The organism is Thioclava dalianensis, assembly GCF_000715505.1.
GTDB classification, from domain to species: Bacteria; Pseudomonadota; Alphaproteobacteria; order Rhodobacterales; family Rhodobacteraceae; genus Thioclava; species Thioclava dalianensis.
Genome location: NZ_JHEH01000002.1, coordinates 1 through 110834 on the forward strand (window position 1 = coordinate 1; position 110834 = coordinate 110834).

Annotated in this window: 110 protein-coding genes, 2 tRNA genes and 1 pseudogene (1 of these 113 running past the window's edge); 45 read left to right on the plus strand and 68 right to left on the minus strand. The window is 63.7% G+C overall.

Annotated elements, in window-relative coordinates:
* Nucleotides 1–363, plus strand: a 363-nt coding sequence (locus tag DL1_RS01650; protein WP_038061596.1) for an amidohydrolase family protein, incomplete at its 5' end; no start/stop codon positions are given.
* Nucleotides 364–455: 92 nt separating this feature from the next.
* Here DL1_RS01650 and DL1_RS01655 read toward each other — a convergent pair.
* The 8 genes from DL1_RS01655 to DL1_RS01690 form a co-directional block, all read right to left on the minus strand.
* Complete coding sequence (locus tag DL1_RS01655) at nucleotides 456–1175, minus strand: PEP-CTERM sorting domain-containing protein (RefSeq protein WP_143081592.1); 720 nt, start codon at nucleotides 1173–1175, stop codon at nucleotides 456–458.
* Between the two features lie 214 nt (nucleotides 1176–1389).
* Nucleotides 1390–3279: an acyl-CoA synthetase gene (locus tag DL1_RS01660; protein WP_038061605.1), complete on the minus strand. Its 1890-nt coding sequence runs from the start codon at nucleotides 3277–3279 to the stop codon at nucleotides 1390–1392.
* A 210-nt stretch (nucleotides 3280–3489) separates the two neighbouring features.
* Nucleotides 3490–5271 (minus strand): ABC transporter transmembrane domain-containing protein, encoded by a 1782-nt coding sequence (locus DL1_RS01665; RefSeq protein WP_038061608.1) that lies wholly within the window; start codon nucleotides 5269–5271, stop codon nucleotides 3490–3492.
* Nucleotides 5272–5403: 132 nt separating this feature from the next.
* Nucleotides 5404–5489, minus strand: a tRNA-Leu gene (locus DL1_RS01670).
* A gap of 42 nt (nucleotides 5490–5531) precedes the next feature.
* A complete protein-coding gene (locus DL1_RS01675; RefSeq protein WP_038061611.1) occupies nucleotides 5532–6308 on the minus strand; it encodes an enoyl-CoA hydratase-related protein in 777 nt (258 codons plus the stop codon).
* A 147-nt stretch (nucleotides 6309–6455) separates the two neighbouring features.
* Entirely contained in the window at nucleotides 6456–8750 is a 2295-nt protein-coding gene (locus DL1_RS01680) for an arginine/lysine/ornithine decarboxylase (protein ID WP_038061613.1), read from the minus strand.
* A gap of 129 nt (nucleotides 8751–8879) precedes the next feature.
* Nucleotides 8880–9350 (minus strand): cytochrome c-type biogenesis protein, encoded by a 471-nt coding sequence (locus DL1_RS01685; RefSeq protein WP_038061615.1) that lies wholly within the window; start codon nucleotides 9348–9350, stop codon nucleotides 8880–8882.
* A gap of 3 nt (nucleotides 9351–9353) precedes the next feature.
* Nucleotides 9354–11321, minus strand: coding sequence for a heme lyase CcmF/NrfE family subunit (locus DL1_RS01690; protein WP_038061618.1), 1968 nt, complete (start codon nucleotides 11319–11321; stop codon nucleotides 9354–9356).
* A 208-nt stretch (nucleotides 11322–11529) separates the two neighbouring features.
* Between DL1_RS01690 and DL1_RS21130 the strand changes: the two genes are divergently transcribed.
* Together DL1_RS21130 and DL1_RS01700 are read left to right on the plus strand one after the other, a co-directional pair.
* The gene (locus tag DL1_RS21130) at nucleotides 11530–11946 is read left to right on the plus strand and encodes an META domain-containing protein (protein ID WP_162178728.1); all 417 of its coding nucleotides are present in this window, start codon (nucleotides 11530–11532) and stop codon (nucleotides 11944–11946) included.
* A gap of 155 nt (nucleotides 11947–12101) precedes the next feature.
* Nucleotides 12102–12491: a GFA family protein gene (locus tag DL1_RS01700; protein WP_051693239.1), complete on the plus strand. Its 390-nt coding sequence runs from the start codon at nucleotides 12102–12104 to the stop codon at nucleotides 12489–12491.
* On the opposite strand, the gene DL1_RS01705 is transcribed toward DL1_RS01700, so the two are convergent.
* Nucleotides 12463–12990: a MarR family winged helix-turn-helix transcriptional regulator gene (locus DL1_RS01705; protein ID WP_081856224.1), complete on the minus strand. Its 528-nt coding sequence runs from the start codon at nucleotides 12988–12990 to the stop codon at nucleotides 12463–12465. The genes DL1_RS01700 and DL1_RS01705 overlap by 29 nt on opposite strands.
* Nucleotides 12991–13068: 78 nt before the next feature.
* On the opposite strand from DL1_RS01705, the pseudogene DL1_RS22330 reads away from it, so the two are divergent.
* Nucleotides 13069–13392 (plus strand): annotated as a pseudogene (locus tag DL1_RS22330) (EamA family transporter); the annotation flags it as partial.
* A 34-nt stretch (nucleotides 13393–13426) separates the two neighbouring features.
* The gene (locus DL1_RS22335) at nucleotides 13427–14047 is read left to right on the plus strand and encodes a DMT family transporter (protein WP_428837384.1); all 621 of its coding nucleotides are present in this window, start codon (nucleotides 13427–13429) and stop codon (nucleotides 14045–14047) included.
* Nucleotides 14048–14110: 63 nt separating this feature from the next.
* Here DL1_RS22335 and pheT read toward each other — a convergent pair whose 3' ends face one another.
* The 7 genes from pheT to DL1_RS01745 all read right to left on the minus strand — a co-directional run bounded on the left by pheT (nucleotide 14111) and on the right by DL1_RS01745 (nucleotide 20280).
* Entirely contained in the window at nucleotides 14111–16519 is a 2409-nt protein-coding gene (gene pheT, locus DL1_RS01715) for a phenylalanine--tRNA ligase subunit beta (RefSeq protein WP_038061628.1), read from the minus strand.
* A 15-nt stretch (nucleotides 16520–16534) separates the two neighbouring features.
* The gene (locus DL1_RS01720) at nucleotides 16535–16822 is read right to left on the minus strand and encodes a YrhK family protein (RefSeq protein ID WP_038061631.1); all 288 of its coding nucleotides are present in this window, start codon (nucleotides 16820–16822) and stop codon (nucleotides 16535–16537) included.
* Nucleotides 16822–17214: an ASCH domain-containing protein gene (locus DL1_RS01725; RefSeq protein WP_038061634.1), complete on the minus strand. Its 393-nt coding sequence runs from the start codon at nucleotides 17212–17214 to the stop codon at nucleotides 16822–16824. Before DL1_RS01725 ends, DL1_RS01720 begins: the two co-directional genes overlap by 1 nt.
* 6 nt (nucleotides 17215–17220) lie before the next feature.
* Nucleotides 17221–17574 carry a DUF2513 domain-containing protein gene (locus tag DL1_RS01730; RefSeq protein WP_038061637.1) on the minus strand — a complete coding sequence of 118 codons (354 nt, stop codon included), beginning with the start codon at nucleotides 17572–17574 and terminating at the stop codon, nucleotides 17221–17223.
* Nucleotides 17571–18641, minus strand: coding sequence for a phenylalanine--tRNA ligase subunit alpha (pheS, locus tag DL1_RS01735; protein ID WP_038061638.1), 1071 nt, complete (start codon nucleotides 18639–18641; stop codon nucleotides 17571–17573). Before pheS ends, DL1_RS01730 begins: the two co-directional genes overlap by 4 nt.
* A 343-nt stretch (nucleotides 18642–18984) precedes the next feature.
* Nucleotides 18985–19659, minus strand: a complete 675-nt coding sequence (locus DL1_RS01740) for a nucleoside/nucleotide kinase family protein (protein ID WP_245739539.1) — start codon at nucleotides 19657–19659, stop codon at nucleotides 18985–18987.
* Between the two features lie 3 nt (nucleotides 19660–19662).
* Nucleotides 19663–20280, minus strand: coding sequence for a thiamine phosphate synthase (locus tag DL1_RS01745; protein WP_038061639.1), 618 nt, complete (start codon nucleotides 20278–20280; stop codon nucleotides 19663–19665).
* 99 nt (nucleotides 20281–20379) lie between these two features.
* On the opposite strand from DL1_RS01745, the gene DL1_RS01750 reads away from it, so the two are divergent.
* The 6 genes from DL1_RS01750 to DL1_RS01775 all read left to right on the plus strand — a co-directional run bounded on the left by DL1_RS01750 (nucleotide 20380) and on the right by DL1_RS01775 (nucleotide 25106).
* Nucleotides 20380–21141, plus strand: a complete 762-nt coding sequence (locus tag DL1_RS01750; RefSeq protein ID WP_051693240.1) for an RNA methyltransferase — start codon at nucleotides 20380–20382, stop codon at nucleotides 21139–21141.
* A gap of 58 nt (nucleotides 21142–21199) precedes the next feature.
* Complete coding sequence (alr, locus tag DL1_RS01755) at nucleotides 21200–22249, plus strand: alanine racemase (protein WP_038061640.1); 1050 nt, start codon at nucleotides 21200–21202, stop codon at nucleotides 22247–22249.
* Nucleotides 22246–23031 carry an MlaE family ABC transporter permease gene (locus DL1_RS01760; RefSeq protein WP_038061641.1) on the plus strand — a complete coding sequence of 262 codons (786 nt, stop codon included), beginning with the start codon at nucleotides 22246–22248 and terminating at the stop codon, nucleotides 23029–23031. The genes alr and DL1_RS01760 overlap by 4 nt, the downstream gene beginning before the upstream one ends.
* Entirely contained in the window at nucleotides 23028–23774 is a 747-nt protein-coding gene (locus tag DL1_RS01765; RefSeq protein WP_038061642.1) for an ABC transporter ATP-binding protein, read from the plus strand. Before DL1_RS01760 ends, DL1_RS01765 begins: the two co-directional genes overlap by 4 nt.
* A 108-nt stretch (nucleotides 23775–23882) precedes the next feature.
* Nucleotides 23883–24644 carry an FH2 domain-containing protein gene (locus DL1_RS01770; RefSeq protein WP_245739540.1) on the plus strand — a complete coding sequence of 254 codons (762 nt, stop codon included), beginning with the start codon at nucleotides 23883–23885 and terminating at the stop codon, nucleotides 24642–24644.
* A gap of 24 nt (nucleotides 24645–24668) precedes the next feature.
* Nucleotides 24669–25106, plus strand: coding sequence for a paraquat-inducible protein A (locus DL1_RS01775; protein WP_038061644.1), 438 nt, complete (start codon nucleotides 24669–24671; stop codon nucleotides 25104–25106).
* A gap of 24 nt (nucleotides 25107–25130) precedes the next feature.
* Here DL1_RS01775 and DL1_RS01780 read toward each other — a convergent pair whose 3' ends face one another.
* Nucleotides 25131–25358 carry a DUF1150 family protein gene (locus DL1_RS01780; protein WP_038061647.1) on the minus strand — a complete coding sequence of 76 codons (228 nt, stop codon included), beginning with the start codon at nucleotides 25356–25358 and terminating at the stop codon, nucleotides 25131–25133.
* Nucleotides 25359–25374: 16 nt separating this feature from the next.
* Nucleotides 25375–25788 (minus strand): Hsp20 family protein, encoded by a 414-nt coding sequence (locus tag DL1_RS01785; RefSeq protein ID WP_038061651.1) that lies wholly within the window; start codon nucleotides 25786–25788, stop codon nucleotides 25375–25377.
* Nucleotides 25789–26011: 223 nt separating this feature from the next.
* Here DL1_RS01785 and DL1_RS01790 point away from each other — a divergent pair, with 223 nt between their 5' ends.
* The 3 genes from DL1_RS01790 to DL1_RS01800 all read left to right on the plus strand — a co-directional run bounded on the left by DL1_RS01790 (nucleotide 26012) and on the right by DL1_RS01800 (nucleotide 27857).
* Nucleotides 26012–26230: a YdcH family protein gene (locus tag DL1_RS01790; protein ID WP_038061654.1), complete on the plus strand. Its 219-nt coding sequence runs from the start codon at nucleotides 26012–26014 to the stop codon at nucleotides 26228–26230.
* A gap of 84 nt (nucleotides 26231–26314) precedes the next feature.
* Entirely contained in the window at nucleotides 26315–26800 is a 486-nt protein-coding gene (gene purE / locus DL1_RS01795) for a 5-(carboxyamino)imidazole ribonucleotide mutase (RefSeq protein ID WP_038061657.1), read from the plus strand.
* Complete coding sequence (locus tag DL1_RS01800) at nucleotides 26793–27857, plus strand: 5-(carboxyamino)imidazole ribonucleotide synthase (protein WP_038061660.1); 1065 nt, start codon at nucleotides 26793–26795, stop codon at nucleotides 27855–27857. Before purE ends, DL1_RS01800 begins: the two co-directional genes overlap by 8 nt.
* Before the next feature lie 193 nt (nucleotides 27858–28050).
* Here DL1_RS01800 and rplT read toward each other — a convergent pair whose 3' ends face one another.
* The 4 genes from rplT to pyk form a co-directional block, all read right to left on the minus strand.
* The gene (rplT, locus tag DL1_RS01805) at nucleotides 28051–28425 is read right to left on the minus strand and encodes a 50S ribosomal protein L20 (RefSeq protein ID WP_038061662.1); all 375 of its coding nucleotides are present in this window, start codon (nucleotides 28423–28425) and stop codon (nucleotides 28051–28053) included.
* A 15-nt stretch (nucleotides 28426–28440) separates the two neighbouring features.
* Nucleotides 28441–28641 (minus strand): 50S ribosomal protein L35, encoded by a 201-nt coding sequence (gene rpmI / locus DL1_RS01810; RefSeq protein ID WP_038061664.1) that lies wholly within the window; start codon nucleotides 28639–28641, stop codon nucleotides 28441–28443.
* Nucleotides 28642–28787: 146 nt separating this feature from the next.
* Nucleotides 28788–29027 carry a hypothetical protein gene (locus DL1_RS01815; protein WP_245739541.1) on the minus strand — a complete coding sequence of 80 codons (240 nt, stop codon included), beginning with the start codon at nucleotides 29025–29027 and terminating at the stop codon, nucleotides 28788–28790.
* A gap of 35 nt (nucleotides 29028–29062) precedes the next feature.
* On the minus strand, nucleotides 29063–30508 hold the full coding sequence (gene pyk / locus DL1_RS01820) for a pyruvate kinase (protein ID WP_038061666.1): 1446 nt from the start codon (nucleotides 30506–30508) through the stop codon (nucleotides 29063–29065).
* 137 nt (nucleotides 30509–30645) lie between these two features.
* Between pyk and DL1_RS01825 the strand changes: the two genes are divergently transcribed.
* From DL1_RS01825 to DL1_RS01835, 3 genes are all read left to right on the plus strand, one after another.
* The gene (locus tag DL1_RS01825; protein WP_038061669.1) at nucleotides 30646–31392 is read left to right on the plus strand and encodes an N-formylglutamate amidohydrolase; all 747 of its coding nucleotides are present in this window, start codon (nucleotides 30646–30648) and stop codon (nucleotides 31390–31392) included.
* Nucleotides 31393–31524: 132 nt separating this feature from the next.
* Nucleotides 31525–32685, plus strand: coding sequence for a calcium-binding protein (locus DL1_RS01830; RefSeq protein WP_038061672.1), 1161 nt, complete (start codon nucleotides 31525–31527; stop codon nucleotides 32683–32685).
* 422 nt (nucleotides 32686–33107) lie between these two features.
* A complete protein-coding gene (locus tag DL1_RS01835) occupies nucleotides 33108–33539 on the plus strand; it encodes a hypothetical protein (protein ID WP_143081593.1) in 432 nt (143 codons plus the stop codon).
* A 22-nt stretch (nucleotides 33540–33561) separates the two neighbouring features.
* Here the strand turns inward: DL1_RS01835 and DL1_RS01840 are convergent, their stop codons facing one another.
* The 3 genes from DL1_RS01840 to dgcN all read right to left on the minus strand — a co-directional run bounded on the left by DL1_RS01840 (nucleotide 33562) and on the right by dgcN (nucleotide 36475).
* A complete protein-coding gene (locus tag DL1_RS01840) occupies nucleotides 33562–34422 on the minus strand; it encodes a D-amino-acid transaminase (protein ID WP_038061678.1) in 861 nt (286 codons plus the stop codon).
* Nucleotides 34423–34444: 22 nt separating this feature from the next.
* On the minus strand, nucleotides 34445–35407 hold the full coding sequence (gene dgcA / locus DL1_RS01845; protein WP_038061681.1) for an N-acetyl-D-Glu racemase DgcA: 963 nt from the start codon (nucleotides 35405–35407) through the stop codon (nucleotides 34445–34447).
* Between the two features lie 66 nt (nucleotides 35408–35473).
* A complete protein-coding gene (gene dgcN / locus DL1_RS01850; RefSeq protein WP_038062158.1) occupies nucleotides 35474–36475 on the minus strand; it encodes an N-acetyltransferase DgcN in 1002 nt (333 codons plus the stop codon).
* A 264-nt stretch (nucleotides 36476–36739) separates the two neighbouring features.
* Between dgcN and DL1_RS01855 the strand changes: the two genes are divergently transcribed.
* Entirely contained in the window at nucleotides 36740–37696 is a 957-nt protein-coding gene (locus DL1_RS01855; RefSeq protein ID WP_038061684.1) for an L-malyl-CoA/beta-methylmalyl-CoA lyase, read from the plus strand.
* Between the two features lie 317 nt (nucleotides 37697–38013).
* Nucleotides 38014–38973 (plus strand): acetyl-CoA carboxylase carboxyltransferase subunit alpha, encoded by a 960-nt coding sequence (locus DL1_RS01865; protein WP_038061688.1) that lies wholly within the window; start codon nucleotides 38014–38016, stop codon nucleotides 38971–38973.
* Nucleotides 38974–39004: 31 nt separating this feature from the next.
* Here DL1_RS01865 and DL1_RS01870 read toward each other — a convergent pair whose 3' ends face one another.
* From DL1_RS01870 to DL1_RS01885, 4 genes are all read right to left on the minus strand, one after another.
* Nucleotides 39005–39610 carry a pyridoxamine 5'-phosphate oxidase family protein gene (locus tag DL1_RS01870; protein WP_038061692.1) on the minus strand — a complete coding sequence of 202 codons (606 nt, stop codon included), beginning with the start codon at nucleotides 39608–39610 and terminating at the stop codon, nucleotides 39005–39007.
* Nucleotides 39611–39674: 64 nt separating this feature from the next.
* Nucleotides 39675–40454 (minus strand): lysophospholipid acyltransferase family protein, encoded by a 780-nt coding sequence (locus DL1_RS01875; RefSeq protein ID WP_051693241.1) that lies wholly within the window; start codon nucleotides 40452–40454, stop codon nucleotides 39675–39677.
* Nucleotides 40454–41344 (minus strand): cell division protein FtsX, encoded by an 891-nt coding sequence (locus DL1_RS01880; protein ID WP_038061695.1) that lies wholly within the window; start codon nucleotides 41342–41344, stop codon nucleotides 40454–40456. The genes DL1_RS01875 and DL1_RS01880 overlap by 1 nt, the downstream gene beginning before the upstream one ends.
* Nucleotides 41344–41991: a cell division ATP-binding protein FtsE gene (locus DL1_RS01885; protein WP_245739542.1), complete on the minus strand. Its 648-nt coding sequence runs from the start codon at nucleotides 41989–41991 to the stop codon at nucleotides 41344–41346. Before DL1_RS01885 ends, DL1_RS01880 begins: the two co-directional genes overlap by 1 nt.
* A gap of 162 nt (nucleotides 41992–42153) precedes the next feature.
* On the opposite strand from DL1_RS01885, the gene DL1_RS01890 reads away from it, so the two are divergent.
* A complete protein-coding gene (locus DL1_RS01890) occupies nucleotides 42154–43275 on the plus strand; it encodes a zinc-ribbon domain-containing protein (protein ID WP_038061698.1) in 1122 nt (373 codons plus the stop codon).
* A gap of 54 nt (nucleotides 43276–43329) precedes the next feature.
* Here DL1_RS01890 and DL1_RS01895 read toward each other — a convergent pair whose 3' ends face one another.
* The 3 genes from DL1_RS01895 to argH all read right to left on the minus strand — a co-directional run bounded on the left by DL1_RS01895 (nucleotide 43330) and on the right by argH (nucleotide 48962).
* Entirely contained in the window at nucleotides 43330–46125 is a 2796-nt protein-coding gene (locus DL1_RS01895; RefSeq protein WP_051693242.1) for a DUF4175 domain-containing protein, read from the minus strand.
* A 48-nt stretch (nucleotides 46126–46173) separates the two neighbouring features.
* Complete coding sequence (gene lysA / locus DL1_RS01900) at nucleotides 46174–47439, minus strand: diaminopimelate decarboxylase (protein ID WP_038061701.1); 1266 nt, start codon at nucleotides 47437–47439, stop codon at nucleotides 46174–46176.
* A 116-nt stretch (nucleotides 47440–47555) separates the two neighbouring features.
* Entirely contained in the window at nucleotides 47556–48962 is a 1407-nt protein-coding gene (argH, locus tag DL1_RS01905) for an argininosuccinate lyase (RefSeq protein ID WP_038061703.1), read from the minus strand.
* Nucleotides 48963–48989: 27 nt separating this feature from the next.
* On the opposite strand from argH, the gene DL1_RS01910 reads away from it, so the two are divergent.
* On the plus strand, nucleotides 48990–49535 hold the full coding sequence (locus DL1_RS01910; protein ID WP_038061705.1) for a TlpA family protein disulfide reductase: 546 nt from the start codon (nucleotides 48990–48992) through the stop codon (nucleotides 49533–49535).
* Between the two features lie 398 nt (nucleotides 49536–49933).
* Here the strand turns inward: DL1_RS01910 and DL1_RS01915 are convergent, their stop codons facing one another.
* Nucleotides 49934–51172 carry a PAS domain-containing protein gene (locus tag DL1_RS01915; RefSeq protein WP_051693243.1) on the minus strand — a complete coding sequence of 413 codons (1239 nt, stop codon included), beginning with the start codon at nucleotides 51170–51172 and terminating at the stop codon, nucleotides 49934–49936.
* Between the two features lie 170 nt (nucleotides 51173–51342).
* Between DL1_RS01915 and DL1_RS01920 the strand changes: the two genes are divergently transcribed.
* From DL1_RS01920 to yddG, 4 genes are all read left to right on the plus strand, one after another.
* Nucleotides 51343–52188, plus strand: coding sequence for an EAL domain-containing protein (locus DL1_RS01920; protein ID WP_038061708.1), 846 nt, complete (start codon nucleotides 51343–51345; stop codon nucleotides 52186–52188).
* A gap of 185 nt (nucleotides 52189–52373) precedes the next feature.
* On the plus strand, nucleotides 52374–53549 hold the full coding sequence (locus tag DL1_RS01925) for an acetyl-CoA C-acetyltransferase (protein WP_038061710.1): 1176 nt from the start codon (nucleotides 52374–52376) through the stop codon (nucleotides 53547–53549).
* A gap of 102 nt (nucleotides 53550–53651) precedes the next feature.
* On the plus strand, nucleotides 53652–54374 hold the full coding sequence (gene phbB, locus DL1_RS01930) for a beta-ketoacyl-ACP reductase (protein WP_038061713.1): 723 nt from the start codon (nucleotides 53652–53654) through the stop codon (nucleotides 54372–54374).
* Nucleotides 54375–54436: 62 nt separating this feature from the next.
* Nucleotides 54437–55360, plus strand: coding sequence for an aromatic amino acid exporter YddG (gene yddG / locus DL1_RS01935; RefSeq protein ID WP_051693244.1), 924 nt, complete (start codon nucleotides 54437–54439; stop codon nucleotides 55358–55360).
* A 15-nt stretch (nucleotides 55361–55375) separates the two neighbouring features.
* Here the strand turns inward: yddG and DL1_RS21135 are convergent, their stop codons facing one another.
* The 3 genes from DL1_RS21135 to DL1_RS01945 form a co-directional block, all read right to left on the minus strand.
* A complete protein-coding gene (locus DL1_RS21135) occupies nucleotides 55376–55543 on the minus strand; it encodes a YdcH family protein (protein ID WP_074854704.1) in 168 nt (55 codons plus the stop codon).
* A 118-nt stretch (nucleotides 55544–55661) separates the two neighbouring features.
* Complete coding sequence (locus tag DL1_RS01940) at nucleotides 55662–56423, minus strand: tRNA1(Val) (adenine(37)-N6)-methyltransferase (RefSeq protein WP_038061715.1); 762 nt, start codon at nucleotides 56421–56423, stop codon at nucleotides 55662–55664.
* On the minus strand, nucleotides 56423–56635 hold the full coding sequence (locus tag DL1_RS01945) for a putative signal transducing protein (RefSeq protein WP_038061717.1): 213 nt from the start codon (nucleotides 56633–56635) through the stop codon (nucleotides 56423–56425). Before DL1_RS01945 ends, DL1_RS01940 begins: the two co-directional genes overlap by 1 nt.
* Nucleotides 56636–56696: 61 nt before the next feature.
* Between DL1_RS01945 and DL1_RS01950 the strand changes: the two genes are divergently transcribed.
* Nucleotides 56697–57698, plus strand: a complete 1002-nt coding sequence (locus tag DL1_RS01950) for a polyprenyl synthetase family protein (protein WP_038061720.1) — start codon at nucleotides 56697–56699, stop codon at nucleotides 57696–57698.
* Between the two features lie 47 nt (nucleotides 57699–57745).
* On the opposite strand, the gene DL1_RS01955 is transcribed toward DL1_RS01950, so the two are convergent.
* Nucleotides 57746–58609, minus strand: coding sequence for a 4-(cytidine 5'-diphospho)-2-C-methyl-D-erythritol kinase (locus DL1_RS01955; protein ID WP_038061723.1), 864 nt, complete (start codon nucleotides 58607–58609; stop codon nucleotides 57746–57748).
* Complete coding sequence (locus tag DL1_RS01960) at nucleotides 58596–60443, minus strand: tetratricopeptide repeat protein (RefSeq protein WP_143081595.1); 1848 nt, start codon at nucleotides 60441–60443, stop codon at nucleotides 58596–58598. The genes DL1_RS01955 and DL1_RS01960 overlap by 14 nt, the downstream gene beginning before the upstream one ends.
* A 500-nt stretch (nucleotides 60444–60943) precedes the next feature.
* On the opposite strand from DL1_RS01960, the gene DL1_RS21480 reads away from it, so the two are divergent.
* Nucleotides 60944–61093 carry a hypothetical protein gene (locus DL1_RS21480; RefSeq protein ID WP_156022716.1) on the plus strand — a complete coding sequence of 50 codons (150 nt, stop codon included), beginning with the start codon at nucleotides 60944–60946 and terminating at the stop codon, nucleotides 61091–61093.
* A 105-nt stretch (nucleotides 61094–61198) separates the two neighbouring features.
* Here DL1_RS21480 and DL1_RS01965 read toward each other — a convergent pair whose 3' ends face one another.
* Complete coding sequence (locus DL1_RS01965) at nucleotides 61199–62860, minus strand: electron transfer flavoprotein-ubiquinone oxidoreductase (protein WP_038061726.1); 1662 nt, start codon at nucleotides 62858–62860, stop codon at nucleotides 61199–61201.
* 243 nt (nucleotides 62861–63103) lie between these two features.
* Here DL1_RS01965 and greA point away from each other — a divergent pair, with 243 nt between their 5' ends.
* On the plus strand, nucleotides 63104–63574 hold the full coding sequence (gene greA / locus DL1_RS01970) for a transcription elongation factor GreA (RefSeq protein WP_038061729.1): 471 nt from the start codon (nucleotides 63104–63106) through the stop codon (nucleotides 63572–63574).
* A gap of 25 nt (nucleotides 63575–63599) precedes the next feature.
* Nucleotides 63600–64652, plus strand: coding sequence for a hypothetical protein (locus DL1_RS01975; RefSeq protein ID WP_038061731.1), 1053 nt, complete (start codon nucleotides 63600–63602; stop codon nucleotides 64650–64652).
* 20 nt (nucleotides 64653–64672) lie between these two features.
* On the opposite strand, the gene DL1_RS01980 is transcribed toward DL1_RS01975, so the two are convergent.
* Both DL1_RS01980 and mobA read right to left on the minus strand, forming a co-directional pair.
* Entirely contained in the window at nucleotides 64673–65272 is a 600-nt protein-coding gene (locus tag DL1_RS01980; RefSeq protein ID WP_245739543.1) for a GNAT family N-acetyltransferase, read from the minus strand.
* Nucleotides 65269–65886, minus strand: a complete 618-nt coding sequence (mobA, locus tag DL1_RS01985; RefSeq protein WP_051693246.1) for a molybdenum cofactor guanylyltransferase MobA — start codon at nucleotides 65884–65886, stop codon at nucleotides 65269–65271. The genes DL1_RS01980 and mobA overlap by 4 nt, the downstream gene beginning before the upstream one ends.
* A 52-nt stretch (nucleotides 65887–65938) precedes the next feature.
* Here mobA and DL1_RS01990 point away from each other — a divergent pair, with 52 nt between their 5' ends.
* Nucleotides 65939–66661: an AzlC family ABC transporter permease gene (locus DL1_RS01990; protein ID WP_038061734.1), complete on the plus strand. Its 723-nt coding sequence runs from the start codon at nucleotides 65939–65941 to the stop codon at nucleotides 66659–66661.
* Complete coding sequence (locus DL1_RS01995) at nucleotides 66658–66990, plus strand: AzlD domain-containing protein (protein ID WP_038061737.1); 333 nt, start codon at nucleotides 66658–66660, stop codon at nucleotides 66988–66990. The genes DL1_RS01990 and DL1_RS01995 overlap by 4 nt, the downstream gene beginning before the upstream one ends.
* A gap of 64 nt (nucleotides 66991–67054) precedes the next feature.
* Here DL1_RS01995 and DL1_RS02000 read toward each other — a convergent pair whose 3' ends face one another.
* The 5 genes from DL1_RS02000 to DL1_RS02020 form a co-directional block, all read right to left on the minus strand.
* The gene (locus tag DL1_RS02000) at nucleotides 67055–67693 is read right to left on the minus strand and encodes a hypothetical protein (protein WP_245739544.1); all 639 of its coding nucleotides are present in this window, start codon (nucleotides 67691–67693) and stop codon (nucleotides 67055–67057) included.
* A 51-nt stretch (nucleotides 67694–67744) separates the two neighbouring features.
* Complete coding sequence (locus DL1_RS02005; protein ID WP_038061740.1) at nucleotides 67745–67879, minus strand: aa3-type cytochrome c oxidase subunit IV; 135 nt, start codon at nucleotides 67877–67879, stop codon at nucleotides 67745–67747.
* 77 nt (nucleotides 67880–67956) lie between these two features.
* On the minus strand, nucleotides 67957–68478 hold the full coding sequence (locus DL1_RS02010) for a DUF6173 family protein (RefSeq protein WP_038061743.1): 522 nt from the start codon (nucleotides 68476–68478) through the stop codon (nucleotides 67957–67959).
* Nucleotides 68475–69512, minus strand: coding sequence for an MBL fold metallo-hydrolase (locus DL1_RS02015; protein WP_038061746.1), 1038 nt, complete (start codon nucleotides 69510–69512; stop codon nucleotides 68475–68477). Before DL1_RS02015 ends, DL1_RS02010 begins: the two co-directional genes overlap by 4 nt.
* Nucleotides 69509–71200: an acyl-CoA dehydrogenase family protein gene (locus DL1_RS02020; protein WP_038061749.1), complete on the minus strand. Its 1692-nt coding sequence runs from the start codon at nucleotides 71198–71200 to the stop codon at nucleotides 69509–69511. The genes DL1_RS02015 and DL1_RS02020 overlap by 4 nt, the downstream gene beginning before the upstream one ends.
* Before the next feature lie 116 nt (nucleotides 71201–71316).
* On the opposite strand from DL1_RS02020, the gene DL1_RS02025 reads away from it, so the two are divergent.
* Nucleotides 71317–72276 carry an L-threonylcarbamoyladenylate synthase gene (locus DL1_RS02025; RefSeq protein WP_038061752.1) on the plus strand — a complete coding sequence of 320 codons (960 nt, stop codon included), beginning with the start codon at nucleotides 71317–71319 and terminating at the stop codon, nucleotides 72274–72276.
* Between the two features lie 90 nt (nucleotides 72277–72366).
* Here DL1_RS02025 and DL1_RS20715 read toward each other — a convergent pair whose 3' ends face one another.
* Nucleotides 72367–72903 (minus strand): helix-turn-helix transcriptional regulator, encoded by a 537-nt coding sequence (locus tag DL1_RS20715; protein ID WP_051693247.1) that lies wholly within the window; start codon nucleotides 72901–72903, stop codon nucleotides 72367–72369.
* 209 nt (nucleotides 72904–73112) lie between these two features.
* Here DL1_RS20715 and DL1_RS02035 point away from each other — a divergent pair, with 209 nt between their 5' ends.
* Together DL1_RS02035 and DL1_RS02040 are read left to right on the plus strand one after the other, a co-directional pair.
* Nucleotides 73113–74714: a bifunctional helix-turn-helix transcriptional regulator/alpha/beta hydrolase gene (locus DL1_RS02035; protein WP_038061754.1), complete on the plus strand. Its 1602-nt coding sequence runs from the start codon at nucleotides 73113–73115 to the stop codon at nucleotides 74712–74714.
* A gap of 31 nt (nucleotides 74715–74745) precedes the next feature.
* Complete coding sequence (locus DL1_RS02040) at nucleotides 74746–75372, plus strand: LysE family translocator (protein WP_038061757.1); 627 nt, start codon at nucleotides 74746–74748, stop codon at nucleotides 75370–75372.
* A gap of 12 nt (nucleotides 75373–75384) precedes the next feature.
* On the opposite strand, the gene DL1_RS02045 is transcribed toward DL1_RS02040, so the two are convergent.
* From DL1_RS02045 to DL1_RS02055, 3 genes are all read right to left on the minus strand, one after another.
* Nucleotides 75385–76494, minus strand: coding sequence for a surface lipoprotein assembly modifier (locus DL1_RS02045; RefSeq protein ID WP_162178729.1), 1110 nt, complete (start codon nucleotides 76492–76494; stop codon nucleotides 75385–75387).
* A gap of 192 nt (nucleotides 76495–76686) precedes the next feature.
* Nucleotides 76687–77283 carry a hypothetical protein gene (locus DL1_RS02050; protein ID WP_038061761.1) on the minus strand — a complete coding sequence of 199 codons (597 nt, stop codon included), beginning with the start codon at nucleotides 77281–77283 and terminating at the stop codon, nucleotides 76687–76689.
* Between the two features lie 335 nt (nucleotides 77284–77618).
* Nucleotides 77619–78179 (minus strand): YqgE/AlgH family protein, encoded by a 561-nt coding sequence (locus DL1_RS02055; RefSeq protein WP_038061764.1) that lies wholly within the window; start codon nucleotides 78177–78179, stop codon nucleotides 77619–77621.
* Between the two features lie 202 nt (nucleotides 78180–78381).
* Here DL1_RS02055 and DL1_RS02060 point away from each other — a divergent pair, with 202 nt between their 5' ends.
* Nucleotides 78382–79221 (plus strand): protein-disulfide reductase DsbD domain-containing protein, encoded by an 840-nt coding sequence (locus tag DL1_RS02060; RefSeq protein WP_081856226.1) that lies wholly within the window; start codon nucleotides 78382–78384, stop codon nucleotides 79219–79221.
* Here DL1_RS02060 and DL1_RS02065 read toward each other — a convergent pair.
* From DL1_RS02065 to DL1_RS02075, 3 genes are all read right to left on the minus strand, one after another.
* Nucleotides 79218–82571 (minus strand): efflux RND transporter permease subunit, encoded by a 3354-nt coding sequence (locus tag DL1_RS02065; protein ID WP_038061770.1) that lies wholly within the window; start codon nucleotides 82569–82571, stop codon nucleotides 79218–79220. The two genes, DL1_RS02060 and DL1_RS02065, sit on opposite strands and share 4 nt — an antisense overlap.
* Before the next feature lies 1 nt (nucleotide 82572).
* Nucleotides 82573–84033 carry an efflux RND transporter periplasmic adaptor subunit gene (locus DL1_RS02070; RefSeq protein WP_038061773.1) on the minus strand — a complete coding sequence of 487 codons (1461 nt, stop codon included), beginning with the start codon at nucleotides 84031–84033 and terminating at the stop codon, nucleotides 82573–82575.
* A 170-nt stretch (nucleotides 84034–84203) separates the two neighbouring features.
* A complete protein-coding gene (locus DL1_RS02075) occupies nucleotides 84204–85028 on the minus strand; it encodes a uracil-DNA glycosylase (RefSeq protein WP_038061777.1) in 825 nt (274 codons plus the stop codon).
* A gap of 98 nt (nucleotides 85029–85126) precedes the next feature.
* Between DL1_RS02075 and DL1_RS02080 the strand changes: the two genes are divergently transcribed.
* The 5 genes from DL1_RS02080 to DL1_RS02100 are packed head-to-tail and all read left to right on the plus strand — an operon-like array spanning nucleotide 85127 to nucleotide 89000.
* The gene (locus DL1_RS02080; protein ID WP_038061778.1) at nucleotides 85127–86092 is read left to right on the plus strand and encodes an aspartate carbamoyltransferase catalytic subunit; all 966 of its coding nucleotides are present in this window, start codon (nucleotides 85127–85129) and stop codon (nucleotides 86090–86092) included.
* Entirely contained in the window at nucleotides 86085–86570 is a 486-nt protein-coding gene (locus DL1_RS20720; RefSeq protein ID WP_051693248.1) for a hypothetical protein, read from the plus strand. The genes DL1_RS02080 and DL1_RS20720 overlap by 8 nt, the downstream gene beginning before the upstream one ends.
* A gap of 53 nt (nucleotides 86571–86623) precedes the next feature.
* Nucleotides 86624–87904 carry a dihydroorotase gene (gene pyrC, locus DL1_RS02090; protein WP_038061780.1) on the plus strand — a complete coding sequence of 427 codons (1281 nt, stop codon included), beginning with the start codon at nucleotides 86624–86626 and terminating at the stop codon, nucleotides 87902–87904.
* A 23-nt stretch (nucleotides 87905–87927) separates the two neighbouring features.
* The gene (plsY, locus tag DL1_RS02095; RefSeq protein ID WP_038062190.1) at nucleotides 87928–88536 is read left to right on the plus strand and encodes a glycerol-3-phosphate 1-O-acyltransferase PlsY; all 609 of its coding nucleotides are present in this window, start codon (nucleotides 87928–87930) and stop codon (nucleotides 88534–88536) included.
* A 53-nt stretch (nucleotides 88537–88589) separates the two neighbouring features.
* Entirely contained in the window at nucleotides 88590–89000 is a 411-nt protein-coding gene (locus DL1_RS02100; protein WP_038061782.1) for a DUF805 domain-containing protein, read from the plus strand.
* A 79-nt stretch (nucleotides 89001–89079) separates the two neighbouring features.
* Here DL1_RS02100 and DL1_RS02105 read toward each other — a convergent pair whose 3' ends face one another.
* Nucleotides 89080–89736, minus strand: coding sequence for a GntR family transcriptional regulator (locus DL1_RS02105; protein WP_038061783.1), 657 nt, complete (start codon nucleotides 89734–89736; stop codon nucleotides 89080–89082).
* 31 nt (nucleotides 89737–89767) lie between these two features.
* Entirely contained in the window at nucleotides 89768–90463 is a 696-nt protein-coding gene (locus DL1_RS02110; RefSeq protein WP_038061784.1) for a M48 family metallopeptidase, read from the minus strand.
* Nucleotides 90464–90581: 118 nt separating this feature from the next.
* Here DL1_RS02110 and DL1_RS02115 point away from each other — a divergent pair, with 118 nt between their 5' ends.
* The 3 genes from DL1_RS02115 (at nucleotide 90582) to DL1_RS02125 (ending at nucleotide 91912) form a co-directional block, all read left to right on the plus strand.
* On the plus strand, nucleotides 90582–90908 hold the full coding sequence (locus DL1_RS02115) for a TIGR02300 family protein (protein ID WP_038061785.1): 327 nt from the start codon (nucleotides 90582–90584) through the stop codon (nucleotides 90906–90908).
* A gap of 204 nt (nucleotides 90909–91112) precedes the next feature.
* Nucleotides 91113–91188, plus strand: a tRNA-Ala gene (locus tag DL1_RS02120).
* A 169-nt stretch (nucleotides 91189–91357) separates the two neighbouring features.
* Nucleotides 91358–91912 carry an AAA family ATPase gene (locus DL1_RS02125; protein ID WP_038061786.1) on the plus strand — a complete coding sequence of 185 codons (555 nt, stop codon included), beginning with the start codon at nucleotides 91358–91360 and terminating at the stop codon, nucleotides 91910–91912.
* Nucleotides 91913–91916: 4 nt separating this feature from the next.
* Here DL1_RS02125 and DL1_RS02130 read toward each other — a convergent pair whose 3' ends face one another.
* From DL1_RS02130 to DL1_RS02165, 8 genes are all read right to left on the minus strand, one after another.
* Nucleotides 91917–93377: an NAD-dependent succinate-semialdehyde dehydrogenase gene (locus tag DL1_RS02130; RefSeq protein WP_211250613.1), complete on the minus strand. Its 1461-nt coding sequence runs from the start codon at nucleotides 93375–93377 to the stop codon at nucleotides 91917–91919.
* 8 nt (nucleotides 93378–93385) lie between these two features.
* Nucleotides 93386–94444 carry a tartrate dehydrogenase gene (locus DL1_RS02135; RefSeq protein WP_038061788.1) on the minus strand — a complete coding sequence of 353 codons (1059 nt, stop codon included), beginning with the start codon at nucleotides 94442–94444 and terminating at the stop codon, nucleotides 93386–93388.
* A 15-nt stretch (nucleotides 94445–94459) separates the two neighbouring features.
* Entirely contained in the window at nucleotides 94460–95911 is a 1452-nt protein-coding gene (locus DL1_RS02140) for an aldehyde dehydrogenase family protein (protein ID WP_038061791.1), read from the minus strand.
* A 79-nt stretch (nucleotides 95912–95990) separates the two neighbouring features.
* A complete protein-coding gene (locus DL1_RS02145; protein ID WP_038061794.1) occupies nucleotides 95991–97391 on the minus strand; it encodes an FAD/NAD(P)-dependent oxidoreductase in 1401 nt (466 codons plus the stop codon).
* A complete protein-coding gene (locus DL1_RS02150) occupies nucleotides 97391–97696 on the minus strand; it encodes a (2Fe-2S)-binding protein (protein ID WP_038061797.1) in 306 nt (101 codons plus the stop codon). The genes DL1_RS02145 and DL1_RS02150 overlap by 1 nt, the downstream gene beginning before the upstream one ends.
* A complete protein-coding gene (locus tag DL1_RS02155; protein ID WP_038061800.1) occupies nucleotides 97693–99678 on the minus strand; it encodes a hydantoinase B/oxoprolinase family protein in 1986 nt (661 codons plus the stop codon). Before DL1_RS02155 ends, DL1_RS02150 begins: the two co-directional genes overlap by 4 nt.
* A 5-nt stretch (nucleotides 99679–99683) precedes the next feature.
* Nucleotides 99684–101726: a hydantoinase/oxoprolinase family protein gene (locus DL1_RS02160; protein WP_038061803.1), complete on the minus strand. Its 2043-nt coding sequence runs from the start codon at nucleotides 101724–101726 to the stop codon at nucleotides 99684–99686.
* A gap of 90 nt (nucleotides 101727–101816) precedes the next feature.
* The gene (locus DL1_RS02165; RefSeq protein ID WP_038061806.1) at nucleotides 101817–102698 is read right to left on the minus strand and encodes a LysR family transcriptional regulator; all 882 of its coding nucleotides are present in this window, start codon (nucleotides 102696–102698) and stop codon (nucleotides 101817–101819) included.
* Nucleotides 102699–102797: 99 nt separating this feature from the next.
* Between DL1_RS02165 and DL1_RS02170 the strand changes: the two genes are divergently transcribed.
* Nucleotides 102798–103904 carry an NAD(P)/FAD-dependent oxidoreductase gene (locus tag DL1_RS02170; protein ID WP_038061809.1) on the plus strand — a complete coding sequence of 369 codons (1107 nt, stop codon included), beginning with the start codon at nucleotides 102798–102800 and terminating at the stop codon, nucleotides 103902–103904.
* A gap of 5 nt (nucleotides 103905–103909) precedes the next feature.
* Here DL1_RS02170 and DL1_RS02175 read toward each other — a convergent pair whose 3' ends face one another.
* The gene (locus DL1_RS02175) at nucleotides 103910–105238 is read right to left on the minus strand and encodes an NAD(P)/FAD-dependent oxidoreductase (protein ID WP_038061813.1); all 1329 of its coding nucleotides are present in this window, start codon (nucleotides 105236–105238) and stop codon (nucleotides 103910–103912) included.
* A gap of 158 nt (nucleotides 105239–105396) precedes the next feature.
* Between DL1_RS02175 and DL1_RS02180 the strand changes: the two genes are divergently transcribed.
* Nucleotides 105397–105894 (plus strand): Lrp/AsnC family transcriptional regulator, encoded by a 498-nt coding sequence (locus DL1_RS02180; protein WP_038061816.1) that lies wholly within the window; start codon nucleotides 105397–105399, stop codon nucleotides 105892–105894.
* An 11-nt stretch (nucleotides 105895–105905) separates the two neighbouring features.
* On the opposite strand, the gene DL1_RS02185 is transcribed toward DL1_RS02180, so the two are convergent.
* The 4 genes from DL1_RS02185 to DL1_RS02200 all read right to left on the minus strand — a co-directional run.
* Nucleotides 105906–107582, minus strand: a complete 1677-nt coding sequence (locus DL1_RS02185; protein ID WP_038061818.1) for an ABC transporter ATP-binding protein — start codon at nucleotides 107580–107582, stop codon at nucleotides 105906–105908.
* 4 nt (nucleotides 107583–107586) lie between these two features.
* Nucleotides 107587–108441 (minus strand): ABC transporter permease, encoded by an 855-nt coding sequence (locus DL1_RS02190; RefSeq protein WP_051693250.1) that lies wholly within the window; start codon nucleotides 108439–108441, stop codon nucleotides 107587–107589.
* Entirely contained in the window at nucleotides 108441–109400 is a 960-nt protein-coding gene (locus tag DL1_RS02195; RefSeq protein WP_038061820.1) for an ABC transporter permease, read from the minus strand. Before DL1_RS02195 ends, DL1_RS02190 begins: the two co-directional genes overlap by 1 nt.
* Nucleotides 109401–109519: 119 nt before the next feature.
* Nucleotides 109520–110834: the 3' portion of an ABC transporter substrate-binding protein gene (locus DL1_RS02200; protein ID WP_038061823.1), read on the minus strand. It continues 296 nt past the right edge of the window; the window shows 1315 of its 1611 coding nt (coding positions 297–1611); its start codon lies off the right edge, out of view; the stop codon is at nucleotides 109520–109522.

Genomic DNA, 110834 nt, shown 5'->3' on the forward strand with positions numbered 1-110834 from the left:
CCCCAGCGGATCGGGCTTGCCACCGATACCGGCGGCGGATCGAGCTTTTCGATGCTGCGCACGATGGCCGCCACCTATGAGATCGGCCAACTGACCGGGCAACCGCTGCATCCCGCTCAATTGTGGTGGCTGGCGACCCAAGGCTCGGCCCGCGCGCTGCGTATTGAGCACAAGGTCGGCGCGCTGGCCCCCGGCATGGAGGCCGATTTCATCGCCGTGGATCTGGCCTCGACGCCCGCGATTGCCCAGCGTCAGGCCCGCGCCGAGGATATTTGGGAGGCGCTTTTCCCGACGATCATGATGGGCGATGACCGCGCGATTGCAGGCACTTGGATCGCCGGGACGCGCCAAACCATCGGCTGAGATCGAAATCGTCTCGACCCGCGCATGCCCCCTGACGGGACGCGGGTCGTCTTTCACCTCATGGAAAACGTGCGGGCGCTAAGGTGCAGATGTCACGCCGCCTGCGCGCAGCACGCCGTGTCGTCGCGGGTTTGGCGCTTGCGCCAGCCGATCAGCACGAACAGGCCAAGGGCTGCCAGCATCATCCAGATCGTGGGCGGCAGCGGCACAACGGCGGGCGTCTCAACCATCATCGAAATATCGTCGAGCGTGGCGCTCATCGAATAGGTCTGCGCCTCAAGCGAGAACTGCACACCAAGCACTGATCCGGCATTGGCCTGCATCAGCGATGTCAGATCAAAGCTCAGCGTGGAGGCCTGCCCCTCGCCCAATTGAAGCCCGGACTGCGCGGTCGAATAGACCTGCGAGATCACCGCGCCCACGGAATTGACGATCGAGGCCTTAAACTGCTGGCGCGGCACGTTGAAATAGCCAAAGAGATCGATCTTCTGCGTAAAATTAAGCGTCGCGTTGACCACAGCATCGGGCACGGTGAAAAACTGTGTGAGCGTCGACACCCCGGCATAGCGCGGATCGTATTGCACATCGTAGCGCCCGTTCATCGCCCTTTGACCAAAAAGCGAATTCGAACCACGGACGGTATCGAAATGCTCCCCCCTGCTATTGGAGGTCGTGCTCCACCCCGAGAGGTTGCCTGCCTCAAAGCCGCCATTCGAAATGAGATCGACCGTCACGGCGCGGGCCGCACCCGTGCCCAGCCAGCCTGCCAGCACCAGCGCAATCATTGCCAAGATAGACTGTTTTACGGTCATTTCGCTTTACCTTGCTTGTCCTGCCTGTGCGACGCGGTCTGGTCTGCCGGGCGCGATTCATCATTCGTTAGCCATTTTTTCTAAGTATCAAATGCGCTCAGAATGAGGCGGAGAGGTGGCAGATCCGGTCTCATTTTGCGATCACGGCGAAAAGAAAACGCGCGCATCCCAAAGAATGCGCGCGCCAAGTTTTGCTATGATTTGAAAGCCTTGGTTAAGAAATCCGGTCCCACTGCACCGTGAATTCGCCCAAGACCTGACGCAGCTTGGCATCCTCGCACGCCGCATTCGCCTCGATATTTGCCACAAGGCCACGCTTCTTGTCCTCGACGACTGAGGCCACATGCGCCTCGAGCCCCGCCTCTTTCAGCGCACCGTTAAGCACCCGCGTGATCGCGCTTTTGCGCAGCGCAGGTTTGAAGATCTTGCCCACGGCGGTTTTCGGCAACTCGTCCATGATCTCAAGATATTTTGGGATTGCCGCGCGCTCGTGGATGTTGTCGCGCGCGTGAGCCAGCAAGGCCTCGACGCTGATCTCGGCGCCGCCCACCAGCTCGACATAGGCGCAGGGCAGCTCGCCCGAGAAAGCATCGGGCTGACCGATAGCGCCTGCAAACGCAACCGCCGGATGGCTGAGCAGCGCATCTTCGATCTCGGCGGGATCCAGATTATGCCCGCCCCGGATGATCAGATCCTTGGCGCGCCCGGTGATCCAGAGATAGCCTTCCGCATCGATGCGCCCCAGATCGCCGGTCCGCAAGAACCGCTCCTCGGCGAACAGATCGTGGTTCTTGTCGGCCTCGGTATATGTCGAGCCCTCGAAGACGCCGGGATTGGCCACGCAGATCTCGCCCACCTCATCGGCGCCGCATTCGCGAAACCCCTCGGGCGATTTGAGCAAAATGCGCACATGGCTATAGGGCAGCGGGATCCCGACCGAGCCCACTTTCTTCTTGCCATCCACCGGATTGACCGAGACCAGACAGGTCGCTTCCGTCAGCCCGTAGCCTTCCGCGATCTCAACCCCGGTTGCCGCTTTGAAGCGGTTATAGAGCTCGATCGGCAAGGGTGCAGAGCCCGACAGCGCGGTACGCAGGCTTGAGATATCCGCATTGACCGGACGCTGGACCATGGCGGAGACGGCGGTGGGCACGGTGATCAGGAAGGTCACCTTCCAGCGCTCGATCAGCTTCCAGAAATTGTCGAACACCCCATCACCGCGATAGCCCGCAGGCGTCGGGAAGATGACATGCGCCCCCGAGGCAATGGCCGACATCAGGATCGGATAGGCTGCAAAGACATGGAAGAGCGGCAACGGGCACATCATCACGTCTTGCTCGTTGAACAACAGCCGCCCGCCCAGCCAGCCATTATAGATCATGCCGGAATATTTGTGCTGGGCGACCTTGGGCATGCCCGTGGTGCCGCCGGTGTGGAAATAGGCCGCGACCCGGTCTTCCTGCACATCCTCGAACATCAGCGTGTCGCCGGGCAGCTTGGCCGCCTCGGCCTTGAGGTTCATGACCTTGGCGTTATGCGTCACTTCAAGCTTCGGACGTATGAAGGGCACGATCCAGCTTTTGGGTGGCGTGAGATAGCGGTTGAGATCGATCTCGAGCACCGTCTTCACATTGGGTGCCAGCCGGACCGCCTCGGCGGCCTTTTGCGCGACATCGGTCTTGGGGAACGGCTTGAGCGTGACCAGCACCTTGGCCCCCGTCTCGCGCAGGATCGCCGCGACCTGTTCAGGCTCCAAAAGCGGGTTGATCGGGTTCACGATCCCAGCGGTTGCGCCGCCCAGCAAGACCACCGCCGTCTCAAGCGCATTGGGCAACATATAAGCGACCGTGTCCTTGGGACCGATTCCCAGATGGCGCAACAGATTGGCGCATTGCGTGACCTGCGCATGCAATTGCTGCCAGCTCAGCGTCTCGGCCTTGTCGGTCGGACCCGACAGAATCTGAAACGACAGCGCCGGGCGCGAACCATGGGTCTTTGCCACCTCCGAGAGAAACCCGTAGAGCGTCACCGGGCGCTTGCGCGCCTCCCACGGTTTTTCGGCCTCCACAGCGTCGCGATCGGCGACTGTTGCAAATCTCTGCATCTCTTGATCCTCCCCGGGGCTCGAACCGCTTCCTCCAGCGCCTCTCTGACCAAGATGGTTCAAAAGCCGCCATCACGGCAAGAGGCGCGCTACGTTGCAACGCCACGTCACAGACCTCGTGACGCGAGGATACACCCCTTGGAAAACCATGAAAAAGGGCGCCCGGCAAGGCGCCCTCCCTCTCTTTCACCGATCTTGCGGCGATATGACTTAAAGACCGTCGGTGAATTGCAGCCGGGCCAGTTCGGCATAAAGCCCCCCCGCGGCCACGAGGCTGTCATGCGTGCCCTGCGCCACGATCCGACCTTCTTCGAAGACAACGATCCGGTCGGCCTTTTTCACGGTGGCGAGCCGGTGGGCCACGATTACCGTGGTGCGGGTGCGCGCGAGCTGGTCGACAGCGGCCTGCACGGCGCGCTCGGAGGCAGCATCGAGCGCCGATGTGGCCTCGTCGAGCAGCAGGATCGGCGCTTCGCGCAGGATCGCCCGGGCAATCGCGATCCGCTGTTTCTGGCCTCCTGACAGCATCACGCCGCGCTCGCCGACATAGGTGTCGAGCCCCTCGGGCAGGGCTGCAAGGAAGTCATAGGCATGGGCTGCGCGGGCGGCCTCTTCGACCTCTGCGTCCGAGGCATCGGGGCGGCCAAAGCGGATATTGTCACGGGCGGAGGCGGCAAACACCACCGGATCCTGCGGCACGAGCGCCACCGCTTGGCGAAAATCGACCCGCGCCATCTCGCGCAGATCATAGCCATCAATCGTAACCCGGCCCGTCTCGGGGTCCCAGAACCGCTGGATGAGCTGGATCATCGTGGTCTTACCCGCCCCCGAGGGGCCGACCAGCGCCACGGTCTCGCCCGGTGCGATCTCAAGATCGACATGTTCAAGCGCAGAGGCCTGTGGCCGCGACGGGTAATGGAATGAGACATCCTCGAAACGGATCGCGCCCTTGGCGGGCATCGGCAGCGGCACCGGATGCTCGGGATCGAGCACGGTATCCGTGGCCTGCAAAAGTTCCACCAGCCGCTCGGTCGCGCCCGCCGCACGCTGCAATTCCGACCAGATCTCGGAAAGCGCGCCCACCGAGCCCGCAACCATCACCGCATAGATGACGAACTGCACCAGCTCGCCCACCGACATCTCGCCCGAGCGCACATCGCGCGCGCCGATCCACAGCACGCCCACGACGCCCGCGAAGACCAGAAAGATCACGATCATCGTCATCACCGCACGGGTGCCGATGCGCTTCTTGGCCGACAGGAACGCCTGCTCTGTCACATAGGAAAACCGCTCGCGGGTGATCGGCTCATGGGTGAAGGCCTGCACGGTTTGCGCGGAGAGAAGTGATTCCGAAGCCGAGCCCGAACTGTTGGCGATCCAGTCCTGGTTCTCGCGCCCCAATGTCCGCAGGCGACGCCCCAGCACGACGATCGGGATCACCACCAGCGGCACGACCAGCAGCACCAGCCCGGTCAGCTTGGCCGAGGTGAACAGCAACATCACCATCCCGCCCACGAGGATCAGCAGGTTGCGCAACGCCACCGAGACCGACGAGCCGATGACCGACAGGATCAGCGTCGTGTCGGTGGTGATGCGCGAGATGATCTCGCCGGTGAGGATCCGCTCGAAAAAGGCGGGGCTCATGGTGATAACGCGGGCGAAGACCGCCTTGCGGATATCGGCCACGACCCGCTCGCCAAAGCGCGTCACGAGGTAATAGCGCGCGCCCGTTCCGATCGCGAGAAGCAATGCGATGAACAGCGCGGCGCCAAAATACTGATCAAGCAGCGCGGCCCCCTTCTGGAAGCCATCGACCACCCGGCGCACAGCCAGCGGCAGGATCAGCGAGATCGCAGCCGTCGCCACCAGAGCCGCAAGCGCACCCGCCGCATAGCCCTTATAGGGGGCCACGAAAGGCGCGAGTCCCCGAAGTGCACCGATTTTCTTGGTCTTGGGCCGATCATCGGCCGGTCCGGTAGGTCTGCGCGCCATGGAATTCCCCTCGTTACCGCCCAAGGGTTTAGGGGCCATCCCCCCATGGGGCAAGCCTCGAATGGGGTCCGCGACCGCCCCGGAGGGCGGCTTTGGCCTCACAAATGCTCACTTTGCAGTGGTCAGAAGGAGTGGTACGGGCGGCCGGACTTGAACCGGCACGGCCTCTCGGCCCAGGGAGTTTAAGTCCCATGCGTCTACCATTTCGCCACGCCCGCAGCGGTGCCTTGGCTACCGCGCCGCGCGGGCGCTGACAAGCCTCAACGGCCCTCAAAGCGCGGCGCACGTTTCTCCAGAAACGCCATCACGCCCTCGCGGAAATCATGGCTCTTGCCCAGTTCGCCCTGCAAGGCGGCCTCCAGTTCCAGCTGGGCTGCGGGATCGTTGCTGTAGCTTTCACGCAAAGCGCGCTTGACCGCGCGATAGGCCACCGTCGGCCCGTTCGCCAGATGCGCCGCGCGCGCACGCCAATGCCCGTCGAACTCGCTCTGCGGCACGGCCTCCCAGATCATCCCCCAATCGAGCGCCTGTTGGGCGGTGATCGTATCGGCAAAGAGCGCAAGCCCCATCGCACGCGCGAATCCCACCTGACGCGGCAGCCAATAGGTGCCCCCGGCATCCGGCATCAGCCCGATCCGCGTGAAGGCCTGCACGAAGACCGCCGTATCCGCGGCGATCACCACATCGGCGGCCAGCGCAAGATTGGCCCCTGCCCCTGCCGCCGCTCCGTTCACCGCCGAAATCACCGGCACCGGGCAGTCATAGATCGCCTTGAGAAGCGGCTCATATTCCTCGCGCAGCACGCGTTCCAGATCCAGCCCGGCGGCGGACACCCCATCGCCCAGATCCTGACCTGAGCAAAACGCCCGCCCCGCGCCGGTGATCACGATCACCCGCGCCTCGGTCTGCGCGCGCGTAATCGCCTCATGCAGCTCGGCGCGCATCTGCGTGTTGAGCGCATTCATCACGTCCGGGCGGTTGAGCGTGATCTGCGCCACGCCCTCTTCAATCGCGTAGCTGATGGCCTGAAATGTCATCGCGTGCCTCCCTCATCTGGTTGGCCGCAGGATACCGACCGCCGCCAAAAGCGAAAGAAGAACACTGCGTCACCTCGCCATGCGGCCCGCGCATAGAGAGACACCGGACCTTTCGGCCCGGTGCCCCGTCATTCGCTCAGGCCGTGCTTAGCGCGCGACGCAATCGGCAAAATACGTCAACGTCCCGTCTGCCGCTTTTTCGGTGACCAGACCGTGGATATCGGTCTCAAATCCGGGGCATTCGCGCGCGAAATCGCGGTTGAAGCGCAGATAATCCACGATCTTGGCATTGAACACCTCGCCCGGGATCAACAGCGGAATGCCCGGCGGATAGGGGGTGACAAGGCTCGTGGTGATGCGCCCTTCCAGCTCGTCAATCGGCACCCGCTCGGTCTTGCGCCGGGCGATATGGGCAAACGCATCCGAGGGCGTGAGCGCAGGCATATGATCGCTGAGATAGATCTCGGTCGAAAGCCGCGCCACGTCGTATTTCGCATAAAGCGTGTGGACATGCTGGCTGAGATCTTTCAGCCCCATCTGCTCGTAGCGCGCATGTTTGGCCGAAAACTCCGGCATCACGCGCCAGAGCGGCTGGTTGCGGTCGTAATCATCCTTGAACTGCTGGAGTGCGGCCAGCAGCGTGTTCCAGCGGCCCTTGGTGATGCCGATCGTGAACATGATGAAGAAGCTGTAGAGCCCGGTCTTCTCGACCACAACGCCATGTTCGGCGAGGTATTTCGACACGATTGAGGCAGGGATCCCGCTGGTGTCAAACCGTCCGTCCAGATTGAGGCCGGGCGTGATGATCGTGGCCTTGATCGGGTCGAGCATGTTGAAGCGCGGCGCCATATGGCCAAAGCCGTGCCAGCTGTCAGAGCCGCCGCTTTCCAGCCCCTCGGCATCGGTCTTTTGCAAAATCCAGTCGTTTTGCTCGCCCATGCCATCCTCGACATGATCGAAATCGGCCGGACCCCAGACCTGGAACCACCAGTCATCCGAGCCGTATTCCTCTTCGACCTTGCGCATGGCCCGGCGGAAATCGAGCGCTTCAACGATGCTTTCCTCGACCAGCGCCGTGCCGCCCGGAGGCTCCATCATAGCCGCTGCGACATCGCAGCTTGCGATGATCGAGTATTGCGGGCTGGTGGAGGAGTGCATCAGATAGCTCTCGTTAAAGAGCGGGCGGTCCAGCGCCACCTCTTCACTGTCTTGCACCAGCACATGGCTCGCCTGCGAGATCCCGGCCAGCAGCTTGTGCACCGATTGCGTCGCATAGGTGATCGACTTGGTCGTGCGCCCGCGCTTGCGGCCCATCGCGTGGAACTGGCCGTAGAACGGGTGGAAGGCGGCATGGGGCAGCCAAGCCTCGTCGAAATGCAAGTTGTCGATCCACCCATCGAGCATGCCCTTCACCACTTCGGTGTTGTAGAGCACGCCGTCATAGGTCGATTGGGTGAGCGTCATGATGCGCGGGCGCACCGTGTCGGCGTCGTAATCCTTGAGCAGCGGGTTGGCGCGGATTTTCTCGCGGATCGTCTCGGGCTCGAATTCCGAGCGCTGGATCGGACCGATGATGCCCCAATGGTTGCGCGTGGGCCGCAAGAAGACCGGGATCGCGCCGGTCATGATGATCGCATGCAGGATCGATTTGTGGCAGTTGCGGTCCACCACCACGACATCGCCGGGCGCGACCGTGTGGTGCCAGACCATCTTGTTGCTGGTGCTGGTGCCGTTGGTCACGAAAAAGCAGTGATCGGCGTTGAAGATCCGCGCCGCGTTACGCTCAGACGCGCCAATGGCACCGTTATGATCGAGCAGTTGCCCCAGCTCTTCGACCGCATTGCACACATCCGCGCGCAGCATGTTCTCGCCGTAGAACTGGTGATACATCTGCCCGATCGGCGATTTCAGGAAGGCCACGCCCCCCGAATGGCCCGGGCAATGCCACGAGTAAGAGCCATCCTCGGCGTAATCCAGCAACTGCTTGAAGAAGGGCGGCTGAATGCCTTCGAGATAGCTCTTGGCCTCGCGGATGATGTGCTTGGCCACGAAATCGGGCGTGTCCTCGAACATGTGGATGAAGCCATGCAGCTCGCGCAGGATGTCGTTGGGCAGATGGCGCGACGTCTTGGTCTCGCCATGCAGGAAGATCGGCACATCCGAGTTCTTCCAGCGCACTTCCTCGATGAAGGCGCGCAGCTTCTCGACCGCCGGATCCAGCTCGGGCCCTGCGGAAAACTCCTCATCGTCAATCGACAGCACGAAGGCCGAGGCGCGGCTTTGCTGTTGGGCGAATTGCGACAGATCGCCGTAACTCGTGACCCCGAGGATCTCGAACCCCTCTTCCTCGATGGCCGAGGCCAAGGCGCGAATGCCAAGCCCGGACGTGTTTTCGGAGCGGAAATCTTCGTCGATGATGACGATTGGAAAACGGAACTTCATCGCGCGTCCCTTTCTGGCCACGTCATGGCCTTTGCAAGCATAAGGCGTGTTTCAAGCACCGCGCGCGCCCCGTCAAGGCCTAGGCAGAGCGAGCCGCGTGCGCAACGCCCCCGCGCGGTCCGGCCCGGCTCAGGCGTCGTCGCCCATCAATTCATTGAGCCGCGTCTTTTCCGCGTCTGATAGCGCGGGCGCGCGTGCGGTGTCGTCCTCTTCGCGGCGCGAGCGGATATAGGCAAAGCCCCCGATCAGTGCGATCAGAAACACCGCAGGCCCCAGATACCACAGCACGAGATTGGCCCCGGTCTTCTCGGGGTTAAACAGAACATATTCGCCATAGCGCGCCGTGATGTAATCGATCACCTGCTGATTGGTATCGCCTGCGCTCAGCCGTTCGCGCACCAGCACCCGCAAATCGCGCGCCACATCGGCATTCGAATCGTCGATATTCTCGCCCTGACAGACCGGGCAGCGCAGGTCTTTCGAGATCTCACGGGCCCGCGCCTCGAGGGCGGGATCCTTGAGCATCTCTGAGGGCTGCACCGCAAATCCGGGCGCGGCCCAGATAAGCAAAACAAAACTGAGCAGGAGTGACCTAAGCATCGCTTATTCCGCCGGTGTTGCGTGATGGGCCGAGAGCTGCGCCTTGCGCGCGCCCGCCGCGACCCGGTAGCGCCGGTCGCTCAGGCTCAGCAAGCCGCCCAGTGCCATCAGGATCGCGCCGCCCCAGATCCAATCCGCGAAGGGCTTGATATAGGTCCGCACCGCGTAACCGCCATTGTCCTGAGGATCGCCGACCACCAGATAGACGTCGCCCCAGAACCCCGCATGGATCGCGGCTTCCGTCGTGGGCATGCGCTGCACCGGGAAGACGCGCTTTTCGGGATAGAGGGTGGCGATCGGTTTGCCGTCACGCGTGACCGTCATCTTCGCGCGGGTTGCGGTGTAGTTTGGGCCCTGCACGTCATTGACCGAGTTGAGCGTGATCTCATAGCCATCCACGCCAAAGCGCTCGCCGATCTGCGCCACGCGGATATCCTCGACCTGCCCCGCCAGCAAAAGCCCGACCCCGATGAAGGTGATACCAAGCCCGCCATGCGCCGTGGCCTTGCCCCAATCCGCACGCGGCAGGCGCAACAGGCGCGCAGGCTTGCGCGCCGCACGCAGCCACAGCTCGGTGGCCGCACCAAAGACCAGCCATGCGCCAAGGAAGGTTGCGATCAACGCGAGCAGCGAATTGCCCGTCTCCATCGCCCAAGCCAACCCGCCCAAAGCGAGCGCCAGCACCAGCGCGGGGATCAGGTTGCGCAGGCTCCGCCCCAGTTTCGCGCGCTTCCACGGGATGAGTGAGCCCACAGGCAGCACTAATGCGAGGATCACCATAAAGGGCGTGAAAGCCTGATCGAAGAAGGGCGCGCCGACCGAGAGCTTGCGGTCAAAGGCCATCTCGGCCACGAGCGGCCAGATCGTGCCCACGAACACCACCAAGGCCGCCACCGCCAACAGGATATTGTTCAAGACCAGCGCGCTTTCACGCGAGACCATCGAGAACACGCCCTTGGCCTGCATCGCGCCTGCGCGGGCGGCATAAAGCGTCAGCGCTCCGCCCAGGAACACCCCGAGGATCGCCAGAATGAAGATACCGCGCTTGGGGTCCGAGGCAAAGGAATGCACCGAGGTGATCACGCCCGAGCGCACGATAAACGTCCCGATCAGCGAGAAGCCGAAGGCGAGGATCGCAAGCAGGATCGTCCAGCTTTTGAGCGCCTCACGCTTCTCGACCACGATGGCCGAATGCAAGAGCGCACCCGCCAGAAGCCACGGCATGAAGGAGGCGTTCTCGACCGGATCCCAGAACCAGAACCCACCCCAGCCAAGCTCGTAATAGGCCCACCAAGAGCCCATCGCGATCCCGATGGTCAGAAAGATCCACGCCGCGAGCGTCCAAGGCCGCACCCAGCGCGCCCAAGCCGCATCGACACGGCCCTCGATCAAGGCCGCGACCGCGAAGGAGAACGCCATCGAAAGGCCGACATAGCCGAGATAAAGGAAGGGCGGGTGGAAGGCGAGGCCGGGATCTTGCAGCAGCGGGTTCATCCCCTGCCCGTTGAAGGGCGGCTCGGCAAGGCGCAGAAACGGGTTCGAGGTGAAGACTATAAAGATCAGAAACGCGACGCCAATCGAGCCCTGCACAGCCAGCACACGGGCGCGCAGGCGCGGCGGCAAGGCGCTTCCGAACCACGAGGCCGCAGCCCCGAACAGCGACAGGATCAGCACCCAGAGCAGCATCGAGCCCTCATGATTGCCCCAAACCCCGGTCACCTTGTAGAGCATCGGCTTGTCGGTATGCGAGTTCGCCCAGACCAGCTTGAGCGAGAAATCCGAGACCACGAAGGCATGGGTCAGCGCCGCAAAGCTGATCGCGAGAAGCAAAAACTGCGTGGTGGCCGCGGGATCAGCGACAGCCATCCAGCCGCGCCAGCCCTTCTGCGCGCCGATCAACGGCACCACCGTCTGCACAACTGCGACTGCAAGCGCCAGAATCAGCGTGAAATGCCCGAGTTCGTTGATCATGGGAAACATCCTTTTGGCCCGCGCAGACCGCACCATAAAGCGAACCGCCACGCGGGCCAAGCCGGATGCGCGCCGATGTCGCATAGAAAACATGGCGGGCGGCTGGCGCGCGCCGGGCGATCCCCCTAAAAGATCCCATGTGCACAGTCTGCCTGAGGCAGGCCGCCTGCAGGACGACCTGCCGATCAGGCGCGAAAAGGAGAGAGCGATGCGACACCTCTGGACTGGGATGGCAGCGGGTGCGGCCCTTGCGCTGACGCTTGCGGGCTGCAAATCCGACCCCACCGATCCGCTCGAAGCGGTCGCGCCCAATGCGGTCTGGGAAGTGGTCGAGATCGCCGGAAAGCCAGTGCCCAAGGATATCGAGGTGACGCTCACCCATCCCGAAGCCGGGCTGATCGCGGGGCGCTCGGGATGCAATCACTATAACGGGCGGATCTCGGAGCAGGACGGCCGGGTGCGCATTGGCGAGCTGGCAGGCACCCGGATGGCCTGCCCGGGCCCCGTGATGGCGGTCGAGCAGGCCTTCCGCTCGGCGATTGCGCGGGTCGATGCCGTGGAGATCCGCGACGACCGGCTGGAGCTGATGGCGGGCGGCAAGCCGATGGTGATCGCCACGCCCTGAGGCTCGCCTGAGACCCCATCCCCCGGACTTGCGCTGTGCGGAGCGCTATGCTTGAAATCGATCCGGGCACGCTTTGGGCAGCCTTCCGCGCGCGCTAGACCGTCTCGCGGCTTGCGGCCCGTGCGCCGCCCCCTCTCTCAGATCAGGAGCCCCCGATGACAGTACCAACGCTGCAGACGCCCCACCCGTTTTCATGCCATTGCGGCGCGGTGAAGATGGAGGTCACGCTGTCGGACGGGCTCGCCACTGCACGGCGCTGCGATTGCTCATTCTGCCGCAGACGGGGCGCGATTGCGGTCTCGGCGCCGCTCTCAGGCATCCGCATCGTGCAGGGCGCGGACAATCTGAGCCTTTATCAATTCGGCACAGGCACGGCGAAGCACTATTTCTGCAAGACCTGCGGGAATTACACGCATCACCAGCGCCGCTCGAACCCAGAGCAATATGGTGTCAACGCAGCCTGCCTGGAGGGCGTGAACCCGCGCGACCTCGATCCCGTGCCGTGGAATGACGGGGTCAATCACCCATCCGATCAGCCGCGCTAGACGCGGGCTCCGGCACCGGCTCAAAGGCACCAAGCCATGTCTTGAGCAAAGCATCGAGCGCTTCGCGCTGGTCTGGATCAAGCGCTGCCAGCAACCGGTGCTGATTGGCGACATGCGCGGTGACGACCTGCTCGATCACCGCAAAGCCCGGCTCCGTCAGCGCCACGACCGAGCCGCGCCCATCCTGAGGGTTGCGCTTGCGCGCGATCAAGCCGCGCGCCTCAAGCCTGTCCAGCCGGTTGGTCATCGTGCCCGATGTCACCATCGTCCATGCCATCAGATCCGACGGGCTGAGCGCATAGGGCGCGCCCGAGCGCCGCAAGGTCGCCAGAACATCAAAGCTTGCCGCGTTGAGCCCATGGGCGCTGTAGAGGGCCGCAAGCTCCGCCAACAGCGCATCATGCAGGCGCTTGAGCCGCCCCAGCACCCCCATCGCGGAGACATCGAGATCGGGGCGCTCGGCCCGCCATTGCTCCAAAATTCTATCGACCTGATCCATGAAAGACATTGCATTGGAAATTTATCTTGACGTCAAGATGTCGCGATATATCTTGACGTCAAGATAAAAGGAGTTCCGATGCCCCGCCAACTCGACGTAGTCCTGACCGCCTCGGCCCCCGTGATCTGGGGCAGCACCTATATCGTCACGAGCCAGTTGCTGCCGCCGGGTTATCCTCTCACCGCCGCGATGCTGCGCGCCCTGCCCGCCGGGCTGATCTTGCTGCTGGTTGTGCGCCAGCTGCCCGAGCGGCGCTGGCTGGGCCGGGTCTTCCTGCTCGGCGCGCTGAATTTCACGCTGTTTTGGGCGGCGCTGTTTGTCGCGGCCTATCGCCTGCCGGGCGGGGTCGCGGCGGTGCTGGGCGCGGTGCAGCCGCTGATCGTACTGCTGCTGGCGCGGGGGTGGCTGGGCACGCCGCTGTCACGCGGGGCGCTTGGTGCGGCGGGTTTTGGGCTCGTGGGTGATCGTACTGCTGCTGGCGCGGGGGTGGCTGGGCACGCCGCTGTCACGCGGGGCGCTTGGTGCGGCGGTTTTGGGGCTCGTGGGTGTGGCGCTGCTGGTCTTGCAGCCGCATGCGAAGCTCGATCCGCTGGGCGTGGGGGCGGCGCTGATTGGCGCGGGCTCGATGGCGGCGGGCGTTGTTCTAACGCGCAGATGGCAGCCGCCTGTGCCCGCGTTGACCTTCACCGCGTGGCAGCTCACGGCGGGTGGCCTGCTGCTCGCGCCATTGGCCTTCGCGCTGGAGCCCGCCCTGCCGCCGCTCTCGGTACGCAACATCGCGGGCTTTCTCTGGCTTGGGCTGTTCGGGGCGGCGATCAGCTATTTCTTCTGGTTTCGCGGGATCGCCCGGCTGGGGCCCGCCGCCGTCACCAGTTTTGGCTTTCTCAGCCCGCTGAGCGCGGTCGTGCTGGGCTGGCTCGTGCTGGGAGAGCGGCTTGGGCGGGTGCAAACCTTGGGCGCGCTGATCGTGCTGGGCAGCGTCTGGCTCGCGGGGCGGATCAACCGGGGCCAGACGCGGATCGCGCCCCCTACCACCCCCGAGACCCGCGCGCTGTGAGCGTCAAACAAAACAGGCCCCCGCGCGCAGCGGGGGCCCTGTGATCTGACAGGCGTGCGGCGCTTAGCTGCGCAGGCTGCCGCCCGTGGCCTTGCTGACCTTATCCACGATCTTGCCGCTGACGGTCTCGATCTCGGCCTCGGTGAGCGTGGCATCGCGCGGCTGCAGGCGCACCGACAGCGCGATGGATTTCTTGCCCGCACCCATCTGCGCCTCGGCTTTGGGGCCGGTGAACTGGTCAAAGACCTGCACGCTCTCGATGAGCTTCTTATCCGCCCCGAGTGCGGCATTCACCGCCGTGATCGCCTCAACCTGCGCATCCACGACAAAGGCGAAATCGCGCTCGACGGCTTGCAGATCAGAGCTGCCCAGAGCCGGGCGGGCCGCGCCTTTCTTCTTCGGGAAGGGCACGTTCTCCAGCCAGATCGTGAAGGCCACGGCAGGCCCTTTCACATCCATCTCGCGCAGGATCTTGGGGTGGATCTCACCGAAGCTCGCCATCACGTTGGGACCAAGCGCCAGCGTGCCGGCGCGCCCGGGATGCCACCAGCCATCGAGTTTGCGATTGATCTGGGCGCGCGCGGGCGCACCGATGGCGCCCAGCACGGCTTCGAGATCGGCCTTAGCGTCGTAGAGATCGACCGGGCGACGCGAGCCCCACGGATCGCGCGGACCCGCCTGCCCCACCAACAGCCCCGAGGCCTGGATCACCTGCTCTCCGGGCTCACCGCCCTGAAATGCGGGGCCCACCTCGAACAGCGCCAGATCGGCAAACCCGCGTGCCTGATTGCGCGCCGCTGCCTGCAAGAGGCCCGGCAGCAGATCGGGGCGCATATGCGTCATCTCGGACGAGATCGGGTTTTCCAGCCGCGTGGCATCGGAACCGCCCCCAAAGAGTGCCGCCGCCGCCCCATCGATGAAGGAATAGGTCACGCATTCATTGTAGCCCAGCGTCGCGATCGTGCGCCGCGCCATGCCGGTGCGGGTCTGAAGCGGCGTGAGGATCGGCTCGGGCACGCCGGTGGTCTCGCGCGCCATCGGCGTCGCTTGCAGCCGGGTGAGCGAGGCGATGCGGGCCACTTCCTCGACCAGATCGGCCTCACCGCGCACATCGGGACGCCAGCTTGGCGGGCTCGCCATATCGCCATCGAGCGCAAAGCCCAAAGCGGTGAGCGTTTCGCGCTGTGTGGCCTCGGGAATCTCCATCCCCACGAGCGAGACCACCCGCGCCGTGTCCAGCCGATAGGCGCGCTGCGTATCGGGCACGGCGCCATCTTGCACCACATGCGAGGGCTCACCGCCGCACAGATCCAGCACCATCTGCGTCGCCAGCTCCAGCCCGGGCCGCGTGAAGGCCGGGTCCACGCCCCGCTCAAACCGGTAGCGCGCATCGGAGTTGATCTTGAGCGCGCGGCCCGTTGCGGCAATCGTGATCGGATCCCAATAGGCGCTTTCGAGGAACAGATCGACCGTGTCCTCATCGACGCCCGAGCTCTGCCCGCCCATGATCCCGGCAAGGCTCTCGACGCCTGCATCATCGCAGATCACCATATCGCCCGCGCGCAAGCTGTAGCTTTTCTCGTCGAGCGCGGCGAAACGCTCGCCGCCCTCGGCGGGCTTGATCACCAGATCGCCCGTCACCTTCGCCATGTCGAACACATGCAGCGGGCGGTTCAGGTCATAGGTGAAATAGTTGGTGATATCGACCAGCGCCGAGATCGGGCGCAGACCGATGGCGCGCAGACGCTTTTGCATCCATGCCGGGCTGGGCCCGTTCTTGACGCCGCGAATGACGCGACCGGCGAAAAGCGGCGCGCCCTTTTGCTTCAGCGCATCCGCGATGCGCACAGCCACCGGCGAATCGAACGTACCGGGCACCACGGTCTCGGCCAGCGGCTTGAGCGTCCCCAAGCCCCGCGCCGCCAGATCGCGCGCAATCCCACGCACGCCCAGCGCATCGGGGCGGTTGGGGGTGATCGAGATATCGATGATCGGATCGACCGCTTCGGGACGGTTCTGCGCCAGCCAGTCGGTGAACAACTGACCGACCTCGCCCGAGGGCAGCTCGATGATGCCGTTATGCTCGTCCGACAGCTCCAGCTCGCGCTCCGAGGCCATCATCCCGTGGCTCTCGACGCCCCGGATCTTGCCGACAGAAAGCGTGATATCCAGCCCCGGCACGTAATCGCCCGGCTTGCACAGCACCACCGTGATGCCTTCGCGCGCATTGGGCGCACCGCAGACGATTTGGCGCTCGCCCTCATCGGTGGCCACGGTGCACACGCGCAGCCGATCTGCATCGGGATGCTGAGACGCCGCCGTCACCTTGGCCAGAGTAAAGCCCGCCAGACGCTCGGCCGGATTGACGACCTCCTCGACCTCAAGCCCCAGATCGGTCAACGCATCGGCGATGTCCTCGATCTTGGCGTCGGTCTCGAGATGCTCCTTGAGCCAGGACAGGGTGAATTTCATGGGCTTCCCTCGGGGTTACTTGCGCTGCGCGACGTCCTTGTAATCGCCCATGCGCAGAAGTTTCAACTCCCGCCAGAGCCGGATCGAGGGTTTTGCTGCGAAAAGGATCGAGCCTATGAGGAAAAGCCACGTGCCGGGAATCATCAGGCTGTCGTAAAAAAAGAAGATCGAGCCCAGCACGAAACAAAACGCCGCGCCGAAATCGACAGTGGTATAGGCAACCTCCGTGAGGGCGACAAAGCGGCGCTGCTCGGGGGTCTGCTCATGTTTGGGGGTGTCGAAGAGGCGGGTTTGGTTCGTCATCACTTGGCTCCTTTTAGGTCTTCTACCAAGCGAAACCGTTCGCAAACCAGTTCCATCTCCGGGGTAAACCCTCCGTTACGCGTGAAATAGGCCTGATGCGCGCGCCGCCAGCCTTCCAGCGTGTCATCCTCGCCCTCGGCCAGCGCGAAATCCTCGTCCACATCGCAAAAGCGCCGGATCGTGACCTCGATGGTCTCGATCTTGAGCGCCGGGTTGCCATCCCAATCGAGCGCAATGTCCTGCCGCCCCACAACCGGCATGTCCTCTCCCCCTTCGGTGAAGTAAGCGAGCGCGCCGCAGGTCGCGGTCTTCTTGCCCGCGCGGATCAGGGCGAGGAGCTGGTCGCAGAGCGCGCGGTTGTCGCCGAAGGTGAAGGTGATGGGGGTGGGCATGGGGGGTTAAAGCTTCAGTCCAGTCCGCTCCTCGATCTGCTTTCGCAATAGACCGGTAGCGAGTTCTTTCAGAATATCGAGCGTCGCACTTCCGCCCTCTCTTGCAACGACTTCCTTGGTCTTCGCCCAAATTCCTGCGTCACGCGTCGCTTCCAAAAAGTCGTGCCCCGCACTCGTAATACGATAGGTCGATTTGGCAACTGGTGCCAGCAATTCTGCGTCGCACAACAGCAGCACGTGATAATGCCTGCGACGTTCATCAGCAGACATGTTTAGATGCTCCGCGACCACAATCAGCCAATCATCGCGTGCTTCAAACTCGACAAGAAGCTCACGAAGATATTCGTCGTCCCTCTTCACCTATTCAACCCGCCAAACACCGTCGGCAGCTCCAGCGGGTTGAACCCGTAATGCTTCAGCCAGCGCAGGTCAGACTCGAAGAACGCCCGCAGATCGGGAATGCCATATTTCAGCATTGCGATCCGGTCGATCCCCATGCCAAAGGCAAAGCCCTGCCATTCGCTCGGGTCGATCCCGCCCGATTGCAGCACCTTGGGATGCATCATGCCCGAGCCCAGCACCTCCATCCAGCCATCGCCTTCGCCGATGCGCAGCTGACCGTCGACCCATGAACATTGGATATCGACCTCGGCCGAAGGCTCGGTGAAGGGGAAATGCGAGGCGCGGAACCGTGTCTTCACCTTGATCCCGAAATAGGCCGAGAAGAACTCCTCGAGCACCCATTTCAGATTGGCCATCGAGATATCGCGGCCAATCGCCATGCCCTCGATCTGGTGGAACATCGGCGTATGGGTCTGGTCCATATCCATCCGGTACACCCGCCCCGGCGCGATCACGCGGATCGGCGCGCCCTGATCGAGCATCGCACGGATCTGCACCGGCGAGGTATGGGTGCGCAGCACATGCGGCGGGCGCGGGTCATCCTCGGCGCGATGCATGAAGAACGTGTCATGCTCTTGGCGCGCGGGATGCTCGGGCGCGATGTTGAGCGCGTCGAAATTGTGCCAGTCATCCTCGATCTGCGGACCCTCGGCCACGGCAAAGCCCATATCCGCAAAGATCGCTGTGACCTCATCCATCACCTGAGAGACCGGGTGGATCGTGCCCGCGCGGCGCGGACGGCCCGGCAGCGTCACGTCGAGCCATTCCTCGCGCAGGCGCGCATCGAGTGCGGCATCGGCGAGTGCGGCTTTCTTGGCGCGCAGGGCGGCGTCGATCTCATCCTTGAGCAGGTTGAGCGCCTTGCCCGTGCTCTGGCGCTCCTCGGGGCTCATCTTCCCCAATTCGCGCATCTTCAGGCTGATCTCGCCCTTCTTGCCCAGGGCCGCGAGGCGGATCTCCTCGAGCGCGCCCTCGTCAGATGTCTCGGCAACGGCGGTGAGATATTTGTCGCGAAGCTCTTGCATGTCTTTCCCCGGAAAAATCGTCGCATATGGGTTAGCCGCAGGTGGACGCCAATGCAACCTCGCGCAGGCCCCGGCAACGCGGCAAAGGGGCTCTGCCCCCGGCTGCGCGTGCCGCACAGCCTCCCCTTGGGATATTTCGCTCAAGAGGAAGCGCCCGGTCAGCTGCCCGCAGCAGGGCCCGGACCCGGGCGTTTTTCTTCATCTTGACCCAAATACCTCGAGGGTGAATTCGGCGCAGCCGAAGAGGGGGCAGCGCCCCCTGCCCGGTTTCGACAAGCGCAATTGCAACGCGGAACGCGCTTCAAAAGATCGCGGGTGCAGACCTGAAATCGCCCCGCAGGGCCTAGTCGCGAACCACCAGATCGGCGGCGCGGCCCTCGCGCAGCATCACCCGGCCATTGGGCAGGTCGTTCTGCTCGACTTTCTTGGAGATGATATCGGGGGCGAAACCCTGTTGCTGCCAGCGCCGGATCAGCCGTGCGCGCAGCTCGGCCTCGGGCACCTCGATGCGCACCGAGAGGTCGAATAGCGGGTAGAGATCGCGCCAGCCCGGTTGAGTCAAAAGCAGGTAATTGCCCTCGATCAAAATGTAGCGCGCACGCGCGGGTACCGTGTCGCCATCGGGGACCACTGCATCGATGTCACGATCAAAGATCGGCACCGTGCAGGGCTCGCGCGCGTCGCGGAGGCGCTCAAGGCAGGCATGGAGCGCCGCGACATCGAAGGTCTGGGGGGCACCTTTCACGGCGCGCAGGCCTCGGGCGTCGAGCCATGCATTGTCCTGATGAAAGCCATCCATCGGCACGATGGCGGCCTCATCGCCCAGCGCCTGCGCCAATTGGCGGGCGAGATACGACTTGCCCGATCCGGGCGCGCCGACCAGCGCGATCAGATTGCGCGGCCCCTCTAGCTGGCGAATATGGGCCGCCAGATCGGCGCGTGGCACTTGCAATTCGGAGTCCATGAAGGCCCCGTGATCGCCCATCGGCCCGTCGCCATCTCCCAGCCAACCCGTCATCGCTTACCCCATTGCTGCAATATAACGCCCCAGCGCGGCTGCCGGGTCATCTTCACGCCAGATCTCTTCGCCCAGAGCGAACCAGTCCGTCACCGGGGCGAATTTCGCCACCAGCTCTTCGGTCAGCGCGCCCTCGGCCACGACAGGCACCTCGATCACTTCGGACCACCAAGCGAACATCTCATGCTCGGCCGGCTCGGAGGTGCCAAGGCTGGTCGCCCCGATCGGACCGAAACAGACATAATCTGCCCCCGCCTCGCCCGCGCTCATGCCGTCATGGCGCGAATTCCCACAATAGCTGCCCACGATCGCTTCGTCACCAAGCGTCTTGCGGCCATAACGGATCTGTTTCGGGCCATCGGTAAAATGCACCCCGTCAAGGCCATGGCGTTCGACCAGTTGCACATGGGTCTCGAGTACCAGCGCCACGTCGCGGGCATGGGCCTGCGCGCGCAGCGCATCGGCAACGCGCCCGATCTCCAACTCGTCCTTGAGCGCGATCGACAGCCGGATGCAGGCGATCTCATGGGCATCAAGCACGGCGCCCAGTTTGGGGGCAAATGTCTCCACCTCGAAGGCGGGCGGTGTGATCAGGTAAATCTGCGGGCGATCCTCGGCCATGTACGGCTCCTTTTACGGCTTGATCCGCGTCTTAACGCAACCGCAGCGCCCTTGCCAGAGGCCACGCGCGCGCCTATTGGAGGCGCCAAAGGAGTTCCCATGCCTGCCAAACCCGCCCCCAGCCTGCCCGATCCGGCCCAACCCGCCTTCATCCTCGTGCGTCCGCAAATGGGCGAGAATATCGGGGCGGCGGCGCGCGCGATGCTCAATTTCGGGCTGCGCCGGATGCGGATCGTGGACCCGCGCGATGGCTGGCCCAATCCCAAGGCGGTGGCGATGGCTTCGGGGGCGGCCGGGCCGGTGCTGGATTTCGCGGGCGTGTTCGCGGATGTACCCGCCGCTGTGGCCGATTGCGACTTCGTCTTTGCCACCACCGCGCGCGGGCGCGAGCTGCCCAAACCGATCTACACGCCCGAGGCTGCGATGACCGAGGCGCGCCGTCGGATCGTGGCGGGCGAAAAGGTGGGCATCCTCTTTGGCCCCGAGCGGACCGGGCTGGAAAATGACGACATCACCCGGGCCAACGCGATCATCACCGTGCCGGTCAATCCCGATTTCTTCTCGCTCAACCTCGCGCAGGCGGTGCTGCTATCGGCCTATGAATACTCGCGCCATACGCTCGAGTCGGTGCCGCTCGATCCCGGTCTGGCCGGGCATGAACCCGCGACGGCGGTGGATGTCGAGAAATGGGGCGATCATTTCGAGGGGCGGCTTGAGGAGGCCGGGTTCTTCCACCCGCCTGAGAAGGCCCCGATGATGAAGCGCAACCTGCGCAACATGTGGACGCGGTTTGCGATGACGCGCTCAGAGGTGCAGATGCTGCATGGCGCGCTCAAGCAATTGATGCGCCCGCGCGGATGATCGGGACCGCCGCGCTTTGGGCTTGACCGGGGCGGCGCGTGTACAGAAGAAAGAGACCATGACACAAGCAGTTTTGAGCATTGATCTTGAGGCGCTGGTCGCGAATTGGCGCGCCCTCGACCGGTGCTCTGGCACCAGCACCCGTACGGCGGCGGTGGTCAAGGCAAACGGCTATGGGCTGGGGGCGGCCCGCGTGGCGCAGGCGCTTTCTCAAGCCGGCGCGCGGGAGTTCTTCGTGGCGCAGGCCGAGGAAGGCGCGGATCTGCGCGCAGCCCTTGGCCCCGAGGCGCGGATCTTCGTGCTGGGCGGGCATATGTCGGGCGATGCGCGGTTGATCGGAGAGGCCGGGCTGATCCCGATGCTCAACTCTGCCGAGCAGATCGCGCGCCAGATGGCGGCTCTGCCCGATGCGCCCTTTGGCGTGCAGCTCGATAGCGGGATGAACCGGCTCGGGCTTGAGGCCGATGACTGGGCAAAGGCAGCGCCTGCGCTGCTGGCCAAATCGCCCGCGCTGATCATGAGCCACCTTGCCTGCGCCGATGAGCCTGCGCATGAGATGAACGCCCGTCAACTGGCCGAGTTCACCCGGATGACGCAGGGCCTAGATGTGCCGCGCTCGCTGGCGGCAACCGGCGGCACATTGCTTGGGCCGGGCTATCATTTCGACATGACACGGCCCGGCATCGGGCTTTATGGCGGGCGCCCCTTTACCGAGGCCCGGCATGTCGCGACCCTGTCGCTGCCGGTGATCCAGACGCGGATCGTGCAGCCCGGCGAGCCGGTGGGCTACGGCAATACATGGCATGCCGAGCGGGTCACCAAGATCGCGACGATCTCGGCGGGCTATGCCGATGGGATTCACCGCGTGCTCTCGAACCTCCCCCATCTCTACGCGGGCGAGACCCCCTGCCCGCTGCGCGGACGAGTGTCGATGGATCTGCTGACGGTGGATGTCACCGATCTCGCAGAGGTCCCCGAGACGCTGGATCTGATCGGTCCCCATCAAGGCGTGGATGCGCTGGCCGATCTGGCAGGCACCATCGGCTATGAGATCCTGACCGGGCTTGGGCCGCGCTATGCCCGCCACTATCGCGAGAGCCTCGGATGAGCAGATGGACCGCCCCGCTCGCAGCCCTCGGACGCGCCACGCTCGGCGCGTTGGGCGCGACCGGGCGGGTGACGCTCTTTGCGGGCGAGACGCTGTCGCATCTTGTCCGCCCCCCGTTCTATTTCAATGAGTTCTGGCGCGCCTGTCTCAATATCGGCTGGCTCTCATTGCCCGTCGTGGGACTGACCGCGCTGTTCACGGGTGCCGCACTCGCTCTGCAAATCTATGCGGGCGGCGCACGGTTCTCGGCCGAGCAGGTCGTCCCCTCGATCACCGCAATCGGCATGGTGCGCGAGCTGGGCCCGGTGCTGGGCGGCTTGATGGTGGCAGCCCGCGTGGCCTCCTCGATCGCCGCCGAGATCGGGACGATGAAAGTGACCGAGCAGATCGACGCGCTCACCACGCTTTCGACCAATGCGATGAAATATCTCACCGTGCCGCGGGTCTTGGCCGCCACGCTTTGCGTGCCTTTGCTGGTGGGCGTGGGCGATATCATCGGGATCATGGGCGGCTGGGCCGTGGGCACAACGCGGCTGGGCTTCAACTCGACCACCTATCTCAAGAACACGTGGGACTTCCTGCAATTCTGGGATGTGGGCTCGGGGCTGGTGAAAGGCGCGGCCTTTGGCTTCATCGTGGCACTGATGGGCTGCTATCACGGCATGCAATCGGGGCGCGGCGCGCAGGGCGTGGGTCATGCGACGAAATCGGCGGTGGTCGCGGCCTCGGTCGCGATCCTCGCTGCGAATTATCTGCTGACGGAGGCGTTCTTCTCGGCATGATCGAAATCTCCGGCCTCAGCAAATCTTTCGGCGCCAAGCAGGTGCTGCGCGGCGTCGATCTGGTCGTGCCTTCGGGCCAGTCGACCGTCATCATCGGGGGGTCGGGCACGGGCAAATCGGTGCTGCTCAAATGCATCCTTGGCTTGGTCCAGCCCGATGGCGGCACGATCCGCCTGGACGGGCAGGACATTCGCAACGGCGCGCGCGATGCGTTCCTCGCACGGTTCGGTATGCTGTTTCAGGGGGCGGCCCTGTTTGACAGCCTGCCGGTTTGGCACAATGTCGCGTTTCGACTGCTGCGCGGAAGTTTGGCGCGCCCCAAGGCTGAGGCGCGCGCCATCGCCTTGGACAAGCTGCGCCGGGTCGGGCTGGATGCGGATGTGGCCGATCTCTTTCCCGCCGAGCTGTCGGGCGGCATGCAAAAGCGGGTCGGGCTTGCCCGCGCCATCGCCGCCGATCCGGAGATCATCTTCTTTGACGAGCCGACGACCGGGCTCGATCCGATCATGGCCGGGGTGATCAACGCGCTGATCCGCGAGATCGTCTCGGAGATGGGCGCCACCGCGATCACCATCACCCATGATATGAGCTCGGTGCGCGCCATCGCGGACCGGGTCGCGATGATCCATGCGGGCAAGATCCGCTGGGAGGGGCCAATCGCGGATCTGGACACGACGCCGGACCCGTATATCCAGCAATTCATCCATGGCCGGGCCGACGGGCCGATCGGCACTCTGCGCTAAGCCCACCCAAGATCCCGGCGCGAAGCCCTTGATCTCTAAACAAGAGTTGATTTTGAGCGGATTTTCGCCGACACTTGATCATGGGTTGAGGCATCTGGGGGATGGCCAATGGCGAACGATTTGGGCGGCACCGCGGCCGTATCGCGGATCTATGCACTGACCGGACAGGCGTTGAACGCACTGGTGTTGCTCTGCGCTCTGGCGGCGCTGTGCTGGATTGGGGCGGCGCTGCTGGGGCTGGCACCTTGGCTCGAGATCGACGCAAGGTTGGGCGATCTGCCGGTCCCGAATTTCGGGATCTGGCTTCAGGGCGGAGTTGCGGCGCTGGCGCTGATCTTGCTGCTCTATCTGCCAAGTGCCAGCCGGGTCTCGCGGCTTGAAGGCAGCCATCGCAATTTCAAGATCTCGATGACGGATGTGGCGCAGGCCTACCGCGCCGCCCATGACAGCGACCGCTCTGCGAGCTTTGCGCTCTCGGGCGAGTTCGACGCGATGCGCGAGCGGATGGAGTATCTGCGCCGCCATCCCGAGCTGGGCGATCTGGAGCCCGAATTGCTGGAGCTGGCCGCGCAGATGAGCCTGCAAAGCCGCGATCTGTCACGGATCTATTCCGACCAGAAGGTGAGCCGCGCCCGGACTTTTCTCAAGCAGCGCCAGCAAGAGACCGACCGACTGGCAGAGCAGATTGCGCTGGCCCGCAGGACCTGTGACGAGCTGCGCGAGTGGATCACGGATGTCGAGGTGGAAGAGCGCAAAGTGAGCGCCGAGCTAAAGCTGCTCGAGCGCGATCTGCGTGACATTCTGCCCGCGCTCGGCTACGAGTTGGAAGATGGCACACAGCCCAATGTGGTGCCGATGCCCAAGAAGTAAGGCCGCCCCGTTGCGCAGGTTGCGATGCTGAAATTTGCCAATCTGACGCTGTTGATCCTGTTTCCGATCGCTTGGTCCGCGCCTTTGCTGCGTGCGGGCCTGCTGCCGTTTTTCTCGCTCGACACGATATCGGTGCTCTCGGGGCTGCAAAGCCTGTGGCAGACCGATGTGTTTCTGGCCGTGCTGGTCACGTTTCTGGCGCTCTTTGCCCCCTATCTCAAGGTGATCGGGCTGGCGCTGGTGCAGTTCGGGCTGGCCTCGGAGGCGCTGCGCCCCGCATTGCGCGTGCTTGGCAAGCTCGCGATGGCGGATATCTTCCTGATCGCGATCTATATCGTGGTGGCCAAGGGGATGGGGATGGGGCGGATCGAGACCGGATGGGGTCTCTACCTGTTCACCTTTTGCGTGGCAGCGACCTATGCGCTCTCAGCGCTGGACGCGCGCCGCAGCGCGCGTCTCTAAGCATATAGTCCGCCGCGATCGGTGTCAGTGCACCGAGACGGGCGCGTAGTCATATTCCCGCGCCACCGAGAAGGCGAGCTTGCGGTCCTTGAACAGGGCCAGACGCTCTCCGTTCATGTCATGGGCGGCGTAGAGATGATCGACCTCGCCCAATTCGTCCTGCACTTCTTGCGGCAAATCGGCCACCGAAACTTCGCGGATATAGACGATGCGATCTTCCGTTTCGCCGTCAAAGTCGAATTTCGTATCCATTTTCGTACCTCCTGCCTCAGGGTCTCTTGATTGGGATGGTCTGTACCACCGTGTCGGGCTGGGCCCGGATCAGGTCGATATGCAGCAGCCCGTTTTCCATCGCGGCGCCCGCAACATCGACACCATCGGCCAGCACGAAACTGCGCTGGAAGGCGCGCGCGGCAATCCCACGATGGAGATAAAGCCGCTGTCCCGCCTCTTCCGATTGCCGTCCGCGGATCACCAAAGCGCGGTCTTCTAGCGTGATCGAGAGGTCTTTATCGCCAAACCCCGCCACAGCGAGCGTGATGCGGAAGGCGTCTTCCCCGCGCTGTTCGATATTATAGGGCGGATAGGCGTCAGAGCCAGATTTCGCTGTCCGCTCTACGAGGCGCTCCAACTGGTCGAACCCCAGCAGGTAAGGATGCGCGCCAAAACTCAATTTCGTCATCAGGCAAGCCCTTGTCCAAGCGACGTTGCAATTTACGGGCCCCGATATCTCAGCAACCCTCTGGTAAGAAATATGGGCGTACAATCACGGCCCCGCAAGAGGGGGCGCGGCAAAACGCCCGGAGGATTTTTCCCCCGCAGCGTTCGGATTTTGCTATATTAAACCCAAGATGGCGTGGCCTATGAGTCGGGCCGGTCAGCCCCCACATACGGAAAACAGACCTATGAACGCTCATATCGAGATGGATCACGAGGAGGTGCTGCGCGTGAAGCTTGGCGTCCTCAAGCGCGAACATCGCGACCTCGACGAGGCAATCATTGCCCTCACCCAAACGGTCCATTCCGACCAGCTTCGCCTTGTCCGGCTGAAAAAGCGCAAACTCGCGCTCAAGGATGAGATCGCGCGGATCGAAGACCAGCTCACCCCCGATATCATCGCCTAAGACAGAAGATCCGCCTGCGCGCAGGGCTTGCCGCCACGGCACAGATTTCTATAGTGCGCGCTTCAAACGGCGAGAGGGGGCCTTATGGGCGTGAAAGTGGGAATCATCATGGGCAGCCAGTCGGACTGGTCCACGATGAAAGAGGCGGCAATCCTGCTCGACGATCTGGGCGTTGCCTATGAAACGCGGATCGTCTCGGCGCATCGCACACCCGACCGGCTGTGGGAATATGGCAAGAGCGCGGTCAGCCGTGGTCTGCATGTGATCATCGCAGGCGCAGGCGGGGCGGCACATCTGCCCGGCATGATGGCCTCGAAGACCCGTGTTCCGGTGATCGGCGTGCCGGTCCAGACCCGGGCGCTTTCGGGCGTCGACAGCCTCTATTCGATCGTGCAGATGCCCAAGGGCTTCCCGGTCGCGACCATGGCGATCGGATCGGCCGGGGCTGCCAATGCCGGGCTGATGGCGGCGGGCATTCTCGCGTTGAACGATCCGGCTCTGGCGCAACGGCTAGATGCGTGGCGCACCGACCTCTCCGCCTCGATCCCACAGGAGCCGCAAGATGACTGAGCCCCTGCCCCAAGGCACCGTGATCGGCATTCTGGGCGGGGGTCAGCTTGGCCGGATGCTGTCGGTCGCGGCATCGCGGCTGGGCTTTCGCACCCATATCTTCGAGCCCGGCGCCAACCCGCCCGCAGGCGATGTGGCCCATCGGGTGACCACGGCGAGCTATGAGGATGCCGAGGCCCTGCGCGCCTTTGCCGAGACGGTCGATGTGATCACCTATGAGTTCGAGAACATCCCGACCTCGGCGCTCGATCTGCTGGAAACGCTGCGCCCGATCCGCCCGGATCGCCGCGCGCTCGCAGTCAGCCAAGACCGGCTGGTCGAGAAGGCTTTCCTGACCGATCTGGGCCTGCAAACCGCCCCCTATGCGGCGGTGGATGATGCAGAGGATCTGGCCGAGGCGCTGGCCGAGGTCGGCACGCCCGCCATCCTCAAGACCCGCCGGTTCGGCTATGACGGCAAGGGACAGGCCGTGCTGCGCACACCCGAGGACGCAACCGAAGGGCTGGCCGCCATGGCCGGTGCGCCCGCGATCCTTGAGGGTTTCGTGAACTTTACCAAAGAGATTTCGGTGATCGGCGCGCGCGGGCTCGACGGCTCGGTCGCTTGCTTCGATCCCGGCGAGAATGTGCATCGCGAAGGCATCTTGCGCACCACGACCGTGCCCGCGCAGATCAGCGATGCGCAGCGCACCGATGCGGTGCTGATCGCCGCTCAGATCCTCAACAAGCTGGATTATGTCGGCGTCATGGGGGTCGAGCTGTTCGTCACCCCGACTGCGCTGATCGTCAATGAAATCGCCCCGCGCGTGCACAATTCCGGCCATTGGACGCAAGGGGGATGCGCGATTGACCAGTTCGAACAGCATATCCGCGCGATCGTGGGCTGGCCCTTGGGCGATGGCGCGCGCCAATCCGATGTCGAGATGGAAAACCTGATCGGCGCGGATATGGAGCGGCTGCCTGCGCTGACCCGCCAGCCCCGCACCCAGATCCACCTTTACGGCAAGACCGAGGTGAAGCCGGGTCGCAAGATGGGGCATGTAAACCGCATCTTGTAACCTCGTGCGGTGCGGCCCTTGCTCGTCTTGGTGCAGAGTGCAGCGGGGGCCCTGCCCCTCGCGCGCAAGCGCGCGTCCCCCGAGGTATTTGGGCCAAGATGAAGGGGACGAGAAAGCGCGCTCCAGCGTTCCGGGATATGAAAAAGGCCGCCCCGAGGGGCGGCCTTTCGCAAACTCTGTCAGTCGAGACCTATCAGGCAGCGACTTTGGCCGAGGCGGCTTTCGCCTGCTCAACGATGGCGGCAAAAGCTTCGGGCTCATGCACGGCCAGATCGGCCAGAACTTTGCGGTCCACCTCGACGCCGGCAAGTGCCAGGCCGTGGATGAATTTCGAGTAGCTCAGATCCGCATCGACGATGCGCACCGCAGCGTTGATCCGCTGGATCCACAGGGCGCGGAAGTTGCGCTTGCGGGCCTTACGATCGCGGGTGGCGTATTGGTTGGCCTTGTCGACCGCCTGGGTGGCGGTGCGGAAGTTGCGCGAGCGCGCGGAGTAATAGCCTTTCGCCTTTTTCAGCACCTTCTTGTGCGCGGCGTGGGTGACTTTACCGGATTTAACGCGAGACATGGTTCAGAACTCCGATCAGCGGTTGTAGGGCATGTATTTCTTCACGATCTTCGTATCCGCTTCGCACAGCACCATGGTGCCGGCGGTGTCGCGGATGAATTTCGTGGAGCGTTTGATCATGCCGTGGCGCTTACCTGCGTGACCGACTTTGATCTTGCCGGAGGCGGTGAACTTGAACCGCTTCTTGGCTGCGGATTTCGTCTTCATCTTGGGCATTTACAGCTCCTTTTCAGGGTGTGGATACGCGACTCGGCATGCCACTTTGGCCGGACGCGCGGGGTTAGAGCGGGCCTGATAGACGGGCGGGGGCGGTTTGGCAAGATGAAACTTGCGAATTCAGCTGCGTGCGGGAGCTGCTGGGCTCAGTCGAGCACGCTTGCGATGGTCCGGGCGACCGCATTGGGCACCTGATCCATCGTATAGCCACCGGGCTTGGCGTAGACGGCGAGCAAAATCAGCGCGCCGGAGATCACCAAAGAGACGGTTGCTGCGCGTGGCGGGCGGCTGTCGGAGAAAGCCGAGACAAGCGCGGGGATCGCGAAAATCGCGATCCCCAGCCCGATCGTCAGGATCAGATCGGTATCGAGCCAGGACAGATCCACGGCAGAGTTCCCAAGTTATACGCCCGTTCGAGAGCTTACTCAGGGTCGGTGCTGTAGATCAATCGCTCATCGCAGGGTGCGACGCGCAGAATGTTGGTCGTGCCTTGCGTGTTGAAGGGCACACCGGCGGTCACAACGATCTGCTGGGTCTCATCGGCAAAGCCGTAATCGCGCGCGGCGCGGGCCGCGTTGACCACGCATTCCTTGAAACGCGTCAGCTCGCCGCAACGCACCGCATGCACACCCCATGTCAGGGTGATGCGGCGCAGCGTCGACTCGAGCTGAGACAAGGCGATGATCGGCACGCGCGGACGTTCCCGCGCGGTCAGCACCACCGTCTTGCCGGATTGAGTATAGGCGCAGATCGCGGAGATATCCGTGGTCTCGGCGATTTCGCGGGCCGCAGCCACGATCCCGTCCGCGACGGTTTCGCGTTTGGCGTAGCGCGAGGCCTCAATCACTTCGCGATAGGTCGGGTCGCTTTCGACCGAGATTGCGACCTTATCCATTGTCTCCACCGCCTCGACCGGGAACTGGCCCGCCGCCGATTCCGCCGAGAGCATCACCGCATCGGTGCCCTCGTAGATCGCGGCTGCGACGTCGGAGACCTCGGCGCGGGTGGGCATCGGGCTTTCGATCATCGATTCCAGCATCTGCGTGGCCACGATCACCGGCTTGGCGGCGGCGCGGCATTTGCGGATGAGCTGTTTCTGGATCGGCGGCACGGCCTGAACCGGCAGTTCGACGCCCAGATCGCCACGGGCGACCATGATGCCATCGCTGACCGCGAGGATCTCATCGAAGCTGCGCACGGCAGAGGGTTTCTCGATCTTGGAGAGCACCGCGGCGCGGCCCTTGGCGAGGTTGCGCGCATCGAGCACATCCTCGGCGCGCTGCACGAAGCTGAGCGCGAGCCAGTCGACACCCATCTCGCAGGCAAACTCAAGATCCTTGCGGTCTTTTTCGGACAAAGCGGCGAGCGGCAGAACCACGTCGGGCACGTTCACGCCCTTGCGGTCCGAGATCGCCCCCCCGACCGTCACGGTGCAATTGGCGAAATCCTTGCCGCACTCATCGACCGTGAGCCGGATCTTGCCGTCATTGACCAGCAGTTCCGAGCCCGACTCGAGCGCGGCGAAAATCTCGGGATGGGGCAGGCAGGCGCGTTTGGCGTCGCCCGGCGTAGGGTCAAGATCAAACCGGAAGGCATCGCCCACCTCAAGATCGACCGGACCATCGGCAAAGGTGCCGACGCGCAGCTTGGGACCCTGCAAATCGGCAAGGATCGCGATCGGGCGCTCGAATTCGGCCTCGATCCGGCGGATGATCGCGTGGCGCTCGCGATGCTCGTCATGGCTGCCATGGCTCATATTGAGGCGGAACACGTCGGCACCGGCGACAAAAAGCGCCTTGATGCTCTCGTAATCCGAGGAGGATGGGCCCAACGTGGCCACGATCTTAACATTGCGAAGGCGTCTCATGCGTCCTCGTCTCCTGATCAAATTGGTGTCATTTCGTGGGCCAGCTCCCGGTATGGCGCAAAATTTCCCGGGCTGCAACTGGCCCTCCCGCGATGTTTCGGTCTATCTAGGCGATATCGACCCAGCGTGAAGAAATAATGACTCTGACTTCCTCTTATACCATCACCGGCGAGACGCGCGGATCACGTTGGCTTGTGACTTGCGATCATGCCCGAAACACCGTGCCCGATTGGGTGGCGGAGGGCAATTTGGGGATCGCGCCTGCGGATATGGGACGCCACATCGCTTATGACGTGGGCGCGCTGGGGCTGTCTGAGGCGCTGGCGGCCCATCTGGACGGGCCGATGATCGCCTCGGATTTCTCGCGGCTGGTGATTGATCCAAATCGGGGCGAGGATGACCCGACGCTGGTGATGCAGCTATACGATGGCACGATCATCCCGGCCAATCGGGCCGCGACGCCTGATCAGATCTCACAGCGTCTTGAGCGGCTCTACCGCCCCTACCACACGGCCTATGAACAGCTTGCCGCCCGGCGCGCCGATACGGTGATCTGCGCGGTGCATTCTTTCACGCCTCAGCTACGCGGACGCGCGCCGCGCCCGTGGCAGGTGGGGGTGTTGCATGCCCCGGGCGACCGCCGCCTAGCGCTGCCGCTGATCGCCCGGCTGCGCGCCGAGCCCGATCTGTGCGTGGGCGATAACGAGCCCTATACCGGCCATCTGACAGGCGACTCGATCGACCGGCACGCGCTGCAGGCCGGTCGGCCCAACGTGTTGATCGAACTGCGCAATGATCTGATCGAGACCCCTGAGCAGCAGGCCCATTGGGCGGCGCGACTCGCGCCAATCCTGCAGCAGGTGCTCACGGAGAGCAGTCTCTAGCGCGAAACAATCGCCAGTTGGGCCGGTGCTTTGTTTCCCGCCCGGTAAACTTTTCTCCCTGAAGGATCAAACTTATTGACAGGACCGTGATGCGACGGGATATCTCCGTTAACCTTTCAACGGAGATTATTCATGCTCGGCCTATTGTTCATGGCATTCTTGCCGCTCGCTCTCGTCATTGGTCTTAACGACAATTCAGACGACGACGATGATCGCGCCTCCGACGAGACCGAGATGGATTCGGATAATACCAGTGACACTGGTGGCGACCTTTTGGACGACCCCAGCGATACCGGTTCCGGCGACGAAAGCGATCAAGACATGAATGCCGGTGCCCCCGGCGACAGCTCGGGTCAAGAGACCCCTTCGAGCGGTACGGATGACAGCTCGGATGAGGATCCAACCGCTGCCGGCACCGGCGATAAGATCGGTCAGGATACCACCGCTGGCGGCAATAGCGATACGTCGGGGCAAGATACCACCGCAGGTGCTACAGATCAGGGCACGCGTCTGAACGGCTCAAATGGGCCGAACAATCTCGTAGGGACTGATGGCAGCGATACGATCCATGGCAATGGCGGCGACGACCATATCTGGCTCAAAGGCGGCGACGACATTGACGAAAGCGCAAGAAGTCAGTTGGCGACTGCGGCGGGAAGGTCGTATTCGACGCAAGCTATGATCGACACATTCGAGGCTTCAGACTTCTTTGGCGCCAATGGCGGCGCGGGCGACGATTGGATTGATGCTGGGCCCGGCGATGACGCGATTACCGGTGGCTATGGTGATGATACACTGCGCGGGAATTCCGGAGATGACTTCTTGATGGAAGTAACAGGACGGGATTCGCTGGATGGGGGCTACGGCAATGACACGCTCTTTGCTGCCGGCTTCAATAGAGGAGAACCCGATATCCTGGACGGGAATGCGGGCAACGATGAGCTGACGGGGGATGATGGCGACACTCTCACGGGCGGTGAGGGAACCGATCATTTTGGGGCGCTCTATGTCTCTGGCTATGACCCGGTAACGATCACCGATTTCGACACAACAGCTCCGGCGAACGATGATCCGACTACTCTTGATGATAACGAAACCCTGCTGATCACGGTGGAGCGCTATAGCGCTTCGCAAGATTTCTTTATCTCGCAGACCGGATCAGACGTAACAGCGTTTCTCGACAAGGAGCCTGTGGCGGTGCTGCAAAACGTGAAACTGGATGACATACATCCTGATTCTGTTTTGTTGCGAGACGATTTTTTAGGTTGGTATCACACGCCCCGCGTGGCTTGATTGCTGCTCATATACATCATGAAACAGCCGCGCACTGCGCGGCTGTTTCATGACCGGCGATAAAGCTGCCGCACGGCAGGCGCTGCGCCAATTTTTTGTCGACAGTCGACACCCGCGCCGCTTCCGCCACCCTCCCACAAAAAAACCAACTGATGCCAGAGCGCGGGGCAATCTTTCCCAAGCTCACCCACTGTTCAGGAAGCTGGCAACAATGCCTTGAAATGACCCCAATGGCAGGGTTGAAGCCCCGGCCCCGTGGCGGCAGATTGGCGCCAACCACGGAGCTTCCATCGATGATCGCGCTATTTCTCGGAGTCACAATTGCCCTCGGCCTTCTCGCTTGGGCCGAATGGACTCCTCGCACCCAAAGCGGCGGCGTTGCGGCCTCGCAGAGCCGCGCGAAGACGTCTTGGAGCGCGCGCATGGGGCATGTGATGCAGGCGTGGATGCCGGTGCGTGGGCGGGGCACCGCGACGCTCGGTGACGACCCCGCGGTCCTACCTCTGGATGAAGTCTACAGCCCGACCACCGCCGAGGCTCAGACGCATGCGCGCTCAGAGACCACGCCCGATGCCGAGATCATGGCCCGGGTCGCAGCGACGCTCACGGATGCGCAAGACGCGCCCGATGAGGAGCTGTCGCTACCCCGGATCACCGGCTTTTCGCTTGGCGATACGATCGCGCTAGAGCTGGATGGGCCGCCCCCTGAGCGGGCCGATATCCGGTTCATTCCCGCGCGCGGCGGGCCGCATGCGATTGCGCTGATCGAGGGCGAGCCCAGCCTGCTGATCGAGAATGTCGAGGCAGGTCAGCTCTCGCCCGAGATCGTGAGTTTTCACCCCCACACCGCGTAGCGGCGCGAAGGCAGAGACCGTCTTAGATCGCCGATTTCAGGCTTTCATCGAGATAGATTTCACGCAGGCGCGCGGCTACCCGTCCGGGTGTGCCATCGCCAATCGCTGCATTGTCGATTTCGACCACAGGCATCACGAAGGCCGAAGCCGAGGTGAAGAAGGCCTCATCGGCGCTTTGCGCCTCTTCGATGGTGAAGGGCCGCTCTTCGATCTCCATCTGCGCCTCGGCTGCGTATTTCAGAAGCGATGCGCGGGTGATGCCGTGCAGAATGTCATGGCTGAGCTGGCGGGTGATGATCTTGCCATCTTTGACGATATAGACGTTGTTCGACGAGCCTTCGGTCACAAAACCGTCCTCGACAAACCACGCATCATGCTTGCCCTGTGCTTCAGCGGCCATTTTCGCCATCGACGGGTAGAGAAGCTGCACCGTCTTGATGTCGCGGCGATGCCAGCGCAGATCGGGCAGTGAAATCACCTTGATGCCCGTCTTCGCCTTGGGATCATTGGCAAGGTTTTGCTTGGCTTGGGTATAGAGGACAACCGTCGGCGGCGTGCCTTCGGGGGGATAGTGGAAATCGCGATCGCCCGCATTGCCGCGGCTGACCTGCAGGTAGATCAGACCCTCGTCAATATTGTTGCGCGCGATCAGCTGGCGGTGGATCTCGACCCATTCGTCGCGGGTCAGATCGCAGGTCATCTCAAGCTCGGCCATCGAGCGGGCAAGCCGGTTCATATGGCCTTCGAATTCGAGGATCTTTCCGCCCAAAACGCTCGTCACCTCATAGACGGCATCGCCCATCACGAAGCCACGGTCAAAGACCGACACTTTCGCCTCGGCTTCGGGCAGATACTCCCCGTTCAGATAGACAGTCCGGCTCATCTCGATCTCCTTGCTATGCTGTTCAGCCCCAGAGCGCGGGCTCTGGCGGGTCCACTTTGCTGCCCTCGTAGCGCAGCGGCACGGGGCGGTCTTCGGCCAGAAGCAGCGGCCCGTCAAGATCCACGAAATCGGCTCCTTGCGCGACCAACATCGCAGGTGCCATAGCGAGGCTCGATCCGACCATGCAGCCGACCATGACGCCAAAGCCCTCGGCCCGCGCCAACTCGCGCAGGCGCAGCGCCTCGGTCAGACCGCCGGTCTTGTCGAGCTTGATATTGATGATGTCGTATTTGCCGCGCAGATTGGTCAGCCCCTCGCTGGTGTGACAGCTTTCATCGGCGCAGAGCGGCACCAGCCGCTCGATCCCCGAAAGCGCCTCATCAGCGGCTGCAGGCAAGGGTTGCTCGACGAGCACGACACCGAGCCGCTCCAGCTCGCCCTGAATATCGAGGAAGGTTTCCAGCTCCCAGCCCTCATTGGCATCGATGATGATCCGGGCCTCAGGCGCACCTTCGCGCACGGCGCGCAGGCGGGGCAGATCCTCGGGCGTGCCGAGCTTGATCTTGAGCAGCGGGCGATGCGCCTGTCCGGCGGCCGCCGCGCGCATTTTCTCGGGCGCTTCAAGCGAGAGCGTGTAAGCAGTGGTCTGCGCCACTGGGCGCTCCAGCCCGGCCAACTCCCAAACAGCTTTGCCCGCAGTTTTCGCTTCAAGATCCCAGAGCGCACAATCGACCGCATTGCGCGCAGCCCCGGCGGGCAGCGCCTCTTGCAGCTCCATACGCGAAATCCCCGCAGGCAGCCCCTCGATCTGGGCGCGCACGCTTTCAAGGCTCTCGCCATAACGGGCATAGGGTACGCACTCGCCCTGCCCGGTGACGCCGTCCCGCTCTATCGTCACACTGAGCACCTGCGCCTCGGTGCGCGAGCCGCGCGAGATCGTAAAGGCCTGTGCCAGTTTGAATGTATCATGTTGCACGCGGATCATGCGCGACCTCCTATCGTTAGGCTCAGGGAGGCCGGGGCGCCTGCGCCACCGGCCTTCGAGAGTTGATCAGATCGCTGCGAGCGCGTCCACCATCTTGCCCGCGCCGAAGCGGTAGGGATCGGTGGCAGGCAGGCCCATATCGGCTTCGAGCTTGGCAAGATAGGCCAGCGCCTCCGCCTGATCCATGTTCTGCGTGTTGACCGAAATGCCCACGACCTGACAGTCGGGATTGGCAACGCGCGCCAGATTGAGGGCGGTGTCGCGCAGCTGCTCAAGACTGGGCAGCTTGTAGCCGGGAAGTCCGCGCATATGCGGGCGCGTCGGCTCATGCGCGAGGATCAGCGCATCGGGCGCGCCGCCATGTATCAGCGCCATCGTTACGCCGGAATAGGAGATGTGGAACAGGCTCCCCTGCCCCTCGATCAGATCCCAGTGGTCAGGATCATTGGGCGGCGTGAGATATTCGATCGAGCCTGCCATGAAATCGGCGATCACCGCATCGAGCGGCACACCGTCGCCGGTGATCAGGATGCCGGTCTGGCCGGTTGCGCGGAAACTGGCCTTCATGCCCCGCTCGCGCATCTCACGCTCCAGACAGAGCGCCGTGTACATCTTGCCCACCGAGCAATCCGTGCCCACCGCAAGGCAACGTTTGCCCCCGCGTTTCTCGCCATTGGCAATCGGGTATTTCACCGAAGGGATGCGCACGTCATGCAGTTGACGCCCGCAGATTTCGGCTTTCGCCACCAGCTCGGGCTCATCGCGCAGAAGGTTGTGCAGGCCAGAGGCGATATCCATCCCGGCTTCAAGCGCCTCGATCAGAATGCGCTTCCACGCCTGAGAGATGACGCCGCCGCGATTGGCCACGCCGATCACCAGCGTCCGGCAGCCTGCCCGGTAGGCCTCGGTCAGGGTCATGTCGGGCAGCCCCATATCGGCGCGGCATCCCTCCATGCGGAACTGACCGAGCGCGAATTCCGGGCGCCAGTCCCTGATCCCTTGTGCCACCTTGGCGGCCAGCGGATCGGGCGCATCGCCGAGAAAGAGCAGATAGGGGGTATTGATCAACGACATATCGGTCTCCTGTTGCGAGTTAACGGTGAGTGTAGTGCGTCTCACAGAAATTTCTCGGGGAATTCCTTGCCCATTTCAGGAGATTTGGCAATTCTATCCCGAGAAATTCGACGACCATCGAAGATCCTTCTCTCAACTGCTGCATCTCGCTGCATTGCGGCTTCTTTTCTGCGCACGCAAAATTCGCCTTGCAAGCAATGGCGCAAGAATATACCCAAAGTACGACTAAAAACGTAACTTCATTGCGAAAGGGTCTCCATGAGCTTCCGCATCCAACCCGCCGCCCCGGCCCGCCCGAACCGTTGCCAATTGTTCGGCCCCGGCTCGCGTCCCGCAATCTTCGAAAAAATGGCCGCCTCCGCCGCCGATGTGATCAATCTCGATCTCGAGGACTCGGTCGCCCCCGATGACAAGGCGCAAGCCCGGCGCAATATCATCGAGGCGAGCCATTCGCTGGATTGGGGCACAAAGCACCTCTCGGTGCGGATCAACGGGCTCGACACGCCCTATTGGTATCGCGACGTGGTAGAGCTGCTTGAGGAAGGCTCCGAGCGGATCGACCAGATCATGATCCCGAAGGTTGGCTGCGCGGCGGATGTCTATGCGGTGGATGCGCTGGTCACGGCGATTGAAACCGCTAAGGGGCGGCAAAAGAAAATCGCCTTTGAGGTGATCATCGAAAGCGCAGCCGGCATCGCCCATGTCGACGAGATCGCAGCCTCCAGCCCGCGCCTGCAGGCCATGAGCCTCGGCGCTGCGGATTTCGCAGCCTCCATGGGCATGGCCACGACCGGGATCGGCGGCACGCAGGAAAACTATTACATGCTGCGGGAGGGCACGAAATTCTGGGCCGATCCGTGGCATTGGGCGCAAACGGCGATTGTGGCGGCCTGCCGCACCCATGGTGTCTTGCCGGTCGACGGCCCCTATGGCGATTTCTCCGACGATGAAGGGTTTCGCGCGCAGGCCTTGCGCTCGGCCACGCTGGGTATGGTCGGCAAATGGGCGATCCACCCCAAGCAGGTCGCCCTGTGCAACGCGGTCTTCACGCCCTCAGAGGAAGCCGTGGCCGAGGCGCGTGAAATTCTAGCCGCGATGGACGCCGCGAAGGCGCGCGGCGAAGGCGCAACCGTCTATAAAGGCCGTCTCGTGGACATTGCTTCAATAAAACAGGCAGAAGTGATTGTAAGGCAGTCCGAAATGATTAAAGATTAAGCCGCGTACGAACGAATCGCGCTATAATCAGTGATTCCCGGAGCGGTTGGGAGGGGAGGCCCGACTGCATGAGGGATCAGGGACGCCTCGGCTACTTGCCGGGGCGTTTCCGTATTTAAACGCCCGACATGACATCCTCGTGACAGTGTCGTGACACTTTTGCGCAGCCCTTCCCCGCAAGCCCTGCCCCCTTTTTGCCCGCGACGGCAGCACAGCGCCGGATGTAGAGTTCAGCAGACGCGCCGATCATCGCGCCCGGTTGCATTTCTTCCCCGCGCGCTCCATAGACAGAGACAGTTTCCGATACGGGGTGATCCATGACCTATCTCGAGTTTGAAAAGCCATTGGCAGAAATCGAAGGCAAGGCCGAGGAGCTGCGCGCGATGGCGCGCCAAAACGAGAAAATGGATGTCGAGAAAGAGGCCGCGGCCCTCGACAAAAAGGCCGACGCGATGCTGCGCGACCTCTACAAGGATCTGTCCGCCTGGCGCAAATGCCAGGTCGCGCGCCACCCCGAGCGGCCCCATTGCCTGTCCTATATCGAGCAGCTTTTCACCGAATTCACGCCGCTTGCAGGCGATCGCAACTTCGCCGACGACCATGCGGTGTTGGGCGGGCTGGCCCGGCTGGGCGACCGCCCCGTGGTGGTGATCGGCCATGAGAAGGGCCACGACACCGCCTCGCGGATCGAGCGCAATTTCGGCATGGCGCGCCCCGAGGGCTATCGCAAGGCGATCCGCCTGATGGAGCTGGCCGATCGCTTCAACCTGCCCGTGGTGGCGCTGATCGACACGCCCGGCGCCTATCCCGGCAAGGGCGCCGAAGAGCGCGGCCAATCCGAGGCCATCGCGCGCTCGACCGAAAAATGCCTCCAGATCCGCGTGCCGCTGATTTCTGTCATCATCGGCGAGGGTGGCTCGGGCGGGGCTGTGGCCTTTGCGACCGGCGACCGCGTCGCGATGCTGGAACATTCGGTCTACTCGGTGATCTCGCCCGAGGGCTGCGCCTCGATCCTGTGGAAAGACGCCGAGAAAATGCGCGAAGCCGCCGAGGCGCTGCGCCTGACGGCTCAGGATCTCAAGAAGTTGGGCGTGATCGACCGGATCATCAAAGAGCCGATCGGCGGTGCGCAACGCGATGCACAGGCAACAATCGCAGCCGTGGGCAGCGAGATCGAAGCGCTGTTGAGCGAGCTCGACGCGCTGAAACCGGCCGAGCGTCTCAAGGCGCGGCGCAAGAAATATCTCGACATGGGCAGCAAGGGCCTCGCGGCCTGATCACAGGGCCGCCGGATCCGGCAAAGCGCGATCACCACATCGTCTTTGCCGCCCGCCCCGGCCAATCGCGATCATAGGCGGTGCCGTCAAACGTGCCGTCGCTGATCTCGCGCAGCATATCGCCCACGCTTGGCAAGCCCTGAGACTGATCGCCCTCCCGCCAGATCCCCGCGCGCATCAAGGCGCGGGCGCATTGCGAATAGACCTCCGCGATCTCGATCACCACGACACTGCGCGGCTGCTTGCCCTGACGCTCAAAACCGCCAAGCACGTCCGGATCGGCACTGATCACGGCGCGCCCGTTGACCCGGATCACCGTCGTGCTTCCCGCAATAACAAACATCAGGGACACGCGCGGATCGCGCACAATATTGCGCAGAGAATCGATCCGGTTATTGCCCTTCCAATCAGGCAGCCAAAGCGTGCGATCATCGACGATACGGACGACCGGACCGTCATCGCCGCGCGGGCTGGCATCCGTTCCTTCAGGGCCGACAGTGCTCAGGATGCACAGGCGCGACCGCGCGACCCACGCCCGATAAGCCTCGGTGAGCCGGGGCGTGACCTTGATCCGCGCAGCTTCGCTGGGCGTGCCGTAAAGCGCCTCTAGCGCCTCCAATGTCTCGACGCGCGTCATCGCATCCCCCCTCTTCCTCTTGATCCAAATATCCCCGCCGGAGGCTCTTGCCCGCGCCACAGGCTCAGGGGGCAGGAGCTGCGAACCCGGCCTCGCCCATGAGCGCATCCGAACGCGTCTCCACAAGCATCTCCAACTCGCTCACAAGGGCTGTGGCGGATTGCGCGGGCCCGATCGGATCGAGAAAATCCACAACCCCCACGCCCGAGCGGATCGGCCAGCCCTTCTTGCTCCAGAACATCCCGACATTGGTCGCGACCGGCACGACTGGCAGATGCGAGGCCACCGCCACCGCCCCGATGCCCTGTTTGTAGCGCCGTTTCTCACCGGGCAGCGTGCGCGTGCCTTCCGGATAGATGATCAGCTGACCAAGGCCCTCACTCTGTTGTGCCGCACGCACCGCGTTCAGCATATCCTTCATAGCCTCGGAGCCGCGCGCGCGGTCAATCGGGATGCAGCCCGCCTTATGAGCGAACCACCCCATGATCGGCACGCGCAGCAGGGATTTCTTCATGATAAAGGCGCGGCGCGGCATGTGATGGGCGATGATCAGGATATCAAAAAAGCTCTGATGCTTTGCCCCGATCACACATTCGCCCTGCGGCAATGTCCCGCGCAGCTCGTAGCGTAGGTTCAGATAGACCCGCGCCATCGAGAGCAGATGCCCCGACCAGATCCCCGCGACGCGATGCACACCTTCGCGCCCATGCGGCAGAACCTGAAACAGCACGCCCCAGACCCCAAGCACCAGCGTCGCAAGGCCGATATGGATGTAATAGGCGATCGTCCGCAGATAGGTGACCGGGGTTATCGGGCCGGGCGAAGTTGCATGCGGGGCAGTCATCAGCGAATTCTCCGAAGCATACGGGCAGCGGCAAAACGTGTCGCGGTATAGGCAACGATGGCCGCGATCGGCGGAATGATCAACGGCCAGAACCAACCGACACCGGTAAATCCAAGGCCCGTCAGGAAGCCCCCGGCGGCATCTGGTGAGGGCAGCAGCGCGACGGCGGCGGTCCCGAGCGCCATGCCCAGCGTCGCCCCCGCCAGACCGCGCAGCGTGAAGCGGCGCACGAAGGCCCGCGCGATATAGGCGTCACGCGCACCCACGAGGCGCAGCGTGGCGATCACCTGTCCATTGGCCGCAAGGGCTGCCTGTGCGGCCAGCGTGATCATCCCCGCCATCGCCCCGAAAATCAGCAAAAGCGAGGTCAGGCCAAGAAAGCGGATGCGCTCGGCTGCGGCCACCAGCGGACGGCGCCAGCGGGTGTGATCGTCAAATACCGCGCCCGGGGCCGAGCCTTGCAGCCGTAGCCTCAGTCCCTCTTCATCCACACCCTGCGCCGTCTCGGTCACCGCGATCAGCTTGGGCAATGGCAGCGCATCGACCGGAAGATCGGGGCCAAACCACGGCTTGAGCAGCGTCTTCATCTCGTCATTGCTCAGCACCCGCTCTGAGGCCACGCCCGGCGTCGTCTTGAGCACCTCCATGACGGAGGCGACCTGCGCATCCATCTGCTCGGGCGGCGCTGAGATGCGGATCGTGGCCGAACGCGCCAGACTGTCGGCCCAGCGATGCGCAAGCCGCCCCGTTGCGAGCGACAGTGCCAGCGCGAAGACCGCCAGAAAGGCCATCGCGGCGGCGGTGAAAAGCGTGAGCCTTGCGGTGAACCCGGTGGGCGGCACGACATGATCTGCGCCCGGACGGTCGGGATTGAGGAAAGGAAGCCGCATCACAGATCTGCCCCGGCTGCCTGCAATCGGCGATTGGTGATCCGCAGAACGCGGGCCTGAACCTGCGCTTTGGTCTGGCGGATCAGATTGAGGTCGTGGGTCGCGATCATCACCGTCTTGCCCATCCGGTTCAGCTCGACCAGCAGCGATAGCAGGCGCAGCGACATCTCGTAATCAAGATTACCCGTGGGCTCGTCGGCCAGGATCACATCCGGCGAGGTGATGATCGCACGGGCCAGCGCCGCGCGCTGGCGCTCACCGCCCGAAAGCTGTGCGGGATGCGCGGTGCGCCTATGGCCCAGCCCTACCCAGCCCAGCAACTCGCGCAGCTCGTCGGGATTGACCGGGCGATGCGTCACCGTCAGCGGCAACGCGACATTCTCTTCGAGCGTCAGATGCTCGAGAAATTGACAGTCCTGATGGACAACTCCGATCCGCTGGCGAATGCCCGCAATCTCGTCACGCCCCATCTCGGTTGCGTCCTGCCCAAACAGCATCATCTGCCCCGCGGTAGGCAGCAACTCTGCATAGCACAGCTTGAGAAATGTCGTTTTGCCCGCGCCAGAGGGGCCCGTCAGGAAATGGAACGATCCCGGCGCAACCGAGAGCGACATATCCGTCAACAGCTCTTTGCCGCTGTAACTCATTGCCACATGTTGCAGTTCGATCACTGCCAAGCCCTCTATTTTGTTGGATTTCAGGCCATTAATGGCCAATTTTCTTGGACTTTCGTCACGCGCTTGCTACAACATTGCAAAGCGGTTGGCCAGAAGAGCAAAAGGCTGACGCGGGCAGGGACGGGAAATAATATGCGCTTGGTTTGCCCCAATTGCGGCGCGCAATACGAAGTTGACGACGCGGTGATCCCGGAAAACGGGCGTGACGTGCAATGTTCCAATTGCGCGCATAGCTGGTTTCAGCCCAGCCGCGCGATGATCGACACCGCAGCGCAGACGACCACCCCCGCCGTGTCACAAGACGCTTGGGAGGCCGAACCCGCCCCGCCGACCGAGACGCCCAGCCGCTCTGAGCCCGCGCAAGACAGCGCCCCTGCGCCGGGCGAGGATGCGGATGAACCGGCAGAAGAGGACGCGGACGATGCGGCGGATGACGATCTGATCGTCGCGCCCTCCGAGGGAGATGAAGCGCAATCCGGTCTTGAGGCTGCCGCAGCGCCCGCCCACGACGCAGCGCCCGAGGCAGACACCGTGCCCAAAGACGCGCCCCCGCCGCAAGACGCGGACAGCTTTGATGAGGATCTCGCGGATGATGACAGCCCGCTGGGGGCCGCCCCCACCCCGGGCAAAACGCCGCGCCGCGCGCTTGATGACAACCTGTTGTCTGTGTTGCGCGAAGAGGCCGAGCGCGAAGCGGCGCAACGCCGTGCCGAGGGGCTCAGCGAGATGGCGGTTCAGGACGAGTTGGGGCTGGAGGACACGGCCTCTTCGCGCCAAGCGCCTGAACGCCCCGCCACCCAGCTTGCCCAGCAACGCCGCGCGGTTCCCGATTTCTCGGATCTCAACGACCCGGACAGCGAGATTGAGGAAGACGACCGCGTGGCCGATATCACGGGCGTCGAGGATGACGACCCCCAGCCCGCGCGTGGCCATAAACGCCTGCCCAATATCGACGAGATCAACGACTCGCTGACCGCCACGAGCGACCGCGCGGGCGAGGCCATCGCCGAAAGCTCGCCCGAGATGATGGCGCGGCGGCGGTCAGGCTTCTCGATGGGCTTCACGGCGGTGGTCCTGCTGGCCGCAATTCTGGCGCTCATCTACAGCTTTGCACCGCAACTTGCCCATCACCTGCCCGCGGCAGAGGATACGCTGGCGATCTATGTGTCGCTGGTGGATCAGGGGCGGATCTGGCTCAACGATCATATGACGGCGCTGACCGAGACGCTGCAAGGCAGTTCCGCCAAGCAATAACCGCCGCATCGGAGCCTGCGGGACGGCGAGACCCCGCGTGCGCCCGATCGATCCCTAGCCCGCATTCCCGAACTGATCGAGCAGGCGCTTGAGGTAATCCAGCTCCTCCTCCGGGCGCAGCCTGTCGGCAGAGCGGCGGCGGATCTCGTCGAGCAGGTTTTGCGCCCGACGATAGACATCCTCTCCCTGCAACATGTCCTGATTGGTGCCCGCCTGCGATCCCTCGCCCTGCGCGCGGCCCAGCGGATCGCGCGGCATCTCGCGCCCGCCCGGCTGGCCTTGGCCTCCGGCCTGCTGATCGCCGCTTTCTCCCGGCTGGCCCTGCTGGCGCGCCTGCTCGCCGCGCAGTACCTCACCCAGCGCACGCATCCCGTCGCGCAGGGCCTGGATGGCATCGGCCTGCCGGTCGATGGCAGCGCCGTTATCGCCCTGACGCAGAGCCTGTTCAGCCTGATCCATCGCGCGGCCTGCATCGTCAAGGCGACGCTCGGCCTGCTTGCCTTTCTCGGAATCAAAGCCGGGGATCAGGCCTTTCTGGCGGTCCAGCTCACGACGCAGCGCGCGCTGGCGCTCCGCGAGGCTTTGGCCCTGCGTACCGCCCTGCCCGCCTTCAAGACCGGGCTGATCACCCTGGCCCTGACCGTCGCGATTGGCCTGACCGTCTTGGCCCTGCCCGGTCTCGCCCTGACCTTGTCCGTCCTGACCCTGACCCTCTTCACCTTGGCCCTGACCTTGCCCCTGCTGCGCTTGATCTTGCCCCTGAGCGCCCTCGCCCGATTGCCCCTGCTGGCCGGGTTGCTGCGCGCCGGGTGCGTTTTGGCGCCCGCCCGGTTGCTGACGCTGGCGCTCCTCGGGGGTCATGAACTGGTCTTGCAGGTCGCGGAAAGATTGATCCGAAAGATCTTGCTGCTTGCGCAGCGTGTCTTGCAGATCGCGCATCGCTTGGCCGCCGGGCGTGTCGCCCTGCCCGCCTTGGCCCTGCGTGACCTTGAGGTTCTCCATCATCCGCGAGAGTTGATCGAGCAGCTCCTGCGCCTCGGCCATCCGGCCTTCTTCCATCAGCTTCTGGATCTGGTCCATCATCTGCTGGATCTGATCGCCGGTGATCTGCTGGCTGGGCTGATTCTGCTGTCCGAATTGCGGGCCCTCGTCTTGCTCTTGCGCGCGCTCGGCCAGCATCCGGACGTAATTGTCGGTCGCCTCTTTGAGCTCCTGCATCAGCTTGGCGATTTCATCCTTGCTGGCACCGTTGCGAATGGCCTCAGAGAGCTTCTCTTGCGCCTTTTGCATCGCGGCCAGCGCATCGGACAGCCCGCCATCCTCGACCAGTTCCGCCATTTTCCAAAGCGCCTCGGCAATCTCGTCGCGCGCCTCGGGCGTCAGATCGCCATCCTCAAGCCGCCCGATCACGAGGCGCACCATCAGATAAACCTCCTCGCGCTTGATGAACCCCTGATGCCGGTTCGAGATCGCGCGCAACAGCTCGGCCTCGCGCGGCGCATTGGCCCGCGACCACAGCAGATCGCGGCGCACTTCGATGAGGGCCGCGGCCAGCGGATCGAAAAAGCGTTTGCCCGGCAGGATCATCTCGCGGACACCTGTCGTGCCCGTCTGGCCGCGCCCGTCGACCACCTCCAGCTTGATCTTCACGGGCAGGTTCGCCCAAGGGTGCTTGGCGGCATCCTCGATCAGATTTTCAGTAAAATCGGCACGCGAGCCGGTGATCGGCATGGGCAAATCATAGATCAGATCGGGGCGCTTTTCGGGGTCTATCGCGAGCCCGTAGCGGCGATCCACCTTGGCCAGATCGAGCGAGATCACGGCATGGCCCTCGGTGACCGCGTAGTCATCCTCGGCATGAAACGGCTGGCTCAGCTTGCCATCGGCGCGCCGCTGGGCTGCGGCCTCAAGCGTGACCTTGGGCGCGGAGTCACTCGCCACTGCGACATGGAACACCCGCCCCGCAGGCCCGTCCAACGTGATCAGCCCGTTGCGCTCGGCCTCAAACTCGCGGGTCTCGACCCCCTCGCCACTTTGCGCCGCACCCTGCTGGGGCAGTGCGGCCGGGTTCGACACGCTCTCGGAGAATTTGATCGCACCGGCCGAGCCATAAAGCCTGATCGAGAACCGCGTGCCCTCGGGCACCGTGATCGTGTCGCCCTCGACCTTGTTGAGATACAGCCCCGGCTTGCCGGTATAGCGCGGCGGCGAGGCCCAGCCTTCCCAGCTTGGCCCCATTGCCGCCTGCGCCGATCCGCTCGCGCCCGGATTCAGTTGGGAGGGGTTCCAGATCCGCGCGGGCACACCGAAAATCACCGCCACGACCAGCGCGCTCAGCGCCGTCATACGCAATGCGTAGGGATCGCGGCGGGCCAGATCGGGGTTCGGGCGCGGCGGACGCGCGCTCTGTGCCTGCTCTGCCATACGCCGCAGATGGGCCGCCCAAAGCGCACGCGCGCCGGGATCGTCCCCGCCCAGAGCCATCTCATCGGTGAGCGCGGCAAGCGGACGGCCGGGCAGCGTCGCATCCAGCCGCGCAATCGCCTCGGCCCGGCGCGGCCAGCGCATCTTCCACAGGCCCCAGCCGAGCCCCGCAAGCAACACGACAGCCGCCGCCCACCAGAACCAGCGGCTCTGCGCGCCCAGCTCAGCGGGAAAATTGAAAGCGAGCGCTGCCAACAGCACAGCCAATACCGAAAGAAGCGGCCAGAAGGCCCGCAAGGCGCGTTCCAGCACCATGCCCGCCCAAGTCAACGCGATGGCGCGCGCAAGGGGCGTGAGCGGCCCCGCATCCGAGCGCTCAGAGCGGCGTGAACCGATCGCTTTGGCAAACCAGCGTTTTACCGGCATGACTTCCTTTCGAACCTGTCTGCGCGCGCCGATTCCCGCAGATGCGGGTCAGAGCCACTCAGGTATCGTATCGCGCGCCAGCATTTCCTCAAAGCTCGGTCTTGCCCGGATGAGTGCGAATTCGCCGCCCCGCACCAGAACTTCAGGGATCAGAGGGCGCGAATTATACTCAGACGACATTACCGCGCCATAAGCCCCGGCAGAGCGGAACGCCACCAGATCGTCCGCGGCGAGCGGCACCATGTTGCGCGCCTTGGCAAATGTATCGCCCGTCTCGCAGACCGGACCCACGATATCATAGGGCTGCGCCACCGTGCCGGGCTCGGCCTCGATCACGGGGACAATGTCATGATAGGCGCCATACATCGAGGGCCGCACCAGATCGTTCATCGCCGCGTCCACGATCAGGAAATCGCGCCCCTCCCCCTTTTTGAGATAGATCACCGAGGTCACGAGCATCCCGGCATTGCCCGAGATCAGGCGGCCCGGCTCGATCTCGATCTCGCAGCCCAGATCGCCCAGCGACTCCTCGATCACCTTGCCATATTCGATCGGCAGCGGCGGCGCGGAGTTCGAGCGCTCATAGGGAATGCCCAAGCCGCCGCCCAGATCGAGACGGCGAATGTCATGGCCGTCTTCGCGCAATTGCAGCGTCAGATCGCGCACCTTGGCAAAGGCCTGCGCAAAGGGCTCCAGATCGGTCAATTGCGAACCGATATGCACATCGACGCCGATCACCTCGATGCCCGGCAGATCGGCGGCCTGCGCATAGACCGCACGGGCGCGCGCAATCGGAATGCCGAATTTATTCTCGGATTTGCCGGTCGCGATCTTCTCATGGGTTTTGGCGTCGACATCGGGGTTCACCCGCAAGGCGATAGGGGCGCTCACCCCCAGCTTTGCCGCGATCTGCGAAATCGCCAGCAGCTCAGGCTCGGATTCGACGTTGAACTGACGGATGCCCTGTTCAAGCACATAGGCGATCTCTTCGCGCGTCTTGCCGACGCCCGAAAACACCACGCGATCCCCCGGAACACCGGCGGCGCGCGCCCGACGATACTCGCCCCCCGAGACCACATCCATCCCGGCGCCCAGATCGCCCAGCAGCTTGAGCACCGCAAGGTTCGAATTGGACTTGATGGCAAAGCAAATCAGGTGATCGGTCCAGCCCAAAGCCTCCTGGAACAGCTTGAAATGCCGCTCCAGCGTGGCGGAGGAATAGACGTAGAACGGCGTGCCAACCTGCCGGGCAATCTCGGGCAGCGGCACGTCCTCGGCATGCAAGATGCCGTCGCGATACAGAAAATGGTCCATGGGCGATCCTGGGCTTTACGGAGTGGCGCTGTCGGCCTGCGCGGGCGGAACGGGCGGACCGTCGACACCGCAGGCGGCAAGGGCGAGTAGAACGAGAGAGAGCAAGGCTGCGCGTTTCATCCGAGGATCTCCCGCCAGCGCGCGACCTGCGCGCGCACCTGATCGGGCGCCGTGCCGCCATAGGACTGGCGCGAGGCCACGGAATTATGCACGCCCAGCACGTCGAAGACAGCCTCGGTGATGCCAGGATGCACCGCATGCATCTGCTCTAGGCTGAGATCGGGCAAATCGCAGCCCGCAGCTTCGGCCATCGCGACCAGCGAGCCCGTGACATGATGCGCCTCGCGGAAGGGCAGCCCTGCCTCGCGCACCAGCCAATCGGCCAGATCCGTCGCCGTCGAGAAGCCCGAGGAAGCGGCGGCTTCCAGATTGGCCTGATGAACACTCAGATCGCCGATCATGCCCGCCATCGCAGCCAGCGCCAGCATCAGGTTGTCGGCAGCATCGAAAACCTGCTCTTTATCTTCCTGCATGTCCTTGGAATAGGCCAGCGGGAGGCCCTTCATCACGGTGAACAAAGCCACCGAGGCACCCAGAATCCGACCGATCTTGGCACGGATCAGCTCGGCTGCATCGGGGTTACGCTTTTGCGGCATGATCGACGAGCCGGTCGACCATTTGTCCGACATCGACACGAACCGGAACTGAGCCGACGACCAGATCACCAGCTCTTCCGCCAGACGCGACAGATGCACCGCGCAGATCGCAGAGGCGGAGAGGAATTCCAGCGCGAAATCACGATCCGACACGGCATCGAGGCTGTTGGCCATCGGCCGGTCGAAGCCCAGCGCCTGCGCCGTGGCGAACCGGTCGATATTGAACCCGGTGCCCGCAAGCGCCGCAGCCCCGAGCGGGCTTTCATTCATCCGCTTGCGCGCATCTTCAAAACGCGACTTGTCGCGGGCGAACATCTCGACATAGGCCATCATGTGATGCCCAAACGTCACCGGTTGCGCCGTTTGCAAATGGGTAAAGCCCGGCATCACCCAATCCGCGCCCTCTTCGGCGCGTGCCACGGCCGCGCGGATCAGCGCATCGAGGCCCGAGATGGCGGCATCGCATTGCTCGCGCACCCAAAGCCTGAAATCCGTCGCGACCTGATCATTGCGCGAGCGCGCCGTGTGCAGACGGCCCGCGGGCTCGCCCACCAGCACCTTGAGGCGCGCCTCTATATTCATGTGAATATCCTCAAGGGCGGCGGAGAATTCGAACTTGCCCGTTTCGATTTCTGACAAAACCGTTACCAGCCCTTCCCCGATCGCTTCGGCATCCTTATCACTAATGATGCCTTGTGCGGCGAGCATCGCGGCATGAGCACGGCTGCCACGGATATCTTGCGTGTAGAGCCGCTGGTCAAACCCGATCGAGGCATTGATTGCCTCCATGATCGCATCGGGCCCCGCGGCGAAACGCCCGCCCCACATCGCGTTGGAGGCTTGACTGTCTTTGGTGCTGTCGGTCATGGTACGAGCCCTTTTTACGGAGGCGATATGTTGCGGTTTCTAGTCCTTTATACGGCGCTCGCGCTGGGTGCAAATGTTGCGCAAGCTGCCGATCTCGATGCGCTCAAGCAAGGCGAGATGGCCTCTCTTGTGACGTACTCGAAACCGCTCCCCGTCCCGCCCTTCACCTTTACCGATGATAAAGGCGGCAAGCACAGCCTTGAGGACTACAAGGGCAAAGTGGTTTTGGTGAATTTCTGGGCCACATGGTGCCCGCCTTGCCGCGAGGAAATGCCCGATCTCAATGCGCTTGAGAAAAAGCTGGGCGGCGACAAGTTTGCCGTGGTCACGATCGCGACCGGCGGATCGAACTCGCCCGCGAAGGTCGACAAATTCTTTGACAGTGAGAAGATCGACGCGCTGCCGCGCTACTACGACCCCGCCTCTTTTGCGGCGCGCGCGATGGGCGTTTTGGGTCTGCCGGTATCGGTTCTGATCGACGAGAACGGGCACGAAATCGGGCGCATGATCGGCGGCGCCGTCTGGAATTCTCCTGATGCGATCCACCTGTTCAAGACCTTGATCGAGGAATAAAGCCTGCGTCTGCGGCGATTTCTTCCGACTGCGTCGATTAAGACGGTCGACTGTGTGCTTGCTCTGGTCGCGCGGCTTGCTCTGGCGTTGCCGCGTGCTCTGAGGCCATGGCTTGAAAATGCGGGGCACGGCCGATGGCATTGGCGAAACCGGCCTCGATCTGAAGGGCAAACCCCACGAGCTGGCGTCTCAAGCGCGATCAGACATGTCTTGCCATAGGCTGCGTTCCCCGCGTCACGCAACACGCCCCTACGCCACATCGCGTTTCTTGCTTCACGCCGCGCAGCCTACCGCGGCGCAGCTCGGCGCGGAGCGCACCTAAGACATCGCGTGCGTCTGCACCCCCTTCGTCCTGCCTCCCTCGTCGCCTGCGTCGAAGCCCGCCAGAAACAATAGGTTTATGCCGCGTGCGCACGGCGCAGGTAGCTGGTCAGCGCTTGTTCAATGTCTTCGGATAGGCTCATTATCGCCTCAAGGCGCCCCTTGATGTCGTCATGAAACTCATCAAGCTGATCAATCGTCGCGCTGAGCCCTCCGGAATTGTCCCGCATTCGCCCGCATTCGACCCGCCCCAGAACGCGGATCGTGTCGAGCCCAAGCATCTGACGGCGAATATCACGGCTTTGCTGGGTGAGCTGCGCTGCAATCTCGGCTGCTCGTCCCATCGCAAGACGCGCATCATTGGCCGATTTTTGGTGCAACGCGGTCAGCAGGGCGCGTTCGTGGTCCCAATCGATCCCCTCGACAGGATCAGTCTTGAGATACTTCGCCGTCATCTCCGAGAGCAGCCGACTGCTACCAAGCAAAAAGAGTGACCGCGCCATTTCGCGTGACATCGTATCGCAGATATTTCCGTCGCCTGCCACGAAGCTGCGCAGCCGAGCCGAAATCACCACGGAAGAAGCCTTGTAATTCTCTGAGATCGCAGAGATCGGACCGCCCGAAGGCTCCAGACGCGAGGCCACGATGCGCATGTTATTGGGCACCGATTGCAGCGCGTCGAAACTGCGCAGAAGCCCGACCTGCTCTCTGGCGACGCGTGCCATCACGTCATTCATTTCGACCAAGATTTGGGTGCGCGGATCGTCGGGGCGTCGCAGATAGCGATCACGCTCCGCCAGTTCGCCACCAAGCGCATGCGCCATGAAACTGATATAGCTCGAGAAGCCCAGCGAATTGGCATGCTGGCGCAACAATTCGCTCGAACGCTCAGGATCGAGCTTTTCGCGGCGCTCCCGCTCGGCAAAACTCGCATAGAATTGGAGCATCTGCGTCGATAGCGCGCTCATCGGTTTGAGGCGAACCGACAGATAGCCTCCATCGATCGGCAGGATCACCGCGAAAACCCAGTACCAGCCCCCGCCCTTTGCCCGGTTTTTGACATAGGCCCCCATCGGATGGCCCTGCTGGATCGCCTCCCACAGCATGTGAAAGACGCCGCGCGGCGTATCGGGATGGCGGACGATCTTATGCGGCGCCCCGATAAGTCCTGGCCATTCGAAGCCCGAAACGCGACGGAACACCTCGTTCCCGGCTTCAATCACGCCGCGCGTATCGGCGCGTGAATAAAAAAGCTCTTCCAGTCCGAAGGGGACCTCCCCGGAATGTCGGTCTGCCGTGTCCACGTGCTGGTTCATCGGATCCTCGGATATCTGCGATTCCCCCTCACGCTAAGGCTGAAACCTTACTGAAGCGTTGATGGTCGTCCTGTCGTAGCCTCACATTCATCACGCCGATTTTCCGCGCATCTTCACGGATTGTTAGGAACTGTCCCCCAGTTTTGTTTCACTGGCGATGGAGTGAGCCGATGACGAATCTTGAGGAACGTGATCCAAATCCGGTGAATGCCGAGCTGTCCAACCCGCTTGCATTTGCCGTCGCCGAACAGGATCGGCATGTCATCGAGCTCGTGCGCGACGCAATTGCACGGCGCGATGTCGTACTGGCCTATCAGCCGGTCATGCAGACTGCCCGCCCCGACCGCCCGGCCTTCTATGAAGGCCTGATCCGCGTGCGCGACGAAACCGGCCGCATCATTCCGGCGCGCGACTTCATTGAAACGGTCGAGCTGACCGAACTGGGGCGCAAGCTTGATTGCCTCGCGCTCGAAATGGGACTGGCTGCGCTGATGGAGAATGCCGGATTACGCCTTTCGATCAACATGTCGGCGCGCTCGATCGGCTATCCTGGCTGGATGAAGACGCTCAATCGTGGACTTGCGGTAGATGAGACCATCGCAGACCGGCTGATCCTCGAGATTACAGAGAGTTCGGCGATGTATTTGCCCGACCTCGTCACCGTTTTCATGGAAGAATTGCAGGCACGTGGCGTGACCTTCGCGCTAGATGATTTTGGCGCGGGCTACACGTCATTTCGATATCTGCGCGAATTCTACTTCGATATCATCAAGATCGACGGTCAATTCGTGCGGGGCGTGGCGCAGCATCCCGACAACCAAGCCCTCATGAAATCCCTGCTCGATATCGCGCGGCATTTCGAGATGTTCACGGTCGCGGAATCGGTCGAGACCGCCGCCGATGCAGAGTACCTCACGAAGATCGGTCTTGACTGCCTTCAGGGCTACTACTTCGGGGCCCCGACCGTCATGCCGCCATGGCGACGTCCGTCATCGGCACAGCGGCGCAGCGCCTAACTCCACGCGTGACAGACGAACAATCTGCGGCGATCTACCGCTGGTTCCAGCGGTGTTTGCCCCATCAACACAAGGTAACTTTCTCCATACAGACCCCTTTCGACTTGACCTGAACACGACAGGTTGCATGCTGTCGAAAAGAAGGACGGCGTGATCGCGCGCCGGTTCGTGATTGGAGGATCTACATGACAAATGTCGTTATCGTCTCGGCCGCGCGTACCGCAGTCGGCTCTTTCAACGGAGCGTTCGCAAACACGCCCGCCCATGATCTGGGCGCGACCGTGCTGGAGGCCGTGGTCGCACGCGCCGGAATTGAGAAAGGCGAAGTCTCGGAGACGATCCTTGGTCAGGTTCTGACCGCCGGACAGGGCCAGAACCCCGCGCGTCAGGCCCATATCAATGCAGGCCTCCCGATCGAATCCGCGGCTTGGAGCATCAATCAGGTCTGTGGGTCGGGCCTGCGCACCGTGGCGCTCGGCGCCCAGCACATCCTCCTTGGCGACGCGGACATCGTGATCGCTGGCGGTCAGGAGAGCATGTCGCTCAGCCCCCATGTTGCGCATCTGCGCGCGGGTCAGAAGATGGGCGACATGAAGATGATTGACTCGATGATCCGCGACGGTTTGTGGGATGCGTTCAACGGCTACCACATGGGCCAGACGGCAGAAAACGTCGCCAATCAGTGGCAGATTTCGCGCGAGCAGCAGGACGAGTTCGCACTGGCTTCGCAAAACAAAGCCGAAGCGGCGCAGAAAGCGGGCAAGTTCGCAGACGAGATCACGCCCTTCACGGTCAAGACCCGCAAGGGCGAAACCGTCGTGGACCAAGACGAGTATATTCGGCACGGCGCGACGCTCGAGAACATGACCAAACTGCGCCCGGCCTTTGCCAAGGACGGATCGGTCACCGCCGGCAATGCCAGCGGGATCAACGATGGTGCGGCTGCGGTCTTGCTGATGACCGAGGCTGAGGCCGAGAAACGCGGGCTCACGCCGCTGGCACGGATCGCATCTTACGCGACCGCTGGGCTCGACCCGTCGATCATGGGCTGCGGTCCGATCCCCTCCTCGCGCAAGGCGCTTGAGAAAGCAGGCTGGAAGCCCGCTGATCTCGATCTGATCGAGGCCAATGAGGCCTTTGCCGCGCAGGCCTGCGCCGTCAACAAAGACATGGGTTGGGATACGAGCAAGGTCAATGTGAATGGCGGCGCGATTGCGATCGGTCACCCGATCGGTGCCAGCGGTGCCCGTATTCTCAACACCCTTATCTTCGAGATGAAGCGTCAGGGTGCGAAGAAGGGCCTCGCCACGCTGTGCATCGGCGGCGGCATGGGGGTTGCAATGTGCATCGAGGGCCTGTGAGACCCATCTCATAAAGCTTCACAAGAGCCGTGCGCAACAATGTTGCGTGCGGCTATTATTTTTCATAACATAGTTACCGAAGGAAAATAGGGAGGAGACAGAATGTCCAGAGTTGCACTGGTCACCGGCGGATCGCGCGGCATCGGCGCCGCGATATCGGCCGCACTTCAACAGGCCGGATACACGGTTGTTGCAAACTATGCCGGCAATGACGAGGCCGCGCAGAAATTCACCGAGGAGACCGGGATCAAGACGGTCAAATGGTCGGTGGCCGATTACGAGGCCTGCGCGGCGGGAATCGCCAAGGTCGAAGAAGAGGTCGGCCCGATCGACGTGCTGGTCAACAATGCCGGAATCACGCGCGATGCGCCGTTTCACAAGATGACGCCGGAGCAATGGCATCAGGTGATCGACACCAACCTGTCGGGCGTGTTCAACATGACCCATCCGCTCTGGACCCGGATGCGCGAGCGCAAATTCGGTCGCATCATCAACATCTCGTCGATCAACGGCCAAAAGGGTCAGTTCGCACAGGCGAACTACTCGGCGGCCAAGGCGGGCGATCTGGGCTTCACCAAGGCGTTGGCACAAGAAGGCGCGCGGGCCGGAATCACCGTCAACGCGGTCTGCCCGGGCTATATCGCCACCGAGATGGTCATGGCGGTGCCCGAAAAGGTCCGCGATGCGATCATAAGCCAGATTCCCGTCGGACGTCTGGGTGAACCCGGCGAAATCGCACGCGCGGTGGTGTTTCTCGCCTCCGATGACGCAGCCTTCATCACCGGCTCGACGATCACGGCCAATGGTGGTCAGTACTTCGCCTGATTTTCCTCTTGGCAACCAAGCACGAGGCCCGCATTTTGCGGGCCTCACTCTTTGGAGGCAGCATGGCGCGCGGCAAGGCAACGGCAATCGGCTTCACGGCAGTCCTGCTTTGGGCGCTGCTCGCGCTGTTCACGGTGGGCTCAGCGCCCGTGCCGCCGCTGCAGCTCAACGCCATGTGCTTTGCCGTGGGCGGCATGATCGGGGTAATCTGGCTGGCGGCTACGGGCAATTTGCACGATCTGCGCAAGGTCGGCTGGCCGATCTATGTCGCGGGAACGGCAGGGCTCTTTGGCTATCATCTGCTGTATTTCTCGGCGCTTCGGCTCGCGCCGCCCGCAGAGGCTGGCCTGATCGCCTATCTCTGGCCGCTGCTGATCGTCTTGTTTTCCGGCCTATTGCCGGGTGAGCGGCTGACCGTCTGGCACGTTTTGGGCGCGCTTGTGGCCTTTGCGGGTGCCGCACTCATTTTGGGCGGCGGGATCGGCGCGGATCTTACCGCCCTGCCCGGCTATGCCCTAGCCGGGCTTTGCGCGCTGACATGGTCGAGCTATTCGCTGCTGTCGCGTCGCTTCGGACATGTGCCAACTGCCGCCGTGGCGGTCTATTGTCTGGCCAGTTCCGCCCTCTCCGCGCTCGCCCATGGTCTCTTCGAGCAGACCGTCTGGCCGCAGGACGTCCTTGGATGGGCCGCCGTTCTGGGACTGGGCCTTGGGCCGGTGGGGCTGGCCTTCTACACGTGGGATCTTGGCGTCAAACGCGGGGATATCCAGCTTCTCGGCACCGCGTCCTATGCCGCGCCTCTGATCTCTACGCTTGTGCTTGTCGGCGTCGGCATCGCGCCTGCGAGCCCTGTCCTGCTGGGTTCTGCGGCATTGATTGCCGGCGGGGCGGCATTGGCGGCGCTGGGGGCGCGAAGATCGGTGCCTGCGGTACCCGAGCCCGCACCGCTCGCTGGATCCGAGCCGCCGCACACGGCGACCCGGTAACTTGGGGGAGGGCCGTTAAGCCTGTTCGAGGCGGTGAATCTGCTCCTTCAGACGAAGCTTCTGCTTCTTCATGCGTGCAATTTCGAGATCGTCTACGCCCGGGCGACGTGCGGCCTGTTCGACCTGCGACGCCAGAGCTTCATGTTTCCTGCGAAGTTCGGTGATATGCGAACCAAGCGACATGGCAGTCTCCTCTCATGTTGTCAGCCCGTCAATTGCAGCACAGGTTTCGAGTCGTGTCACGAGTTTGTCGCAAAAAGACGGCACAACCGCAGGTTTGTCGCAAAATCTTGCGAAAGCCTTAACGCTGAATGAGCAATTTTTGACCGTTGCGAAGGATAGCGTGCGCAATCTCAGAAAAATCCTCCGCATCGCGTGTATGGTGCGGCCCCGCATGAACGATCAGCGGCGCGAGCAGCACTAAAGGCGCGCGCGCGCCCTTTCGCGCCTGCACGATCACCCGTCCCGCAGGACGCCCCACCCGCGCGGCAATCGGCAGAACGGTGATTGCGCCTGCGCGACCTTGCAGACCGGCCAGCACATCGCCCAAGCGGTCGGCCTGCTGAATGACTGTGATCCATCCGGAGGGCTTGAGCCTGCGCAATCCGGCGTCGATCCACTCCGCCAGCGGCGTCTGCTCCCGATTGGCCCGCTCGCGCTCCAGATCCGCCGCAGCCGTCCCACTATCGGGCGGGAAATAGGGCGGGTTGGCGATCACATGGTCAAAGCTGCAGGCGCGCAACTCGGACGGCATCTGAGCCAGATCCCCCTGCACCACGTCAAGCGCCACCCCATTGCTCTGGGCATTGGCCTGCGCGAGGGCTGCGTAGCGCGGTTGGACCTCAAGCCCGATCTGCGCAAGCCCCGGGACCCGCGCACCCAGACACAGACTCGCCACCCCGGCGCCACAGCCCAGCTCGAGCACCGATTGCCCCGGCCGCGCATCGCAGGCGGCCGCCAGAAACACCGCATCCATCGCCGAGCGGTAGCCCGCTTTGGGCTGGGAGATCCGCAATCGGCCGCCCAGGAACCCATCCTCGGTCAGATCCGAAGGCGCAAACATCAATCCGGCCCGATCTCATTATCGCTCAGCACCGCCTGCGCCATGAACAGCTCGTGGTCGCGCACCATCAGGCGCCGCGGCAATATGCCCAACGAGCCTTCGAGCACGCTCATATGGACGTCCATCTGGAACGCTTCTATACCCTCGCCCTTGAGCAAGGATGTCGCAAAAGCCAGTTTGACAGGGTCGGTGCTACGCAATAGCTCTTTCATGACACTCCCATACGGTTCCTGACACGGGCTGTCGAGATGGGGGGAAGCCGAAAGGAAGACAATGAGCCTCGATGATAAGTCGGTGAAACCGCATGAACAGCTGGCCAACGCGCTCGCCCAGGATCTGGAAGCGACCGACGCGCTGATCGCGCAGCGCATGGCGTCGGAAAATGCCCCGCGCATTCCCGAGGTAACCGCGCATCTCGTCGGTGCGGGTGGCAAACGGCTGCGCCCGATGCTGACAATCGCCGCGGCGCGGATCTGCGGCTATGAGGGCACGTTGCATCACAATCTGGCAGCGGCGGTCGAGTTCATCCACACCGCGACCCTGCTGCATGACGATGTGGTCGATGAAAGCAAGCAGCGCCGCGGTCGTCCGACGGCGAATCTCCTGTGGGATAACAAATCAAGCGTGCTTGTGGGCGACTACCTGTTTGCCCGTTCGTTCCAGCTGATGACAGATACGCAAAACCTGCGGGTGCTCTCGATTCTGTCCAATGCCAGCGCCGTCATCACCGAGGGCGAAGTGCTGCAACTGAGCGCGGCTGAGGATCTGGGCACCACCGAGGACACGTATTACAAGGTCGTGCGCGGCAAGACGGCGGCGCTGTTCTCGGCCTCTGCCGAGGCGGGTGCGGTTCTGGCGGGCGCAAGCGAAGATCAGATCACCGCGCTGCACAATTACGGCGAAAGCCTTGGGATCGCGTTTCAGGTCGTCGATGATCTGCTTGATTATCTCAGCGATGCCGAAACCATGGGCAAGAATGTGGGCGACGATTTCCGGGAGCGCAAGCTGACCTTGCCGGTGATCAAGACAATCGCCAAAGCCGAGGGTGACGAGCGCGCGTTCTGGATCCGGGTGATCGACAAGGGCGACCAGCGCGAAGGCGATCTGGAGCATGCGCTGGGGCTGATGCAGGCCCATGGCACGCTGGAAGAGACCCGGCAGGCCGCCATCGACTGGGCGGATCGCGGGCGCGCACAGCTCAAATCCCTGCCCGAAAGCGATCTGCGCGACATGCTCGATGCGCTGGCCGATTACGTGGTGGCGCGGCTGCGCTAAGCGGGCGCGGGCCCCATTGGGCCGCCCCCTCACCGGGGGCGGGCCACTCAGGCCTCCTGCGTGGCCATGGACGGGGCGCTCTTTTGTACCTGATCACCAAGCAAGCCTGAGGCGATCCACCAATCCGGATGGGCCGCACGCAGGCTGATCTCGGCAAACCGCATCGCCTCGGTATCGTCAAAAAGCGCAAAGCAGGTCGCCCCCGAGCCGGACATCCGGGCAAGCCGGGTTCCCGGCAGCGTGTGCAAGGCCTCCAACACCACCCCCACGGCAGGCGTCAGCATCATTGCCGGAACCTGCAGATCATTGCGCTGCGTGGCCAGCCAATCGATGCAATCCGAGCGATCCGCAAATTTCGGCAACGTCTCGGGCATCGGCGGGTTGGTCTTGTCGCGGAGCGCCTTGAAGACCGACGGCGTCGGCACGCTCACGCGCGGATTGACCAGCAAGGCGGGCAGTGACGGGATCGCGGCCACAGACAGCTGCTCGCCGATCCCCTGCACCCGCTGCGGGCGCGGTTTCATGCACATCGGCACATCCGCGCCAAGCTGCGCGATCTGCTCTGGCGGCACATCACGCCCCAGCGCGCGCAGGACGGCTGCGGCATCCGACGATCCGCCCCCGATCCCTGCGCTTGCGGGCAGCTGCTTGGTCAGGGTGATCTGGCCGCTCTCCTGCCCGGCCATCCGGGCCGCGCGCAACACGAGATTGGAGCCATCACTCGGCACGCCTGCCGCCTCGGGCCCATCGACCTGCAGCGACAGAGCCCCGTCGGGCGTGAGACGCAGCCTGTCGCCCACCGGAGCAAACACCACAAGCGAATCCAGCAGGTGATAGCCGTCATCGCGTTGGCCGGTCACATGCAGGGTCAGATTGATCTTGGCGGGGGCGAAAACGTCAGTTGCTGACATCGCTCGCTTCAATCGGCTTGAGTGGCGGGGCCCCCTCATCTTTCAGAACCTGATCGAGACCCACCGAAAGCTTTTCGCGCACCCGGTCGAGATCGAGATCTTCGGCAGTGCCGCTTTGGTCGTCCTGCGTGCCAAAGCTCAGCGCACGGCTCCACTGGAAGCGGGCTTCGCGCTTGCGTCCGACCGCCCAGAGCACATCGCCCAGATGGTCATTGAGCAATGGATCGCGGGGCTCGAGCGACACGGCGCGCTCCATCTCGGTCACGGCCTCTTTGTAATTGCCGGTCTTGTAGAGCGCCCATCCCAGGCTATCCACGATGAAGCCGGACTGGGGGCGCTCCTTGACGGCCTTGCGGATCATCGCGAGCGCCTCGTCAAGGTTCTCGCCCTTATCGACATAGGAATAGCCCAGATAGTTGAGCACCGCAGGCTGGTCCGGCGAGAGCTTGAGCGCTTCGCGGAAGCCCGCTTCGGCATTTTTCCAATCCCCCGAGCGCTCCTGCGCGATGGCGCGCGAGTAATAGACGAACCAGTCATCCTCCTGTGGCGTCTTGATCAGGGCTATGGCCTTGTCATAGGCCTTCGCGGCCTCGCCATAGCGCTGCTCGCGGCGCAGCGTATCGCCCAAAGCCGTCCAGACGCCGCGCAGTTGCGGGTCGCGCCGCGACAGGTTTTCAAGCACCTCGATCGCGGCATCGTTGCGATCTGCGCGCACCATCGACTCGGCGCGCCCGATTTCGGCAGCCTGATAGATCGGGCTATCGGGTTTCACCGAGGCATAGGCCGCAATCGCCAGATCATATTGTTTGGCTTTGTCGAGCAGCGCCGCCGTCATCAGCGTCGCATCATCCATATCGGGTTCGATATAACTGGCCATCCGCGTATGCATCAGCGTGAACGTATCGGGGGCATCGCCGATCAACGCCTGAGCGACCGAGTAATACACCTCGGCCACGCCATCGCTGGCATTGCGTACGATGGTAAAGGGCAGCGTCTCACCCTTCGCCAGCCTGTCCCGAATGCTCTGAAGCTGCGGGTCAAGATCGGGGCCAAAGCGGTCGTCGATCAGCGCGACCGCATCCTTGTCGCGCTCAAGCTGCGACAGGATCTCGGCCTGCGCTATGACACCACGGCGCGTGGCCGTGATCATCTTGCCATCCTTGCCCGACAAAATGGCATTGGCCCCCTCATAATCGCCCACAAGCGCCAGAGACAGCGCCTTGTGATAGGAGGCAAAGGCCCCGAGTGCCGGTTGCTTGCCCAGAGCGTCAAAGGCCTTGGCGGCATCAGAGATCTTGCCCTCGCCCACCAGCGCCCAGCCCTTGGCAAGCCCGCCCAGAAGCGGGCCCGGATCGGCGGCCTCGTCATCCACGATCTTGATCACGGCGGGCCAATTGCCCGCCTTCGCATCAGCGGCCACCACCGCCATCGCCGCGATCTGGCTGCCGGTCTGAGCCTCAACCATCTGGCGGGCCAGCGGCACGGCATGATCGTAATCCGCAATCGCGATTTGAGAGGCAAGCGTCGCCTCGGCGGTCTCGGCGCTCACGTCGCCCGAAGTCATCAGCTTGCGGTAGTAATGGGCGGCCTGCTCGAAATCGGATTGCTGCGAGGCGACACGCGCGGCGAGATAAGCCCCGGCGCCTTGGGGGCTCGGATCATTGGCCACGTCTTTGGCGTCGCTGGCATCAACCGCGTCGGCCGCAGCAGCGGCGGCCTCGGCGCTATCGGCGGCTGGGGCCTTCTTGTCTTTCGCAAAGGCCGGCGCGCTCGCCACAGAGCCCATCAGGACAGCGATCAACGCAAGGCGCAAAGCGGAGGCAGTATTCGACACGAAAAAATCCTCTCTCCAAGTTTGTACCGACCGTAACTGGGGCCATGAAACAAGGCAATGCAGGGGAACACCACCGCCTTATTGCAACGGGCGGAAACACGCCGTTTTGACTGCGATATCAATCGCCCAAGCACGCTAACATCGGCGTGATCTCCGTGCAAAATGGGACCCAGTGACAGTTTAGGCTTGCTTTTAGTGCGCAATAGCACATATAAAGCTGACAATCTGAGAAAGTCAGAGTGTTCCCTGTGGCTCGCGCCTTCAAGCCTGAGCTTTCATGCCGCTGCTGTGCACGGCGCCTCCATAATCGATATCCAGCCCGATGCGCAGGCGCAGGGTTGGCGATGCGGCAGGTTAATTTGCGACGTACAGGGAAGAAATTGGACGCAGACCGCCTTTTTGCGCCACGTCAGGGCTGCCCTGACCGTGCCTTGGGCTCTGTGCCGAACCGTGGCGGGCATCGGGCCCGGGCGGAACCGATGTAGAATGGAGAATATGACATGACCAAGAAAACCGTTGAGACTGCCGTCACCGGGAAAGTCATCCGCTTGGAAGACACCAACCGCGAATCCGAACGGGCCAACACGGCCGGGCCGGGTGAAGCGCATTGGGCCGACATGCGCCACGTCATGTTCTCGACCTCGGCCTGATTGGCCAAGGTTGCAGGCGCGCTGAACGCGCCGCAGTGACACGAATAGAAAAAGCGGGGGACATGCCCCCGCTTTTTGCGTCTTTAAGCCCGCGAAATGCGCCGCTTACATATTGGGATAGTTCGGACCGTCCCCGCCCTGCGGCGTAGTCCAGTTGATGTTCTGACTGGGATCCTTGATGTCGCAGGTCTTGCAATGCACGCAGTTCTGGAAGTTGATCTGGAACTTGGCGTCAGCCCCCTCTCCAATCACCTCATAGACACCTGCCGGGCAGTAGCGCTGCGCGGGCTCGTCGAATTTCGGCAGGTTGACCGAGATCGGGACCGAAGGATCCTTGAGATGCAGGTGGCAGGGCTGGCTTTCCTCGTGATTGGTGTTGGAAAAGCTCACATTGGTCAGCCGGTCGAAGCTCAGCTTGCCATCGGGCTTGGGGTAGTCGATCGGCTTGAACTTCGCGGCCTCACCGGTGGCGGCCGCATCCGATTTGCCATGCTTGAGCGTGCCAAAGAGCGAGAAGCCGAAGAGATCATTGGTCCACATATCGAGGCCGCCAAAGACCAGCGACGGCAAGAGCCCCCATTTCGACCACATCGGCTTGACGTTGCGCACCTTCTTGAGGTCTTCCGCGATCGGACCCGAGCGCAGATCCTCTTCGTATTCCACGAGATCATCGCCCGCGCGGCCCGCCTTGATCGCCGCAGCCGCAGCCTCCGCTGCCGCAATGCCTGACAGCATCGCGTTGTGGTTACCTTTGATGCGCGGCACGTTCACCAGCCCCGCCGAGCAACCCAACAGGACCGCGCCGGGCGCTGTGACCTTCGGGATCGACTGCCAGCCGCCCTCCGAGATCGCGCGCGCACCGTAGGCGACGCGTTTGCCGCCCTCCAGCAGCTCGGCCACCATCGGATGATGCTTGAAGCGCTGGAATTCCATATAGGGGTAGAGATGCGGGTTCTGGTAGTTGAGATGCACCACGAAGCCCACATAGACCTGATTGTTCTCGAGATGGTAGATGAACGACCCGCCGCCCGCATTCTTGCCCAGCGGCCAGCCCATCGTGTGGGTCACGGTGCCCTCGCGATGCTTGGCCGGGTCGATCTCCCAGATCTCTTTCATGCCGAGGCCGAATTTCTGCGGGCAATGGCCGTCCGAGAGGTTGAACTTCTCCATGATGACCTTGGCCAGCGAGCCGCGCACGCCCTCGCCGAGCATCACGTATTTGCCGCGTAGCTCCATGCCCGGCTCATAGCCCGGCCCTTCGGTGCCATCGGAGTTGCGCCCGAATTCACCCGCCACGACGCCCGCAACACGGTCTTGACCGTTCGCATCCTTGTCCCAGACGATCTCCGAGGCCGCCATGCCGGGGAAGACCTCGACACCCATCTCTTCGGCCTGCTCGGCCATCCAGCGGCAGACATTGCCCATCGAGACGATGTAATTGCCGTGATTGTTCATCAGGGGCGGCATCGGCCAGTTCGGCACGCGCAACGCCCCGGCCTCGCCCAGAACATAGAAATTGTCTTTTTTCACCGGCACCTTGATCGGCGCACCGCGGTCTTTCCAATCAGGGATCAGCGCATCGAGCCCCTTCGTGTCGAGCACGGCACCCGACAGGATATGCGCTCCCACCTCGGAGCCCTTCTCAAGCACGACCACCTCAAGTTCGGGGTCGATCTGCTTGAGTCGGATCGCAGCCGACAGACCCGCAGGCCCTGCGCCCACGATCACAACATCATATTCCATCGACTCGCGCGTGACTTCGGCCATATTTCATCCTCTGGCTGCTCGCTACAGGTTCAACGTCTGACGTAGCGCAAGCTGCGCAAGGAGGCAATTGTTACGCCGCGATGCCGCGCAACATTGTTTCGCCGATGGAGGCATATCTGCACGCGCCCGCCCCCTCGTTTCACACTGCTTTTGACGAAATTAGGGCGGAAGGCTTGACTTCTGGGGGGCAGAAAAGATTTAGATGCCCTGAATTGGAGTTTTCTCCGAGTTCAGGAGCCTTCCATGGAAAAAGTGCCTTTGACGCGCGCCGGGCATGACGCGCTTAGTCAAGAATTGAAAAAACTGAAGTCTCAGGAGCGTCCTGCGATCATCGCGGCGATTGCGGAGGCGCGTGAGCTGGGCGATCTCTCGGAGAATGCCGAGTATCATTCCGCACGCGAGAAGCAGGGCTTCATCGAGGGGCGGATCAAGGAACTTGAAGGGATCTTGGGCCGTGCCGAGGTGATCGACCCGAGCAAGTTTTCGGGCGGCGTCAAGTTTGGCGCGACCGTGACCATCGTTGATGAAGACACGGACGAAGAAAAGACCTACCAGATCGTGGGTGAGCCCGAAGCGGATCTCGAAAAGGGCAAGTTGAACCTGAAATCCCCCCTCGCCCGGTCGCTGATCGGCAAGGAAGAAGGGGATACGGTCGATGTACGTACCCCCGGCGGCACGCGCAGCTACGAAATCCTCACGGTCAAGTTCGCCTGACCGCCCTCACTAGCCGGAGCCCTCAATGGCCACGCCCTCGGATCGGACCAGCTTTTCCCCTGCCCCTCCGGGCGGGCCGCATAGCGCAGGCACGCGGACGCCCGATGCCCCTGCGATGCGCGGGCCGGGCTTCGTCGAGTGGGTTGCGCTGGCGCTCTCGCTGCTGTGGCTCGTCTTCGTCGTGGGCTTTTGGTTTTTCGCGCCCGGTGCTGCTGGCGCGCTGTCGCTGTTCAATACGGTCAGCCTTGTCGTGGCCATGGCGCTGCCGATCACGATGATCTGGGTGGCCGCGATCACCGCGCGCAACACCCGCGAGATGCGTGCCGAGGCGCAGGCGCTCAAGCAATCGATCGAAGCGATGCGGATGGCGTGGCTCAATCAGCAGGCGCTGCGCACGGATCAGTCGATGGAGAAAAAGCTCGACGAGATCGCCGCCGTCGCGCGCCAGACCGAAACCACAATCGCCACATTTGCCTCACGCCGGGATGCGCAGGCAAGCCAGCCATCGGCGGATCGCAAGGCCGCACTCGTCGCCCCGCCCGTGCGCAAGAGTGACGAGGCCGAGCCGATGCTCGCGCTTGGCACCCCCGCCGAAGAGCTGCGTGCGCCGATTTCAGTGAGCGATTTCATCCGGGCGATGAACTTTCCCGACACCGCCGATGATCGCGAGGGGTTCCGCGCCCTGCGCCGCGCGCTCGATGATCGCGCCACGGCGAAACTTCTGCATGCCTCGCAAGATGTGCTCAACCTGATGGCGCAGGACGGGATCTACATGGACGATCTGGCGCCGGACCGCGCCCGCCCCGAGCTGTGGCGCCGTTTTGCCAAGGGCGAGCGTGGGCGCGAGATCGCCAGTCTGGGCGGGATTCGCGATCGCTCGTCGCTGGCCCTGACGGCGGGCCGGATGCGTGGCGATACGATCTTTCGCGATGCCGCACATCATTTCCTGCGCCAGTTCGACCGCACCTTCAGCGAATTCGAGAAGAACGCCAGCGATCAGGATATTGCAGGGCTCGTCGAGACCCGCACCGCGCGCGCTTTCATGCTGCTGGGCCGTGTGACCGGCAGCTTCGACTAAGCCCTCTCGCGGCGCTTGCGCTAGAGCGCGCGGTTCAGGATATGCACCCCGTGGAAGGTGAAGGCCATCCTTGTGAGCATGGAGCGGCGCACGCCGATGGGCTCAAATCCCAGCCGCTCATAGAGCGCACGGGCGCGCAGGTTTTCGTCCACCACCTCAAGGCAGAGCGCGCGGTAGCCGAGGCTCTGGGCCAGACGCGACAGCTCTTCGATCAGAGCCGTGCCCACGCCCTGCCCGCGCGCATCGCGATGCACCGCGATCCCGTCGACCATCATCGTGCCCGGCGGCAGATCATGCGCCAGAAGACGCAGGCAGCCCGCGCGCCACGCGCCGCCGACCGGGCCATAGCAGGCGCGCAAATCCGGCCAGCCGCCGCCCACGAAAGAGCCGTGCTGCGTCCGAAACCCGATCACACCGACCAGCGCGCCGAAACGGTCGCGCGCACCCAATGCAAAACCCGGCGCAATCACCCTCTCGACGAAATTGAGCGCCAGCGGCTCGGGCCCCATGACCCGGCCCAGCTTGCCGCCGAAGGCCTGCCAGTACAGCGCCGCCGCCGCTTTGTGCTCGGTGCTGATCAAGCCGTGATGCAAGGTGATCCCCTCGCGCACGGCCTTCACGACGTATCTCGCAAAAGCGCCTCGGCGCGTATTAGATCGTCGGGCGTATTGAGATTGGTGAACGGATCGGGGAGCCCGGCAAAATCGAGTATCCGCGCATCGGGGGCGGCGGCGCGCAAGCGGCGCTCGCCCTGCGCGAAGAGCTCCGCGATCCGCGCGCGCGTGGCCACGGGCAGATACAGCACGCTGGGATGGGCGCGCCCCTGCGAGCGGGCCATTGCAGGCCCCGCGCCCGCCAACCGCGCAACCAGATCGCGCGGCAAGAACGGCACATCGACCGGGGCACAGACCAAGGCATCCGCGCCCTGAGCCTCGGCCCAGCCCAACCCCGCGATCAGCCCGGCCAGCGGGCCGGCCTCCCGATGCGCGGGATCATCGGGCAGCACGGTGCGCCCCGGGAACCGCGCCGGATCACCATTGGCCGAGATCGCAAGCCGCGCCACCTGCGGCCCAAGCCGCGTGCTGACATGATCAATGAGACGGCGACCTGCAAGCGCAAGCTGGGCCTTGTCGACCCCGCCCATGCGCACTCCTTGGCCACCGGCAAGGATCAAACCGAAAATCACCTCTGCCACCGCCCCGATTGCCTCCGATACAATCACACGCTTTGCCATTCTCTGCGCGTTTCCCTATCTGTTCCAAAAGAAATGCAAGGAGACAAGCGGGATGTCCGAGCCCTTATCCCTCACGGCCCTTTATTGGCGCGGGTTTCGCCACGGCGTCCCGTTCCTGCTGGTCATCGTCCCCTTCGGCTTGCTGTTTGGCGTGGCGGCCACCAAGGCGGGGCTCGATCTGGCCCATGTGATGGGGTTTTCAGTGCTGGTGATCGCGGGCGCGGCCCAGTTCACCGCCCTGCAGCTGATGGGAGACCACGCCCCGGTTTTGCTGATCCTCGCGGCCTCGCTCTCGGTCAATCTGCGCATGGCGATGTATTCGGCGGCGCTGACGCCGCATCTGGGCAAGGCCCCCGCGTGGCAAAAGGCTCTCGTGGCGTATTTCATGGTCGATCAGTCCTATGCGCTCTCGATCACCGAATATGAGGCCCGGCCTCAGATGAGTTTGGGCCAAAAACTGGCCTATTACGCAGGAGCCTGTTCGCCGATCTGTCCGCTGTGGTATCTCGCGACGCTGACCGGCGCATTGGTGGGCGCGCAGATCCCGCCGGAATTCGCGCTTGATTTCGCCGTGCCGATTACATTTCTCGCGATGATCGGGCCTGCGCTGCGCACGCTGGCACATGTGGCAGCCGCGATCACCTCGGTCGTGGGGGCCTTGCTGCTTGCATTTCTGCCCGCAGGTGTGGGGCTGATGATCGCAGCGCTCGCGGCAATGGTGGTGGGCGCACAGGTCGAAATCTGGACCGAGCGCAGAAAGGCGGTGCGGGGATGAGCGGTTATTCCAATGGCTTGATCTGGGCGATCATCGCAGCGCTGGGGCTGGGGAGCTTCCTGCTGCGCTATTCCTTCATGGGCTTTCTGGGGGACCGGCAATTGCCGGCTTGGGCCCTGCGCTATCTGCGCTACACGCTGGTTGCGGTGATGCCGGGGCTGGTGGCGCCGCTGGTGCTCTGGCCTGCGGCGACGGGCGGCACCCCCGATCCGGCGCGGCTGCTAGCCGCAGGCGCAGCCCTTACGGCAGGTGTGCTGACGCGCAACACGCTCTGGGCGATCGTGAGCGGGCTTGCAACGCTCTATCTCGGGCTGTGGCTTTTGGGCTAAAGCGTCCGCCCCGCGCAGATCTCAACCTATGAAAAGGGGCGCCCGAGGCGCCCCTTTTTTGGTCTCAGTACCCGCCCATCGGCGTGACCTGTTTGGGTTTGGGTTGCTGGATCATCAGCACCCCCGAATTGTCGTCTGGATCGTTGTCGTGGATCTCCTTGGTCACCACGCCGGGCAGTTCGCCGAACTGGCGCGACAGCTTGAGCGGCGAGAATGTGAAGGAGAACTTGCCCTTGAGCCACGGCATGTCGCGCAGCACCGAAGAGACGGAATCGGCGCAAAGCATCTTTCCGACCGAGCCGTTGCTTTCGACCCGCGCCATCAGCTGATCGGCCTGAGCCATCGTGATCGGCACTTTCTGGGTGCGCACATACCAGCTTTTGCGGCTGTGGTAGTCGATGTAGAATTTCCGCATCTTCTCGGTGATGCCATAATGCACATCGTTGCGCTCAGGTGCCCAAGGGTGGTTCCAAGTGCCCGCGGGATCAAAGATGATCCGCTCGCGCCCATTGATCATCAGCGCCGAATGGCCGCCCGCGCCACTGGTTACGCCGATCACGGTGAACAGTGTCATCGAGGGCGGTTCATCCGAAACATAGCGATATTTCGCGATTTGCGCATCGGATGCGTAAATATGATCCGCCCCGCAGCCAGCCAAAGCCAGCGGCAGCATCAGGCAGACGAGAAGCAGGCGCATCAACATCAGCCCGATCTCCCTTTTTTCTGGTGTGTGCCTTAGGCTGCGCCGTGCGCGTCAGCCCCCTACCAGAGCGAGAAACACCAGAAAGCAGATAATCACAACGACCGAAATCGTCACGAAGCGCGTAAATCCTGCGAATGTTCTCTCTTGGGCACGGATATCCATCTCGCCCGGTTTGTACTCTGCCATTGAAAATCTCCCATCTCATGCGAACTCCCGGGCCGAACCTAGCCCAGAGCCGCCGCCCTGTCACGCGGATGTTACCGCTATTCTTGGGGCTTTGTAGAAGCGGGATCCGCGGGTTGAGGATCTGCGGGCGCAGGCTCGGAGGCCGATTCCTCCAGCGCACGCGCGAGATGAAAGCCGATGCGCCGCGCGGGCTCTGTCTCCTGCGCTTTGGGCTGGGCCACGAGCATCACATCGAGCTTGCCGACATGTTGGATCAACTGGGTTCGAGCCCCGCCGGTATTGGTGCCGTAGAAGGTCAGGATGTCGGGCGCGAAATAGCCGATTCCCTCGATCTTGAGCACACCGGCCTCGCCGCCCGTCAGGCCCAGCGCGACTTCCTCATCTTCGCGCAATTGCTGCTCGAAATTCTGAACATAAAGCAGCAGCCGCTCATAGGCCCATTGCGCGGGGCTCTTATCCTCGGACCGGGTGCGCGCCAGCTCTTCGGGAAGCGGCTCGAACTCGCAGGTGCGCGGGGCTGTGGCATCGGTATGAACTGCGCGAGCGCGCGTCATCGCCGCGTTTTCAAGGGCTTCGGCGGTGGTCTCGATCTCGGTCATGCAAGGCTCCATTCCCAGACGCCGTCATCGCGCAGCACCCGTGTGACCTCTCCCTTGTGCCACAAATGGTTGAGATGGGCCATCGCCTCGACCAAGGCCAGCCCGTAGGTGGTCTCATCGATCTGACGCTTGAACAGGGGCGCAAAGCAATCGCAAGCCACGCGCGGCGTCTCGAGATGCGCGCGCAACCGATTGAGCGCACCTTCGTGGTTCTCGATCATCTGACGCAGCCGCAGTGGCAACCCGGTGAAGGGCAGCTTGTGGCCGGGCAAGACCAGATGGCGCGCCTCCGCGATCTCGCTGAAGCGCGCGCAGGACTGCAGCCATTCAGCCAGCGGATCGGCCTCGATCTCGGTCGAATAGACGCCCAGATTGGCCGATATCGAGGGCAAAAGCTGATCGCCGCCCAGCACCAGATCATCGCTGCGCGACCAGAGCGTCGCATGTTCGGGCGCATGGCCATCGCCCATCCGCACATCCCAGTCGCGCCCGCCGATCCGGATCACATCGCCCTCGACGATCCGGGTGAAGCCCAGCGGCAGCGGATGGACGCAATCGGCAAAGTTGAAGGGCCGCTCTTGCGCGCGCCGCGCCAGCAGATCGGGATCCATGCCCGCCTGCCGGTAATAGGCGAGCGTCTCGGGCGCGGGTCTCTCTTGACGATCAAGCACCAGCATCCGCGCGAGCAGCCATGAGGTTCGGGTGGTCACCAGCTCCGCCCCGCGCGCCTGAAACCAGCCCGCAAGCCCGATATGATCGGGGTGATAATGGGTGATCAGCACGCGCCGCACGGGTTTGCCCGCAAGCGGCCCATCAAGCGCTGCCTGCACCAGATCGCGCGCCTTCGGCGTGTCCATCCCCGGATCGACCACCGTCCAGCCATCGCCATCATCGAGCACGTAGCAATTGACGTGATTGAGCACCATCGGCAGCGGCAAGCGCAGCCAATGCACACCGGGGGCCAATTCGCGCAGCCCGCCGGGCTCCGGCGGCTCTGCCCACGGGTAACGAATGCCGTTGCTTTGCGCGTTCATGCTTCGAGATCTTCGACGCTGAGCGCATAGAGCCCCTCCGCACCTTCCTTGGCCTCGGCCAGAGCGGCGGCGTAAAGCGGCATCAATCGGCGGATATAGACAGCCGCGAGATGCCCGCGCGGGCTGTCGCGCCCGCAGGCCTTGGCCGCGCGCAGGTGGAAGTGACCGCCCAGCACCCGCGCAAACGCGTCCAGATAGGGCACGGCCCCGGCAAAGCGGTCCTGCATCCCCTGCCCGATCATCCATTCGGTATGCTCACGCAGCGCCTCGGCTGCGTGCCAGACATCCTCGGCGAGCACCGGAAAATCGCCGCGGGCGGCCTGCGCCTCGTCCTCGATCTCCTGCAACAGCCGGAAGGCGGCCGCGCCGTCATCCATCATCTTGCGCCCGACAAGATCCATCGCCTGAATGCCGTTTGTGCCCTCATAGATCGTGGTGATGCGGACATCGCGCAGGAATTGCGCCGCCCCCGTCTCCTCGACATAGCCCATGCCGCCATGGATCTGCACCCCGGTGCTTGCGACCCGGATGCCCATATCGGTGCCGTAAGCCTTGGCAATCGGAGTCAGAAGGGCGGCCCGCGCGCTCCAGCTCTCCTTGCCGGTGGCGCGCCCCAGATCAATGGCCACGCCGCAGGCCAGCGCAATCGCGCGTGCAGCAAAAATTTCGGCCTTCATCTCGGCCAGCATCCGGCGCACATCCGCATGCTCGATGATCGGGGCGAATTGCACCCGGTCGCGCGCATAGGAAAGCGCCTGCTGATAGGCCGCCTCCGCCACGCCAATGCCCTGCGCGCCCACGTTGAGACGGGCGTTGTTCATCATCGTGAACATCGCGGCCATGCCCTTGTTCTCACCGCCCACAAGCCAACCGGTCGCGCCCTCATAGCTCATGACGCAGGTGGGCGAGCCGTGGATCCCCAGCTTATGCTCAAGCGAGACCACCTTGAGTGCATTGGCCACACCGGGCTTGCCGCTTTCGTCGGGGAGGAATTTCGGCACCATGAAGAGGCTGATCCCCTTGGTGCCGGGGGCGGCATCGGGCAGCCGCGCCAACACGAGATGGCAGACATTCTCCACCATGTCGCTATCGCCCCAGGTGATGTAGATCTTCTGACCGGTAATCGCATAGGTGCCGTCATCATTGGGGGTGGCCTTGGTGCGCAACGCCCCCACATCCGAGCCCGCCTGCGGTTCGGTCAGGTTCATCGTGCCCGACCATTCGCCCGAGATCAGCTTGGGGAGATAGAGCGCCTTGATGGCGCCGCTGGCATGATGCTCCAGCGCCTCGATCTGGCCTTGGGTGAGCAGCGGGCAGAGTTGCAGCGCAAGATTGGCGCCCGACAGCATATCGTTGAACCCGACATTGAGCGCCTGCGGCAGCCCCATCCCGCCGAACTCCGGAGATGCGGCGATCCCGACCCACCCGCCTTCGGCCAATGCGCCAAACGCCTCCTTGAAACCGGGCGCCGAGCGCAGCACGCCGTTCTCAAGAACCGAGGGCGTCAGATCGCCCGCCCGGTTGGTCGGCGCGATCACCTCGTCGCAAAGCTTGCCGCCTTCGGTCAGGATCGCCTCGATCATATCAGGCGTGGCCTCGGAAAACAGCTCCGTCTCGGCGACCGGTGCAAGCGGGACGACATGATCAAAGATGAAGCGGATATCGGATACGGGCGCGCGATAGGTCATAGGTCTCCTCCGGGGCGGCTTGGCAAAAGCCCGGCCTGCGTCTATGTCGTGACGGGTCAATCTACCCTACTACGGCTCACCTCGCCTTCAACCTCAACGCTGCGTCACGATCCGCCATGTCAGACCCGACCGAGATCCTGCCCGCCGATGTCGGCGGTTTTGCCAAGGCCGCGCGGCTGCTCGCGCAGGGCGCGCTTGTGGCGATTCCCACCGAGACGGTCTACGGGCTGGCCGGGGATGCGCGCAGTGACCACGCGGTCGCGGCGATTTTTGCCGCCAAAGGGCGCCCGCAGTTCAACCCGCTGATCGTGCATGTGGCCGATCTCGAATTGGCCGAGCAGATCGCGGAGGTCTCGCCCGCCGCGCGCGATCTGGCGCAGGCCTTCTGGCCGGGGCCGCTGACGCTGGTGCTGCCGCTGCGCCCCGATGCAGGCATATCCGAGCTGGTGAGCGCAGGTCATGACACGGTGGCGATCCGCCTGCCCGCCCATCCGGTCGCGCGCGCCATACTCCGGGCCTTTGGCGGGCCGTTAGCGGCCCCCTCCGCCAACCCCTCGGGCAAAATCAGCCCGACCACGGCGCGCCATGTGCTCGATGGGCTGTCGGGCAAGATCGCGGCGGTGATTGATGGCGGGGCCTGCGCGGTGGGGCTGGAATCGACAATTATCTCGCTCGATCCGCCGCGCCTGCTGCGCCCCGGTGGCGTGCCTGCCGAAGCGCTCGCGGGCGCACTCGGCGCAACTCTGCCACAGGGTGGAAATGCCCAAAGCCCCAATGCGCCAGGCCAGCTCAGCTCACATTACGCCCCCGGCGCCGGGGTCCGCCTCGGGGCGGCAGCGCGCCAACCGGGCGAGATATTCATAAGCTTCGGCCCCGGACCCGCAGGCGATCTGTCGCTCTCCCCCTCGGGCGATCTGATCGAAGGGGCCGCAAATCTCTTTTCCACCCTGCGCGCGGCCGATGCGCTGGCGCAGGCGCAGGGCCTTGCCACGATCGCCTTCGCCCCGATCCCCGATCACGGGCTGGGCGCTGCCATCAACGACCGGCTGCGCCGCGCCGCCGCCCCCCGCAGCTAAAACGCCCCCCCTTTCATCTTGGCAAAAATACCTCCGGGGGCTGTCAAAACACCCGTTTTGACAGGTGGGGGCCGCGCCCCCCTTCTCGCGCTAAAGCCGGATCAGACCAAGCCGCGCCGCGCAGGCAACTGCCTCGGGCGTCGTGAGCGCTTCGAGCTTCTGGCGCAGGTTGCGCGCATGCATATCCACTGTCGGCATGGAGATATTGAGCTCAAACGCGATCCGGTCCCGCCGCAGACCCGCTGCCAGCAGATTGAGCACCGAGGTCTCTCTCGGGGTCAGCTTCGGGCAGGTTTCGCTGCACCGCGCCGGATCTGGGCAATCAACGAAGAACACAAGCCGAATGCGCCCGGGCTCCAGCGGCAAGACATTCACCTGCCGGACACAGGCGGCTTTCGCCCCGGCCGGATGCAGCACCGTGGGGCGCGGATCGACCGCGCAGTTCGCGGCATCAAGCGCATGGCGATAGGCCGCCTCGGGCGAAAGCGCAAAGACATCTCCCCGCTCGACCGGCCCCGCGATCAGATGCGCAATCGCGGGATCGCGCGACATGATGCGCCCGTCGGGCCCGACATCGAGCCAGGTCAGTGCCGGTTCGGCGGCGGGGGGCATAGGATCAAAGGTCATGCGCTTTTCCAAACTCTCGCTGACATCAGCTCTGTTGGAAAAGGCTAGACCGCTGCCGCCCCCCGCAGCGCCCCCCTATTGGGGGGTCAAATGCACAAAACACCCCGGCGCAGCGCTGTTGGGCGCGAGGTATCCACATGTCGTCCCGCAAAACTTGCGCGAGCAGCAAGATTGGCTATTGTTTTCAGCATAACAATCGACATGAGATTATGAACCGGCCCGCCCGCGCACAGCCAGACTCCCATTTCCTCGACACCTTGGTCTCGGTCCTTCCCGCCGATCAGGTAAAGCGCCTGCCGCGAGAGGAGGACCTTCTCAGCCGGTCCGAGCGCGACACGGCCAGCGAGCGCTTTTTTCACCGCCACTTCGCGCATTGCGCCCATCCGACCAATCTCTATGACCGCAGCGGCGCGCGGCAGGTTGAGCCTTTCATCGAGACCGAGGACAGCCGCTTTCCGGCGATGATGCTGATGCCTCAGGACTCGGCGGGGGGCTGCGCCTTCGTCGTGCAGGAGGAGACCTTGTTCTTCCTCTATGACCGGATCGAGCGCTGGGCCGACGCCCCCGCGCATCTGTCCTTCATCGCAGTGCGCATCGGCCCTGAAGAGATCACCAGCCTGTGCCGGACGGAGCTGCCCGGCACCCGGCTGTCGCGCAGCGAGTATCTGCTTCTCGCTTGGCTGCTAAGCGGCCACACGCTGAAAGACGCCGCCGCCGAACTGGGCGCCTCCTATGACACCAAGCGCAAGCAGGTGCAGCTTGTGCTCGATAAATTCGGGGCCGAAAGCCAGACCAGCCTGCTGCGCAAATTGGCGCTCGAGATCACCGCGCATCTGCTCGACGATCTGCTGCCCAAGGGATCGCGACGCGAGGAAGCCGCCCTTGTGAAACGCCAATACGGGCGCGATGTCGTGATCAACACGATCGCGATTGGCGAGGGGCTCGAAGTGCCGATCTGGGAGTTTGGCGCCAGAGGCGGGCAGCCAATCCTTTATTTCCACAACATGCTCTCGCCAATCCTCTTTCGCGAGGACATGATCGAGGTGCTGCGCGCGCACGGATTGCGCTGGCTGGTCGTGCCGCGCCATTTTCTGAGCACCGAGGCCCCGCATGATGCAGATCAGCGCATGGTGCATCTCACCCGCGCGCTGGCGGAGACGATGGACTATCTGACCGACGCGCCCCTGATCTGTCTGGGCGATAGCGCGGGGGTGTCTTGGGCTGTGCATTTCGCACGGCACAATCCGGATATGGTCGCGCATCTGATGCTGAGCGCCACGCCGCAGCCGGTGCAGACCCTCACGCCCGATCACCGGCCTACGATTTACGCCGAAATGTCCGACCGGCTGCGGCGCGACGAGCGCGTCACGTCGGGCATGGCGCGGGTCTATAACGCACTCGCCCGGGTACCGATGCTTGCGCGCAGGGGACTGCGTCATCTCTACCGGCAATCGCCCCCTGATCTCGCGACGCTCGATACGCTCTTTGCTCAGCCCCTGTTTTTCGACTGGCTGCGTTTGATCGCGAATGTGGCGACGCATAGCTCGATGGAGGAGATGCGCAACCTGCAACGCAACTGGCTCACCGATCTGCAGGGGCTCGATTGCGCGGTGACATTCTTGCATGGCGCGCAGGACACGATCAGCCCGTTTTCGGCAATCGAGACGCTGGCAGAGACGCTGCCCAAGGCCGATTTTCTGCGCCTCGAAAATGCCGGGCATTTCGTCCTGAGCCAGCACTTCGAGGCTTTCGCCGCCCATGCCGTCAATTTGCCCGAGGCTTGCAAGGCCAATCACCCTCCCCTAGCGTGATGTCAAAAGACAGATTTCGGAAGGGTTTGACATGGAATTGCATACTTGGCTCGGCTTTGCCTCGGCCTCAATCGCTTTGCTTCTCATTCCCGGTCCGACCGTGATTTTGGTCCTGAGCTATGCGATCAGCCAAGGGCGCCGGGTCGCTTTGGCGACGGTCGCGGGGGTGGCTTTGGGCGATTTGATCGCGATGTCTGCCTCTCTGGCCGGGCTTGGTGCTTTGGTTCTCGCCTCGGCCAAGCTGTTTGTCGTGCTCAAATGGATCGGCGCGGTCTATCTCGTCTATCTTGGCATCAAGCTGTTTCGCAGCGCTCCGGAGGCATCACTGGGCGCGTTGCAAGACGCGCCTCGGACTTCGGCGCGCAAGGTCTTTACCCATGCGACGGCGGTCACGGCGCTGAACCCTAAATCCATCGTTTTCTTCATCGCCTTCGTGCCCCAGTTCGTCACGCCGCACGCGGCATTGATGCCGCAATTCGGGCTGCTTATCGCTACTTTCGTGGGCTTTGCCGCAATCAATGCACTGGCCTACGCGCTGCTCGCGGATCGGCTGCGCGAGAAGATGACACGTCCCTCGGCTTTGCCGTTGCTCACCCGGTTGGGCGGTAGCGCGCTTGTGGCGATGGGGATCGCAACCGCGACGCTGCGCCGCGCCTGAGCCGATGATCTCTCAGAAATCGAGCTTGAGCGACAAGGCGCAATCCACCGTCTTCGTGCTGTAGAGCGCGACATTCGAATAGGTGCGCCGCGCCGTGCATCCCAGTTTCGGCACCTGCCCAAACACCCGCATATTGCTCAGCGCGACGGAGACGCCCAGGCTGATGCTCTGATCGCGGCGATGCTTGCCCACCACCGGAAACGGCGCGTCATAGAGGCGCTGCTCCAGACCAAGGTTCAGCCCGCCGCGCAGCCCCTTCAAGAGCGCGCGTTCATAGCCAAGCCGCGCACCAAGCGCGGTATAGCGGTGGTAGTCGCGGCGCGGCAGCCCGCGCTCCAGATGCAGGCCGTAGCTCACCCGGCCTTGCGCACCCAGCGGGTGCTGGCGGTCCAGATCCAAGGCGTAGCGCGGCCCTGACAAATAGGGTTTTTCGCGATATCCCTGATACTCTCCCCGCGCCTGAACACTCACCCAATCGCCGCGCCCCACCCGCCAGGTCTTGGCAAAATGCAGCCCGCGCGTGAGCACATCCGACGTCACATCGCCGGGTTCCCCATCATAGGCGCGTTTGCGCAAATACGCATCAAGCGCCCAAGGCGCGCGCCCGCCCAGATGCGCGTAGCGAAGCGAGAGCGAGGGCTCGGCATAGCGCAGACGCGCCACATCGAACCACGCCCCGGCAAGCCCCGCGCGCAGACGAAATCGATGGCCCGGGCGCGGATGTATCACCCAATCCGCCGCGAGCGAGGCGCCAATCCCCAACCCGGGCGTCTCATCGCCGCCATCTTGGATCAGGAAGGTGCCGAAATCGGTGACGAGAAAGCGCTCTGAGGCCACATGTTCGACATTGCTGCTGGGCAACAGCGCCACAGAGCCCGAGAACCGCAACGGATGGGCCCGATCGAGCGCTTGCCATGCCGTCAAAAGAGCGGCTTCATGGCGCGGCTCGACCGCCAGCGCATAGCGCAACAGACCTTCGCTGCGGCGCACATCCCCCAGCCGCTCAAAGATCCGCATCAAGCCGCGCTGCGCCGAGAGAGATCCCGGATCACGCCGGGCCAGCGCGCCGTAGACCACCAGCGCCGAGAGCGGCTTGCCGCGCGCCTCGAACCGCGCGGCCAAGGCGCTCCATCTTGCCTCCGAGGACCGCTCCTGCGCGCCCGCCACCGGCGCATGCCCAGCCCCCACCAGCACGCAGATGGCGACACAAAGATATCTGATCCACAAAAGGCGCAATGGGTTTGCTCTCGCCGAACTGTCTGAGAAAAGGCCGGGGACATCTGCCCCCGGCCCGTCATTCAGGCGCAAAGCGCCTCAGTTCTCCGTGGCGTAGAACCCGCCATCGACATTGGTGACATCCCCGCTGTCGTCATCGGTCACCGTCCCGGCCACCTCGCCCTGAACCAGCGTCGTGCCATTGTCGTCATAGAACGTCCCGTCCAACCCGACATCGACGGTCGCTGGCGACTCGCCATCGCTCACCGCGCCCGTCGCACGCGCCGTAAGGCTCGACCCGCTCACCGTTCCATCCACGTCGAGCGCGCCCGAGACACCGGCCTCGCGGGTCATTTCGTCCCCTGAGTAAAGCGCAAAATTCGACGCCTTGCCCGTTGTCGTCCCCGCATCGAAATCGACATCCATATTCAGCTCGCCCAGAGCGGTGAGTTCCCCGTCATCTCCCAGATTCCCGATACCCATATAGCCCGCCATCTTGGCCTGCCCGCTGGGCGAGGTCGGCGTCAGATCGCCATTGTCGATACGGCTTTCATATGCAGAATAGGCAGTATCGACCGCGCGCGCATCTGCGGCGCTCAATCCCCCCCCCGTTGCGCCGGACGACCCGCCGCTGCCGTTGCATGCGGCCAGCCCGAAACTGGCGGCCAGCGCAACCATCTGAAATTTGAAACGCATGAGATTCCCCTGCTGTGTAGATCTGCATCCTGTCGGTCCGCGCTCACGAACCGATCACAGGCAGTTGACACTTCCGGGCGCGCGCCTCGCAATCTAGAGGAAATCATAGGTTGTCCCGACAGACCGACCGGGCGCAGGATCGCGCATTCGGACCGCGCCAGCTTGCACGGCCCAAGCGAGATAGGTCTCAAAAAAACGAAGGCTCTGCCCCCCCTCCGATATTCAGATCAAGGGAAAGACGCCTCTTTCAGCTTGGCGCAAATACCTCGGGGGGGGAGCGGCCAAATCCGACAGGACTTGGCCGTGACGGGGGCAGAGCCCCCTCTCTCCAGCGCTCAGGCGTGGCCTGCCGTGGCCGATAAGGTGCGCGGGTCGATCCCCATGCCTTGAAGCGCGCGCACCCATTTCGAATCATAACCCGAGTCGAGGGCCAGATCGGCATCGCCATCGGCGGTCAGCCAGCCATTATCGAGGATCTCCGCCTCCAGCTGCCCCGGCCCCCAACCGGCATATCCCAATGCCAGCAACGCGCGTTCCGGCCCGCTGCCGCCTGCGATATCTTCAAGAATGTCGCGGGTTCCCGTCATCCGCAGCCGTTCCGAGACATGCATCTGCCCTTCTTCGGCGCCCCAATCGGGCGAGTGGAGCACGAACCCGCGCCCCGTTTCCACCGGGCCACCAAACAGGATCGGAGCATGGATAGTCCGGTCCGAGTTGGCCAGCTCGATCCCGAGGTTTTCCAGCAATTCCGAGAGGTTCGGCTTAGGAAGCGGCTTGTTCACGATCAAGCCCATCGCGCCCTCAGGCGAATGCGCGCAAATCGCGACCACCGCATGTTCGAACCGCTGGTCACCCATTCCGGGCATCGCGATCAGCATTTTTCCGGTGAGATCCATGACGTCTTCCCCTGACACGATAGGCATCTGGTCTAACGTGGTCCGACAGCCAGCCGGGTTCAAGTGCGCAAAGCGCTCCGCCGCCGATCAAAGCACTGTGCGCGCCAATTGCCTTATTTTTGCGCGCGCGTGCAGAGACGCTTGCATTACCCGGTCGGGTTTGTGACTTTGGCTCTGCACGCTGAAGGGCTAAAGTGGATTGATGAGCCGTATTCTGCCAGTTCTTGCGCTCAGCCTGATGAGCCATCCGCTGATTGCCTCGGCACAGGAAGGTGTCGGCTTGCCAAGCCTGCCGCCCCCGCCCGGGCTTGAGGAGGCGGTGCTGCTGCCGGGTTGGCAGCGCAAGGACGGGACGCGCATGGCGGGGCTTCAATTCAAGCTGGAGCCGGGCTGGAAAACCTATTGGCGCATCCCCGGCGATTCCGGCATCCCCCCGAGGATCAGCTTCACCGGATCGCAAAATGTCGCAAACCTGACCTTGCACTGGCCCGCGCCCGAGATTTTCACCGCTGCCGGTGCGCGCACCGTTGGCTATCACGATGCGCTTCTGCTGCCGGTCGAGATCACCCCGGTCGATCCGTCGATGCCGGTGATGCTGCGCGCGCAGGCCGATATCGGGATCTGCGATCATATCTGCGTGCCTGTCAGCCTTCAGCTTGAGACGACGCTGCCCGCGCCCGGCGCGGCAATGCCCGATCCGCAGATCACGCAGGCGCTTGAGAAGGCCCCGCGTGTCGCCTCGGTTCAGGCCGACTGCGTCACTGAGCCCGTGGCCGATGGCACGCGGCTGACCGCGCGGCTGACGCTGCCGCAGCCGATCGGCCCGGAGGCGACCCTGTTCGAGCTGGCGAAGACGCCGACATGGGTTTCAGAGCCGATCCATCGCCGCGAGGGAACGACGCTGATTGCCAGCGCCGAATTCGTGCCCCCCGAGGCTGCGCCTTTTGCCATTGAGGCGGATGATGTGCGCATCACCGTGCTCAGCGAGCTGGGCGCGCTTGAGATCCGGGGCTGCCACTCGATCTCTGGCGCATCGAACTAAGCCCTCGGTCTGAGGTGCCCGCGCAGCAGGCGCGGCGCAACAAGCCCTGCGCCAAGTGCGATCATTGCCGAGATCAGCGCAAAGCCTGAGAATGCCGGAAGCAGCGCGCCGCCCGTGGCCATTGCCCGCCCCAGCGTGATCACGAAGGCCACAGCGATCAGGCCCGCGCCCGCCGCCAGCACTCCGCGCAGCCGCACGACGCGCACACCATGGCGCAACGCCCCGAACTGGCGCCCGAAATCATGCTGGATCGCGAGCAGCGCTGGCACCACGACCAGCACCAGCACCATCCCAAAGCCCAAGCCATAGACCAACGTGATCACGGTGGGTTTGAGAAACAGAGCCGAGCTGGATTGCTCATAGAGCAGCGGCGCGAGACCCAGCACCGTCGTCGCGGTCGTCAGCAAGACCGGGCGCAGCCGGTCGCAAACTGCATCGACGATGGCAGGCACCAGCCCGCGCTGCTTTGCATATTCATCCACCGTCGAGATCAGCACGATCGCATCATTGATGATGATCCCGATCATCCCGATCGCGCCCACGATGGCGAACATCGAGAGCGGCAGTTGCCAAAGATAATGCCCCCAGATCGCGCCGACCGCGCCAAAGGGGATCACTGACATCACGACCAGCGGCCGGGTCCAACTGGCAAAGATCCATGCCAGCACGATGTAGATCCCGATCAGGCACATGATCAGCCCGATCAGCGCATCCGAGAGAAAGGCCCGTTCCTGCTCGGCCTGCCCGCCCAGCAGATAGGTGACGCCGCGCTCCTCGGCGATGCGCGGCAGGATCTCGTCGCGGATCTGAGCGGTGATCGCATTGGCGCGGGCGGGATCGTCTTCGGAGATATCGCCGGTGACCGCGACCTGACGCAGCCCGTCCTCGCGCCGGATCGTGGAGAACCCGGTCTGCGTGCGGACCGAGACGATATCGGCCAGCGGCACCCAGTGACCGCTCGGGCTACGCAGTTGCATCCGCTCGATGAAATCGGCGCGCAGCTCGTCATCGGGCAGTTCAACCCGGATCGTGGCCGAGCGCACACCGTCGGGGAAGCTCGCAGCCTCGGTACCATTGAGGCGGGCGCGCAACTCGCGGCTCAGGCTGGCCATGTCAAAGCCCAAAGCCTCGCCCTGCGGTGTCAGATCCAGCGTCAGCTCTTGCTTGTCATAGGCGAGATTGTCCTCGACCGCCGAGACTTCGGGGAATTGCGCCAGCGCGGTCTTGAGATCTTCCGCCGCCTCCTTGAGCACCCGCGTCTGCGCGCCTGAGAACTGCACATCGATCCCGTCACCCGCCCCGCCAGAGCGGAAGCGCCGGAAGCTGATTTCTTCGACCAGCGGCAGGCGCGGCATCGCATCTTGCAGGCGGGCGACGAAATCGGCGCTCGAATAGGGCCGGAAATCAGGATCGATCACCTCGATTGAGATCGAGCCCAGCAGATCGGCATCCTTGGTATCGGCCGAAGCCAGCGAGCGTCCCGGCGCGCCACCGATCTGGCCCAGCGCATATTCGACCGGATTGACGCCGTATTCCTGCTCGAACTGACCCGCGACGCGCTCAACCGTGTCTTGCATCGCAAGCATCATCGCTTCGGTATCGGCCCGCGTGGCCCCCTCGACCATCGAGAAAGCGCCATTCACCGTGGATTGCTCGGGCGGGTTGAAAAAGCGCCATTGCACCTTGCCCGAAATCACGAATGACACCTGCCATGCCAGAAGCGCAATCACCCCCGCGATCACCGGATAGCGCGCGACAATCACCATCCGCGTCAGCGGTGCCATCACCCGGCGACGGATGACATCAAGCCCGCCATTCACCTTGCGCGAGGGCCAGTCGTACCATTTGGCCTCCGAGACATGGCGCAGCGCATGGCTCATGTGATTGGGCAGGATCAGGAAGCATTCCACCAGCGAGGCCAACAGCACCGCAATCACCGTGTAAGGAATATCCACGATCAGGCTGCCCATTCGACCGCCGATCAGGGTCAGCCCCGCGAAGGCGATCACCGTGGTCAGCGTCGAGGCAAAGACCGGGGCTGCCATCCGTCGCGCGCCCCGTTCAGCTGCGACCAATGGGGGCTCACCCAAATGGCGGGCTCGGAAATCGGCATGTTCGCCCACGACAATCGCGTCATCGACCACGATCCCCAGCGTCAGGATGAGCGCGAAGATCGAGATCATGTTGAGCGTCATGCCGGTGAAATACATCGCCGCAAGCGCCGCTGCCATCGAGGTGGGTATGCCCATCGCCACCCAAAACGCGGTGCGCGCGTTGAGAAACAAAAACAGCAGCGCCAGCACAAGGCCAAGCCCCATAAGCCCATTGCCCACAAGCAGATCGAGCCGCTGGGTGATCCGGTCCGAGCGGGTGCGCACCAGATCCATCGTGGTGCCCGCAGGCAGGGTTGGCTGCATCTGCGCGATCACCTGCCCCACCTGTTTCTGGATCGCGATGGCATCGCCCGCCGCAGAACGCGCGACATTGATCACGACAGCCGGGTTATCGCCCACATAATAGGCCCGGCTGCGCCCGCCGCCCTCGACCCGGATCTGCGCGACATCGCCCACGGTCAGCTGCGAGCCATCGGGATTGGTGCGGATCACAAGCGCCGCGATCTCGGGCGCGGTGCGGCGCTCGGAGCCAGCGGTAACGCGAGCCGCGCCTCCCGCCACATCGCCCGCAGGCGCGGTCGCGGCCTCGGCTGAGATCACGTCGATGATCTCGCTCAGGCTCACATCATGGGCCATCATCGCGACGGTGGGCACCTCGACGACGATCTGCGGCGCCGCGATCCCGGCCAGAGAGGTCCGCGTCACCCCGTTTTGATAGAGCCGCACCACCGCCTCATCGCCCAGCCGCCCCAATTGCTCGGTCGAGAGCGGGCCGGTGATCACCAGATCGGTCACCGTATCGCGCCAAACGCCGCGCGTGACCTCGGGGGTCTCAGACCCTTCGGGCAGATCGCCAGCTGTCGCCAGCGCGGATTCCACATCGCTGACCGCGCGCGACATATCCCAACCCGGCTCAAACTCCAGATCGATCCGCGCCGAGCCTTGGGACGCGCGGCTTTGCGACTCCGCCACCCCTTCGACCGCGATCAGCGTGGGCTCCAGCACCTGCACGATGGCCCGGTCGACCTCCTCGGCCCCGGCACCCTCCCATTTGACCGAAACCGTCACTTCTTCTTCGATCGAGTCGGGGAAGAACTGCGCGCGCAGACGCGGCACTGCGAAAAGCCCGGCGCAGATCATCACGACGAGAACGATATTGGCCAGCGTCGCATGGCGCGTGAACAGCCCGATCAGGCCGCGCGCCGGGGGAAGCTCTGGACGCCCGTGATCGGCCATCTCAACCCCCGACCCGGGATTCGAGATTTGCAACTGTCGCGGCGGGGACCGCCTCTTGGCTCAGATCGGCAAGGAAACGCGCGCGGGTGCTGTCGGTCATCGCGGTGTTGCCCTCGACAAAGGCCACCAGCCGCGCGCGGCGCGCGGGGTCAAGCGCCACGGTGCGCGCAGGCGCAGGCGCGCCCGCCTGATCGGGCCGCATCGGGCGCAGCTTGATCCCGCCTCCCAAAAGCGGCGTGCGCTCGGCCACGATCTCGGTGCCCGGCGGCAGATCCGTCCGGATGATCACCGCATCGCCCTGACGGCGCAGCAACGTGACGCGCGCCTCCTCCAGACGGTCGCCCTCGCCCAAGACCAGCACACGGTCTTGCGCGTCGATGGCGGCGGCGGGGATTTCGGCCACCCCCTCCAGCGCGGGTTCGCGCAAGCTCACGGTCACGAAATCGCCCGGGCGCAAGGCCCCTGCCCCTTCGGTGATCGTGGCGAATAAAAGCCGCCCCGCCACCCCGCTTTCGACCGCAGCCGACACCCGCGAGAGCACGCCGCGCGCCTCAATCGCGCCGCCCGCAGTATCGAGCGAGACGCCCAGTTCAAGGGGACGCAGGGTGCCGTCGGGATTGGTCAGCCGCGCGAATTGCCCGGTGGAGACGCGAAACGCCACCTCAAGTGCATTGGGATCGATCAGCATGCCCAGCATTTCATTACTCGAGACAAGCCCGCCCTCCACCGCGTTGAGCTGCGCCAGACGGCCCGAGAATTCGGCGCGGATTTCCGTATCACGCAGGCGGCGCTCTGCCTCGCTCAGGGTGATTTTCGCGCGCGTCAGGCCCGTGCGCGCGGTATCGAGCTGCGCCTGCGCGGTCGACAGCGCCGAGCGACGCGAGAGCACAGCTTGATCCGCCGCAGAAGCCGCCAGCTCTGCGGTTTCGCGATTGGCAGCCGAGCCCACACCACGATCCGAAAGCGATTGCTGCCGCTCAAGCGCCTGCACCCGCAAGGCGGCCTGCCTGCGTGCGGCCACCACATCGTCTTGTGCAATCGCGAGCGCGCGTTCGCTTTGTGCCAGCGCCGCCTCGGCCTCTGAGACCTGCGCCTGCGCGGTGTCGCGTGCGGCCTGCGCCTCGGCGGGATCGAGGCGCACCAGCACCGTCCCCTTCGCCACAGCCGCACCGTCCTCGAAGGAGGGCGCCAGCGTCAGGATCGTACCCGAGACCGACGCGCGCAACTCCAGTTCGCGGGTTGATGAGACCTCGCCATAGGCCGTCAGGCGCGGCGTGATCGTGCCAAATTCCAACGGGACGACATTGGCCGCAAAGACCCGCTCGCGCATGGCGGAAGGACGCCCGCCATCGGCATTGCGGGCCTTGAACGCCTCGACGATGGAAAAGCCTCCCATCGCAAGCAGACCCAGCGTCAGTGCCAGTAAGAACAGCCCCATCAAGGACCGCGTCAAAAACCGCATATCGTCTCCAATATCATCCGCCCCTCACAGGACAGCACGCGCGCGTGATGCGATGTTAGCCTGCACAGGCAGGGCGTTGGAACGATAATCTATACGCAGGAGGGGAGAAGTTCCGTCACTTTTTCACGCAGGCGCGATCAGATTGCGCGCAAAGCGAGGTGCCGTGCCACTCAGACCGACGTGTCGAGCCGTGCCCGCAGCGACAAAAGATCCGCCCATGCGTCGCGTTTCGCGGCAGGCATGCGCAAGAGCTGACCGGGATGGAGCATCGGCAAGGCGGGACGCCCGAAGGCCTCGCTCCATGTACCACGCAGCCGGGTGATGCCGCGCTTGCCGAGCGCCGCCTCACAGGCGCCGTTGCCCATCAGCACGATCAGATCGGGATCGGCCAGATCGACATGGCGCGCCAGAAACGGCAGCATCTGCGCCAGTTCTTCGGGCTCGGGCGCGCGATTGCCCGTCGGGCGCCACGGCAGCACGCTTGTCAGATACAGCGCCGATTGCGCATCGGGGGCGTCACAGCTCAGACCAATGGCCGCAAACATCCGGGTGAGCATCTCGCCCGCGCGCCCCGCAAAGGGCAGCCCCGCCTGATCTTCCTCGCGGCCCGGCGCCTCGCCGATCACCATCACCCGCGCGCGCGGCTGACCTTGGGCAAAGACGGTGCTGCGCGCGCCCTTCTTGATGTCGCACAGATCATAGGCCTCTATGGCGGCGCGCAGCTCCTCCAGCGTGCCCACCTGCCCGGCCGCGGCTGCCGCCACCGCAACCGGATCGGGGCCCTGCACCTGCGCGGCCTGCGCCACCGGGGGCAAATCGGGGCGCGCAGCTTCGGGCTCGGATGCGCGCGGCTTTGCCTCGGCCCGCCGGTCGGGCAAGGCATAGCAATCGACGGGCGCATCTCCGATGGCCACATCCACGCCCATCTCGAGCTGCCATTCGAGGGCTGCGAGGGCTGCGTGATAATCCAGTTCGGGCGCGGGGTGAGTCTCCATAGCCGCGAAGCTACGCGCGCAAGGCTGCGCGGTAAAGCGGCTGGACGCCAGCCCCCCCGTTTGACATAAGCGCGAGGGAGATAAATCGGAGCAATCGCATGGCCTTCCGCCCTCGCCACCTTCTTGGGATCGAGCATCTGAGCCCTGAAGATATCCACAGCGTCCTTGATCTTGCCGAGCAATATGTCGAACTCAACCGCCGCACGGTGAAAAAGACCGATGCGCTGGCCGGCATGACCCAGATTAACATGTTCTTCGAGAATTCGACGCGCACGCAATCCAGCTTTGAGTTGGCGGGCAAGCGTCTGGGCGCGGATGTGATGAACATGTCGATGCAGACCTCGAGCGTCAAAAAGGGCGAGACGCTGATCGACACGGCACTTACGCTCAATGCGATGCATCCCGATCTTCTGGTGGTGCGCCATGGCAGTTCGGGCGCGGTCGATCTGCTGGCGCAAAAGGTCGAATGCGCGGTGATCAATGCGGGCGATGGCAAGCACGAACACCCCACGCAGGCGCTGCTGGATGCGCTCACGATCCGGCGCGCGAAGGGGCGGCTCCACCGGCTGACCGTCGCGATCTGCGGCGATGTGGCCCATAGCCGGGTTGCGCGCTCCAACCTGATCTTGCTGGGCAAGATGGAAAACCGCGTGCGTCTGATCGCACCGCCGACCCTGATGCCTTCGGGCGTGGCCGAGTTTGGCTGCGAGGTCTATGACGACATGCGCGCGGGCCTCAAGGATGCGGATGTCGTGATGATGCTGCGTCTTCAGCGCGAGCGCATGGATGGGGGTTTCATCCCGTCCGAACGCGAGTATTTCCACCGCTACGGGCTCGATGCCGAAAAGCTCGCCTTCGCCAAGGACGATGCCATCGTGATGCATCCCGGCCCGATGAATCGCGGTGTTGAGATCGACGGCACGATTGCCGATGACATCAACCGCTCGGTCATTCAGGAGCAGGTCGAGATGGGCGTGGCCGTCCGCATGGCGGTAATGGATCTGCTGGCGCGCAACCTGCGGGCCGAGCGTGGCCGCGCGCTCACCGGAGAGACCTATGTCTGAAATCAGGCGCGACCCGGTCCATGACTACCGCCCCGGCCCGCTAAGCGAAGCCCCGCTTGAGCCGGGCGAGCGGGTTCTGGCCCGGTTCGAACCCGATGCACGGCGCTACTGGAGCGATCACGCGATACTGGCCGTTCTGGGCGCGGTGCTGGTCTCGACGGCGCTGTTCTGGCTGGGCAAGCCCGGACAGGTCACGCTTGCCGCCTGCGCGGTCGTGCTGGGGATGATGGCGCGCGGGGCCTATTTCCGCTCCGAGGCCTTTGCCCGGCGCTGGCAGCTGACGGATCGGCGGCTGATCGGACCGCAGGGAAGACAGGTCATGCTGCTTGAGATCGCAGCGGTCCGCGCGCTGATGGGCGATGTACAGATCGTTACGAAATCGGGCGGCAAACATCTGATCCGCCATCTCAAAGAAGCAGCTCCCGCCATCACCCTCATCGAGCGTGCGCGCACCGCGCGTCAGACCCTTATTCACTGAGCGCGCCCGCAAGGCGCGCGCCCCCTCTGCACAGCAACAAGGCACGAGCGACCATGACCCTGTTTTTGCAAAATGCCCGGCTTATCGACCCCGAGGCGCTGACGGAGACCACGGGCAATGTGGTGGTCGATGCCGGGCGCATCGCAGCCATTGGCGATATGTCCGCCCCGCCCGATGCGCAGGTGATCGATTGCGAGGGCAAATGCCTCGCGCCCGGAATCGTCGATCTGGGCGTGAAGATCGGTGAGCCGGGCGAGCGGCACATGGAGAGCTTCCGCTCTGCGGCTTCGGCGGCGGCGGCGGGCGGCGTGACCACGATCGTGACGCGGCCCGATACCGCGCAGGCGATCGACACGCCCGAAACGCTGGAATTCGTCCGCCGCCGGGCCGCGGATGCGCGCGTGCGCATTTTGCATATGGCCGCGTTGACCAAGGGGCGCGCAGGCACCGAGATGACCGAGATCGGTTTTCTCAAGGATGCGGGCGCTGTGGCCTTCACCGATGGGACGCATGTCAGCATGCAGACCAAGGCGCTGGCGCGGGCCTTCAGCTATGCCGCAAGCCTCGGCGCTCTGGTGATCGGCCACCCGCAGGAGCCGAACCTGTCGCGGGGCGCCGCTGTCACCTCGGGAAAATTCGCAAGCCTGCGTGGCTTACCCGGCGTCTCTCCGATGGCCGAGCAGATGGGGTTGGAGCGCGATCTGGCCTTGGTCGAGATGACGGGCCTCTCCTATCACGCCGATCAGATCACCACCGCGCGCGCCCTGCCCGCGCTGCGCCGCGCCAAGGCAGCCGGGCTCGATGTCACAGCCGGTATCTCGATCCATCACCTGACGCTCAATGCGCTCGATGTGGGCGATTACCGCACCTTCTTCAAGCTGACCCCGCCGCTGCGCGACGAGGAAGACCGGCTGGCCGTGATCGCGGCGGTCGAGGACGGGCTGATCGATGTGATCTGCTCGATGCACACCCCGGCGGATGAGGAATCCAAGCGCCTGCCCTTCGAGGAGGCTGCCTCCGGCGCGGTCGGGCTGGAAACTCTGCTGCCAGCCGCGATGCGGCTCTATCACGCGGGCCAGTTGAGCCTGCCACAGCTGTTCCGCGCGATGGCGCTGAACCCTGCCCGCCGTCTGGGCCTGCCGCAGGGCCGCCTGAGCGAGGGGGCTCCAGCGGATCTCGTGCTCTTCGATCCCGATGCGCCTTTCGTCCTCGACCGCTTCAAATTGCGTTCGAAATCAAAGAACACGCCCTTCGACACCGCACGCATGGAAGGCAAAACGCTTGCCACATTCGTCGCGGGGGTGCAGGTTTATGCTAATGAAGAACAAAAATAACGCGAGAACGAGGCAAGAGCATGATCCCGGGAATTGAAAACGGAACCAGCTTGCTGGGTCTGGTCGCTGCGCTGGGTTACCTTTTGGGGTCGATCCCTTTCGGGCTGGTGATCACCCGCCTGCTGGGCCTGGGTGATCTGCGCAAGATCGGATCGGGCAATATCGGGGCCACGAATGTGCTGCGCACCGGCAATAAACCTGCAGCCCTCGCGACCCTTCTGCTCGACAGCGGCAAGGGCGCAATCGCGGTGCTGCTTGCACGCTATTTTCTGGGCGAAACCGCGGCGCAAGTTGCAGGGGCTGCCGCCTTCGTGGGCCATATCTATCCGGTCTGGCTGCGCTTTCAGGGCGGTAAAGGGGTTGCGACCTTTCTGGGCACGATGATCGCGCTGGCATGGCCCGTGGGGCTTGCGGCCTGCGCCTTGTGGCTGCTCACGGCGCTCATCACGCGGATCTCGTCGCTCTCGGCGCTGGTGAGCGCCGCTGCCACCGTGCCGCTGGCCTATGCGCTCGGATTTCGCGACCTGATGATGCTGGCCGCCGGTCTGTCCGTCCTGATCTTTTGGCGTCACCGAAGCAATATCGCCCGGCTGGCCGCCGGAAATGAGCCCCGGATCGGCAAGAAAGGCTAGCCGCCCCGGCCGCTTTCGCGCCTCTCTCTCCATCCTCGTTCAGGAGCCCCACCATGCGCTTCAGCACCAGCGTCAAAACCTGCCTTAAGGAGAAATACGCGGCTTTCGGGGGCCGTGCCCCGCGCTCGGAATTCTGGTGGTTCTACCTGTTCTTCGTCCTCGTCCAGATCGTGACCAACATCCTCGATACGGTCGTCTTCGGCACGGGCCGCGTCGTGCAAAGCCCCGGCTTCTGGGCCTATTCCAGCTCAGGCGGAGTGATCACCCTGATCGCCACATTGGCCCTTCTGGTGCCCGCACTCGCCGTATCGGTGCGCCGGTTGCACGACAACGGCAAGACGGGCTGGCTCATCTTGCTCACGCTGATCCCGCTGATTGGCGGGTTGATCTTGCTGTTTTTCTTCGTGCAGCGCTCGCAGGCAGGCCCCAATGCCTATGGCCCCGACCCGCTGCACCAGGCCTGAGCGCTTAAAAAACGCGCCCTGCTTCCTCTTGATCGAAATATCCTGCGGGGGTCGGGGGGTGCGAAACCGCCCGGGCGCGCTACCAGCCGCGCTGCGCGAGGTGGCGCAGACCGTGGGTTACATCGGCCCGCACCGCGAGCCTCAGCGCCGGCTCGTCGCCTGCGCGCAGAGCGGCCAAAATCATCCGGTGATGGCGCGGCGGCTCGTTGCGCTGCACCCGCCCGTAGAGCGCCCGCATGGTGGGCCCAAGCTGAAGCCAGACCGTCTCGGCTACCGCCAAGATCGCGGGCGATTGCGCGCGCAGATAGAGCGTGCGGTGAAATTCCAGATTGGTGCGGATATAGCCCACCGCGTCTTGCTTCGCGACCGCTTCCGCATTGGTCGTGTTGATCGCGGACAGCCGGTCGATCAGCGCGAAATGCGCCCGTGGCAGGGCGCGTGCGGCCAGTTCCGGCTCGATCATCGAGCGCAGCGCGGCCAGTTCCTCGATCCGCTCATTGGACAGCTCTGGCGTACTCACCCGCCCCGATGCGCTGAGCGTCAGCGCGCCTTCCGCAACCAGCCTGCGTAGCGCCTCACGCGCGGGCGTCATCGAGACCCCATATTGCTTGCCCAAGCCCCGCAAGGTCAGCGCCTGACCGGGCTGCAACTCGCCCACCATCACCTGCTGGCGCAGCTGGCGATACAGCCGATCATGGGCCGCCGTTTCGATGGGTCGGGTGGAAATCGTGGTCATTCTCGTTTTGTGATCACAAAGACCCGCGCCGTCAATCGCGAAACCGCACGGCGTGCAGGCGTGAGCCTTCACGCTTGAGCCATGCCCGTTCGCTCTTATAGCCCGGACGCAGCCGCGCGACCTGCGACCAGAAGGCTGCGGAATGGTTCATCTCGACCAGATGCGCCACCTCATGGGCCGCCACGTAATCGAGCACCTCCGGCGGGGCCATGATCAGCCGCCAACTGTAAGAGAGCGCCCCCGAGCTGCTGCACGAGCCCCAGCGCGAGCGGGTGTCACGCAAAGTGATTCGCGTGTAGCTGCGTCCGAGTTGCTCGGCATACTGCGCGCTGGCTCGGTGCAGGCGCAGACGCGCGGCATGTTTGAAAAACGCCTCGACAGAGGGACCAAGCCGCGCGGGGTTTTCGGGCACCAGCAGGCGGTCTGCGTCGCACTGGGGGCTTCTGACCCGGGTGGGCGTGATGACCAGTTCGCGCCCTTCAAACAGCACCGTGCCGCCCGCGCGCAAGACGCAAGGCGGCGCAATATCGGCGAGCGTTGCACGCAGCCATTCGCTTTGACTGCGCGCGAATGCCAGCGCTTCGCGTTCAGACGCGCCGGTTGGAATCGTAAGCGCCACCCGCCCGTCCGCGCGCGACACCCGAAGCGAGAACCGCCGGGCGCGTGCGGAGCGGCGCAGAACCAGCTCCACGTCGGGCAGTTCGGGGATCCGGGGCGGGCTGGACATGGTGGCTCCTGAGGCGGCGGGGTCGCGTTTGCGCGCTATCTGCGCGAAAGGCTTTGACACCCGGCGGGCAGTGTGGCAACTGGCTGCGACTCTGAGATCACCAGCGCAGGAGAATTCCATGCCGAAAGAGGAATGGGGCGTCAAGCGTCAGTGCCCGCATTGCGCGGCCCGCTTTTACGACCTGAACAACGATCCGATGACCTGCCCGGTCTGCGATAACAGCTTTACGCTGGAGAGCCTGACCGCGGGTCGTGGCCGTTCGCTGGTTTCGGAAAAAAGCACCGCAAGCAAAACCGACACGCCCGCGATCGAGGATGACGATATCGACAACGACACCAATGATGTCGAACTCGATGACGATCTGCTCGAAGATGACGATGATGACGACAATGTCTCGCTCGACGAGATTGCGGATGTCAGCACCGAGGACAAGGACGACACCTGAACGGGGTCGCCTGAGGGATCAAGACGGGCGCGGCGGGCTCTCCTGCCGCGCCTTTCTCATGGGCATGAGGAATCGTGTCGTCCCCTCCCAAGCACCTGCCGGATTTTTCGAGAGCCGGGTGAAAAATTCCCTCTTGCACCCGCCTGACGGTTTGCCTATACGCCTCCCACGCAACGGGCAACGCCACGTTGCAAGACTTGGAACGGGGCCTTAGCTCAGCTGGGAGAGCGCCTGCATGGCATGCAGGAGGTCAGGGGTTCGATCCCCCTAGGCTCCACCAAATCCTCCTGAAAAGCACCAGATAGCTCTGCCTTTCTCGTCAGAGGATTTGCCTCTGCCGCGCAGACCGGTGCTGTTTTCCCTACGAAAATCTAGGCTGCCTTGATCCGTGCCGTTAGGCCATGTTGATCCCGTCGCAGCCCTTCCCCTGTCAAAACCGAGGATGGCCCATGAGCGACCATTTCTTCGTCGTGACGGGCGGCCCAAGTGCGGGCAAGACCAGCCTGATCACCGAGCTCGCCCGCCGCGGCTTTCACACAATCCCCGAATCCGGCCGCGCGATCATTCGCGAGGAGATGGCCAGCGGCGGAGACGCCCTCCCCTGGGCGGACCGCATGGCCTATGGCGAACGGATGCTGGAGCGCGACCTGCGCGCCCGCGAGGACGCACAGGCGCTTTCAGGCCCCGTGATCTTCGACCGAGGCATTCCCGATATCTTGGGCTACCTGACGCTCTGCGGCCTCCCCGTGCCACGCCACGTCGCCGCAGCGGCCAAGACAGCCCGCTACAACGCCCGCGTCTTTCTGGCCCCCTACTGGGACGAGATCTTCACGCAGGACACCGAACGCAAGCAGACCCGCGCCGAGGCCGAAGCGACCTGTGCCGTCATGCGAGAGACCTACACCGCCCTCGGATACGAAATCACGGATCTGCCGCGCGCTGACATTGCAACACGCACCGACTTTGTCATGGAGCAGGTGCGTCTTTCGTTTACGCAGCCCTAGCCGATCAGAGCCCTGCGAAATGGAAAGCTTTGGTTTCGAGATATTCCTCGATCCCTTCTTGTGCCCCTTCACGCCCCAACCCTGAGGATTTCACTCCGCCGAACGGGGCCTCGGCGTGGCTGACCGCCCCGGTGTTGAGCCCCACGAGCCCGACTTCCAGCGCCTCGCCAAAGCGGAAGGCGCGTTTCATGTCGGTGGTGTAGAAATAAGCCGCGAGGCCGAAAGGCGTGCCATTGGCAATCTCGAGCGCCTCAGCCTCGGTCTCGAAGCGCAGGATCGGGGCGACCGGGCCGAAGGTCTCCTCTTGGGCAAAGCGCATCTGCATTGTCGCTCCCGACAAAACGACCGGATCGGCGAATTGTGCAGGCAGCGCGCGCGGCGCCGTCACACGGGTCGCGCCTTTCTCCAAAGCATCCGCGACATGGGCGTTGATCTTGTCCAGCGCCGCGGCATTGATCATCGGCCCGATCTCGACCCCGGCCTCGCGCCCATTTCCGACACGAAGCGCATCGACCCGCGCCGCCAAACCCGCGACGAAGCGATCATGGATGCCCGATTGCACGAGAATCCGGTTGGCGCAGACGCAGGTCTGCCCGCCATTGCGAAATTTCGAGGCCATCGCGCCTTCGAGTGCGGCTTCCAGATCAGCATCATCAAAGACGATGAAGGGCGCATTGCCGCCCAGCTCCAGCGACATTTTCTTCAGTGTCGGCGCGCATTGCTCGGCCAGAAGCGCGCCCACCCGGGTCGAACCGGTGAAGGACAGCTTGCGCACCACGGGCGAGCCGGTGAGCGTAGCGCCGATCTCTTCGGGACGACCGGTGACGATATTGAGCACGCCCTCGGGAATGCCCGCCCGCGCCGCCAGAACGCCCAGCGCCAGCGCCGAATAGGGTGTGAAATCTGAGGGTTTGATCACCATCGTGCAGCCCGCAGCCAGTCCGGGGGCAACCTTGCGGGTGATCATCGCATTGGGGAAATTCCAAGGTGTGATGATCGCGCAGACGCCTACCGGCTCTTTCAACGCGAAGATCTTCTTGCCCGGAACGGGGCTCGGGATGATCGACCCGTCGATCCGGCGCGCTTCCTCGGCAAACCAGCGCACGAAGGACGCCCCATACAGGATCTCGCCCTTCGCCTCGGCCAGCGGCTTGCCTTGCTCTGCGGTCAGGATCAGCGCCAGATCCTCGATGTGATCGTGCATAAGCTGATACCACGCCATCAAAATATCGGCGCGCTCTGCATGGGTGCGCGCCCGCCAGCTTGGCATCGCCGCAGCTGCCGCGTCGATCGCGGCGCTGGTCTCCTCGGCCGAACAGTCGGGCATATGGCCAAGCGTCGCGCCGGTCGCCGGATCAATCACCGCCATATCAGCGCGCGCGACCCACGCGCCATTGATCAGGGCCGCCTCTTGCAGCAGTTCCGGGTCGTTCAGCTGCGAACGCAGATCAAAAGCGTCTGTCATCGGTATTGTCATGCTTGGGGGCCTGCGCTGAGAGCGGTCTTGACGGCGGCTGTGATCTCATCGGTGCTGCTCGCACCCGGGCGGGTGCCGACGCCGCGGCGGGTGGTGGCTTCCAGCGCCGCCATCACCGCTTCGGAGGCCGCGGCTTCGCCCAGATGCTCCAGCATTTGAGCCGCCGACCAAATCGCGGCAATCGGGTTGGCGATATTCTGACCGGCAATATCGGGGGCCGAGCCGTGGACCGGCTCGAACATCGAGGGACCGCTGCGATCGGGGCAGATATTGGCCGAGGCGGCAAAGCCCAAGCCGCCCTGAATGGCTGCTCCCAAATCCGTCAGAATGTCGCCAAACAGATTTGAGGCGACGATCACGTCGAGATCCTGCGGGGCCATCACCATCTTTGCCGCCATCGCATCGATATGCATGTGGCTGACGGTAACATCGGGGTAGTCCTTGGCGACGAGGTCGGTCATCTCATCCCAGAACACCATCGAATATTTCTGCGCATTGGATTTCGTAACCGAGGTCAAATGGCCGCGTCGGGCGCGCGCCTGCTCGAACCCGAAACGGAGGATCCGCTCGACGCCCGCGCGGGTAAAGATCGCGACCTCGGTCGCCACCTCGTTCTCGCGCCCCTGATGGACGCGCCCGCCCGCCCCGGAATATTCGCCCTCGGTATTCTCGCGGATACACAAAATGTCGAACCCAGTCGCACGCAGAGGCCCCTCGATCCCGGGCAAAAGCCGATGCGGACGGATATTTGCATATTGATTGAAGGCCTTGCGGATCGGCAAAAGGAGACCGTGCAACGAGACGCTGTCAGGCACCGTCTCGGGCCAGCCGACCGCGCCCAGATAGATCGCATCGAAGCCGCGCAGGGTCTCGATCCCGTCGGCAGGCATCATCGCCCCGGTCTCGAGATAATATTCGCATGACCACGGAAAGCTGGTCTTTGCCATCTCAAAGCCGAATTTGGCGCCCGCGACGTCAAGCACCTCCATCGCCGCATCGGTGACATGCACCCCGATCCCGTCGCCGGGGATCACCGCCAGATTGTAGGTCTTCATAAATCTCTCCAAGGCTTAGAGGTCGATCAGCACGGATTTCGTGCGTCGGTTGGCATGGTAGGCCTCGCGTCCCAGATCCTTGCCAAGCCCCGAGGCTTTCCACCCCCCGGTTGGCAGGATGTGATCGCGCGAGCGCCCGTAGCGGTTCACCCACACGGTCCCGGCCTCCAGCCTGCGCGTCAGGCGCATCGCCCGGCTCAGATCCTTGGTGAAGAGCCCCGCGGCGAGACCATAGGTGGGATGGGCCGCGAGCGCCATCGCCTCATCCTCGGTGGTGAATGTCTGGAAGGTCGCGACCGGGCCGAAGATTTCCTCGCGCACGGCGGGGCTCGTCTCGGTCACATTGCCGATCAGGGTCGGGCGATAATAGCTGCCCTCGCGATCGAATGCGCTGCCGCCGCAGATCAGCTCTCCGCCTGCATTGCAGGCCGCCTGCACGATGCTGTCGATCCGGTTCATCTGCTTGGCCGAAATGATCGGCGAGAACCCGGCCTCGGCGGCCATCGTATCGGCGGGAACATGGGTGGCAAACCGCGCGGCGAGCTTTTCGCTCAGAACCGGCGCGACGCTTTCCTCAACCAAGATCCGCGACCCCGCGACGCAGAATTGCCCCGCATTGGGCAGGATGCCCCGCTCAAGGCACTCCGCGACCAGATCGAGATCGCTATCGGCAAAGACGACCATCGGGCTTTTGCCGCCCAGCTCCAGCGTCATCGGCTTGATCCCGTGGCGCGCGATGTTTTCCATGATCGCCCCGCCCGCGCGCGTCGATCCGGTGAAGGACACTTTATCGATGCCGGGATGCCCGGTGATCGCATTGCCCGTGACCGGACCATCGCCCAGCACGACGTTGATCAACCCCTCGGGAATACCTGCGCGCACCGACAGCTCTGCCAGATAGAGCGTCGTGTAGGGTGTCATCTCGGAGGGTTTGATCACCACCGCATTGCCCGCAGCCAAGGCCGGGCCAAGCTTCCATCCCGCCATACTGATCGGGAAATTCCACGGGGTAATCGCGCCGATTACCCCGTAGGGTTCGTCCGCGATGTAGCCAAAGGCAGTGTCGGCGGTGGGCACAAGCACCCCACCTTCCTTATCGGCAAACTCCGCGAAAAAGCGGATCTGCTCGGCCGTCACCATGACATCGCCGGCCCGTGCCTGCGCGTAGGGGCGCGACGAACAGATCGCCTCCAGCTTGGCAAGCGTGTCGACCTCCGCCTCCATCAGATCGGCCCAGCGATGCAGGGCGCGCAGCCGCTCACGCGGGGCGAGCCCCCCCCAGTTCGAGCGGCTCAGCGCCGCGCGCGCAGCGCTCACCGCCTGATCGACGACACTTGCATCCGCACAGGGGATCGCCCCGATCCGCGCCCCGCTCGAGGGCGAGATCACATCGATGACTTCGGTGTCTTCGAGATAGGTGCCCCCGATGAAATGTCCCTTCGGCAGCGGGATGTCGAATTCTCGCATTGCGTGCTCCTTCAAGCTCTTGCGTCAAACTTGCGTGGATCAGGCAATCAATGCTGCTGAAATGGCCGCGCTTGCGAAATTACCTGCGGTCCTCGTCCGGCTCGACGGTGAGATGATCTTGTCGTGGATCGCGCCTAAGCCATTGACCAACAGTGACCGGACGCGCCGGAGATTGGGCGCGCAGCCGCCCCGTTTGCGCGGGCGACCTCCCGGTCGTGGCCGCCAGAATTTCGGCTCCGGCCAGCTGGCAGTAGCGCCCCTGACACCGGCCCATCCCGACGCGGCTCAGCGACTTCGCGCGATTGGCGTCCCCGCCTGCCTCGCGCGCCAAAGCTCGCAAGGCCCGCGCGGTGATCCCTTCGCAGCGGCAAATGACAGCGCGATCGGGCAGCCCCCGCACCTGTTCTGCGGGCCAAGGAAAGGCACGCGACATCGCGGTCGCAAAGGCCTCCATCCGGGCCAGCGCGCGTTGCAGCGGCGCGGGATCGTCCTGCGACAGCTCGAGATCGTGCAGACAGGCGAGTGCGGCGAGTCGCCCCGAGAGCTCGGCCCCATCCGCCCCAAGCGGGCGCGCACCATCCCCGGCCAGATAGATCCCCTGCCCCGCGCGCAGCATCGCATCGCGCTTTGGCAGCCATTGCGCAAAATCGCTGGACCATTCGAAGGATGCGCCCGCGAGATCCGCGAGGATCGTGTCGGCGCGCAGGTGCCAGCCCATCGCCACCATATCGCAAGCCGTGACATGGGCCCGCCCCCGCCCATCCCGCCAATGCAGCGCGCGCACACCGCCGCTATCGCCGTCGATCCGCTCAAGCGACACAGCAGCGTGATAGCTTTGCCCCAGCGACAGGCGCATCCGCAAGCCGCGCAAGGTCACCCAAGGACGCGCGCAGGCCATCGCGAGCCCATGCCGGATCTGGCCCGACATCGGCGCGGTATCGAGAATCGCTGCGACCTCGGCGCCCGCATGGCGCAACTGGCAGGCAAGCAAGGTCAACAGCGGCCCGCTGCCCGCCAGAACGATCTTGCGCCCCAATGCCACGCCCTGCGCCTTGAGCGCGATCTGCGCCGCACCCAGACTATAGGTACCGGGCAGCTCCCATCCCGGTACGGGTGCCAGCCGATCGGTTGCGCCCGAGGCCAGAATCAACCGGTCGAATTTCAGCGTGCAACGCCCCTCGGGGCCCACGACCTCCGCCGCGCCGGGCCCCAGTGCCATCACCGTGGAGCTCGGGAGATAGGCGATCTTCTTTTGCGCCACCAGAGCATCGAAGTCCCGGTGCAGCCTGCGCGCTTTTTCTGCCTCGGACCCGTAAAGCGTGGTCGCGGGGCGCGTGAACCCCTCGGGCGGGCGGCGATAGATCTGTCCGCCCGCGCGCGCGGCGCTATCGACGACAACGGGCGAAAGGCCCGCCGCGACGAGCGCTTGCGCCGCGCATATGCCTGCAGGCCCCGCGCCGATGATTAAGACCCGGGACATCAGCTCTCATCCCCCGGCCAGCCCACAGGCTCGGAGCGCAGCCGCATCCCCGAGACCAGCGGCGTCGCGCAGGCCTGCACCCGCGCGCCGTCGTCTTGCCAGATCCAGCAATCCTGACAGGCACCCATCAGGCAGAACCCGGCGCGGCGCTCGGGGCCGAACTCGGCTTGGCGCAGGCTGCCTTTCGACAGCAAAATGGCGGTCAGCACCGTGTCGCCCTCGAGCCCGGTCAGCGCCTCACCGTCGAATTCAAACGGCAAAGGCGGGCGGGCCTTTTCCGCCAGTCGCACCAACCGCCCGCTCATTCCGCCGCATCCCGATAGACCAGAGCGCGCGGCAGATCGGGAAAGCTCTCGCAGGTCGCATCGAACGCGGCATCGACCGCGGTCGCCCCGCTGCCCTCGATCCGGCGGAAGATCTCGGTCTTGGTGAAAAAGCGCCAATGCACCGGCAGCGTCGCGAGGATCTCGGTCAGCCGGTCATAGGCCGCATCGGTCCAGCGCCGCTCATAAAGCTCGCGCTCGGGGCCGTAGTCGAAAAACGCCCCGGACGGCGCGGGCATGGCGGCGCGCAGGGCATCCGTCTGTGCCGCATCGACCTGACCGTCCACCAAGGCCACGCCGTAATCGCGCAGCGCAGCCTCAGCCGAGACATAGCCACGCTGCACATCCAGCGCCACGCGCCAAGGCTCGCGCGCCCGCGGATCACCGCGGCCACCACCGCCCGCCGAGCGCAGCTGCAGCACATCGCCGGGTTGCAAGATCGCGGTATCTTTCGAGCCCATGCGCCGCTCGCGCGAGGTGCCCGGATTGACCACCATATCCGCAAGCCCCGCCGCCTTGCCGCCCTGCGTGCCCCAAGGCCGGAAGATGCTGCGATCGCGGTTGCGCGCGGTGATCCGGCTATCAGGCGCGAAGACCTTGACGGCCAGTTCGGTTGCAAGCCCGCCGCGCCAGCGCCCTGCCCCGCCGGTATCCTGTGCCAGACCGTATTTCACGAATTCCACTGGCACTTCGGTCTCGGTGATCTCGATCGGTGTGTTCTTGAGATAGGCCGCATCAGCGCCGGACCCGTTGGTGCCATCGCGATGCGGCATCCCGCCGCCGCCGCCCACGACCGGGTTCACCGCCGCGATCACCGTGCGCTGCGTGCGCTCGTCGCGGGTCATGACGTTGAGGATGCAATTGTTGCCAGCAGGTGCCGCCGGCATCCGTTCGGGAAGCGCCTGTGCGAAGGCCCCGAAGATGACCGAGCGCAGCCGCGCGCAGGTCAGGGAGCGCATCCCCACCGCAGCCGGGCTCACCGGATTGAGCACACTGCCCTCCGGCGTGATGCAGGTGAAGGGCTGGGTCAGCCCGGTATTGAGCAAGATCTGCGGGTTGAGCGTGTAGAGCACGTAATAGACGCCCACGAGCAGGATCGTGTGACGCGGATCGCCGCCCGAGGGCACATTGAGCGACGAGGCCAGTTGCGGGTCCGAACCGGTGAAATCCAGCACCGCCGCGTCGTCGCGAATTTTCAACGTCAGCTTGAGGCGGACCGGGTTCGCCTCGTCGCTATCCTCATCGGCGTAATCGGCAAAGACATAGTCCCCATCGGGAATGTCGCGCAGGATCGCGCGGGCCTGTGCCTCGGCCTGCTCTTTGAGGGCCGCGACCCCTTGCAAGAACCCCGCCTTGCCGAAGCGCTCGATCATCGCATGAACCTTGCGCTCGCCAGTGCCAAGCGCGCCGACCAGGGCCTTGATGTCGCCCATGTTCAGATCGGGCTTGCGGACATTCGTGCTCATGATCCGCAGAATTTGCTGATCGAACTGCCCTTCATTCACAAGTTTCATCGGCGGGAAGCGCACGCCCTCTTGATGGATCTCGGTCAGCGAGCGCGAGAGGGATGCAGGGACCGCCCCGCCCATATCGGTATTGTGGATATGCCCACCGGTCCAAGCGACGATATCGTCGCCCGCGAAAACCGGCTTCCACAGATGCGTATCAGGCGCATGGGTCGCCACAAACCCCGAATAGGGATCATTGGTGAAACCGACATCGCCCGGGCGATAGTCATCGATCATGTCGATCGCGCGACCATAGGTCAGGCCGGGATACCACGTCGCACCGAGTTCGGTCGGCACGGCAAAGGTATCCCCACCATGATCCAGAAGTTGCAGCGTGAAATCCTGCGTTTCCTTGACGAAGGCCGAATGCGCGGTTCTGTGCAGCGTATGGGCCATATTTTCCGCGGCCGCGCGCGCGTGATTGGCGAGAACCTGAAGGGTCATCTTGTCGAACATGGCGGTTACTCCCCGAGGCTGAGATGGATGTTGAGCTTGTCGTCCACCTGCGCAACGGCCCCGGCGGGGATCGCGAAGGTCGTGTCTTCCTGCGAGACGATGCAGGGCCCCGCGAATTGCGCGCCGGGTGGCAGCGACGCGCGGTCATAAAGCGCAATCTCCTGCCACTCGCCGATATAGACCGGCACATGGCGCAGAGCCGCCGTGCTGACCTCTGCGATCTCGCTCAGCTCGGGCTTTTGCCCCGCGCCCACCGCCGAGAGCCTCAGATTCACGATCTCGATCTGGCCGTCGGGATCGGAGAAATCGTAGATCCGCGCATGGGTCTCGTGGAAAGCCTGTGCAAATCCGGGCAGGTCCGAGAGGTGATCGGGCGCAATTGCGACCTCGATTTCATAGCTTTGGCCGGAATAGCGCATATCGGCCGAAAGCCGCAGATCGATGGCCCCATTATGGCCCTGTGCCGCCAGCCAGTCGCGCCCCTCTCGCGAGAGAGCCTGAAACTGTGCCTGGAGGTCCGGCAGCCGCGCGGCCTCCAAGGGCGCAAAGACCGTTCGGATGAAATCGCCCTTCAGATCCGCGACGAGCCCGCCCAGTGCCGAGACGACGCCGGGCCTACGCGATGCGATCACGCGCGGCATGCCGAGCTCGCGCGCCAAGAAGGCGCCCAGCATCGGGCCACCCCCGCCGAATGGCATCAACGCGAATTCGCGCAGATCCACACCCGCGCGCGAGGAGAGTTTCTCGACCTCGACGAACATTTCCGACACGGCGATATCGAGGATCGCCTGCGCGGTTTCCTCAGCGCTCCGGCCCAGCTGGTCAGCCAGCTCTTGGACCGCCGCGCGCGCCAGCTCGACATCCATGCGCAGCTGACCGTAGGCCATCTCGCTATGACCAAGCCAACCGCAGACCGCCATCGCATCGGTGACCGTCGCGCGGGTTCCGCCACGACTGTAACAGGCGGGGCCCGGCGTCGATCCGGCGCTTTCGGGACCAACGCGCAAGACGCCCTGCGCATCGACGCTCGCGATAGAGCCGCCGCCGATCCCGATCGAGCTGACCGAGACCGAAGGGATATGCAGCGGGAACTCCCCGACCAGTTCATCCGAGCCGAACTGCACTTCGCCATCGATGATCAAGGCGAAATCAGCCGAGGTGCCGCCAATATCGAGGGTCAGGATGCGGCTTTCGCCCGCCTGCCGCGCAAGCCAAGCAGCCCCCGTCACCCCCGAGGCGGTCCCCGAGAGCAGCATCGACACGCAGTCGCGCCGCCCCTCGGAGGCGGTCATCACACCGCCATTCGACTTCGTCAGCATCGCGCGGGCGGGCACGTTGCGCAGTGCCAGACGCGCCTCGAGCGCTTCGAGATAGCCCGACACACGCGGATGCACATAGCCATTGAGGAGAGCGGTCGAACTGCGCTCATATTCGCGGATCACCGGCCAGACCTCGGCGGAGGTGAACACGAAGAGATTTGGCGCGATGGCCTCGATCTGGGCGCGGATCGCGATCTCTTGGCCCGGATCGCGCCAGGCATGCAGCAGCGCGATGACAATCCCTTCGGCCCCCGCGGCGCGCGCCTGCGCCACAGCGTCGGCCACGGCTTCGGGGGGCGGATCGCGGCGCTGACCATCGACACGCATCCGGGCAGGCAACCCAAAGATCCGGTCACGCGGCACAAGCGGTTCGGGGCGATGGCAGAACAGCGAATACATGTCTGGCATCCGCAGCCGCGCCAGCTCGATCACATCCTCGAACCCGGCATTGGTGAACAGCGCAAGCTGCGCGCCCTTGCGTTGGATGATCGTGTTGATGCCAACTGTCGTGCCATGCACGAAGCGGCTGATCAGCGCAGGATCCAGAGTCTCGCGCTCGGCCAAAAGATCCAATCCGGCTCCCAACTCTGCACCCGGATCCTCCGGCGTGGTCAGAACCTTGAGCGAGACGATGCGGCCCGAACGCACTTCGAGCGCGCAGAAGTCCATAAATGTGCCGCCAATATCGACACCGATCTTCCAGTCCTCAGCGGGGAGGTTTCCGTCCATGACACGCGCCTTTCCTTTTCCGTTGCCCTAATCGAGCAGGGAAAGCCGGCGGGGTCCAAGTCGGATGACGCGCCACGCCATAAGCGCGACTTATGCGATTGTGCAGGAGGCCCGGATTTGCGCCCGCATCAACTCTTCGGCGCGCGACAGGGTCTTGCCTTTCAGCGTCAAAAGCGAAAGCGGCAGGGTCGGGCCATGGGCCAGCGGGCGATTGACCAAGCCGTCGAACTGGTCCCAAGGCAAGAGCGCGTCGACGACCGCAACACCCAGCCCGGCCTGCACGAAGCCCACCGCCGAGATTGAACTGTCGATCTCCAATTCCGGCGCGAACTGAAGCCCCGCGCGCCGCCATGCTCGGTCGAGCTTTTCCCAAGGCCGGGTCGCTGAGCGGTAAGAAATTAGCTGTTCGCCCTCAAGCTGCTCCATCGTGACCTGATCTTTTCGTGAGAGCGGATGGTCCTTCGGCATTAGGCAACAAAAGCCGGTATATCCCAAAATCTCGAGGTCGATATCGGGCGGGAAACGATCCGACAATCCCAGCACAAGCGAGGCATCGCCCTCGCGCAGCATCACCAAAAGCGCGGCCAGCGGCGCCACACCCGAGCGCACGGCAATATCGGGATGCCGCGCCCGAAATGTCGCCAAAGCCTGCGGCAACAGTGACATCGCGGGCGGGGTGGAGCTGGCCACGCGCACGAGCCCTGCCCGCCCCAGACGCAGATCAGCGGTCTTGCGGCGCAACCCCTCGAGCTCGCCAAAAATGCGCTCCGCCTCTGGGAATAATTCCTGCGCCTCGGGGGTCGGGCGCAGCCGCCCCTTCTCGCGCTCGAACAGGGCAAATCCCAGATCATCTTCGGTATGGCGCAGCACCTGACTGAGCGCAGGCTGCGAGATGTTGAGCATCCGCGCCGCCTCCGTCACGGTTCCAGCCCGCATCACGGCGGTGAAAACTTCGAGTTGTCGCGCGCGCATCCTGCGCTCCATAGGCTTTACTTATGACCCTCGCTGATACCCGACTTTGACGGCTGCGCGCAAGCTTGCAAGGGTGAGGCACAAGAAAAGGGTAAGCGAATGGATGCAATCGTGCTCGGCGGCGGGTTGATGGGATCGGCCACCAGTTTCTTTCTCGCGCGGCGCGGCCTGCGAGTGCGCCTCATTGAGCGCGCAGCGATCGGGGCCGGGGCGACCGTGGCCTCTTTTGGCAATATTCGCCGCACCGGCAGGTATCTGCCGCAGATGCCGCTGGCGCATCGCTCGCTCGCGCTCTGGAGCCAGCTGCACCGCCTTCTGGACTGCGACGTGGAGTTTCGCGCGACCGGGCATCTGCGGCTGATCTTCGACACCGAAGCGCTGGCGCAGATGCGGCAGTTTCAGTTCGAGGCACAGAATTGGGGGCTTGAGATTGACGAGCTGACCCCCGCCGATATCCGACGTCGGTTTCCGGGTCTCGGGCCCGATGCCATCGCGGCCAGTTTCTCGCCGATGGATGGCTCGGCCAATCCACGGCTGATGGGCACGGCTTTTGCCACAGCCGCACAGCGTCTGGGCGCAGAGATCACCGACCGGGCCGGGCCGACCACGGTCACGGCCAGTCCTTCGGGCTTTCACGTGACCTGCGACAAGGGGCAGTTCAGCGCGCCGATCCTGATCAACTGTGCAGGCGCCGGCGGGCGGGCAATCGCTGCGCAATTTGGCGAGGATGTTCCGCTCAGCGTGCACGGCCCGCAAATGGGCGTCACCGAGCCGCTGCCGCATCGCATCGTGCCGGTTGTCGGGATGTGGGGCGCGGATGGTGCCTATCTGCGGCAGGTCGAGCGCGGCAATATCGTCTTTGGCGGCGGCGTCAAACGCACCGATGTCGGGCCAGACGGGTTCGCGCGCGTCGATCCCGCACGGCTTGAACCGCAACTGCGTCAGCTTGTGCGCCTGCTGCCGCAGCTGCGCAATGTCGCGATCTTGCGCCAATGGTCGGGGGCGGAAGGCTATCTGGCCGACACTCTGCCGGTCATGGGCGCATCGGGCACGACCGCGGGTCTGTTTCACGCCTTCGGCTTTTGCGGCCACGGCTTCCAGCTCGGCCCCGGCGTCGGCGACACGATGGCCGAGCTGGTCGCGACCGGGCGCTCCGAGACGCCCCTCGCACCGTTCAGCATAACCCGTTTCGCAAGTCGTCCGTGATGCGCTCAGAACTCCGCGATCTTGCCCCATTGGCTTTTCTCGAACCGCGCCAGCCGGTATTGCGCGACCGATGTGAGTGGCGCGCGGCCCAGCACCAGATCCGCAACCAGATGCCCGACGCCGGGACCGATCCCGAAGCCATGTCCGGACAGCCCCGCTGCCAGCGTGGCGCCCGGCAGGCCGATATCGCTGTCGATCACCGGGACGCCATCGGGCGTGCTGTCGATATAGCCCGCCCATGTCGCTTGCACGGGCAACTCCCGCAGCGCAGGCATCAGCGCGCGCGCCGCAGACAGTGTCTTTGCGATCAGCGCCTTCGAGGGGACAGGGTCGAGGATGCGCACGCGCTCCATCGGGGTCTCTTTGTCGAGCGCCCAGTGACGGCGCGTCTCGAACCCTGCGCGCCAAGCCTGCAACCCGCCCGGACGCAACACCCGCCAGCGTTTCAGGGCCATCGGTGCGAAATGCCGTGCCTCTTTGAGCGCGCCGGGCGTCAGATCAAGCGTCCCGCTCCCCGAGATCGCCATGGTGAACGCCCCGTCCGTCCGCCGCGTCACGGAGGCCCCTTTGGTGTGCAACGCGGGTGGCACCTCTGCCGCCGCGCCCGGCCCGACCGACAGGATCGAGCTGCGCACCGCGCTTTGCGGAAAGCGAATGCCGCGCTGATGCAGGAAGCTCGAGGCCCACGCGCCCCCGGCCATCACGACTTGGCGGGTGCGGATCGGACCGGCCTCGGTGACGACCGCGCTCACATGCCCGGCTTCCAGCTCAAGCCCGCGCGCTGCGCAGTTTTGCAAGACCACGCCGCCATGCTGCATCACGCCTTTCGCAATCAGCGGCGCGGCGCGTGCGGGATCGGCGGTGCCGTCGCTGGGCGACCACACACCGCCAGCCCAGCCTTTGCCGGTCGCCGCGCCGCGTGCACTTGCCTCGGGGGCGCTCAGCATCCGCGTGTCGACCCCCTCGCCGCGCGCGAAACGGCCCCATTTCGCCCAGCCCTCGATCTCGGCCTCATCATTGGAGAGATAGAGCAGACCGCATCTGCGAAAGCCCAGATCCTCACCGATATCGCGGCTCATCTCTTCCCACAGGCGCAGGCTTTCGGTGGAGAGCGGCAATTCGCGGGAATCGCGGTTTTGCTGGCGGCACCAGCCCCAGTTGCGCGAGGATTGCTCCGCCCCAATGCGTCCTTTTTCCAGCAGCACGACCTTCTGCCCGGCCCGCGCAAGCCAATAGGCCGCGCTGACCCCGACGACACCGCCGCCGATCACGACGCAATCGGCCTGTGCGGGAAGGGTGGAATGTGTTTCAATATGCATCAAGGGCGCGGGCATAGGGCCTCCGTTATCACGTTTTCTCTTGCCTACCACCCGCTCCGTAACCGCATCTGCCAAACTTATCTGCCGCGCAGCATTTCCTTCCGAATGCGATTGACACAACGGATGCAATGGACTTTTCAATTCAGCGTCCGAAGACTGGGGGAACCCTGCCAATGACCACCGCCTACAAGCTCGATCGGATCGATCTGAAGATCTTGACCGAATTGCAACGCAACGGTCGGATCACGAATGTCGAACTGGCCGATAAGGTCGCCTTGTCGCCCTCGCCTTGCCTGATGCGGGTCAAAAAGCTGCAACAGGCGGGCTATATCACCGGCTATGCGGCCCAGATCAACGTGGCCCGCTTGGGCGAGACGCTCACGGTGTTCACCGAATTCACCCTCAAAAATCACCGTCAGATCGACTTCGCCCGCTTTCAGGAGGCGCTGGAGCGCACCGAAAGCTGCGTCGAATGCCACCTCGTCTCGGGCGGCTACGACTATCTGGCGAAATTCGTCTGCGCGTCGATCTCGGATTACCAGACCATCATGGAGGCGCTGATCGATCGCCAAGACGTGGGCATCGACAAATACTTCAGCTTCGTCGTGATGAAGACCCCGTTCGAGCGCAATTCGCTGCCGATCAGCCTGCTCTTTGACGACAAGATCTGATCACCGCCCTCTTAGCGATTGGCAAAGCGGGCGATGAGTTCGGGATCTTGTTCCAGCCCATCGAGCCAGCCGGGGTCGAGCTTCGGGACGGACGAAATCAACAGCCGGGAATAGGGATGGGTCGCGTCGCTTGCCATCTTATCCGCAGCCATGCGTTCAACGACCTCGCCCTTATACATCACCAAGACATCATCGCAGATCGCCTCAACCGTCGAGAGATCGTGACTGATAAACAGGTAGCTCAGCTTCAATTCGCGCTGCAGCTCTTTCATCAGCTCGATCACCGCAGCCCCCACGACGGTATCCAGCGCCGAGGTGATCTCGTCGCACAGGATCAGGCGTGGCTCTGCGGCAAGCGCACGGGCTAGATTGACGCGTTGCTTTTGTCCGCCCGAGAGTTCACCGGGAAGCCGATAGCGCAGGGTCGCTGGAAGTCGGACCATATCGAGCAACTCGATCACCCGCGTCTCGGCCTGCGCGCCCTTCATCCCGTGATAAAAGGCGAGCGGGCGCGACAGGATCGCGCCGATCGACTGGGCGGGATTGAGCGCGGTATCGGCCAGCTGAAACACGATCTGCGTTTGGCGCAAATCCTCCTTGCGCCGCTTGGCCAGCTCCGGCGGCATTTGGTGGCCATCAATCAGAACGTCCCCGCGATAGGCAGGCAGGATCCCTGCGATTGCACGCGCCAGCGTCGATTTGCCCGAGCCGCTCTCACCGATCACGCCCAGATTGCGCCCTTCCATCAAAGAGAAATCAATGTTGCGCAACACCTTCGCCATGGGTTCGCCATTGCGCTTAGGCCCATAGCCTGCCCACAGGTTCTGCACTTTGAGGATCGGCGTTTTCTCCGCGCGCGCCGAGATCGGCAAGGCTTCGTGGCGCACCGGCTCGAAGGCGGCGAGAAGCTCTTTGGTGTAGGGATGTTCGGGCGCATCGAGGATCATCTGGGTCTCGCCGACTTCTTGGATCTCGCCACCTTTCAGAACAACGATCCGATCCGCGATCTGGGCCACCACGGCAAGGTCGTGGCTGACATAGATGCCCGCGATATTGCCCAGCTCCATCACGGAGCGGAACGCGCGCAGCACCTCGATCTGGGTCGTGACGTCAAGCGCGGTCGTCGGCTCGTCGAAGATCACGAGCTTTGGGTCGCCGATCAGCGCCATCGCCGCTGCAAGCCGCTGCAACTGCCCGCCCGATACCTGATGAGGAAAGCGGCTGCCGATCGTGTCGGGATCAGGCAGCTTGAGCGCCCGGAACAGCTCGACCGCCTTCGCCTCGGCCTTTGCCTTGGGCATCAGCTTATGGATCGCCGAGATTTCGATCACCTGATCGAGGATGCGTTTGGAGGGGTTGAAGGCCGCCGCTGCAGATTGCGGCACGTAGGAGACATCGACACCGCGCAGCGCGGCGCGGGCCCTTTCGGACATCTGCGCCACATCGCGGCCTGCGATCTCAATCTCACCGCCGCGAATTTCGCATCCCGTGCGGGCATGCCCCATCATCGACAGCGCAATCGTGGTCTTGCCCGAGCCGCTCTCTCCGATCAGTGCGACGATCTCTCCGGGGGCGATATCGAAACTCACGCCTTTGATGATCTCGACGCTGCGACCGGAATCGGTGGTCGCGCCGATCTTCAGGTCGCGCACCCGCACCAGCGGATCTGTCTGCGAAAGCTCTTTCATACGCTCAGCTCCTGTCGCGGATTTTGGTGGGCAGATTGTCGATGAACAGGTTCACCGAAATTGTCAGCGAGGCGATTGCGATACAGGGGAAAATGATCGCAGGAGCGCCAAGGCTGAGCCCCTCGACATTCTCGCGCACCAGCGCGCCCCAATCGGCATTGGGCGGCTGCACCCCGAGCCCAAGGAAGGACAGACCCGACAGGACCAGCACGATAAAGACAAACCGCAGCCCGAGATCGGCCAAGACCGGGCCAAGGATGTTCGGAAAGATCTCGCGCAGGATCAGATAGGGGGTCTTTTCGCCGCGGGCACGTGCGACCGTCACGAAATCCATCGTGTTCACATTGACGGCGAGCGCACGCGCGAAACGATACGATCCGGGAAGATAGATCGCCGCGAGAGTCAGCACGAGCACCGGGATGGACGAGCCCACCGCCGCAACCGCGACAAGACCGAACAGCAGCGAGGGAATGCCGTTGAACGCATCGAGGAGCCGCGAGAGGATCATGTCGAACAGGCCGCCCGCCACGGCTGCGATCATCCCGAGGATCACCCCGCCGGTACAGGCGAGAAAGACCGAGGCCAGCGCGATCCCCACCGTGTAGCGCGCGCCCATCAGCACCCGGCTGAAGACGTCATGACCCAGGTAATCAAGCCCCATCCAATGCTCGGCGGAAACGGGCGTGAAGATGTCGTAAGATGCGATCTGGCCGGGTGGATAGGGTTCGATCAGCGGTCCGAAAATCGCGATCAAACCCCAGAAGATTATCACGGCGAGCCCGGCGCGGCCCACCTTGTTGAAGGCATAGCCGTGATGCGCGTGAGAGATCAGCAAGAGCGGGTTGGATAAGGTTTTCATCAATGGCGCAGCCTCGGATTGGAGAGGATGGCGATCAGGTCAGCAAGCGTGATCAGCGACAGGTAACTGACGCAGAAGATCATCGCGCAGGACTGGATCAGCGGCAAATCCCGGGTCGAGACCGCATCGACCATCAATTTGGCCACGCCGGGATAGTTGAAAATCGTCTCGACGATGATGACACCGCCCACGAGATAGCTCAGCGAGAGCGCAATCGCATTCGCGATCGGCCCAAGCGCATTGGGCAGCGCGTGGCCCAGAACCATGCGGCGGCGCGACGCGCCCTTGAGCAAGGCCATCTCGACATAGGGCGTGTTGATCGTCTCGATCACGGCGGCGCGGGTCATCCGGATCATCTGCGCCGAGATCACGAAGGACAATGTGATCACCGGCATCGCATAGGCTTTCAAAAGCGCGGTGAACGAGCTGGTATCGGCCCCGTAGCTGAGTGCTGGCAGCCAGCCCAGCCAGACCGCGAACACGAGCACCGACAGGGTCGCGACAAGAAATTCCGGCACCGAGATCAGAGAAATCGTCAGGGTCGAGATTACCCGGTCGAAAATCGAGCCGCGCCACATCGCCGCCGCGATCCCCATCAGCAACGAGATCGGCACCGAGACCACCGTGGTCACGCCTGCCAGTTTCAGCGAGTTGATGAGACGGTCCCCGATCAGCTGTGCGACGGGCATCTTGTTGACGTAAGACGTCCCCAGATCACCATGCACGAGCCCCGCCAGCCAGCCGAAGAAGCGCAAGATCGCGGGTTCATCGAGACCCATCGCATGTCGCAGCCCCGCCACGGCTTCAGGCGTCGCGGCCTGCCCCAGCAGGATTTGCGCAACGTCGCCAGGCAAAAGCTCGGTGGCGAAGAACACGGCGAATGACACGATCAGCAAGGTCAGAAGGGCAATCCCCAGACGTTGCAGGACGAGAAACCAAAGCGTAAGTGATCCGGGCAATAGGCACCTCAAAGATTGAAGGTGAAGGCAGGGCTACCAGCGACCGCCGCACCAGATCTCGGTACGGCTGCGCCTTTGCGGCATCGCCCGGCCCCGAAGCTGGGGCCGGGGACAACCTATCAGCTCTCGAGCCAGACGTGGCGGGCGAAGTCATAGCCCATCATCCCGCCCAGCGGGTTCGGCTTGAGCCCGCCGACCTTGTCCGACAGCGCGTCCACGTTGGAGATGTAGACGGGGATCGCGGTGCCCGCCTCATTGGCGACCATCTCTTGCATCTCCCAGTACATCTGGGTCCGCTTACTATCGTCAAGCGCCCCGCGTGCCTCGGCCAGCATCTTGTCGAACTTGGCGGATTTGTACTGGCTCTCGTTCCAAGGTGCATCCGAGGCATAAAGCAGCGAGAAGAGAATATCCGGCGTCGGGCGCGGGTTGATATTGCCGAAATGCACCGGCGCCTTAAGCCAGTAATTCGACCAGTACCCGTCCGAAGGCACGCGATCGATCTTGAACTTCATGCCGATCTGATCCCCGGCCTGCTGCACGATCGTCGCCATATCGACAGAGGAGGTCGCGGCGTCAGAGGCCACGATCGGGATCTCGGTTCCCAGCACACCGGCCTTCTCAAACAGCGCCTTGGCCTTCTCGGGATCAAATTCACGCGCCTTCAGATTTGGATTGTGATAGCGATCCGCCGGGGAAATCGGTTGATCATTGGCGATCTCGGCCAGACCGCGGAACACCGATTTCTGAATCGCTTCGCGGTTGAGCAGATATTTCATCCCCTCGACAAAGCCCGCTTTGTCACCGGGGTTCAGATCGAGGCGCATATTGAGGTTGGTATAGTTGCCCGAGGTGCTGACTGAAGTCACGACCTTGGGGTCGCTCTTGAGGATCCGCATCGAGCGCGGATTGACCGAGGCTGCAAGCTGGATATCGCCCGACATCAGCGCATTGACCCGCGCATTATTGTCCGTGATTGCGAAGAACTCGAAACTGTCGAGATAGGGCCGGTTCTCTTTCCAGTAGTTGGGGTTCTTAGTGGCGAGGGATTTCACGCCCGGCTCAAAGGTCTCGCAGATGAAGGCACCGGTCCCGTTGCCTTTCGAGAAATCTGTCGTGCCTTCCGCCACGATCATGAAGTGATGCAGCGACAGGATCGTGGGCAAGTCGGCATTGGGTTGATCGAGCACGATCTTGACCGTCTTGTCGTCGACCTTCGATATCTCGGTCATCTGCTTGGCAATCGAGTTCACCTTCGAACCGACCGCCGGATCCAGATGCCGCTTGAGCGAGAAGACAACGTCGTCGGCCCCAAACGCCTTGCCATCATGGAAGGTGACACCCTCGCGCAGCTTGATCTGCCACGTCTGCGCGTCATCGGTTGCAAGCTCGGTGGCAAGTTCGTTTTCCACATTGCCTGTTTCATTGAGGAAG

Excerpts from the sequence above, each read along its gene's own strand:
- DL1_RS02155 (WP_038061800.1), bottom strand. The coding sequence starts at position 99,678 with ATGTTCGACAAGATGACCCTTCAGGTTCTCGCCAATCACGCGCGCGCG.
- DL1_RS01995 (WP_038061737.1), top strand. The coding sequence starts at position 66,658 with ATGAGCGGTTATTCCAATGGCTTGATCTGGGCGATCATCGCAGCGCTG.
- DL1_RS01760 (WP_038061641.1), top strand. The coding sequence starts at position 22,246 with ATGAGCAGATGGACCGCCCCGCTCGCAGCCCTCGGACGCGCCACGCTC.
- DL1_RS01780 (WP_038061647.1), bottom strand. The coding sequence starts at position 25,358 with ATGGATACGAAATTCGACTTTGACGGCGAAACGGAAGATCGCATCGTC.
- DL1_RS02055 (WP_038061764.1), bottom strand. The coding sequence starts at position 78,179 with ATGGATCTCACCGGAAAAATGCTGATCGCGATGCCCGGAATGGGTGAC.
- DL1_RS01655 (WP_143081592.1), bottom strand. The coding sequence starts at position 1,175 with ATGACCGTAAAACAGTCTATCTTGGCAATGATTGCGCTGGTGCTGGCA.
- DL1_RS01955 (WP_038061723.1), bottom strand. The coding sequence starts at position 58,609 with ATGTCAGCAACTGACGTTTTCGCCCCCGCCAAGATCAATCTGACCCTG.
- DL1_RS02050 (WP_038061761.1), bottom strand. The coding sequence starts at position 77,283 with ATGCGTTTCAAATTTCAGATGGTTGCGCTGGCCGCCAGTTTCGGGCTG.
- DL1_RS01895 (WP_051693242.1), bottom strand. The coding sequence starts at position 46,125 with ATGCCGGTAAAACGCTGGTTTGCCAAAGCGATCGGTTCACGCCGCTCT.
- DL1_RS01945 (WP_038061717.1), bottom strand. The coding sequence starts at position 56,635 with ATGAAAGAGCTATTGCGTAGCACCGACCCTGTCAAACTGGCTTTTGCG.
- DL1_RS02040 (WP_038061757.1), top strand. The coding sequence starts at position 74,746 with ATGGAATTGCATACTTGGCTCGGCTTTGCCTCGGCCTCAATCGCTTTG.
- DL1_RS20715 (WP_051693247.1), bottom strand. The coding sequence starts at position 72,903 with ATGACCTTTGATCCTATGCCCCCCGCCGCCGAACCGGCACTGACCTGG.
- DL1_RS01920 (WP_038061708.1), top strand. The coding sequence starts at position 51,343 with ATGACGAATCTTGAGGAACGTGATCCAAATCCGGTGAATGCCGAGCTG.
- DL1_RS21480 (WP_156022716.1), top strand. The coding sequence starts at position 60,944 with ATGACCAAGAAAACCGTTGAGACTGCCGTCACCGGGAAAGTCATCCGC.
- DL1_RS01925 (WP_038061710.1), top strand. The coding sequence starts at position 52,374 with ATGACAAATGTCGTTATCGTCTCGGCCGCGCGTACCGCAGTCGGCTCT.
- DL1_RS01975 (WP_038061731.1), top strand. The coding sequence starts at position 63,600 with ATGGCCACGCCCTCGGATCGGACCAGCTTTTCCCCTGCCCCTCCGGGC.
- DL1_RS01840 (WP_038061678.1), bottom strand. The coding sequence starts at position 34,422 with ATGAGCCGGACTGTCTATCTGAACGGGGAGTATCTGCCCGAAGCCGAG.
- DL1_RS02060 (WP_081856226.1), top strand. The coding sequence starts at position 78,382 with ATGAGCCGTATTCTGCCAGTTCTTGCGCTCAGCCTGATGAGCCATCCG.
- DL1_RS02065 (WP_038061770.1), bottom strand. The coding sequence starts at position 82,571 with ATGGCCGATCACGGGCGTCCAGAGCTTCCCCCGGCGCGCGGCCTGATC.
- DL1_RS01665 (WP_038061608.1), bottom strand. The coding sequence starts at position 5,271 with ATGGCGCGCAGACCTACCGGACCGGCCGATGATCGGCCCAAGACCAAG.
- DL1_RS01770 (WP_245739540.1), top strand. The coding sequence starts at position 23,883 with ATGGCGAACGATTTGGGCGGCACCGCGGCCGTATCGCGGATCTATGCA.
- lysA (WP_038061701.1), bottom strand. The coding sequence starts at position 47,439 with ATGGACCATTTTCTGTATCGCGACGGCATCTTGCATGCCGAGGACGTG.
- DL1_RS01965 (WP_038061726.1), bottom strand. The coding sequence starts at position 62,860 with ATGGCCGAAGTCACGCGCGAGTCGATGGAATATGATGTTGTGATCGTG.
- DL1_RS02165 (WP_038061806.1), bottom strand. The coding sequence starts at position 102,698 with ATGCGCGCGCGACAACTCGAAGTTTTCACCGCCGTGATGCGGGCTGGA.
- DL1_RS01680 (WP_038061613.1), bottom strand. The coding sequence starts at position 8,750 with ATGAAGTTCCGTTTTCCAATCGTCATCATCGACGAAGATTTCCGCTCC.
- pyk (WP_038061666.1), bottom strand. The coding sequence starts at position 30,508 with ATGAGACGCCTTCGCAATGTTAAGATCGTGGCCACGTTGGGCCCATCC.
- DL1_RS02080 (WP_038061778.1), top strand. The coding sequence starts at position 85,127 with ATGGCCTTCCGCCCTCGCCACCTTCTTGGGATCGAGCATCTGAGCCCT.
- DL1_RS01775 (WP_038061644.1), top strand. The coding sequence starts at position 24,669 with ATGCTGAAATTTGCCAATCTGACGCTGTTGATCCTGTTTCCGATCGCT.
- pheT (WP_038061628.1), bottom strand. The coding sequence starts at position 16,519 with ATGAAATTCACCCTGTCCTGGCTCAAGGAGCATCTCGAGACCGACGCC.
- DL1_RS01910 (WP_038061705.1), top strand. The coding sequence starts at position 48,990 with ATGTTGCGGTTTCTAGTCCTTTATACGGCGCTCGCGCTGGGTGCAAAT.
- greA (WP_038061729.1), top strand. The coding sequence starts at position 63,104 with ATGGAAAAAGTGCCTTTGACGCGCGCCGGGCATGACGCGCTTAGTCAA.
- DL1_RS21135 (WP_074854704.1), bottom strand. The coding sequence starts at position 55,543 with ATGTCGCTTGGTTCGCATATCACCGAACTTCGCAGGAAACATGAAGCT.
- DL1_RS01880 (WP_038061695.1), bottom strand. The coding sequence starts at position 41,344 with ATGCGGCTTCCTTTCCTCAATCCCGACCGTCCGGGCGCAGATCATGTC.
- DL1_RS02160 (WP_038061803.1), bottom strand. The coding sequence starts at position 101,726 with ATGGACGGAAACCTCCCCGCTGAGGACTGGAAGATCGGTGTCGATATT.
- DL1_RS02115 (WP_038061785.1), top strand. The coding sequence starts at position 90,582 with ATGCCGAAAGAGGAATGGGGCGTCAAGCGTCAGTGCCCGCATTGCGCG.
- DL1_RS01720 (WP_038061631.1), bottom strand. The coding sequence starts at position 16,822 with ATGACGAACCAAACCCGCCTCTTCGACACCCCCAAACATGAGCAGACC.
- mobA (WP_051693246.1), bottom strand. The coding sequence starts at position 65,886 with ATGGCAAAGCGTGTGATTGTATCGGAGGCAATCGGGGCGGTGGCAGAG.
- DL1_RS02170 (WP_038061809.1), top strand. The coding sequence starts at position 102,798 with ATGGATGCAATCGTGCTCGGCGGCGGGTTGATGGGATCGGCCACCAGT.
- DL1_RS01915 (WP_051693243.1), bottom strand. The coding sequence starts at position 51,172 with ATGAACCAGCACGTGGACACGGCAGACCGACATTCCGGGGAGGTCCCC.
- DL1_RS02015 (WP_038061746.1), bottom strand. The coding sequence starts at position 69,512 with ATGAACGCGCAAAGCAACGGCATTCGTTACCCGTGGGCAGAGCCGCCG.
- DL1_RS01700 (WP_051693239.1), top strand. The coding sequence starts at position 12,102 with ATGACAGTACCAACGCTGCAGACGCCCCACCCGTTTTCATGCCATTGC.
- DL1_RS02070 (WP_038061773.1), bottom strand. The coding sequence starts at position 84,033 with ATGCGGTTTTTGACGCGGTCCTTGATGGGGCTGTTCTTACTGGCACTG.
- rpmI (WP_038061664.1), bottom strand. The coding sequence starts at position 28,641 with ATGCCCAAGATGAAGACGAAATCCGCAGCCAAGAAGCGGTTCAAGTTC.
- DL1_RS20720 (WP_051693248.1), top strand. The coding sequence starts at position 86,085 with ATGTCTGAAATCAGGCGCGACCCGGTCCATGACTACCGCCCCGGCCCG.
- DL1_RS01785 (WP_038061651.1), bottom strand. The coding sequence starts at position 25,788 with ATGACGAAATTGAGTTTTGGCGCGCATCCTTACCTGCTGGGGTTCGAC.
- DL1_RS21130 (WP_162178728.1), top strand. The coding sequence starts at position 11,530 with ATGCGACACCTCTGGACTGGGATGGCAGCGGGTGCGGCCCTTGCGCTG.
- pyrC (WP_038061780.1), top strand. The coding sequence starts at position 86,624 with ATGACCCTGTTTTTGCAAAATGCCCGGCTTATCGACCCCGAGGCGCTG.
- rplT (WP_038061662.1), bottom strand. The coding sequence starts at position 28,425 with ATGTCTCGCGTTAAATCCGGTAAAGTCACCCACGCCGCGCACAAGAAG.
- DL1_RS02145 (WP_038061794.1), bottom strand. The coding sequence starts at position 97,391 with ATGTCCCGGGTCTTAATCATCGGCGCGGGGCCTGCAGGCATATGCGCG.
- DL1_RS01830 (WP_038061672.1), top strand. The coding sequence starts at position 31,525 with ATGCTCGGCCTATTGTTCATGGCATTCTTGCCGCTCGCTCTCGTCATT.
- DL1_RS02180 (WP_038061816.1), top strand. The coding sequence starts at position 105,397 with ATGACCACCGCCTACAAGCTCGATCGGATCGATCTGAAGATCTTGACC.
- DL1_RS01950 (WP_038061720.1), top strand. The coding sequence starts at position 56,697 with ATGAGCCTCGATGATAAGTCGGTGAAACCGCATGAACAGCTGGCCAAC.
- DL1_RS02105 (WP_038061783.1), bottom strand. The coding sequence starts at position 89,736 with ATGACCACGATTTCCACCCGACCCATCGAAACGGCGGCCCATGATCGG.
- yddG (WP_051693244.1), top strand. The coding sequence starts at position 54,437 with ATGGCGCGCGGCAAGGCAACGGCAATCGGCTTCACGGCAGTCCTGCTT.
- DL1_RS01875 (WP_051693241.1), bottom strand. The coding sequence starts at position 40,454 with ATGACTGCCCCGCATGCAACTTCGCCCGGCCCGATAACCCCGGTCACC.
- DL1_RS02025 (WP_038061752.1), top strand. The coding sequence starts at position 71,317 with ATGTCAGACCCGACCGAGATCCTGCCCGCCGATGTCGGCGGTTTTGCC.
- purE (WP_038061657.1), top strand. The coding sequence starts at position 26,315 with ATGGGCGTGAAAGTGGGAATCATCATGGGCAGCCAGTCGGACTGGTCC.
- DL1_RS02010 (WP_038061743.1), bottom strand. The coding sequence starts at position 68,478 with ATGACCGAGATCGAGACCACCGCCGAAGCCCTTGAAAACGCGGCGATG.
- DL1_RS02020 (WP_038061749.1), bottom strand. The coding sequence starts at position 71,200 with ATGACCTATCGCGCGCCCGTATCCGATATCCGCTTCATCTTTGATCAT.
- DL1_RS01685 (WP_038061615.1), bottom strand. The coding sequence starts at position 9,350 with ATGCTTAGGTCACTCCTGCTCAGTTTTGTTTTGCTTATCTGGGCCGCG.
- DL1_RS01870 (WP_038061692.1), bottom strand. The coding sequence starts at position 39,610 with ATGACGCGCGTCGAGACATTGGAGGCGCTAGAGGCGCTTTACGGCACG.
- DL1_RS02140 (WP_038061791.1), bottom strand. The coding sequence starts at position 95,911 with ATGCGAGAATTCGACATCCCGCTGCCGAAGGGACATTTCATCGGGGGC.
- DL1_RS01825 (WP_038061669.1), top strand. The coding sequence starts at position 30,646 with ATGACTCTGACTTCCTCTTATACCATCACCGGCGAGACGCGCGGATCA.
- DL1_RS01890 (WP_038061698.1), top strand. The coding sequence starts at position 42,154 with ATGCGCTTGGTTTGCCCCAATTGCGGCGCGCAATACGAAGTTGACGAC.
- DL1_RS02150 (WP_038061797.1), bottom strand. The coding sequence starts at position 97,696 with ATGAGCGGGCGGTTGGTGCGACTGGCGGAAAAGGCCCGCCCGCCTTTG.
- alr (WP_038061640.1), top strand. The coding sequence starts at position 21,200 with ATGACACAAGCAGTTTTGAGCATTGATCTTGAGGCGCTGGTCGCGAAT.
- DL1_RS02000 (WP_245739544.1), bottom strand. The coding sequence starts at position 67,693 with ATGTTGATGCGCCTGCTTCTCGTCTGCCTGATGCTGCCGCTGGCTTTG.
- DL1_RS01765 (WP_038061642.1), top strand. The coding sequence starts at position 23,028 with ATGATCGAAATCTCCGGCCTCAGCAAATCTTTCGGCGCCAAGCAGGTG.
- DL1_RS01690 (WP_038061618.1), bottom strand. The coding sequence starts at position 11,321 with ATGATCAACGAACTCGGGCATTTCACGCTGATTCTGGCGCTTGCAGTC.
- DL1_RS02190 (WP_051693250.1), bottom strand. The coding sequence starts at position 108,441 with ATGAAAACCTTATCCAACCCGCTCTTGCTGATCTCTCACGCGCATCAC.
- dgcA (WP_038061681.1), bottom strand. The coding sequence starts at position 35,407 with ATGATCCGCGTGCAACATGATACATTCAAACTGGCACAGGCCTTTACG.
- DL1_RS01855 (WP_038061684.1), top strand. The coding sequence starts at position 36,740 with ATGAGCTTCCGCATCCAACCCGCCGCCCCGGCCCGCCCGAACCGTTGC.
- DL1_RS02125 (WP_038061786.1), top strand. The coding sequence starts at position 91,358 with ATGAGCGACCATTTCTTCGTCGTGACGGGCGGCCCAAGTGCGGGCAAG.
- DL1_RS02135 (WP_038061788.1), bottom strand. The coding sequence starts at position 94,444 with ATGAAGACCTACAATCTGGCGGTGATCCCCGGCGACGGGATCGGGGTG.
- DL1_RS01740 (WP_245739539.1), bottom strand. The coding sequence starts at position 19,659 with ATGACGGGTTGGCTGGGAGATGGCGACGGGCCGATGGGCGATCACGGG.
- DL1_RS01660 (WP_038061605.1), bottom strand. The coding sequence starts at position 3,279 with ATGCAGAGATTTGCAACAGTCGCCGATCGCGACGCTGTGGAGGCCGAA.
- DL1_RS01990 (WP_038061734.1), top strand. The coding sequence starts at position 65,939 with ATGTCCGAGCCCTTATCCCTCACGGCCCTTTATTGGCGCGGGTTTCGC.
- phbB (WP_038061713.1), top strand. The coding sequence starts at position 53,652 with ATGTCCAGAGTTGCACTGGTCACCGGCGGATCGCGCGGCATCGGCGCC.
- DL1_RS01865 (WP_038061688.1), top strand. The coding sequence starts at position 38,014 with ATGACCTATCTCGAGTTTGAAAAGCCATTGGCAGAAATCGAAGGCAAG.
- DL1_RS01675 (WP_038061611.1), bottom strand. The coding sequence starts at position 6,308 with ATGACATTTCAGGCCATCAGCTACGCGATTGAAGAGGGCGTGGCGCAG.
- argH (WP_038061703.1), bottom strand. The coding sequence starts at position 48,962 with ATGACCGACAGCACCAAAGACAGTCAAGCCTCCAACGCGATGTGGGGC.
- DL1_RS02005 (WP_038061740.1), bottom strand. The coding sequence starts at position 67,879 with ATGGCAGAGTACAAACCGGGCGAGATGGATATCCGTGCCCAAGAGAGA.
- DL1_RS02075 (WP_038061777.1), bottom strand. The coding sequence starts at position 85,028 with ATGGAGACTCACCCCGCGCCCGAACTGGATTATCACGCAGCCCTCGCA.
- DL1_RS01725 (WP_038061634.1), bottom strand. The coding sequence starts at position 17,214 with ATGCCCACCCCCATCACCTTCACCTTCGGCGACAACCGCGCGCTCTGC.
- DL1_RS01885 (WP_245739542.1), bottom strand. The coding sequence starts at position 41,991 with ATGAGTTACAGCGGCAAAGAGCTGTTGACGGATATGTCGCTCTCGGTT.
- DL1_RS01745 (WP_038061639.1), bottom strand. The coding sequence starts at position 20,280 with ATGGCCGAGGATCGCCCGCAGATTTACCTGATCACACCGCCCGCCTTC.
- DL1_RS02035 (WP_038061754.1), top strand. The coding sequence starts at position 73,113 with ATGAACCGGCCCGCCCGCGCACAGCCAGACTCCCATTTCCTCGACACC.
- DL1_RS01940 (WP_038061715.1), bottom strand. The coding sequence starts at position 56,423 with ATGTTTGCGCCTTCGGATCTGACCGAGGATGGGTTCCTGGGCGGCCGA.
- DL1_RS01705 (WP_081856224.1), bottom strand. The coding sequence starts at position 12,990 with ATGGATCAGGTCGATAGAATTTTGGAGCAATGGCGGGCCGAGCGCCCC.
- DL1_RS01750 (WP_051693240.1), top strand. The coding sequence starts at position 20,380 with ATGCCTGCCAAACCCGCCCCCAGCCTGCCCGATCCGGCCCAACCCGCC.
- DL1_RS01835 (WP_143081593.1), top strand. The coding sequence starts at position 33,108 with ATGGGGCATGTGATGCAGGCGTGGATGCCGGTGCGTGGGCGGGGCACC.
- DL1_RS02185 (WP_038061818.1), bottom strand. The coding sequence starts at position 107,582 with ATGAAAGAGCTTTCGCAGACAGATCCGCTGGTGCGGGTGCGCGACCTG.
- DL1_RS02110 (WP_038061784.1), bottom strand. The coding sequence starts at position 90,463 with ATGTCCAGCCCGCCCCGGATCCCCGAACTGCCCGACGTGGAGCTGGTT.
- DL1_RS01790 (WP_038061654.1), top strand. The coding sequence starts at position 26,012 with ATGAACGCTCATATCGAGATGGATCACGAGGAGGTGCTGCGCGTGAAG.
- DL1_RS01800 (WP_038061660.1), top strand. The coding sequence starts at position 26,793 with ATGACTGAGCCCCTGCCCCAAGGCACCGTGATCGGCATTCTGGGCGGG.
- DL1_RS02130 (WP_211250613.1), bottom strand. The coding sequence starts at position 93,377 with ATGACAGACGCTTTTGATCTGCGTTCGCAGCTGAACGACCCGGAACTG.
- pheS (WP_038061638.1), bottom strand. The coding sequence starts at position 18,641 with ATGCAAGAGCTTCGCGACAAATATCTCACCGCCGTTGCCGAGACATCT.
- DL1_RS02100 (WP_038061782.1), top strand. The coding sequence starts at position 88,590 with ATGCGCTTCAGCACCAGCGTCAAAACCTGCCTTAAGGAGAAATACGCG.
- DL1_RS02175 (WP_038061813.1), bottom strand. The coding sequence starts at position 105,238 with ATGCCCGCGCCCTTGATGCATATTGAAACACATTCCACCCTTCCCGCA.